Annotated in this window: 66 protein-coding genes, 1 pseudogene and 1 riboswitch; of the genes and pseudogenes, 34 read left to right on the top strand and 33 right to left on the bottom strand. The window is 71.4% G+C overall.

Annotated features, from left to right (window positions below; translation table 11 throughout):
- Positions 1 to 103: 103 nt before the first annotated feature.
- The 7 genes from AC27LF_RS36995 to AC27LF_RS36965 form a co-directional block, all read right to left on the bottom strand.
- The gene (locus AC27LF_RS36995) at positions 104 to 1696 is read right to left on the bottom strand and encodes an FAD-dependent oxidoreductase (protein WP_479660705.1); all 1593 of its coding nucleotides are present in this window, start codon (positions 1694 to 1696) and stop codon (positions 104 to 106) included.
- Positions 1697 to 1904: 208 nt separating this feature from the next.
- Positions 1905 to 2942, bottom strand: a complete 1038-nt coding sequence (locus tag AC27LF_RS36990; RefSeq protein WP_479660698.1) for a LacI family DNA-binding transcriptional regulator — start codon at positions 2940 to 2942, stop codon at positions 1905 to 1907.
- A complete protein-coding gene (locus tag AC27LF_RS36985) occupies positions 2939 to 4075 on the bottom strand; it encodes an ABC transporter ATP-binding protein (protein ID WP_479660697.1) in 1137 nt (378 codons plus the stop codon). The genes AC27LF_RS36990 and AC27LF_RS36985 overlap by 4 nt, the downstream gene beginning before the upstream one ends.
- Entirely contained in the window at positions 4072 to 5130 is a 1059-nt protein-coding gene (locus AC27LF_RS36980) for an ABC transporter ATP-binding protein (RefSeq protein ID WP_479660696.1), read from the bottom strand. The genes AC27LF_RS36985 and AC27LF_RS36980 overlap by 4 nt, the downstream gene beginning before the upstream one ends.
- A 145-nt stretch (positions 5131 to 5275) precedes the next feature.
- A complete protein-coding gene (locus tag AC27LF_RS36975) occupies positions 5276 to 6169 on the bottom strand; it encodes an ABC transporter permease (RefSeq protein WP_479660704.1) in 894 nt (297 codons plus the stop codon).
- 15 nt (positions 6170 to 6184) lie between these two features.
- Positions 6185 to 7168 (bottom strand): ABC transporter permease, encoded by a 984-nt coding sequence (locus AC27LF_RS36970; RefSeq protein ID WP_479660703.1) that lies wholly within the window; start codon positions 7166 to 7168, stop codon positions 6185 to 6187.
- 74 nt (positions 7169 to 7242) lie between these two features.
- Positions 7243 to 8904 carry an ABC transporter substrate-binding protein gene (locus AC27LF_RS36965; protein ID WP_479660695.1) on the bottom strand — a complete coding sequence of 554 codons (1662 nt, stop codon included), beginning with the start codon at positions 8902 to 8904 and terminating at the stop codon, positions 7243 to 7245.
- 559 nt (positions 8905 to 9463) lie between these two features.
- Here AC27LF_RS36965 and AC27LF_RS36960 point away from each other — a divergent pair.
- Positions 9464 to 11473 carry a beta-galactosidase gene (locus tag AC27LF_RS36960; protein ID WP_479660694.1) on the top strand — a complete coding sequence of 670 codons (2010 nt, stop codon included), beginning with the start codon at positions 9464 to 9466 and terminating at the stop codon, positions 11471 to 11473.
- Between the two features lie 124 nt (positions 11474 to 11597).
- Positions 11598 to 13592, top strand: a complete 1995-nt coding sequence (locus AC27LF_RS36955; RefSeq protein ID WP_479660693.1) for a hypothetical protein — start codon at positions 11598 to 11600, stop codon at positions 13590 to 13592.
- A 311-nt stretch (positions 13593 to 13903) separates the two neighbouring features.
- On the opposite strand, the gene AC27LF_RS36950 is transcribed toward AC27LF_RS36955, so the two are convergent.
- Positions 13904 to 14845: an alpha/beta hydrolase family protein gene (locus tag AC27LF_RS36950; protein WP_479660692.1), complete on the bottom strand. Its 942-nt coding sequence runs from the start codon at positions 14843 to 14845 to the stop codon at positions 13904 to 13906.
- 190 nt (positions 14846 to 15035) lie between these two features.
- On the opposite strand from AC27LF_RS36950, the gene AC27LF_RS36945 reads away from it, so the two are divergent.
- A complete protein-coding gene (locus tag AC27LF_RS36945; protein WP_479660691.1) occupies positions 15036 to 15416 on the top strand; it encodes a MerR family transcriptional regulator in 381 nt (126 codons plus the stop codon).
- A gap of 78 nt (positions 15417 to 15494) precedes the next feature.
- Here AC27LF_RS36945 and AC27LF_RS36940 read toward each other — a convergent pair whose 3' ends face one another.
- Positions 15495 to 15704 carry a 4-oxalocrotonate tautomerase family protein gene (locus tag AC27LF_RS36940; protein WP_479660690.1) on the bottom strand — a complete coding sequence of 70 codons (210 nt, stop codon included), beginning with the start codon at positions 15702 to 15704 and terminating at the stop codon, positions 15495 to 15497.
- A 231-nt stretch (positions 15705 to 15935) separates the two neighbouring features.
- On the opposite strand from AC27LF_RS36940, the gene AC27LF_RS36935 reads away from it, so the two are divergent.
- Positions 15936 to 16805: a helix-turn-helix transcriptional regulator gene (locus AC27LF_RS36935; RefSeq protein ID WP_479660689.1), complete on the top strand. Its 870-nt coding sequence runs from the start codon at positions 15936 to 15938 to the stop codon at positions 16803 to 16805.
- A 196-nt stretch (positions 16806 to 17001) separates the two neighbouring features.
- On the opposite strand, the gene AC27LF_RS36930 is transcribed toward AC27LF_RS36935, so the two are convergent.
- The 6 genes from AC27LF_RS36930 to AC27LF_RS36905 all read right to left on the bottom strand — a co-directional run bounded on the left by AC27LF_RS36930 (position 17002) and on the right by AC27LF_RS36905 (position 25102).
- On the bottom strand, positions 17002 to 17925 hold the full coding sequence (locus AC27LF_RS36930) for a sugar-binding transcriptional regulator (RefSeq protein WP_479660688.1): 924 nt from the start codon (positions 17923 to 17925) through the stop codon (positions 17002 to 17004).
- Complete coding sequence (locus AC27LF_RS36925; protein WP_479660702.1) at positions 17826 to 18224, bottom strand: helix-turn-helix domain-containing protein; 399 nt, start codon at positions 18222 to 18224, stop codon at positions 17826 to 17828. Before AC27LF_RS36925 ends, AC27LF_RS36930 begins: the two co-directional genes overlap by 100 nt.
- Positions 18225 to 18331: 107 nt before the next feature.
- A complete protein-coding gene (locus AC27LF_RS36920) occupies positions 18332 to 21202 on the bottom strand; it encodes an FAD-binding and (Fe-S)-binding domain-containing protein (RefSeq protein WP_479660687.1) in 2871 nt (956 codons plus the stop codon).
- Positions 21203 to 21232: 30 nt separating this feature from the next.
- A complete protein-coding gene (locus AC27LF_RS36915) occupies positions 21233 to 22402 on the bottom strand; it encodes an anhydro-N-acetylmuramic acid kinase (protein WP_479660686.1) in 1170 nt (389 codons plus the stop codon).
- Positions 22403 to 22538: 136 nt separating this feature from the next.
- Positions 22539 to 24104, bottom strand: coding sequence for a sodium:solute symporter (locus AC27LF_RS36910; protein WP_479660685.1), 1566 nt, complete (start codon positions 24102 to 24104; stop codon positions 22539 to 22541).
- 8 nt (positions 24105 to 24112) lie between these two features.
- A complete protein-coding gene (locus AC27LF_RS36905) occupies positions 24113 to 25102 on the bottom strand; it encodes a BadF/BadG/BcrA/BcrD ATPase family protein (RefSeq protein ID WP_479660684.1) in 990 nt (329 codons plus the stop codon).
- Positions 25103 to 25314: 212 nt separating this feature from the next.
- Between AC27LF_RS36905 and AC27LF_RS36900 the strand changes: the two genes are divergently transcribed.
- The 7 genes from AC27LF_RS36900 to AC27LF_RS36870 all read left to right on the top strand — a co-directional run bounded on the left by AC27LF_RS36900 (position 25315) and on the right by AC27LF_RS36870 (position 30536).
- A complete protein-coding gene (locus tag AC27LF_RS36900) occupies positions 25315 to 26259 on the top strand; it encodes a MurR/RpiR family transcriptional regulator (protein WP_479660683.1) in 945 nt (314 codons plus the stop codon).
- 48 nt (positions 26260 to 26307) lie between these two features.
- The gene (gene murQ, locus AC27LF_RS36895) at positions 26308 to 27204 is read left to right on the top strand and encodes an N-acetylmuramic acid 6-phosphate etherase (protein ID WP_479660682.1); all 897 of its coding nucleotides are present in this window, start codon (positions 26308 to 26310) and stop codon (positions 27202 to 27204) included.
- A 99-nt stretch (positions 27205 to 27303) separates the two neighbouring features.
- Positions 27304 to 27750, top strand: coding sequence for a hypothetical protein (locus tag AC27LF_RS36890; protein WP_479660681.1), 447 nt, complete (start codon positions 27304 to 27306; stop codon positions 27748 to 27750).
- 277 nt (positions 27751 to 28027) lie between these two features.
- Complete coding sequence (locus AC27LF_RS36885; protein ID WP_479660680.1) at positions 28028 to 28159, top strand: hypothetical protein; 132 nt, start codon at positions 28028 to 28030, stop codon at positions 28157 to 28159.
- Positions 28156 to 29151 carry a sugar kinase gene (locus AC27LF_RS36880; RefSeq protein ID WP_479660679.1) on the top strand — a complete coding sequence of 332 codons (996 nt, stop codon included), beginning with the start codon at positions 28156 to 28158 and terminating at the stop codon, positions 29149 to 29151. The genes AC27LF_RS36885 and AC27LF_RS36880 overlap by 4 nt, the downstream gene beginning before the upstream one ends.
- A 12-nt stretch (positions 29152 to 29163) precedes the next feature.
- Positions 29164 to 29916, top strand: coding sequence for an IclR family transcriptional regulator (locus AC27LF_RS36875; RefSeq protein ID WP_479660678.1), 753 nt, complete (start codon positions 29164 to 29166; stop codon positions 29914 to 29916).
- Positions 29913 to 30536, top strand: a complete 624-nt coding sequence (locus AC27LF_RS36870; protein ID WP_479660677.1) for a bifunctional 4-hydroxy-2-oxoglutarate aldolase/2-dehydro-3-deoxy-phosphogluconate aldolase — start codon at positions 29913 to 29915, stop codon at positions 30534 to 30536. Before AC27LF_RS36875 ends, AC27LF_RS36870 begins: the two co-directional genes overlap by 4 nt.
- 311 nt (positions 30537 to 30847) lie before the next feature.
- Here AC27LF_RS36870 and AC27LF_RS36865 read toward each other — a convergent pair whose 3' ends face one another.
- Positions 30848 to 31627 carry an IclR family transcriptional regulator gene (locus AC27LF_RS36865; protein ID WP_479660676.1) on the bottom strand — a complete coding sequence of 260 codons (780 nt, stop codon included), beginning with the start codon at positions 31625 to 31627 and terminating at the stop codon, positions 30848 to 30850.
- A gap of 167 nt (positions 31628 to 31794) precedes the next feature.
- Between AC27LF_RS36865 and AC27LF_RS36860 the strand changes: the two genes are divergently transcribed.
- The 7 genes from AC27LF_RS36860 (at position 31795) to AC27LF_RS36830 (ending at position 40628) form a co-directional block, all read left to right on the top strand.
- A complete protein-coding gene (locus tag AC27LF_RS36860; protein ID WP_479660675.1) occupies positions 31795 to 32850 on the top strand; it encodes a zinc-dependent alcohol dehydrogenase in 1056 nt (351 codons plus the stop codon).
- A 1-nt stretch (position 32851) separates the two neighbouring features.
- Complete coding sequence (locus AC27LF_RS36855) at positions 32852 to 33580, top strand: SDR family NAD(P)-dependent oxidoreductase (protein ID WP_479660674.1); 729 nt, start codon at positions 32852 to 32854, stop codon at positions 33578 to 33580.
- A gap of 174 nt (positions 33581 to 33754) precedes the next feature.
- On the top strand, positions 33755 to 35095 hold the full coding sequence (gene hisD / locus AC27LF_RS36850; RefSeq protein ID WP_479660673.1) for a histidinol dehydrogenase: 1341 nt from the start codon (positions 33755 to 33757) through the stop codon (positions 35093 to 35095).
- A gap of 53 nt (positions 35096 to 35148) precedes the next feature.
- On the top strand, positions 35149 to 36615 hold the full coding sequence (locus tag AC27LF_RS36845) for a purine-cytosine permease family protein (RefSeq protein WP_479660672.1): 1467 nt from the start codon (positions 35149 to 35151) through the stop codon (positions 36613 to 36615).
- 14 nt (positions 36616 to 36629) lie between these two features.
- The gene (locus tag AC27LF_RS36840; RefSeq protein ID WP_479660671.1) at positions 36630 to 37832 is read left to right on the top strand and encodes an alpha-hydroxy acid oxidase; all 1203 of its coding nucleotides are present in this window, start codon (positions 36630 to 36632) and stop codon (positions 37830 to 37832) included.
- 169 nt (positions 37833 to 38001) lie between these two features.
- Positions 38002 to 39540 (top strand): histidine ammonia-lyase, encoded by a 1539-nt coding sequence (hutH, locus tag AC27LF_RS36835; protein WP_479660701.1) that lies wholly within the window; start codon positions 38002 to 38004, stop codon positions 39538 to 39540.
- Positions 39537 to 40628, top strand: coding sequence for an aminotransferase class I/II-fold pyridoxal phosphate-dependent enzyme (locus AC27LF_RS36830; protein WP_479660670.1), 1092 nt, complete (start codon positions 39537 to 39539; stop codon positions 40626 to 40628). The genes hutH and AC27LF_RS36830 overlap by 4 nt, the downstream gene beginning before the upstream one ends.
- A gap of 311 nt (positions 40629 to 40939) precedes the next feature.
- Here the strand turns inward: AC27LF_RS36830 and AC27LF_RS36825 are convergent, their stop codons facing one another.
- The 4 genes from AC27LF_RS36825 to AC27LF_RS36810 form a co-directional block, all read right to left on the bottom strand.
- Positions 40940 to 43366, bottom strand: coding sequence for a beta-glucosidase family protein (locus AC27LF_RS36825; RefSeq protein WP_479660669.1), 2427 nt, complete (start codon positions 43364 to 43366; stop codon positions 40940 to 40942).
- A 117-nt stretch (positions 43367 to 43483) separates the two neighbouring features.
- Positions 43484 to 44296, bottom strand: a complete 813-nt coding sequence (locus AC27LF_RS36820; protein WP_479660668.1) for a carbohydrate ABC transporter permease — start codon at positions 44294 to 44296, stop codon at positions 43484 to 43486.
- Positions 44296 to 45264, bottom strand: a complete 969-nt coding sequence (locus tag AC27LF_RS36815) for a carbohydrate ABC transporter permease (protein WP_479660667.1) — start codon at positions 45262 to 45264, stop codon at positions 44296 to 44298. The genes AC27LF_RS36820 and AC27LF_RS36815 overlap by 1 nt, the downstream gene beginning before the upstream one ends.
- A gap of 2 nt (positions 45265 to 45266) precedes the next feature.
- On the bottom strand, positions 45267 to 46643 hold the full coding sequence (locus AC27LF_RS36810) for an ABC transporter substrate-binding protein (RefSeq protein WP_479660666.1): 1377 nt from the start codon (positions 46641 to 46643) through the stop codon (positions 45267 to 45269).
- A 135-nt stretch (positions 46644 to 46778) separates the two neighbouring features.
- Here AC27LF_RS36810 and AC27LF_RS36805 point away from each other — a divergent pair, with 135 nt between their 5' ends.
- Complete coding sequence (locus tag AC27LF_RS36805; RefSeq protein ID WP_479660665.1) at positions 46779 to 47525, top strand: GntR family transcriptional regulator; 747 nt, start codon at positions 46779 to 46781, stop codon at positions 47523 to 47525.
- Between the two features lie 48 nt (positions 47526 to 47573).
- Here the strand turns inward: AC27LF_RS36805 and AC27LF_RS36800 are convergent, their stop codons facing one another.
- Genes AC27LF_RS36800 through AC27LF_RS36790 form a run of 3 tightly spaced genes read right to left on the bottom strand, consistent with a single transcriptional unit; the run spans position 47574 to position 50829 of the window.
- Positions 47574 to 48623, bottom strand: a complete 1050-nt coding sequence (locus AC27LF_RS36800; protein ID WP_479660664.1) for a BadF/BadG/BcrA/BcrD ATPase family protein — start codon at positions 48621 to 48623, stop codon at positions 47574 to 47576.
- Complete coding sequence (locus AC27LF_RS36795; protein WP_479660663.1) at positions 48620 to 49921, bottom strand: family 4 glycosyl hydrolase; 1302 nt, start codon at positions 49919 to 49921, stop codon at positions 48620 to 48622. The genes AC27LF_RS36800 and AC27LF_RS36795 overlap by 4 nt, the downstream gene beginning before the upstream one ends.
- A 56-nt stretch (positions 49922 to 49977) precedes the next feature.
- Entirely contained in the window at positions 49978 to 50829 is an 852-nt protein-coding gene (locus AC27LF_RS36790) for a 6-phosphogluconolactonase (RefSeq protein WP_479660662.1), read from the bottom strand.
- A 319-nt stretch (positions 50830 to 51148) separates the two neighbouring features.
- Between AC27LF_RS36790 and AC27LF_RS36785 the strand changes: the two genes are divergently transcribed.
- Entirely contained in the window at positions 51149 to 52069 is a 921-nt protein-coding gene (locus AC27LF_RS36785; protein WP_479660661.1) for an NADP-dependent oxidoreductase, read from the top strand.
- A gap of 129 nt (positions 52070 to 52198) precedes the next feature.
- Here AC27LF_RS36785 and AC27LF_RS36780 read toward each other — a convergent pair whose 3' ends face one another.
- Positions 52199 to 54382 carry an ATP-binding SpoIIE family protein phosphatase gene (locus AC27LF_RS36780; protein ID WP_479660660.1) on the bottom strand — a complete coding sequence of 728 codons (2184 nt, stop codon included), beginning with the start codon at positions 54380 to 54382 and terminating at the stop codon, positions 52199 to 52201.
- 409 nt (positions 54383 to 54791) lie between these two features.
- Here AC27LF_RS36780 and AC27LF_RS36775 point away from each other — a divergent pair, with 409 nt between their 5' ends.
- Positions 54792 to 55715 carry an LLM class F420-dependent oxidoreductase gene (locus AC27LF_RS36775; RefSeq protein WP_479660659.1) on the top strand — a complete coding sequence of 308 codons (924 nt, stop codon included), beginning with the start codon at positions 54792 to 54794 and terminating at the stop codon, positions 55713 to 55715.
- An 80-nt stretch (positions 55716 to 55795) separates the two neighbouring features.
- Positions 55796 to 56620, top strand: a complete 825-nt coding sequence (locus tag AC27LF_RS36770; RefSeq protein ID WP_479660658.1) for a DUF1684 domain-containing protein — start codon at positions 55796 to 55798, stop codon at positions 56618 to 56620.
- Positions 56621 to 56750: 130 nt separating this feature from the next.
- Here AC27LF_RS36770 and AC27LF_RS36765 read toward each other — a convergent pair whose 3' ends face one another.
- A complete protein-coding gene (locus AC27LF_RS36765) occupies positions 56751 to 59954 on the bottom strand; it encodes a TIM-barrel domain-containing protein (RefSeq protein ID WP_479660700.1) in 3204 nt (1067 codons plus the stop codon).
- 695 nt (positions 59955 to 60649) lie between these two features.
- Positions 60650 to 60763, top strand: a riboswitch (SAM riboswitch).
- A gap of 416 nt (positions 60764 to 61179) precedes the next feature.
- Here AC27LF_RS36765 and AC27LF_RS36760 point away from each other — a divergent pair.
- The 4 genes from AC27LF_RS36760 to AC27LF_RS36745 are packed head-to-tail and all read left to right on the top strand — an operon-like array spanning position 61180 to position 66316.
- A complete protein-coding gene (locus AC27LF_RS36760; RefSeq protein WP_479660657.1) occupies positions 61180 to 62745 on the top strand; it encodes an ABC transporter substrate-binding protein in 1566 nt (521 codons plus the stop codon).
- A gap of 3 nt (positions 62746 to 62748) precedes the next feature.
- On the top strand, positions 62749 to 63708 hold the full coding sequence (locus AC27LF_RS36755) for an ABC transporter permease (RefSeq protein WP_479660656.1): 960 nt from the start codon (positions 62749 to 62751) through the stop codon (positions 63706 to 63708).
- A complete protein-coding gene (locus AC27LF_RS36750; protein WP_479660655.1) occupies positions 63705 to 64646 on the top strand; it encodes an ABC transporter permease in 942 nt (313 codons plus the stop codon). Before AC27LF_RS36755 ends, AC27LF_RS36750 begins: the two co-directional genes overlap by 4 nt.
- Positions 64643 to 66316: a dipeptide ABC transporter ATP-binding protein gene (locus tag AC27LF_RS36745; RefSeq protein WP_479660654.1), complete on the top strand. Its 1674-nt coding sequence runs from the start codon at positions 64643 to 64645 to the stop codon at positions 66314 to 66316. Before AC27LF_RS36750 ends, AC27LF_RS36745 begins: the two co-directional genes overlap by 4 nt.
- A 95-nt stretch (positions 66317 to 66411) precedes the next feature.
- Here AC27LF_RS36745 and AC27LF_RS36740 read toward each other — a convergent pair whose 3' ends face one another.
- Positions 66412 to 66873 (bottom strand): hypothetical protein, encoded by a 462-nt coding sequence (locus AC27LF_RS36740; protein ID WP_479660653.1) that lies wholly within the window; start codon positions 66871 to 66873, stop codon positions 66412 to 66414.
- A 414-nt stretch (positions 66874 to 67287) separates the two neighbouring features.
- On the opposite strand from AC27LF_RS36740, the gene AC27LF_RS36735 reads away from it, so the two are divergent.
- Complete coding sequence (locus AC27LF_RS36735; protein WP_479660652.1) at positions 67288 to 67647, top strand: beta-class carbonic anhydrase; 360 nt, start codon at positions 67288 to 67290, stop codon at positions 67645 to 67647.
- Positions 67648 to 67705: 58 nt separating this feature from the next.
- Here the strand turns inward: AC27LF_RS36735 and AC27LF_RS36730 are convergent, their stop codons facing one another.
- From AC27LF_RS36730 to AC27LF_RS36715, 4 genes are all read right to left on the bottom strand, one after another.
- Entirely contained in the window at positions 67706 to 68326 is a 621-nt protein-coding gene (locus AC27LF_RS36730) for a dihydrofolate reductase family protein (protein WP_479660651.1), read from the bottom strand.
- Positions 68327 to 68650: 324 nt separating this feature from the next.
- Positions 68651 to 69073: an arsenate reductase ArsC gene (locus AC27LF_RS36725; RefSeq protein ID WP_479660650.1), complete on the bottom strand. Its 423-nt coding sequence runs from the start codon at positions 69071 to 69073 to the stop codon at positions 68651 to 68653.
- A 27-nt stretch (positions 69074 to 69100) separates the two neighbouring features.
- Entirely contained in the window at positions 69101 to 69838 is a 738-nt protein-coding gene (locus AC27LF_RS36720; protein WP_479660649.1) for an aquaporin, read from the bottom strand.
- Entirely contained in the window at positions 69835 to 70209 is a 375-nt protein-coding gene (locus tag AC27LF_RS36715) for an ArsR/SmtB family transcription factor (RefSeq protein ID WP_479660648.1), read from the bottom strand. The genes AC27LF_RS36720 and AC27LF_RS36715 overlap by 4 nt, the downstream gene beginning before the upstream one ends.
- Before the next feature lie 105 nt (positions 70210 to 70314).
- On the opposite strand from AC27LF_RS36715, the gene arsM reads away from it, so the two are divergent.
- Positions 70315 to 71145 carry an arsenite methyltransferase gene (gene arsM / locus AC27LF_RS36710; protein ID WP_479660647.1) on the top strand — a complete coding sequence of 277 codons (831 nt, stop codon included), beginning with the start codon at positions 70315 to 70317 and terminating at the stop codon, positions 71143 to 71145.
- Between the two features lie 120 nt (positions 71146 to 71265).
- On the opposite strand, the gene AC27LF_RS36705 is transcribed toward arsM, so the two are convergent.
- The gene (locus tag AC27LF_RS36705) at positions 71266 to 72729 is read right to left on the bottom strand and encodes an aminotransferase class I/II-fold pyridoxal phosphate-dependent enzyme (protein ID WP_479660646.1); all 1464 of its coding nucleotides are present in this window, start codon (positions 72727 to 72729) and stop codon (positions 71266 to 71268) included.
- Positions 72730 to 73037: 308 nt separating this feature from the next.
- Between AC27LF_RS36705 and AC27LF_RS36700 the strand changes: the two genes are divergently transcribed.
- Positions 73038 to 73931 carry an eCIS core domain-containing protein gene (locus AC27LF_RS36700; protein ID WP_479660699.1) on the top strand — a complete coding sequence of 298 codons (894 nt, stop codon included), beginning with the start codon at positions 73038 to 73040 and terminating at the stop codon, positions 73929 to 73931.
- A 24-nt stretch (positions 73932 to 73955) separates the two neighbouring features.
- Here AC27LF_RS36700 and AC27LF_RS36695 read toward each other — a convergent pair whose 3' ends face one another.
- Positions 73956 to 75314, bottom strand: a complete 1359-nt coding sequence (locus tag AC27LF_RS36695; protein ID WP_479660645.1) for a COG1470 family protein — start codon at positions 75312 to 75314, stop codon at positions 73956 to 73958.
- A gap of 259 nt (positions 75315 to 75573) precedes the next feature.
- On the opposite strand from AC27LF_RS36695, the gene AC27LF_RS36690 reads away from it, so the two are divergent.
- The 4 genes from AC27LF_RS36690 to AC27LF_RS36675 all read left to right on the top strand — a co-directional run bounded on the left by AC27LF_RS36690 (position 75574) and on the right by AC27LF_RS36675 (position 82056).
- Positions 75574 to 76191 carry a helix-turn-helix transcriptional regulator gene (locus AC27LF_RS36690; RefSeq protein ID WP_404024296.1) on the top strand — a complete coding sequence of 206 codons (618 nt, stop codon included), beginning with the start codon at positions 75574 to 75576 and terminating at the stop codon, positions 76189 to 76191.
- Positions 76192 to 76350: 159 nt separating this feature from the next.
- The gene (locus AC27LF_RS36685; RefSeq protein ID WP_479660644.1) at positions 76351 to 79167 is read left to right on the top strand and encodes a VWA domain-containing protein; all 2817 of its coding nucleotides are present in this window, start codon (positions 76351 to 76353) and stop codon (positions 79165 to 79167) included.
- A 10-nt stretch (positions 79168 to 79177) separates the two neighbouring features.
- The gene (locus AC27LF_RS36680; RefSeq protein ID WP_479660643.1) at positions 79178 to 79873 is read left to right on the top strand and encodes a Pvc16 family protein; all 696 of its coding nucleotides are present in this window, start codon (positions 79178 to 79180) and stop codon (positions 79871 to 79873) included.
- Entirely contained in the window at positions 79870 to 82056 is a 2187-nt protein-coding gene (locus tag AC27LF_RS36675; protein WP_479660642.1) for an AAA family ATPase, read from the top strand. Before AC27LF_RS36680 ends, AC27LF_RS36675 begins: the two co-directional genes overlap by 4 nt.
- Before the next feature lie 42 nt (positions 82057 to 82098).
- Here the strand turns inward: AC27LF_RS36675 and AC27LF_RS36670 are convergent.
- Positions 82099 to 82530 (bottom strand): annotated as a pseudogene (locus tag AC27LF_RS36670) (NUDIX hydrolase); the annotation flags it as partial.
- 147 nt (positions 82531 to 82677) lie between these two features.
- Here AC27LF_RS36670 and AC27LF_RS36665 point away from each other — a divergent pair.
- Positions 82678 to 83868 (top strand): IS1380 family transposase (locus AC27LF_RS36665; protein WP_479660641.1); only part of this gene is annotated, 1191 nt, incomplete at its 3' end.

Below are 83868 nucleotides of genomic sequence, written 5' to 3'. Positions count from 1 at the left end.
AGATGTGTGATTGGGCCCGCGCCCCGGCTGTCAGGGGGCCAGGGGCGCGGGAGCTGTCCGCGGCGCGGTCCGACTGCCGCCCGGTGGCGTGCGCGGCCGGGCCTCAGTAGTGGTGCGGCCGACTGCGGATCTCCTCCGGCCAGGCCAGCCGGATGCCGAGCGTGTCGCTGAGCAGCCGCTGGTAGTCGGCCAGTTGGGCCTGGTCGGAGCGGGCCTTGCGGGGCGGCAGGGCCCGGTCGAGGCAGAACGCGGCGAGGGCGCCCGCGGCCTCGCCGATGGACCACTCCACGGGGTGCAGCCGGTAGCAGCCGTTGGTGATGTGCGTGGTGCCGATGTTCTTGTTGGCGGGCAGCAGGTTGTCGACGCGTACGGGGATGAGGGCGCCCAACGGGATCTGGAAGGGGTAGGACTCGATGTCGATGTAGGTGCGGCCACCGGTGCTGGGGTGCAGGTCGATGCGGTAGCTGCCGAGGCCCACGCTGTCGTGGAACACCTCGCTCCCGGAGCCCGGCGGCCGGGCCGCGACCCCCACGTGTTGTTCGAGAACGGTGAACTCGGCCTTGATACGGCGCGATTCGCGGATGTACGGCGTCTTCGCGAGGCCGTCAGCGGTGCCGGTGACATCGGGGCGCAGCCGCAGTCCCGGCCAGCCGGTGCCGCCGTCGGGGCGGGGCGCCTCGGTCTGCAGCCAGTACAGGAAGGACAGGGACAGTGCGCGGCTGGCCGCGAGCGCCGCGTGCCGTTGCTCGGCGTCGACGCCGAGCAGCGGTGTCTCCCAGTAGTCGATCTGCGGCCAGTTGACGACGGTGAGGTCGGAGGCGAAGGCCCCGGCCGTGAAGTTCTCGCGGGCAAGGACGCGGCGGAACCGCCACAGGTCGAAGTGCTCGCCGGCCTCCCGCTCCGCTCCCATCAGCGCCCAGGTGCGCCGCTTGAGGGTGATCGGGACGATGTCGGTGAAGGAGAGTTGCGGGCCGGGCCAGAACGGGGCGACGGTGGTGCGCCAGTGCTCGTAGGCGGCGGGCCGGTCGATGACATGGTCCTCGCCGGGCCGGTGGTCCAGGGCGAAGCACCAGGACACGGCCTGCTGGTCGTAGGGGTCGGCGGTCTCGGGCGCGTGTGGCTCCCCGGTCTCGTCGCGGCCCTCGGCGCCGATGACGTGCTCCACGCCGGCGAGTTCCAGCAGGTCGCCGAGTTCGGTGGCGTCGGCGACGTAGGCGGCATGCACGGTGATCTCGGGTCCGTCGTGCCGGTGGGCCAGCGTGACGGCCTCGACGCGGTCGCCGTCGGTGTGTGCGGCGACGGGCTCGTATCCCGTGAGGACGGTGATCGCACCGGAGGACCGCCACGGAGCGAGCATTTCCTCGATGACGGCCACGGCGACGCGCGGCTCGTGGCACATCCGGCTCACCACGCCCAGCCCGGGGTCGAGGAGCGGGTCCCGCGCGGCACCGGGTCTGAGGGGGTAGGCGCGGCGGTAGTAGTCGCGTACCCGACGGCGCAGTTCGGCGTAGCCGGGCGGGGCGGCCGGACCCTCGATCCAGGGATGCTCGTCGGGCGGTACGGCCTGTGCGGTGAGCTGTCCGCCGAGCCAGTCGGTGGCTTCGGTGAGCACGACCGTACGGCCGAGCCGGGCGGCGGTGAGCGCCGCGGCCACACCGCCCAGTCCACCGCCGACGACAAGAATCTCGGTTCGCATTTCTGACATGGGCCCTGAGGCTCCTTCTGCCGATGACGGGCGTACCAGGTGGTTGTGCGGTGTTCGCGCCGGAAGGGGCGCGGGGGAACGCGACGACGCCGCACACAACCGACGTCAGGTCGCGCCCCAAAGGGGCGCGGGGAACTGCGCGACCAGCCACGACGGCGCCGCAGCCGAACGACGGCCCATCCCGGCACAACCAGCGGAGCTAAGCCGCGGCGACCGTGGTGCCCGCGATCACCGGGCACGGCACCAACAGGCTCCCCGTCCGCTGCCCGGGGTCGTCGAGCATGGCCTGCAACCGGTCCACGGCGATGCGGCCGATCTCGATGCGGGGGATCACCAGGGAGTCCCACTGCCCGGACAGGTCCGCGGGCGCCGCCTCCAGCACGGCCACGGACACGTCGTCGGGTATCTTCCGCCCCCGGGCGGCCAGTTGCTCGCGCAGGGACTCGGCGAGCCCCACGCTCTCCACCACGATCGCGGTCACCGCGCCGCGCGCCACCTCGTCCAGCCAGGCCGCCCCGATGCCCTGGGCGCCGTGGAAGCCCGGGGAGGTGTCGGTCAGCCCGAGCCGTGCGACGGCCTGCGCGTAGCCGACACGGCGGTCCTCGTAGGGCTCCATCTCCATCCAGTCGCGTACGTAGCCGAGCCGCCGGTGGCCGTGTTCCACGAGCCGTTCCACGATCCGCGCGCTCGCCGACCGGTAATCGGGGACGATCTGCGGGATCTCCGCGCCGGGCACCTCACGGCGGCCGATGTGCACGAAGGGGTAGCCCTCGTACCAGAGCCGTGCCAGCTCGCCGCGGTCGGTGGAGACACCGAGCAGGATGCTGCCGTCGGCCAGGTTGAGCCGGTTGGTGCCGTTGCGGTAGATCTTGCGCTCTCCGTCGTTGCCGGACCCGGTCGAGGTGAACAGCACCAGGTCGAAGCCGGTCTCCTCGGCCCGCTCCTCGATCCCGAGCAGGAACTCGAAGTAGAAGTCCTCGCGTGCGTGCGGGAAGACGCGCTCGAAGGTGTGCACGCCCAGCAGGTTGTTGCGCTGTTTGCGCATGGCCCGGGCGGCGGGGTTGGCGACGTATCCGAGGGTGCGCACCGCGTCGAAGACCCGCTGCCGGGTTTCCTCCGGTATCCGCGCGGTCGCCGCGTTCCCGCTGATCACCCGGGACACCGCCGACTGGGATACGCCGGCGAGGCGGGCCACGTCCGCCTGGCTGGGTGCCTTGTCACGCCGTCGTGCTGTCACGTCGCCCCCTGGAGCGTGTCGCGCCGGGCGGCGGTCGCCGCGGCGTGTGTCGTCTCGGCCAGTTCCCCGGCCCGGCCCTTGACGTGCAGCCAGCACATCGTCCAGTGCCCGTCGCCCAGCTCCGTGCGCGGGGGTGCCTCGCTGCGGCATTCCGGCATCGCGAACGGGCAGCGGGGGTGGAACCGGCAGCCCGTCGGCGGGTCGATGAGGCTGGGTGGCTCGCCCAGCTCGTCGGCCCCCGCGAAGAGCGCGTCGCGGTCGCCCACGCCGCGCTCGGGGTCCGGGGAGGACTCTATGAGCAGTTTGGTGTACGGGTGCTGCGGAGCGGCGATCAGGTCCTCCTTGGGGCCGGACTCCACCATCTGCCCGGCGTACATCACCGCGATCTCGTCGCACAGGTAGCGGGCGCCGGCGATGTCGTGCGTGATGTACAGCAGCGCCAGGCCGTCCTCGGTGCGCAGCCGCTGGAGCAGATTGAGCATCTCCAGCCGGATCGACACGTCCAGCATGGAGATCGGCTCGTCCCCGAGCAGCACCTTGGGCTGCACGGCGAGCGCGCGGGCGATCACGACGCGCTGGCGCTGCCCGCCGGAGAGCTCGTGCGGGAACTTCGCCGCGAACTCCGCGGCCGGGGTGAGGCTGACCCGTTCCAGCAGCTCCGTGATCCGCCGCTCGCGTCCGGCGGCGGTCAGCCGCGGCTGGTGCAGGCGCAGCGCGCGGTCGAGGTTGTAGTGGACGCGGTGCAGCGGGTTCAGCGATCCGAAGGGGTCCTGGAAGATCAGCTGCACCTCGGAGTGATAGGCGCGCCGGGCCCGCCGGCTGCCGCTCATGGGCTCACCGCGCAGCACGATCTCGCCCCGTGTCGGTTCGTGGAAGCGGGCCAGCAGCCGGGCGAGGGTCGTCTTTCCGCTGCCGCTCTCCCCCACCAGCGCCAGGATCTGACCGGGCCTGAGGCGTACGGTCGCGTCCTCGACGGCCCGGACGACGGAGGTGCGGCCGAGTGGGCCGCGGACGGTGAAGTGCTTGGAGACGTTCCGTGCCTCCAGGACGTACGCCGGTTCCTTGTCCGGCTCCGCCGCCGGCGCCGTCCGCCCCGCGGCGGCGGCCGCTTCCTCGTGCGGGGACTTGCTCATCGGGTCCCGCCTTTCGTCTCACGGCCGGTCTCATTGAGCAGGCAGGCCGCCTCGTGCCCCGGTTCGGGCCCGACTGGCAGCAGTGCCGGCAGCCACTCGTCGCAGCCCTCGGTGCGCCGCGCGCAGCGTGGGTGGAACGGGCAGCCGGCCGGTGGGCGGCGCAGGTCGGGCGGGGTGCCGGGGATGCCGCGCAGGGTGCGCAGCGGGGCACGCAACGGCGGGAAGGAGTCCCGCAGTCCCTGGGTGTAGGGGTGTTTCGGGGCGCTGTAGAGGGCCGCCGCCTCGCCCACCTCGACGATGCGGCCCGCGTACATGATGGCGATGCGGTCGGCGAGTTCCAGCAGCAGCGACAGGTCGTGTGTGACGAAGACGACCGCGAAGCCCAACTCCCGGCGCAGCCGCAGCACATGGGCGAGGATCTGGCGCTGCATCACCACGTCGACGGCGGTCGTCGGCTCGTCCATCACCACCAGTTCGGGGCCACAGGCCAGGGCCAGGGCGATGGCGGCACGCTGACGCATCCCGCCGGAGAGCTGGTGCGGATAGTCGCGGACCCGGTCGGCGGAGATGCCGACCAGGGCGAGCAGGTCCGCCGCCCGTGACCAGGCGTCCCGCTTGCTCATCGAGCGGTCGCGGGCCCGCAGGACGTCGGCGAACTGGGCGCCGATCCGCATCACCGGATTGAGCGCGTCCATCGCGGACTGCAGCACGATGGACAGCGCCGTCCACCGGTAGCGGCGCAACCGCCTGCCGTCGAGCGCCATGAGGTTCACGGCTGGGGCGCCGTCGCGGCCGTGGAAGAGGACCTGGCCCGCTGTGGTGACGGCGGGCGGGCGCTGCAGCCGGGTCAGCGCGGTGATCAAAGTGGACTTCCCCGAGCCCGACTCTCCCGCGACACCCAGGATCTCGCCCCGGTGCAGGGTGAAGGAGACGTCGGAGCAGGCGCGCACGGGGACGCCGCCGGTGGCGTACTCGACGGTCAGGCCACGGACCTCCAGGACGGCCTGCCCGGCGGGGGCCATGGACGGCCTGTGCTGCTCGGTCTGTACGGTCATCGCAATCCACCTCCGGGCCGCACGGTCGTCGAACACGGCGGTAGGGCACACGCGGCCGGCGAACAGGGCGGTACGGCACACGCGGTCATCGAACAGGGCGGTAGGGGACTCGCGGTCATCGAACAGGGCGGTAGGGAACTCGCGGTCATCGCACCCCACCGCCTGCCCGCGCGAGCCGCTTGGCGTGCCGCACCGTCACGGGGCGTGCGGCCCGCAGCTTGGGGTTGGCGAGTTCGTCGACGCCGAAGTTGACCAGGGCCGCCGCCGTGCCGATCAGGGCGATGCACAGGCCGGGCGGTACGAACCACCACCACAGGCCGCGCAGGACGGCGCTCTGCTGCTGCGCCGACTGGATCATCGTGCCCCAGCTGATCGCCGAGGAGTCGGAGATGCCGAGGAACGCCAGTCCCGCCTCGGCCATCACCGCGCCGATCATCGCGTGCAGGAACATGGACGCGATGAGGCCGGTCAGATGGGGCAGCACTTCGGCGAAGACCAGTCGGCGGCCGCGTTCGCCGAGCATCCGCATGGCCCGTACGAAATCGCGGTTGGCGATGCTGAGCGCCTGGGCGCGCAGCGTGCGGGCCCCGCCGGACCAGCCGAAGAAGCCGATGATCAGGGCGATGGTGGTGAGCCCGGTGCCCTGCAGATAGCCGGCCACGATCAGGATGAGCGGCAGCACCGGCAGGACGAGGAACAGGTTCGTCAGGAAGTTCAGGGCCGCGTCCACCCGGCCGCCGTAGTACCCGGCCGGTACCCCGACCAGGATCGCCATGGCCGTGCCGACCACCGCGCCGAGCAGCCCGACGTACATCGAGCCGCGGGCGCCTGCGATGATCTGGGCGAGGACGTCCTGTCCGAACTGATCGGTGCCCAGCAGGTGTGCGGCGCTGGGCGGCCGGGCGATGACGCTGGTGTCGTTGGCGCGCGGATCGAGGCCCAGCAGGCTGTGTGCCAGCCAGGGGCCGAGCAGGGCCAGCAGACCGAAGAAGGCCAGTACGGCCAGTCCGGTGCGGACCTTCCAGCCGGTGAGGAACACGGTGCTCAACGCCCGTCACCCTCCTTCTCTGATACGCGGGTCGAGCAGGGCGTACACCGAGTCGGCCAGCAGGTTGGCCAGCAGCACGGTCAGCATGATGAGGAAGAAGACTCCCTGCATGACCGGGTAGTCGCGCTGCTGGAGCGAGGTGTAGAGCAGATAGCCGATGCCCGGATAGTTGAAGACGACCTCGGTGAGCAGGGCACCGCCGACGACGTGGCCGAGGGCGAGGGCGAAACCGGTGAAGTTCGGCAGGACGGCGTTGCGGGCGGCGTAGCGGAGCAGCACCCTTCGGCCGGGCAGGCCCTTGGCCTGGGCGAGCAGGACGTAGTCCTCACGGACGGTGGTCACCGTCATGTTGCGCATGCCGAGCAGCCAGCCGCCGAAGGCCGAGAACACGATGGTCGCCGCGGGCAGCGCCCCGTAGTGCAGCACGCTGAGCAGGAAGGACGGGGAGAAGCCGATGGGCAGGTCGGCGTCGTATCCCCCGGACAGCGGGAACCAGCCCAGCAGGAAGGCGAACAGCCACAGTCCGAGCAGCGCCATCCAGAAGTACGGAATGGCCGAGACGAACGTGGTGAGCGGGCTGACGACGGTGTCGAAACGGCCTCCCGCCTTCCAGCCGGCCACCGCTCCGATGCCCGTGCCCAGCACGAACGCGATCACCGTGGTCGTGCCGACGAGCAGCAGCGTCCAGGGCAGGCCCTGCCACAGCAGATCGCTCACGGGCGTGGGGAAGTTGCTGATCGAGATGCCGAGGTCGAAGTGTGCCAACTGGCCGAGGTAGTCGAGGTACTGGCGGCCGAGATCGGCACCCGGGTCGCCGAAGACCTTCTGGATGGACTCCAGGGCGCTCGGCGACAGTTGCTGACCGCTGACACGCTGGAGCTTGTCGACGATCGCGGCGGACGGGTCGCCCGGCATCAGCCGCGGCAGGAAGAAGTTCAAGGTGATCGCCGACCAGGCGGCGGCCAGATAGAAACCCAGTCGGCGGGCCAGGAATCCCCAGCGGCGGGGGGCACGTGTACGGCCCGCGGCGGGCGCGGCGGAGGCGGCGGGGGCGGTCACCGCGGTCACTTGGCGGCCTGCTTCAGCTTAAGGAGGGTGAGCGTGGTGTCGGGGCCGAGACCGGGGAACGGCACGTGGGAGAAGTGCTCGGGGGTGGGCCAGCCGGCCCAGTGACCGGCGTTGATGGCTATGAACCAGTAGCTGTTGTAGATGGGGCTGTACGGCACCTGTTCGGCGACGATCTTCTGAAGTTCGTGTCCGGCGCTCGTCGTCACGGCGGGATCGTCCGACCCGAGGAGCTTGCCGATCGCGGCGTCGGTGGCCGGGTCCTTCCAGCGGCCGATGTTGGTGGCGGCCTTCTCGCCCAGTGGGCGGTAGGCGCGGCTGCTCAGGGCGCTGTAGACGCCGGCGACACCGGCCCCGCCGGTGGTGCTGATCGTGAGATCGAAGGCGCCGGTCTGCTGCTGCTCGAAGAGGTTGGCACCGGGTGCGCCGACCGACTTCACCTTGATCCCCAGGTGCTTCTCCCAGCTGCGGATCATGATGTTGGCGTAGGGGTCCCAGCCGTAGTCCTGGTTGAACGAGAGCTTCGGTGCATACGACTTGCCGTCCTTGACCAGCTTGCCGCCCTCGACCTCGAAGCCGCTCAGCGCCAGCTCCTTCCGCGCTCCGGCGGCGTCCACCGGCTGCACTGTGTGGCGGTACTCGGGCAGGATCGCATCCCCGAAGACCTCGTCGACCAGTCCGGTGGGACCCGCCTCCGTGCCGGGACGCTGGAGTGTGGTGACGATGTCCTTGCGCGGAACCGTCATCGCCAGCGCCCGCCGCAGATGGACGTCGTCGAAGGGGGCCTCGGCGGCGTTGAAGAAGAGGGAGTAGGCGCCGCCGGTGGCGTACTTCTGGTACAGGTGGCGCACCGGGTCCTTCGCGACGTACTCCTGCTCGGCCCCGTTCCAGGCCACGAGCGCCCAGTCCACGTCACCGCGCAGCAGTTGGGCCCGTACGGAGTCGCCGCTGGTCGGGACGATCTTGAGCTGCTTCAAGGCGAACCGGCCGCCCCAGTAGTCGCTCCGGGCGGCCAGGGTGACCTGCTGGGGCGCGAACCGCTCCAGGGTGAAGGGGCCGGTGCCCACCGGGTCGGGGTTGGTCCAGCTCTTGAGGTCCTTCCCCTCCCAGATGTGTTTGGGTACGACCGGGAGTTGGGGGGATGCGAGCTGGCCCGATTCGCTGAAGGCGGGGTTCGGCCAGTGCACCGTGACGGTGCCGGCGTCCTTCTTGGTGACGCGGTCGTAGGTGGTGCCGCCGCTGTTGAAGGCGGGGTCCTTCAGCGGAATGCTCAGCGAGAAGACCACGTCGTCCGCGGTCATGGGCTTGCCGTCCGAGAACGTCACGTTGTCGCGCAGTCTCACGGTGAGGGTGGTGCCCGACTCGTCGAACTCCAGGCTCCTGGCCAGCCAGGGCTTGACCTTCGCGCCGTCGCTGTAGTCGATCCGCGCCAGTGGTTCATAGATCAGCTCGTTGTTGGGCGACTTCTGGATGGCGGGGCCGAACATGTTGTAGTTGCGGACGAACGTCGTCCCGCCGTCGGTCTTGCCGAACACGAGTGCCCGCGTGTCTGTCCCGCCCGCCCCGGTTCCGCCGGCACCGGCCGTGCAGGCACTCGCGCCGAGGGGGATCGCCACGGCCGCCGCCGCGGTGCGCGCTAGGAAGGCTCTTCTCGTGGGCATGGCTGACTCCTGGCTCCTCGTGAGGGCGGTGCGGGGCGCGTAGGACAGTGCTCATACGTATGAGCATCGGCGCCGGAGACTCCTGAGCCCTGCTTCTACGTATGACCAGGGAACGTACGGACGTTGCGACACGGCGTCAAGAGTGTGACGTCAAGGTTTTTTGAGCCAACATCAAGCCGTCGGCGGACTCAACGCGCCAACGGAGCGGGAGACTTGCAAGCCACCGACGGATTCGGCCCGCGGCCGGCAGGACGCTGTTGCGACGCCCCGCTGCCGGCGTCCGTCCACGCATTGACACCCCGACGCGGCCCGCCTACGTTGAGCGTCCTTGGGTGCGCAGCATCGCTTGCCGCCTCACCGATGCCGCACGGGGCAGCATGACGGGACGTCGTGCGTGCCCCTTCCTCCCGCTGACGTCCGGACGTCCGATCCCGCGCGTCCTCGTGGGCGAGAAGCCCCACCACGCCGGCCGGCCGCCGCACGCCCCGTCCCGGTCCCGGCCGACCGCACCGGCCCCACCGATTCGACACCCCGCAGTCCAGGACCCTGGAGTACCGCCATGCCGCGATCCGACCGTGCGCACCGCGCATGGAGCCGTGTCCCGCGTCCCGCCTACGGCGCCGACTACAACCCGGAGCAGTGGGACAGGGCGACCTGGAAGGACGATGTCCGTCTGATGCGCGAGGCCGGCGTCAACCTGGTCACCCTTGGCGTCTTCGCCTGGTCCTGGATCGAACCCCGGCCGGGCGCCTTCGACTTCTCCGGTCTCGACGAGGTCATCGCCCTGCTGCACGAGTCGGGCATCGCCGTCGACCTGGCCACACCGACCGCCGCGCCCCCGCTGTGGTTCTCGCAGGCTCACCCCGAATCGCTGCCGGTGACAGCCGACGGGCGGACGCTCGCGCCCGGTTCCCGTCAGGCGTACTGCCCCTCGTCACCGGCCTACCGGGAACGCGCCGCGCAGGTCACCCGCCGCCTCGCCGAACGCTACGGCGACCACCCCGCCGTGGTGATGTGGCACATCAACAACGAGTACGCCAACGCCAACGCCCATTGCTGGTGCGCGGCTTCGGCAGACGCGTTCCGCGACTGGCTGCGCACCGGGTACGGCGACGACCTGGACGTGCTCAACGACCGCTGGGGAACGACGGTCTGGGGCATGCGGTACAGCGACTGGGACCAGGTCGTACCGCCGCGCACCAGCACCGGCGGCCTCTCGCCCGGCCTGTGGATGGATTTCCACCGCTTCAGCGACGCCGAACACCTGGACTGTTTCCGCGCCGAGCGTGACATCGTGCGCGCCCACTCCCCCGGACGCGCCGTCACCACCAACTTCATGGCGGGCGCGCTCCGCTGGAGCGACTACTGGCGCTGGGCGGGCGAGGTCGACATCGTCTCCAGCGACCACTACCTGATGTCCGAGGACCCCGACCGCGCCGCGGACCTCGCCTTCGCCGCCGATCTCACCCGTTCGCTGGCCGGCGGGCAGCCCTGGATGCTCATGGAGCACTCCACCTCCGCGGTGCAGTGGCAGCCGCGCAACCTCGCCAAGGTTCCCGGGGAAATGGCCCGCAACACCCTGACCCATCTCGCCCGCGGCGCGGACGGCGCCCTGTTCTTCCAGTGGCGCCAGTCCGCCTACGGCCCGGAGAAATGGCATTCGGCGATGGTCCCGCACGGCGGGGAGGACACCAGGATCTGGCGGGAGGCCAAAGCACTCGGCAACACAGTCGCGGGTCTCGCGGACATCGCCGGGAGCACCTGCCCGCCCGCCGACACAGCCCTGCTGCTGGACTACGAAGCCATGTGGGCCCTGCATCTGCCCCACCGGCCCAGCAGTGACCTGACCTGTTCCGATGTGCTGCGCGACTGGCACCGTGCGCTGTGGACCGTGGGGCTGCCCTGCGACCTGGTGCCCGCACCGGGCGAACACCGCCTCCTGCTGGTGCCGTCGCTCTACGCCCTGTCCACCGCCACGGCCCGGGCGTTGGAGGACTACGTGGCACGCGGCGGCCATCTGGTCGTCGGACCCTTCAGCGGTGTGGCCGACCCGCACGACCGCGTGCACCCCGGCCCGTACCCCGGCGCGCTGCGTGATCTGCTCGGCCTGCGGGTGGACGAGTACCTTCCGCTCGCGGCCGGCGAAACGGTCGGCCTGGACGACGGTTCGACCGGCCGTCTGTGGGCCGAGCGTGTCCTGCCCGACCCGGGCACGGAGGTGGAGTGCCGGTTCACCGACGGCCCTGCGGAGGCGGGCCCAGCGATTCTCCGCCGCGGCACCATCCGCTACCTCGCCACCCGCCCGGCACACTCCTCCCTGCTGCGTCTGCTGCCCCAGTGGGCCGCGCACGCCGGCTGTGCACCTCCGGTCCGGGGAGCCGGACATGGAGTCGAGGTCACCCGGCGAACCGCGCCCGACGGCAGAACCTGGCTGTTCGCCGTGAACCACACCGGGCGGCCCGCGCGGGTGGCCGCAACGGGAGTCGACCTCTTCTCCGGCGTCCGCTCGGCAGGCGAGGTCACCGTCCCTGCGGGGGACGTCGCCGTACTGGCCGAGACCCCTCGGTGACCTTGCCGAGCGGGGCCGCCGGCACACGGTGCCACCGCACACCCCAGAAGCTCTGACGGCACGCGCAATTCAGCGAAGACATGTATCCCGCGACCTTCGGTCGCGCCCAACAGCGAGGTGATCCATGAAGGCCCGACTGTTCGTCGTCATAGGTGCGCTGGTCCTGGGAGTTGTTCCGGGCACCGCCTCCGCGGTGGCCGACCGAGCCTCCGTCGCAGCGGCGGGAGGTGACCCCATGGCCGCGCAGCCGGTGCTGCTCAACCAGAGCGGCTTCGGCCTCGGCGAGTCCAAGCGGTTCACCGCGCCGCGGGCCGAGGACGGCGCGAGGTTCACGATCACCGACACATCCGGCAGGGTCAGATACCGGGGAGAGGTCAAGGGCGGCGTGGGCGAGTTCACCGCGTTCGACCCGCGCGACACGGGCGACTATGTCGTCACCGTCACGGGAATAGCCGGCGTCGGCACCTCCGTGCCCTTCGGGATCGGCGCGTACTGGATCGACCGGGTGTCCTATCGGCGCGCGCTTGAGTTCATGGCGGGCAGCAGGTGCTACTTCGGTGACGCCACCCGCAAGACGGCCGAGCCGGTCAGCGACGAGTACGGCCCGCGCGACTGCATGAAGGGTGTGGCCTGGCGGGACGCGGCGCACTACTCGCGGGAGATCCAGACCCTCGTCGACATGTATCTGGCCAACCCCAGTGCGTTCGAGCAGATACATGTGGACGGCGCCGACTCCACGGGACTTCCGGTGACACTGCCGGAAGGCACCCCGGACATCGTGCGTCTCATCTACTGGGGTGTCGAGCTGCTTCTGCAAGGAGACGTCAACGACCCCCAGCTCAAGGAGCAGTTGGCCGCGTTCGTCTATGCCTACCCGCAACTCGGCCAGTACGTTCCGGCGTCAGTCTACCGGCGGGCCTGCGATCACCTTTTCTCCTCCTGGGGTGACCCTGCACGCGATCGGTACCACTGGCAGGCTTTCACACCCCACACAGGGGATCTGTTCCAGGTGTACCAGCAGGTGGGAACGGGAAAGGGGGAGCTGGCTCCGGGGCATTCGGTGTGGCCGAACCTGATGATGTACGAGGTGGCGCGGCGCGAGGGCCGCGATGATGCCGGCCGCTATCTGCGTGCCGCTCAGGACCAGGCCGCCTGGCTGATCGACAACCTGGACCTGTCCGACCCGCGGGTGACCAAGGGGCAGCGGCAGAGTGAGTACGTGCTGATCACCGGGCTGGTGCAGTTCGCCGAGCTGTATCCGGGCGAGGCTCCCAAGGGCATCAAGCGGTTCGTCCGGGACTGGGCTCACCTGGTGGTCGACCGCTCGGCCAATCTCTGGGACTTCCGCCGGTACTCCGACGACCGCTGGACGATCCCGGCCTTCACCGGCGGCGGCGCCGACGACCCCAACGAGGTCGGGAACGTGGCTGGTTTCTCCGCGCCGGCACTGGCCGCGGCGCGACTGCTGGGCGACGGTCCGCTGGCCGGCCGACTCCGCGAGATCGCCACCGCGCAGGTCGACAACATCTTCGGCCGCAACCCCACAGGGCGGCACGCCTCATACGACGCGCCCGACGCACAGGTGGGGTTCGAGGGCGTGGAGCACGGATGGTTCTCCGAGTACTACGGCGGTGCGGGGCTGCTGGAGAACGTGCCCGGCGTACTCGACGGGAGCCCGAAGAACGGGCACTATCCCTTCCATCCGGAGCAAGGCAACATCGGTCACACCGAGGGCTGGGTCGCCTTCAACACCGCATGGAACGAATCGCTGGCCTGGCGGGCGGCCGACCAGACGCACCTCAAGGTGAGCACCCACGGCCGCGCCCCCGCACAGGTCGTGCGCAGCGACGCGAAGGTGCGGGTCGACCTGGCCGCGCCCTTGAACCTGGACGCCGACGCCCTCGACCATGGCACCGTCGATGTGCGCGTGGGCGACCGCGGCACCCAGCAACTGACGGTCACCCAGACGGCGAAGAACTCGACGACGTTCAGTGCCACCGTCAGCCTGCCGGAACTGGAGGCCAGACCTCACGACGTGATCACCGTGACCTACGGGCATGGCCCGTTCACGCGGTCGTACTCCTTCACCGTGACCGACCCGGAACCCGGCACCCACTGACAGCCACACCCTTGAATCGGCCCGCCCCGCCACAGCGGTACGGCACCGAGGAGATCCCGCGATGCACCGTGCACGACGTCGTCCTCATCCGGGCGGCCCGGCGGGGAGGAGACACCCGGCGTCGAGACGGTCATCGACCGCGTCGTCTCCCCCCTGATGTACCGCATCCGCTTCCGTCCGCAGGGACTCGACGCCGCGTACGTCCGCCGGCTCGTCACCGAAGCACTCGGCCCGAACGGCCGGTGACCCGGAGTAACCGCGCATCGGCGGAGGTCAGGGACTCGCTGTCACCGTGGGACGCGGCGAAGACGTCACTTCGATTCCAGTCGGCCCAGCGGGTGGGTGTCACCGGTGAGCGCGGCCCGGGCCGCCTCCCAGCCGGTGTGGTCGACGCCGGTGATGTGCCGCAGGTAGGCGAGAGTGACCTGCCGGACGAGGGCGACGCGCTCGGGGTTCTCGTCGGTGGTCTCCGCCACCTCGTAGCCGGTGATGCCGCCGAGGGAGTGCTGGCCGCCATGGACCGTCAGCAGGCTCTTGCCGCCGCCGCTGAGGGTGTACGGGTCGGTCGTCCAGGACGGTCCCCGGGTGGAGAGCGGAAGCTCGTCCTTGTCACCGGCGACGACGAGTCCGGGTGCGGTGATGTGGGAGAAGTCCTGGTCGCGCAGCCAGGGAGCGTTCTCGTGGGCGAAGGGGGTCAGTTCGTCGCCGCCCTTGCCTGCGGTGGCCAGCTGGACACTGGCCATGACCCGGGGGTCGGACATGTCCTGCGCGATGCCGGTCTGCGGGTCCATGACGCGCAGACCCACGAGGATGCCCGCGGTCTGGCCGCCGAAGGAGTGTCCGGCCGCGACGACGCGACGGTGGTCCACCCGGCCGGCCAGCCCGGGCACGGACGCCTCCAGCGTGTCGAGTTCGTCGAGGATGCGCTTCATGTCCTGCACGCGGTAGCGCCACATCTGGGGCTTTCGGGGGTCGTCCGCGTCCAGGTGCAGCCTCTTGGAGTCGAGGTGGGTGGCCTGGATGACGACGAAGCCGTGGGAGGCCCAGTGGTCGACCAGGGGTGCGTAGCCGTCCAGGTGGGAGCCGAAGCCGTGCGCGAACAGCACGATCGGCAGATCGGTGCCGGTGACCGGCGCGGAGACGCGTACATGCAGGTCCTCGCCGCGCTCCGGTGCGGGCAGTATGACCGGCTTGACCGAGATGATCGGGGTGGGCTCGGGTTCGCCGAGGTCGATCGCCCTGTAGGTGCTCATACGTGTGCTTCTTTCCGGTGTGGCGGGCATGTCCGGGCCAGGCTGCCGAGGCCGGCGCACAAGACGGCCGTTGTCGGCGGCGGGGCCCGGGCGCCTGGTGTCGTGATGACCATGGCGCACGTCCGTTACGCTAAAACCTCACGTTGACGTGAGAGGCAAGGCGTAGCGCGTACGTCGTCAGGGAGAGCACATGCGCATCGGGGAACTCGCCGCCCGGACCGGCGTCAGTGTCCGGGCCCTGCGCTACTACGAGGAGCAGGACCTGCTCGTCGCCGAGCGCAGCACCAGCGGCCAGCGCCACTACCCCGAGAGCGCGATCGACCAGGTGCAGCTGATCCAGCAGCTCTACGCCGCCGGGCTGTCCAGCAGGACCATCGTGGAACTCATGCCGTGCGTCGTCGGCGGCCGGGCCACCCCCGCCCTGCTCAAGCGGTTGGCTGCGGAGCGCGATCAGGCCGACCGGCGCATCAGCGATCTCACCCGCACCCGGGACCGGCTGGACTCGATCATCACCGCCGCCACGGGCAGCATGCTCACCGGCGCTTCCTGCCGGCGGGAAACCACCGCCTAGGAACACCGGTCCGCCGGGTCGGTGACGCCGTGGGGGCCCGGCCCAGCCGCCGAGCCGGGCCCCCACGGGTGGCCGGCGTCAGTCGTCGCCGTTGAGCATGGCCGCGGTCAGGATGTTGCCGGCGACGCCCCAGCCGCCGTCGGCGACCTCGTCGACGAGCACGACGGTGGTGGGACGGGCCCGCTCACCGTAGATCTTCGCGTACAGGTCGGTGGTGCGCTCGACGATCTTCTTCTTGTCCTCGGCGGTGATGGTGCCCGCGGGGACCTTGAAGTGGGCGAAAGGCATGGGTTTCTCCTTCGAGTGGGTTTCTCGCGTGGGTTTCTTGCGCGGGTTCGGAGGCGGCCGGTGGCGGCTGGGTCAGCTCACACCATCCCTCCGTTGGCCCACAGGATCTGGCCGTTGACCCAGTGCCCCATCGGGGCCGGTGAGGAAAGCATGTCCTCCACGATGCGCGGCGCTGACCAGCGCAACCAGGGGATGTCATCCCCTGGGTCGACGGCCCCCACCGCGCACACAATGGAGGGCATGAGGTCTGCGAAACACACCGAGCTGGGAGCTTTCCTGCGGTCGCGGCGCGAACGCATCCGCCCGGCCGACGTCGGGCTGCCGACCGGGCCCCGGCGCCGGGTGCCCGGGCTGCGCCGCGACGAGGTCGCCCAGCTCGCCGGGGCATCGGTGGACTACTACAACGAGCTGGAGCGTGGAGCGGGGTCCCAGCCGTCCGAGCAGATGCTCGCCGCGCTGGCCAGGGCCCTGCGGCTGAGCGCCGACGAACGCGACTACCTCTACCATCTGGCGGACCGCCCGGTGCCCGTACAGGGCGGGGCGGCCTCGCACGTACACCCCGGCATGCTCGATCTCCTCGATCGGCTGGCCACGACACCGGCACAGATCATCACCGACCTGCATGTCACCCTCGTGCAGAACCCGGTCGCGGTGGCCCTGCTCGGGGACCACTCCGGTTTCCGCGGAGCCCGGGCCAGCTTCGTCCACCGGTGGTTCACGGAGCCCGACGCCCGGCGTCTGTACCCCGAAGCCGATCACGACGCCCAGTCCCGTGCCTTCGTCGCGGATCTGCGGGCCGCTGCCGCGCGCAGGGCCGCGAAGGACACCGAAGCCACCTCGATGATTCATGCGCTGCTCGGCGCCTCCGCCGAATTCGCCACGCTGTGGGCCGACCACGACGTCGCGTTCCGACGGGACGACCGCAAACGCCTCGACCACCCGACGCTCGGTCTGATCGAGGTCAACTGCCTCACTCTGTTCAGCGAGGACGGCCGCCAGCGCCTGCTGTGGTTCACTCCCGCAGCAGGCACGGACAGTTCCGGCCTGCTCGACCTGCTCGCGGTCATCGGCACCCAGCAGCTCACCGGACCGACGCCTTGACACCCGGGTCCGCCGGTCCTCTCAGGCCGAGGAGACATGTCGCCGTGCGGCGCGGCCGGTGTGAGACGGTGCCGGACACACCGGGCGGTGACGCCTCGCCGGTCAACCTCCAGGAGGTTCTGGGACCTGCTTCGTCGGCCCCGGCCGAGCCGCGGTAGGTGCGCTCCGCGCCCTACGGCCACCAGCTGTCCGCCGGTCACTCGGCGAGGAGTTCCCGGGCCACCTCGACATCGGTGATCAGGATGTTGATCCACTTGCCGCGTACCGCGCCGCGGATGGCGGCCGCCTTGCCGATGCCGCCCGCGACGCCGATGCGTCGTTCCACTGTGCGGAGCCGGTCCGGCTCGATGCCGATGAGCCGGTCGTTGAACGGCGCGTCGACGGGGTCTCCGGCGCTGTCGAAGTACCGGGCGCAGACATCACCCACGGCGCCCAGTTCCTCAAGCCGCTCCTGGTCCTCGGGCGTGATGGCGTTGCCCGAACGGCGCAGCAGGGGTGACGGTTCGAGCGTGCCGATGCCGAGCAGCGCCAGCGTGAGCCGGGACCAGGCCCTCATGGTCTCGGCCATGGCGGGCTCCCGCGACAGCAGGTCGCGCAGTTCCCTGCTGCCGACCAGTGCGGCGGAGGGGGCGAACACCGGCCGGGCGCCGGTCAGTTCGGCGAGCCGGCTGGTGAGCCGGGTGGCGTGCAGCTGTACTTCCGGGCTGCCGGACCCGCCGATGATCTGGACGACTTCCTGCGCCACGGAGGACGTCTTGGCGCGCATGACGTTCACCGACTCCAGGAGGGTGGCGCTCCACGAGGAGATACCGATGACATCGCCGCCCGTCAGGGTGGCGTCGAGGTAGGTGGCCGTGGCCGCGGCGAGGGCGGGGATCACGTCGAAACCCGAGCCCTCCACCTCCACGACGACGGCGTCGCGCAGTCCGAACCGTTCGACCAGCGCGTCTTCGAGTTCGGCGTGCACGCCTTCGGGGGGCACGACGACGGTTCGCACCACGCCGCGGTCGACGGCTTCCTTCAAGAGGCGGGAGATCCTGGGCTGCGACATGTTGAGGCGGGCCGCGATCTCGGGTTGCCGGATGCCGCGCTCGTGATACATACGGGCCACCTTGACCAAGAGCCGTACGTGATCGGGGCTCGGAGTGGTCGCTGCCGCCGGCACCCTTCCTCCATCCTTCGTGCTCCCCGGGCCGGGCACAGGTCTGTACCTGACCTGGCTGACATGGTATCGGCCCCCGGCTCCACCGCGTCCGCCCGGCGGAACACCACGCGCGGGCGGTCCATGGCAGTACGCCTCGTGGAACTCGGCCTCGACATCGCCCAGCAGGGCCGGGCCGGCAGGAGCCCGGTGCGGTCGCCGAACCGGCGGAAGAGCGTGCCCTTTCCGACCCCGGCCGCCCGTGCGACCTCGTGCATCGTCACCGCCGCCGCCCGCAACCGGGCCAGGGTAGCGACGCCGTCGGGGGCCGGCGCCCGTCCCCGGCCCGAGCCGGACGCGGCACATGGTCCTTGAGCCGCTGTCCTCAGGCGGTGGCCTCGTCGAGGAGTTCCAGTACGTGTCGGTAGGGGCGGCCGGTGGCACGGGTCATGCCCATCTCACAGGTGCGGTTGCAGGAGGCGTACGCGTCGTACGTTCCGGCGGTGATCTCGGCGGCCTGGGCGGCGGTGGCGGCCGCCGTGATCTCCGGGTGGAGCAGACCGCGGTCGCCGGCGAACGCGCAGCAGCCCCAGCTGTCGGGGACGGTGACCTCGTCGCTGACGGCCGCCGCCAGGGTGCGCAACGCGCTCTCGCTGCCGAGGTGCGCGGTGGAGCAGGTGGGGTGCAGGGCGAGGGTGCGCAGCCGACGGGGTGGGGGCAGGGCGGGAAGCAGGTGCTCGGCGGCGAAGACGACGCTGTCGACGAACGTCAGCGACGCGTAACGGGCGCGGTCGGACTCCGGGAGGGCGTCGGACAGTTGCTCCAGGCCGTGGGTGCAGGAGGAGGCGTCGCAGACCACGGGGAGCCGGCCGTGGTCGCTCGCCTCCCACAGTGCCTGAAGGGTGCGGGCGGCCATGGTCCGGTGTCCGGTGGTGTAGCCCTTGGACTGCCAGGGGGTGCCGCAGCACAGTCCGGCCAGGTCACCGGGCACGGTGACGGCGACGCCCGCCCTTTCGCACAGCCGCAGGAAGGCGGTCGCCGAGCCCGCCGCCCCACCGGGAGCGGCCTCGGGGGCGAAGACGCTGCCGATGCAGGCGGCGAAGAACACCGCCTGGGGCGCGGCCGGGCGCCGGGGCGCGGGCCGGGCCGGTCCGCCGCGGGGGATGTCGTCCGCCCAGGCGGGGACCAGCTCCCGCGCTCCGAGCCGGCGGGCCGCGCCGGTGGCGGCGCGCAGTGCGGGGGCGGGCAGGGCGTGCGCGGTGTTCAGCGCGGCGCGCACGCCGTTGACCGCGGTCGCCCAGTGCCGGGCCGTCGCGTTCCCGGCGCGTTGTGCGGCGGCGCCGTGCCGTTCGGCGCGCAGGCGTTTCATGACCGCGCCGGTGTCGATGGCGACCGGGCAGGCGGTGACGCAGAGGCTGTCGGCGGCGCAGCTGTCGACGGCCGCGTAGGTGTAGTCGGTCTCCAGGGCGCGGCGGCGTTCCTCGTCGCCGGCAGCGGTGGCCAGTGCGATCTCCCGCTGGAGCGCGATGCGCTGACGGGGTGTGGTGGTGGCGTCCGCGGTGGGGCAGACGGGCTCGCAGTAGCCGCATTCGACGCAGGCGTCGAGTGCGGGATCGACCTGCGGGACGCTCTTGAGGCTGCGCAGGTGGGCGGCCGGGTCGTCCTCCAGGATCACGCCCGGGTTGAGCACGCCGTGCGGGTCGCACAGCCGCTTCAGCTCGCGCATGACGTCGTACAGTTCGTCGCCGTACTGGCGGCGGACGAAGGGGGCCATGGCGCGGCCGGTGCCGTGTTCGGCCTTCAGCGTGCCGCCGGCGTCCAGGACGAGGTCGACCATGGCGTCGGTGAACCGGGCGTAGCGCTCGGTCTCCCGGGCGGAGTCGAAGTCCTGGGTGAGCATGAAGTGGAGGTTGCCGTCGCGGGCGTGCCCGAAGATCACCGCGTCCTGGTAGCCGTGCCTCTCGAAGAGGGCGATCAGTCCCTCGCAGGTGCGGGTGAGCCGTTCCATCGGGACCGCGATGTCCTCAAGGAGCGCGGTGGTTCCGGGACGGCGGGCTCCCGCGACCGCGGTGTACAGGCCCTTGCGCAGGTGCCAGAGCCGGGCCCTGGTGCGCGGGTCGCGGACGAGCGCGGTCCCGGTGACGGCGGGCAGGCGCTGAAGGACCGGTCGCGCGGCCAGCACCGTCTGCTCCAGCAGTTCGGCGTCGTCCTCGGCGAACTCGACCAGCAGGGCCGCGTGTTGCTCCACGCGCAGACCGCGCAGTTCGTCGACCGGGTGCGGGGAGCGCTGCGCGACGCGCAGTGAGGCGGCGTCGAGGAGTTCGGCGGTGCGGGCGCCGGCGGCGAGCAGGGCCGGCAGGGCGTCGGTGGCCTCGGCGAGGCCGGGCAGTACCAGCAGTCCGGTGGCGGTGTGCGGCAGCAGCGGGACGGTGCGGAAGACCGCCTCTCCCACGAAGGCCAGGGTGCCCTCGCTGCCGATCATGAGGTGGGCGAGGATGTCGACCGGATCGCTGTGGTCCAGGAACGAGTTGAGCCCGTAGCCCAGGGTGTTCTTCATCGCGAACAGCCGCTCGATGAGCGCACGGGAGGCGGCGGAGGCACGGATGCGGTCGCGCAACCGCAGGAGTCCCGCGTGCAGTTCGGGCTCTCGGGCGCGCAGTGCCTCGTCGGCGTCGGGGGCCGCGGTGTCGACCACGGTGCCGGAGGGCAGCACGAACTGCAGGGACTCCATGGTGCGGTAGGCGTTGTCCTGGGTGCCGCAGTTCATGCCGCTGGAGTTGTTGGCGACCAGGCCGCCGATGGTGCAGGCGGACTCGCTGGCCGGGTCGGGGCCGATCCGGCGTCCGTACCGGGCGAGCCGCGCATTGGCCTGACGCACCGTCAGTCCCGGTTGCAGCCGGATGCGCAGGCCGTCGTCGAGGACCTGTGCGCCGCGCCAGTGGCTGCGGACGTCCACGAGGACGCCGTCGCCGCTCGCCTGCCCCGCCAGGCTGGTGCCGCCCGAGCGCAGGGTGAGCGGCAGCCCGGCCGCGCCCGCCCCGGCCATCAGGGCGCCCACCTCGGCCGCCGACGCGGCGCGCACGACGGCGCGCGGTGTGAACAGGTACGGCGAGGCGTCGTGGGCGGCCGCGACCCTGCGCGGCACATCGGTCGTCACCCTGGACGGGTCGCTGACGCACGCGGCGAGGATCGTGGCCAGGCGGGCGTCCTCTTGCGGTGCGGGCGGCGCGGGGACGGTCGGGGTGGAGGGGGTCATGGGTCCTCGATGCCGGGATCGGGATGGGGGTCAGTGCGTGATGTGCAGCAGGCGCGGCGGCTGTGCGGCGGGTTCACCCAGCCGCAGCGGCAGCAGGCCGGGGGTGATGCTGCCGAGGAGGGTGGCGCGGCGGGCTCCGGTGCCCGAGGGGAACGTACCGGGCAGGCCGTTGACGGTGAGGAAGCCGAGCACGGCGAAGGCCAGGGCCTCCTTGGCGTCACAGGGCAGGCCCAGGGCGTCGCTGGGGCGGACCGGCACGCCCGGCAGTTCCTCGGTGATCATGCGCATCAGTACCGGGTTGCGGGCGCCGCCGCCGGAGACGACGAGGTCGGTGACGCCGTGCGTGCGGCAGGCGTCCGCGACGGTGACGGCGGTGAGCCGGGTCAGGGTGGCCAGCACGTCGTCGGGGCGGGGCGTGGGCACGGCGTCGAGGGCCCTTTGCAGATAGGGCAGGTGGAAGTGCTCCTTGCCGGTGCTCTTGGGCGCGGGCCTGCGGTAGTAGGGGTCGTCCAGCAGGAAGGCGAGCAGGTCGGGGTCGGTGCGGCCGGCGGCGGCCCTGCGGCCGTCCTCGTCGTAGGCGGCGGCGCCCGCGGTGAACTGCCGTACGGCGGCGTCCAGGAGAGCGTTCGCCGGCCCCGTGTCGAAGGCCAGCGGGTCGGCGCCGGGGGCGACGACGGTGACATTGGCGATGCCGCCCAGGTTGAGTGCGGCGGGGGTGCCGGGCAGGGCGCGCAGCAGCAGGGTGTCGGTCATGGCGACCAGTGGGGCGCCCTGGCCGCCGGCGGCGACGTCCCGGCTGCGCAGGTCGGAGACGACGGGAAGGCCGGTCGCTTCGGCGATCCAGGCCGGCTGGCCGAGTTGGAGGGTGCCGCGCACGATGCCGTCCTCCACCCAGTGGTGCATGGTCTGGCCGTGCGAGACGACCAGGTCGGCGGTGCCGTCGCACAGTTCGCGCAGGGCGTCGTGGGCGGCATCGGCGAAGGCCTGGCCGATGCCGGTGTCCAGGGCGCACACGGCCGCGGTGGTGGTGGCCGCCGGCGGGAGGGTGGCGGCGATCAGATCGCGCAGGTCGCCGGGGTAGGGCCGGGAGAGGTGGCCGAGGGGCCGCAGGTGCAGGGCGTCGCCGTGCAGGGTGAGGTCGGCGGCGGCTGCTTCGATGGCGTCGTAGGAGGTGCCCGACATCAGGCCGATCACACGCACGGTGCCTCCTGGTCCACGGTCCGCCGCGCGGGCGGGGTCGGCTGCGGTTGCTGCATGGCTTCTCCCCGGGGGTGCTGTCGCTTGACGGGGGTGCGGGGGCCGAAGAGCCCCCGCACCGGGTCGGCTGCGTGTCTCGTCACTCGGTGCCGACGGCCGCCGCCGCGCGGCCGGGTCCGGACCCGCCATCGCCCTCAGGGGCCTCGGCGGCCTCGGGGGCGCGGTGGAACAGGCTCATCACACCGCCGACGACCAGGGTGATCACCACGCCGATCGGGACCAGCCACTGGGCGGCGATCGCGGTGGGTACGGTGGCCCCGGCCACGGTGACGTCGATCTTCACCTCGCGCACGATGTAGGTCATGACCGCGATGGTCACCACGAACGCCACGACGGAGTCGACCTCGTTCGCGCGTCTGACGAGCCGTCCGAGGAGGAAAGCGCCGAGGAGCGCGCCGTAGGTGTAGCCGGCGATGGTCAGGCCCGTGAGGTAGACGTTGCCGGTGCTGGTGCTGAAGGCGCAGGCGAACACCGCCATCAGCACGGCCCAGACCAGGGTCATCACCCGGGCGAGTCTGAGCAGGAACTCCTCCGACGGCGTGCCGCGGAAGAAGCTGTGGATGATGTCGGCGACCGTCGAGTTCGACATCGAGTTCAGCGCCGAGGACAGCGAGCCCATCGCCGCGCCGAGGATGCCGGCCACGAGCAGGCCCGAGATCACCACGGGCAGGCCGTGCAGGATGAAGTCCGGGTAGAGGTTGTCGGAGCTGGCCAGGCCCAGGTCCTTGAAGCTCCGGCCCTGGTTGTACGACCACAGCAGGGCACCGACCAGGGAGAACGCGGCGAACTGTACGGTGACGAAGATTCCGGAGGCGATCATGGCCTTCTGGCCGTCGCGCAGTGTCCGGGTGGCCAGGATGCGCTGGACGATCAGCTGGTCGGAGCCGTGGCTGGCCATCGCGAAGATGGCACCGCCGATGATCGCGGTCGGCAATGCGAACGGGCTGGTGAGGATGTGGGCGAGCCCGAAGTCGGTGTCGAACAGCCGGAAGTGTCCGGTGTGCAGGGCGTCCGCGAAGCCGGCACCGCCGACGTGGCTGGAGAGCACCGCGATGGCGAGGATCGCCCCGCCCAGGTACAGACCCATCTGGATGGCGTCGGTCCAGATGACGGCCTTGATGCCGCCGAGGTAGGTGTAGACGACGGTGATCAGCGTGAGGACGACGATGATGACCCGGTAGCCGGCGTGCACTCCGAACTCGTCGAGCAGCAGCTTGATCGGGATCGCGGAGGCGAACAGCCGCACCCCCTCGGCCAGCAGCCGGGTGAAGACGAAGGTCACCGAGGCGAGCCCCTGCATCTTGAGCCCGAATCTGTCCCGCAGGTACTGGTAGGCGCTGACGAACCCGCCGCGCTTGTAGAGGGGGATGAGCACGGTGGCCACGACGACGCGGCCGATGACGTAGCCCAGGGCGAGTTCGACGTTGCCGAAGGCCTGGCCGCTGTAGGCGCCGCCGGGCACGCTGATGACCGTGAGCACACTGGTCTCGGTGGCCACCACGGAGAACGACACCGTCCACCACGGCATGTGGCTCTCACCGACGAAATAGTCCTTCGCCGTCTTCTGCCGGCCGGCCAGCCGCAGTCCGATCACCGCGATGGCGACCAGATAGACGACGACCACCACGAGGTCGAGTTGGCGCACGCTCTCTCCTAAACAGGGGCCGACGGTGTCGACGGCAGGGTGGGGACGAGGGGGGTCGCCCGCCGTACCCGGGCGATGTGGGGTTCGTGGGGTGCCGACGCGTCCAGCGCCAGCAGTCCCGCGCCGTCCAGCGGGTCCCCGAGCGGGGTCTGGAGCCGCAGGGGGCGCGGGGAGCCGGTGAGCGCCGAGCGCAGCGGACCGAGGAGCGGTTCGCCGAGGCCGGTGAGCCCACCGGTGACGGTGACGGCGTCACCGCCGGTTCGGCGGGCGGCGGCGCGTACGGTCTCGGCGAGCGTTGCGGCGGCGTCCCGCAGGATCGCGGAGGCCGTCGCGTCACCCGCGGCTGCCGCCCGTGCCACGTCCGGTGCGAAGGCCGCGATGGCGCGGGCCTGGTTGCCGTCCCAGCTGATGGCCGAGGGCAGCCGGTCCGCCTCGCCGAAGCGCTGGACGGCGGCGGCCAGCAACGCGGTGTCCGGTCCGCGCCCGTCGTGGGCGCGCAGCGCGGCCCGCAGGCCGGCGGCACCGATCCAGGCGCCGCCGCCCTCGTCTCCGAGCCAGGGGCCCCAGCCGTCGACACGGGCGTAGGCCCCGTCGTCCCCGATGCCGATGGCGACGGAGCCGGTGCCGATCGCGAGCACCACGCCGGTGCCACCGCCCAGGGCGCCCGCGTGGGCGGTGATCGCGTCGCTGGTGACGGCCACCTCGTCCACGGGCAGGTCCTCAAGGAGCCGGACGGCCAGGGCGCGGGCCGCCTCCGGTGCGGTGGCCGCCCCCGCCGCACCGACACAGACCGTGGCGGGCCGGAGCGCGGGCTCCCGTTCCAGCAGCGGCAGGACGGCGGCGCGCACGGCGGCACGGGCCAGCGCCACTCCGTTCTCGGCGGCGAGCCCAGGAGCTCCGTGCACCTCCTCGGCGGTACGGGCGCGAACGGCGCCGTCGGCCCACAGGGCGGCACGGCAGCCGGTCTTGCCCACATCTACCGCTACTGCTGCTGTCATACGGCATGCCTTCGGTCGGTGGGGATCCATCGCATCGGACGGTCACGGAACGGACGGGGACCGGTGACCGGCGCGGATCGCGGTCCAGCGAGTATCAGAAGGCCGACCTCCACATGTCAATAACTAACCTTGCGAGTTTTTATCCGTAACTTTTTGACGTCCCGGCGCGGCGCGGTTAGCGTGTGCCCCAGCCACTCAGGAGGGAACGACCCATGGCCCGCCGGGAAACACCTCGCACCGCCACCCAGCCCGCGGAGGACACCTCCCCCGCGGAGACCCTGGCGCGCATCCGTGCGGCACTGCCGTCCCTGGCCCCTGCCGAACGACGGGTGGCCGACATCGTCCTGGCCGATCCGGCCCAGGCGGCGGAGCTGTCCATCAGCGCGCTCGGCAAGCGGGCCGCGACCTCGGTGGCCACGGTGATGCGCTTCTGCCGGACCGTGGGAATCCCCAACTACCCGCAGCTGCGCCTCTCCCTGGCCGCCGCGGCGGCCCGCGAGCACGCGCTCGGCGGCAGCAGGCCCGTACCGGGCACCGACATCAGCGCCACCGACACACTCGGCGACATCGTCCGCAAGATCATCTACAACGAGGTGCGCGCCCTGGAGGACACCGGGGCCGGACTCGACACCGAGGCGCTGGGCCGCGCCGTCACCGCGGTGGCCGCCGCCCGCCGCATCGACATATTCGGCGTCGGCGCCAGCGCGTTCGTCGGCCAGGACCTGCACCAGAAACTGCACCGCATCGGACACATGGCCTTCGTCTGGACCGACCGGCACGCCGCCCTGACCGCGACGGCCCTCCTCGGGCCCGGCGACGTCGCCCTGGCCATCTCCCACTCCGGGGAGACCGAGGACACGGTCGAACCCCTCCGGGCGGCCGGCGAACGCGGCGCCACCACCATCGCCCTCACCAACGTGCCGCGCTCCACCCTCGCGCAGAGCGCGGAACTCGTCCTGACGACCTTCGCCCGCGAGACACCCTTCCGCTCCGGGGCCACCGTCAGCCGCATCGCCCAGCTCGCGCTGATCGACTGCCTGTTCGTCGGCGTCGCGCAGCGGTCCTTCGACGCCACGACCACGGCCCTGGAGAAGACCTACGGGGCCGTCCAGCGTCGCCGTCGCCCCCAGGCGCGCCGCACACCTGCCGACGACTGACACCCGTTCCGCCCACCCGACACCGCCCCCCGAAAGGATGCCCGCGCCGTGGACCTGAGCACACTCGGCACCGAGGCCCGCAACGAGCGGACCACAGAACTGGACCGCATGCCGGTCCTGGAACTGCTCTCGGTCATGAACGCCGAGGACCAGACCGTCGCCCTCGCCGTCCGCGACGCCCTCCCGCAGATCGGGGCGGCCGTCGAGGCGGTCACCGAGTCCCTGCGGCGGGGCGGACGGCTCATCTACCTGGGCGCCGGCACCAGCGGCCGCATCGGACTGCTCGACGCCGTCGAGTGCCCGCCGACCTTCGGCACCTCCCCCGAGCAGGTCGTGGGCCTGCTCTCCGGTGGCCCCGGCGCCTTCATCGTGGCGGTCGAGGGAGCCGAGGACGAACCCGCGAGGGCGGTCGACGACCTCGAAATGATCGGGGTGAACGACGACGACACGGTCGTCGGGCTCGCCGCCAGCGGCCGTACTCCCTATGTCGTCGGTGGCCTGAAGCACGCCGCCGCCAGGGGCGCCGTCACCGTGTCGGTCGCCTGCAACCGCGACGCGGTGGTCAGCCGCTACGCCGACATCCCCATCGAGGTACCCACCGGACCCGAAGTGCTCACCGGGTCGACCCGGCTCAAGGGCGGCACCGCCGAGAAGATGGTCTGCAACATGCTCTCGACCGCGTCGATGGTGCGGGTCGGCAAGGTCTACGGAAATCTCATGGTCGACGTCAGGGCCAGCAACGAAAAGCTCGTCGACCGGGCCCGTCGCATCGTCGTCGAGGCCACCGGGGCCGACGCCGACATCGCCGCCGAGGCCCTGCGGGCTGCCGGCGGGCACGCCAAGACGGCCATCGTCATGCTGCTCGCCCACTGCACCGCCGAGGAGGCCGCCCGGCGCCTGGACCTGGCGCACGGCGACACACGCACCGCCATCGGCCGCCCATGACCCGCGGCGAGCCGCATCGCGGGTCCGGCGCGGCTGTTGTGGATCTGTGACACGACAGCCGTGGAAGCGGGGAGGAGCGGTGACGTCAAGGCTCAAGGCGTGGACCGACCGGGCGTCGGTCCCAGCCTGCTGATCGTCGCCGCGGTCGTCCCCGTCGTGGCGCTGCCCGCACCCGGCATCTTCTGGGTGCGCGCCGACAGCCGGGGCCTCACCCTCTCCAGGGCACTGCTGCGGCGCCACTGCCGCCGGCACGACAGCACGGGCCGGGACATGACCTTCGGCGAGGACCCCGATTCGGACGCGGCCCGCCTCACGACGCGTCTGCGCCTGGCCACGACACCCTCCGCCGGCCGCGGCCCGGTGGTCGGCGTCCTCGGCCTCGCCCCCGGCCATCGGCTACGGGGCACCGAACCGCGGCGGCTCGCGGACCTGTTCACCCTCCTCACCGCCCATGGTGTCCCCCTCGCCGACCCCGGCTTCGCCGACCGCGTCCGCGCCGCCCACGGCCTACCCCCGCTCGCCCAGGACCCCGACCCGGGAGTGTGAACTGCGCCGGGGCGTGCCTCGGGAGCGGCTGCCGGATGTCTGCGATTCCCGAGTCCAGGCGGCGGCCTGTTCGCTGAGCGACAGCCCGAGTCCCCCTCGGTTCGGGATGATCAAGCGGCCGTCCCTGACGTCGAGGCGCTCGTGGTGGTGCGCGCGGCGGGCCGCCGGTGCGGGCATGTGCCGGATTCACGGGGCCGGGCCGTTGACATGGTCAGCAGAAGCCACCTAGTTTTTGCATATGCTGCGACAGCGTTGCAAATATTGCAACACGATCCGAATGGGAGTTCACCCGGACCCGGCGAACCGGCACCGCGACCGCGCCCTGGAAGTCGCGGACAGCCTCGGGCGCCTGGCCGCGCGGCTGCCGCCGCGCAACGTGGTCCGCACGGCAGAAACGGAGCGCGGATGAACCGCACCCACCGGATCGCCACCGACGTCCTCACCATCGGCGAGACCATGGTGATGGTCACCCCACAGGACGGCGGCCGTCTCGACGCGGAGTCCAGCTTCGTCCTGCGGCCCGGCGGCGCCGAGTCCAACGTCGCCGCGACCCTCGCCGAACTGGGCCACCGCACACACTGGGCCGGCGCGCTGGGCGCCGACCGGCTGGGCGACATCGTCATCACCGCGCTGTCCGGACACGGAGTGGACACATCGCTCGTACGCCGTGACCCCGACCGGCCCACCGCCGTCTACTTCAAGGACCCCACACCTCACGGCACGGAAGTCGCCTACTACCGCAACGGCTCGGCGGCCGCCGGCATGAGCATCGCGGACTCCGCGGCCTGGTACCGGGTGAGCCCGCGTCTCGTGCACCTGTCCGGCGTGCTGCCCGCCCTGTCCCCGGCCTGCGCCCAGCTCACCCGCCACATCGTGCTCGACCGTCCCTGGGGGGACACCCCGATCAGCTTCGACGTCAACCACCGGCCGGTGTTGTGGGAGCGCGCGGGCGACACCGCACATCCCCGTGAGCGGGCCGCCGAGACACTGCTCGATCTCGCCCAGCACAGCGACGTCGTCTTCGTCGGACGCGACGAGGCCGCCGCGCTCTGGGGCACCACCGACGCGGAGAGTGTGCGGGCACTGATCGACCATCCGGAGCATCTCGTCGTGAAGGACGCCGCCGTCGAGGCGGTCTCCTTCACCGGCACCAGCACCACCCGTGTGCCCTCCCGGCGGGTCGACGTCGTCGACCCGGTCGGGGCCGGGGACGCCTTCGCCGCCGGCTGGCTGAGTGGATGGCTCAGCGGGCGGCATGACACCCTGCGTCTGCGGCTCGGACACTACGCCGCCGCGCAGGTCCTCGCCTCCGCGTCCGACCTGGTGCCGCTCCCACCGGCGGGGGAAGTGACCGCCTTGCTGGAGGACGAGGCCAACCGCGTATCCCAGGACAGCACTTAAGGACTCGCATCCATGTCGCAAACCGTCGCCCGCGCCATCGACATCATCGGCTTCGTCTCCAGGCAGCCGCGCTCCCTCAACGAGGTGGCCGAACACGTCGGTGTGCACAAGTCGACGGCTCTGCGGCTCCTGCAGACCCTTGAGGAAGCGGGATTCGTCCGCAAGGACGCCGGCGGCCACTACGCGATGGGCTTCCAGCTGATCGCGTACGGCCAGCTCGCCCTCGACCAGGTCGAGGCCCGGTCCCTCGCCCACCCCGTGCTGCAAGAGCTGGCCGACCGCCACGGCCACACCGTCCACCTCGGCGAACGCGTCGGCGACCGCATCATCTACGTCGACAAGATCGACGGCAGGGGCAGCGTCGCCATGGGCTCGCGCATCGGTCTTCCGGCACAGATCCACACGGCGGCCGTGGCCAAGGTGATCACCGCCTACCAGGATGCGACCACCCGGGAGCGCATCCTCGGCCAGGCCACGTTCGAACGCTTCACCGACACCACGCGCACCAGCCGCGAGTCTCTGGAGGAGGATCTGCGCCAGACCCGCGACCGTGGCTGGGCCGAGGACGACGGAGAGCACGAGGGCTACATCAACTGCATCGCCGTCCCCGTCTTCGACGCCCGGGGAAAGGCGACCCACGGCATCTCCGTCACCGCCCTGTCCGCGGTCGCCCCGCTCGCCGAACTCCGCGCCCGTCTCGATGATTTCCGCAAGGCCGCCCAACAGATCAGCTCCAAGCTGGGCTGGAAAGGAAACACTTCATGACCGCCGCCGACCGCAGTGACGCCTTCTTCGCGCAGCACCTGGCCGCAATGCCCGTCATCGGCATCTTCCGCGGTCAGGACCCGGACACCACCGTCGAACTGTGCGAGCACGCCTGGGATTTCGGCGTGGACCTCGTCGAGATACCCGTCCAGTCCCCGTCCGCCCTCCCCTCGCTGAGGGCGGCGGTCAAAGCCGCCCGCGCCCGCGGCAGACACGTCGGAGCCGGTACGGTCACCAGCGCCGAGCGGGTGCGGGCGGTCATGGACATCGGCGCGGCCTTCACCGTGGCCCCGGGCCTGCACCCCGAAGTCATCGAGGCTTCCGCGCAGGCCGGCCTTCCCCATCTGCCGGGCGTCGCCACCGCCACCGACATCGCGGCCGCCCTGGCCATGGGCCACACCTGGCTGAAGGCGTTCCCCGCCCGGCAGCTCGGACCGGACTGGGTCACCGCTCAGCTCGCGCCCTTCCCCGACGCCCACTTCGTCGCCACCGGCGGAATCAGCGCGGACAACGCCGCCGCATTCCTGTCGGCCGGATGCGCCGCCGTCGCCGTGGGCTCGGCACTGGCCGACCCTGCCGCCCTGCCCCGGCTGCGGGAGGCGGTGAGCCCCGTGCGCTGACACCCCGCGCCCCAGCATCCGCTCCGCTCGCAACACACCCCGCCTGCCCGCGTGCGGGACGTTCGCCGTGTTCGCCGTGGCGTTCTTCGTCCGGCCCCTCGGCGGCCACGGGGCCGCGCTGCATGACCCTGGTCGCCAGCATGTCGCCGGCCGACGCGGCGCAGATGCCGCCGCGGCTGTCGACGACGAGGACCTGTCGCGCCCCGACGCTCTCCACCGCCTCCCCCCGCGACACGTGTCCGGTGCGGCACGGGTCGCCGTACGGCTCCACGTCCTCGCGGGAGGGCCGGAGCCATGGGCGCGCCCGTGACTCAGTCCGCCGATTCCCTCTGCGTGTGTCCCAGTTCGGCGGAGAACCGGCGTGCCACCGCCCGGACCTCGGCGGCGAGCTGGTCGAGCGAAAGGCTCTGGGTGCCGGCCACCGTGGCGACCCCGATGGCCGCGACCGCGCTTCCGTCGCCGGTCCGCACGGGCGCCGCGACGCACTCGATACCCGATGTGGTGGACCCGACCTCCACGGCATAGCCCGCCGTACGCACGTCGGCGAGCAAAGAAGTCAACTGCTCGAAGGAGTCGACTTTGACGTCCGTACGCTGCGGCCAGTTGTACTCGGCGAACCGTGCACGCAGCTCGCTGTGGTCCAGGAAGGCCAGGATGGAGCGCCCGACAGCGGTGAGGTGGGCCGGCAGCCGGGTCCCCACGTCGGTGACGAGACGTATGCCCGATCCCTGCGGCTCCCGCTTGTCCAGGTAGAGCACATCGGTTCCCTGAAGGACCGCCAGATGGCTGGTCTGCCCGGTCCGTGCCGTCAACGCGCTGAGATGACGCTGCCCTTCGTACTGGAGGTGTCCGGTGCGCAGATAGGCGGCACCGATCTCAAGCGCGCTGATCCCGAGGGACCACACCCGGCGATCGGGCCAGTACGCCACATAACTCATGTCGCGCATGACGTTGAGCAGATGATGCGTGGTGCTCTTCGGCAGGTCAAGCGCCGCGGCGATCTCCAGCGCGGACAGCGGCGTGACCCGCCGGCTCAGCAGATCCAGGACCGCCATGACACGCTCGGCGGACTTCACTTTGCTGCTCGACACCAAGCACCACCTAACTCATCGCGGCCCGCCAGGGGCAGCCGGCGCCCGGCACATGTCGGGCCGGACAACCGACGGCCGAGGTCTTCCGTACGGGCGCACCCTGTCGTATGGTTCGGGACAAGTCGAGACTCTAGTCTTAGATACGAGACAGGGCAAGGGTACCCGCAATGACACGAGCATTGCTGATGGATCAAGATCTCGCGCTGACCGTCGCCGAGCGGCCCCCGGTCGCCCCCGATCCGGGCGACGTGGTCGTTCAGGTCGCCTGGGCGGGTGTCTGCGGATCGGACCTGCACGTCATGCGGACCGGGGACTGGGTCGAGTACTGGCCGGCCACGCTCGGCCACGAGGTGGCGGGCTGGATCGCGACCTCCCGGACTCCCGGGCTGACCGAAGGCATGCCCGTGGTGGTGGACTCGCGCATCCCGTGCGGTGAGTGTGACGGCTGCGGCCGTGCCGCGCGGTTGTGCACCGCCATGGCCTGGCTCGGGGAACGCAGGCCCGGCGGCTATGCCGATCGTCTGACGGTGCCCGCTCACATGATTCATCCCGTGCCCGCGGGGCTCGACCTGTCCGTGGCCGTCCTGGCCGAGCCGCTGGCCGTGACCACATCCGCGCTGGACCGTGTGCACCAGCCTCCGCGGTCGGTGCTGATCGTCGGGTACGGCCCGATCGGCGCGTTCTGCCACACCGAGGTCGCGCGCCGCTGGCCCGAGGCACCCGTCGCCGTCGTGGAACCCTCGCCGGCACGCTCCCGCCTCGCCGCCGTACGAGGGGTCCCGGCCGCGGCGGCCATGTCCGACCTGCCGGGAAAGGACGCGGGGCCGGCCAGGTTCGACCTGGTCATCGACGCCGCCGGCTACCCGGGGAGCCTGTCGGACGCGCTGTCCTCGGTCACCTCCGGCGGAACGGCTCTGCTTGTGGCGCTCTCCTCGAAGCCCACACCCGTCACCCCGTCCGCGATCGTCGAGCAGTCGGTCAGCATCACCGGTAGCGTCGGGTTCGACACCTCACATCTGCACCGGGCCCTGGACGCCCTGGCCGCCGATCCCGGCTCCTACGGCACGCTCGTCACGCACCGGGTCCCGCTGGCCGACCTGCCGGCATTCCTCGCCGAAGGCGTCCAGCGCACCGCCGGAAAGGTCATCGTGTCCTGCGACCCGCACACACCCGCACACCCGGCCCCGGAGCGCACACCGTCCGTACAGCGGCGGAGGTCCTGACATGACCCGGGGACGACGGTATGTGATCACCGGAGGCACCAGCGGCATCGGCAGGGCCTGCGCCGCACACCTGACGGCCGCGGGCGCGGACGTGTGGATCACGGGAACCAGCCCGGCAGGCGTCACCGCCGCCGTCGCAGCCGGCGCCGCCGTCGGCGGCAGTGTGTGCGACGTACGCGATGAGGCCGCCGTGGACGCGGCGGTCCTCGAAGCGGTGGAGTCCCTGGGCGGACTCGACGGGGTGTTCGCCAACGCGGGCATCGACGGCGAGGGAAAGCCCGCCGCCGAACTCAGCGCCCGGCACTTCCAGCAGGTGCTCGACGTCAATACGCTCGGCGCGTTCAGGGTGTGCCGTACCGCGTACCGGCACCTGGCACGCCCCGGAAACCTCGTCATCAACGCCTCGGTCAACGCACAGCGTCCCGAGGCCGGCTTCGCCGACTACAACGTCAGCAAGGCCGCGGCCGTGGCCCTCGCCAAGTCGCTGGCGCTGGAATGGAGCGGCGAAGGGCTGTCCGTGATCGCCCTGTGCCCGGGGTACTTCCCCTCCCGTATGACGCGTCAGTACCTCAGCGACGAACAGACGGCCGCCGAACTGCTGAGGCACATTCCCGCAGGGCGCTTCGGGAACCTGGGCGAAGCAGGTGCCACGGTGGAGTTCCTGCTCGGTCCCCATGCCTCCTTCATGACCGGCGGAGTCGTCACCCTCGACGGGGGCCGATCCCTGTAGGCGTCCGCCACCGTCGTACCCGACTCATCCGCCACTTCTCATGGGAGGTGGCAGTCCCCAACTACCGAGCGAGACAGCTGTCTTGAGGCCGAGACAGCCCAGCCGACCGAGCCGAACGAGACAGCCGAGACAGACCAGACAGACCGAGACAGACCGAGACAAGGAGCGGATGCGATGTCGGACACCACGACCACGGTCCTGCGTGAACGCGGGTACTGGCACGAACTCGACGCCGGGGCCCGGGCCGATCTGCTGACCCGCGGCACCGCCGCGATCTTCGATCCGTCCCTGCGCGCGGGTGTCCTGGAGATCATCGAGGATGTGCGTGCGCACGGTGACGCCGCTTTGCTGCGTGCCCTGGAGAAGTTCGACAAGTGCACCATCACCGCGGACCGAATCAAGGTCACCGAGGGCGAGTTCGCCGCTGCCCGCGAGGAGGTGAGCGGGGAACTGCTCGCCGCGATCCGGGACAGCATCGCCCATGTGCGTCGCTTCAACGAACAGCTGACGGCGCACGGGGACTGGAGCTTCGAGACCGCTCCGGGACTGCGGGTCGGCGAGAAGGTCAGCCCGATCGCCAGCGCGGGCCTCTTCGTCCCCAGCGGCAAGGGTTCCTACCCCTCGGTGCTCATCCAGCTCGCCGTGCCGGCCGTCGTCGCGGGTGTGCCCCAGATCGCCGTGATCGTCCCGCCGGTGCCCGGCTCGGGCGGCAAGGTGGACCCGGCCGTGCTGGTGGCCGCGGACGAACTGGGCATCCACCAGGTCTTCCGTGCCAACGGCCCGGCGGGCGTCGCCGCCCTCGCCTTCGGGACCGAGACGGTACCGGCCGTGCGCAAGCTCTGCGGCCCGGGCAGCCCGCCGGTCACCTGCGCGCAGATCGAGGTGCAGCGGTTCGGGACCGCCGGTGTCATGCTGCTCGGTCCCAGCGAGAGCCTGGTCCTGTCCGACGATTCCGCGGACCCCCGGCTGCTGGCCGCTGACCTGCTCAACGAGGCGGAGCACGGCCCGGACTCCACCAGTGTCCTGGTCACCGACAGTCCACAGCTGCTGGAGAAGGTGCAGGTCGAACTGGCCGCCCAGTTGCGGGAGCTGCCCGAGCCGCGGCGCGGCTACGCCCGCACCGCTCTGGGGCGCAACGGTGGCGTGGTCCTCACCCGGGATCTCGCCGAGGCGGCCGAGGTGGCCAACGCCTTCGCACCCGAACACATGCAGATCGTCGCCCGCGACGAGCAGCACGTGCTGGACCAGGTCGTCGACGCCGGTGAGATCCTTCTGGGACAGAACACCACGGTCTCCATGGCCAACTTCGTGATCGGCTGTCCGGCGGCCCTGCCGACCAGCGGATACGCGAAGGTCACCAGCGGTGTCACCGCCAACGCCTTCCGCAAGTGGACGGCCGTCGCCAAGGCCGACCACAGGGCCCTTGAGGCCACGTCACAGACGGTCTTCGCGTTCTGTGAGCACGAGGGCTTCCCCGCCCACGCCAACTCGGTACGAGCGCGTCTTGAGAACTGATGCCCTCGGCCGGCTCAAGGCACCTGGCCGGCGCAGCCCTTGGAGACACCGACATGAGCGCAAACTCCCTCACGAGCGTCGAGCAACGCTCCATCGACTTCATCCCGCACAGTGAGCGTCACGGCAGCGTGCGCAGCCTGTTCACGCTCTGGTTCGGCGGCAATCTGCAGGTGACCGCGATCGCCGCCGGCGCCATCACGGTGGCGGTAGGTCTTCCGCTGCCCTGGGCCCTGCTGGCGATCGTCGTCGGCAATCTCGTCGGTGCGGTCTTCATGGCGCTGCACTCCGCCCAGGGTCCCCGCCTCGGCATCCCGCAGATGATCCAGAGCCGCGCCCAGTTCGGCTACCTGGGCGCGGTCCTGCCGCTGCTGCTCGTCCTGTTGATGTACGTCGGGTACTTCGCCAGCAGCGCCGTACTGACCGGGCAGGCCATCAGCAGCTGGCTGGGGCTGCCGGTGGATCTCAGCATCGTCGCGGCCAACGCGGTCACCGCCGTGCTGGCCCTGTACGGCTACCGTCTGCTGCACGCGACCGAGAAATGGCTGTCGGTACTCAGCGGTGTCGCGTTTGTCTTCCTGTCCGTGCAGCTCGTACGGCACGTGGGCCTCGGCGGCTGGAGCGGGAGCGGTTTCAGCTGGGGAACGTTCCTGCTGGCGACGTCCATCGCCGCCACCTGGCAGCTGACGTACGCCCCGTACGTGGCGGACTACTCCAGATATCTGCCGGCCGACACACCCGTACGTGCCTCGTTCTGGTACACCTACGCCGGTACGGTCCTCGCCTCCAGCTGGATGTTCGCCTTCGGTGCCGTCGCGACCGCCGCCGCCGCGAAGGCGTTCGCCGGCGGCTCGGTGGACTTCATCGTCGGTCAGGCGGGCACCGCCACATGGGCGTTCTTCCTGGTCATCATCGTGGGCAACATCGTCGTGAACGCCCTGAATCTGTACGGCATGTTCATGTCCGCAACGACCACGTTCACGGTCTTCGTGAAGGGCCCGGTCAATGTCACGGTGCGTACGCTGACCATCCTCGCGTCCGCGGCCGTCGGCACCGTCCTCGCCATCACGGGCCGCAGCAACTTCCTGGACAACTTCACCAACTTCATTCTCCTGCTGGCCTACTTCCTCATCCCCTGGACGTCGATCAACCTGGTCGACTTCTACCTGGTCCGCAGGGAGCGGTACGCGATCGACGACATCTTCGAACGCGACGGCCGCTACGGCGGGGTGGACTGGCGGGCGATGACCGCCTATGTCGCGGGCATCGCCATAGAACTGCCCTTCGTCAGCTCCGCCTTCTACGTCGGTCCCCTCGTCGCGCCGCTGGGCGGAGCGGACATCTCCTGGATCGTGGGCATCTTCGTCAGCGGCGGTCTCTACCTGCTCATCATGAAGACGGCACCCGTGCGGCGCGGCCACATCGCCACCGAGGGGGATGTGCCGGTGCCCGCCGGGGCGGACCGCAGCCGCGGCGGCGGGATGAGTGTGATCGAGTCGGTACGAGGCGAGGCGAACAGCTAGTGCGAATCCATGAAGTGCGCGAGCTCATCCAGCTCAAGCCGATCGATCTCAACCGGCGCCGGCGCCGACTGGCGGCCGCGCACACCACGGAGGACTTCCGGCTGCTGGCCCGCAGGGCGCTGCCGCGCTCCGTCTTCGACTACGTCGACGGGGGCGCCGACGAGGAGACGAGTCTGCGTGCGAACGTCGACGCGTTCCGCCGCTGGCGGTTCGTGCCGCGCTCATTGACCGACGTCTCGGACCCCGACCTCAGCACCAAGATCCTCGGCCTGGCGGTCTCGGCACCGCTCGGTCTTGCGCCGACCGGGTACACCCGCATGATCTCCCCCCTCGGGGAACCCGCGGTGGTCGCCGCGGCCGCTTCGGCGGGCCTTCCCTATGTGCTGTCCACCATGGCGACCACGTCGTTGGAGGACGTCGCGGCGGCGGCACCCGAGGCGGAGCGCTGGTTCCAGCTGTACGTGTGGAAGGACCGCAGGCTGACCGAGCTGCTGGTGCAGCGGGCCGCCCAGGCCGGCTACTCGGTCCTGGAGATCGCGGTGGACACCGCCGTGTCCGGCTTCCGGGTACGCGATGTGCGCAACGGGCTCACGATCCCGCCGGCCCTCACCCTGGCCGGCCTCGTGGACATCGGCACGCGTCCGCGCTACTGGACGAGCATGCTGCGCCATCCGGCCCTGCGGTTCGCCAATGTCGGCTCCGGCGGCTCCGACGGTGCGTCCGGGTACACCATCGAGAACATCACCAGCCAGTTCGACCCGGCCGTCACCTGGGACGACGTGGCGCGCATCCGCGACCAGTGGCCGGGCAAGCTGGTCGTCAAGGGCCCCATCAGCGCGCCGGACGCGGTGCGGGCCAAGGACCTCGGAGTGGACGGCGTCCACCTGTCCAACCACGGCGGGCGCCAGCTCGACCGTGCCATCGCCCCCATCGACCTGGTCGCCCCGGTCCGCTCGGCGGTGGGCGCGGACTTCTCGGTCCTGGTCGACTCGGGCGTCCGGCACGGCGCGGACATCGCCACCGCACTGGCCCTGGGCGCCGACGCCTGTCTCATCGGGCGCCCCTACCTGTGGGCCCTGGCGGCAGGCGGCCAGGAAGGGGTCACCCGGCTCCTGAAGCTCCTCACCGGCCAACTGCGCCGCACGATGCAGCTGCTGGGCGTGACCTCGGTCGACCAACTGCGCCACGAAGGGCGCTCCCTGGTCGTGCGCGACTGACACCCGCCCGGCACGGACGGCACCGCCCGGCACGGACACCGGGCGGCCCGCCCCCGGACTCCCGAGGCGACGCCCGCGACCACTTCGAGACTTGAATCTGAGATACGAGACCGATGGAAAAGGTGTGATGAGTACAGCCGAGATGACGACAGGTCCGGCGCGGACGGACGTGCCCACCGTGGTCGTGGGTGTGGGGCCGGTGTCCGCTTCCGAAGTGCTGGCCGTGGCCCGAGCAGGTGCCGCCGTCCGCCTGTCGCAGGAGGCCAGGGACGCGATGGCCGCCAGCAGGCAGCGCGTCGAAGACCTCGCGAACCTGGCCGACCCCGTCTACGGGGTCTCCACGGGGTTCGGGGCACTGGCCACCCGGCACATCCCCGCGCCCCTGCGGGGACAGTTGCAGCGCAGTCTGGTCCGCTCGCACGCGGCCGGTTCGGGTCCCCAGGTGGAGCGGGAGGTGGTGCGCGCGCTGATGCTGCTGCGCCTGTCCACCCTGGCCACCGGCCGCACGGGGGTGCGGGTCGAGGTCGCCGAGGCGTATGCGGCCATGCTCCGCGCGGGGATCACCCCCGTCGTCCACGAGTACGGCAGCCTGGGGTGTTCCGGAGACCTGGCGCCGCTGGCACACGTCGCGCTCGCGCTCACCGGCGAAGGAGTCGTCGAAGACCACAGCGGCCGGCGCATACCGGCCGCGCAGGCGCTGGAAGCAGCCGGGCTGCGCCCGCTGCGCCTGCGCGAGAAGGAGGGCCTGGCCCTCATCAACGGCACCGACGGGATGCTCGGTCAACTCGTACTGGCGCTTGAGGACGTGGACGCACTGGTGCGCCTGGCCGACATCGCGGCGGCGATGAGCGTGGAGGCGCTGCTGGGCACCGACCGGGTCTTCGCCGCGGACCTGCAGGCGCTGCGCCCGCATCCCGGGCAGGCGGCATCGGCGGCCAACATGCTGGCCCTGCTCGCCGGTTCCGGCATCGTGGCCAGCCATCGCACGGACACGTGCACGATCGTCCAGGACGCCTACTCGCTGCGCTGCGCCCCGCAGGTCGCGGGAGCCGTCCGCGACACCCTCGCGCACGCCCGTACCGTTGCCGAGCGGGAGTTGGCGTCCGCCGTCGACAACCCCGTGGTGACCCCCGACGGACGGGTGGAGTCCAACGGCAACTTCCACGGCGCCCCGGTGGCCTACGTCCTGGACTTCGCCGCGATCGCCGTCGCGGACCTGGCAAGCATCAGCGAGCGCCGCACCGACCGGATGCTCGACCCCGCACGCAGCCACGGCCTGCCGCCCTTCCTGGCCGACGATCCCGGCGTGGACTCCGGCCACATGATCGCCCAGTACACCCAGGCCGCCGTCGTCTCCGAACTCAAGCGCCTCGCGGTGCCCGCCGCCGTGGACTCGATCCCCTCGTCGGCGATGCAGGAGGACCACGTGTCCATGGGATGGTCGGCGGCCCGCAAGCTGCGCCGGGCCGTCGACGGGCTGACACGGGTCCTGGCCATCGAAGTGCTCACCGCGGCCCGGGCCCTTGACCTGCGGGCTCCGCTGCGACCGGCGCCGGCCACCGCGGCCGTCCGCGATCTCGTCCGTACCCGGGTGCCCGGGCCGGGCCCCGATCGTTTCCTGTCACCGGAGATCGAGCAGACGGTGGCCCTGGCAGCCGGCGGGGACCTGCTGACCGCCGCGCAGAACGTCACTGGAGAACTGAAGTGACCACCCGACCGACGGCGGCAACGCCCACCCCGCGTCCCCGCATCGCCGCCCTGCCGGTGTACTCCCGCGCCGCCGGCAGCGCCTCGGTACGCTGGCGTGCCTCGTCCAACGAGTCGACCGTGGCTCCTTCACCGGCCATCCGTGCGGCCGTCGCACGGGCCGCGGCGCACGCCCATCTGTACCCGTCACCGGCGGGCGACGACCTGATCGCCGCGATCAGCGAGCGTATCGGGGTGCGCGAGGACCAGGTGGTCGTGGGCGGCGGCTCGCTCGCCCTGCTGCAACTGGCACTGACCGCGTTCACCGGACCCGGCACCGAGGTGATCCACGCCTGGCGCAGCTACGAGGCGTACCCGATCCTCATCGGCATCGCCGACGCACAGGCCGTCCCCGTGGCCCTGGACCACGAGTACCGTCACGACGAGCGGGCCATGCTCGCCGCCCTCACCCCGCGGACCTCCGCGATGCTGATCTGCGATCCGAACAACCCGACCGGGACGGCGCTGCCGCCGCGGCGGCTGCGGGCGCTGATCGATGCCGTCCCCGGCCAAGTGCTCGTCCTGCTGGACCGGGCCTATCAGGAGTTCGACCGGACGGAGCCGGATGTGGCGGCCCTGGTCGCGGAGCGCCCCAATGTGATCGTCTTCCGGACCTTCTCCAAGGCTTACGGGCTGGCGGGCCTGCGGGCCGGCTACGCCATCGGCTCGCCCGAGGTGATGCGGGTGGTGCGGGCGACGGCGCCGCCGTTCGGTCTGAGTGCCGTGGCCGAGGCGGCGGCGCTCGCGGCCTGGTCGGACCGGGAACACACCCGGCACATCGTGGACACGGTGACCGAGAGCCGCGAGACGTTCCGCCGGGCGCTCGGCGAACGGGGCCTGTTCACCCCTGACTCCCGCGCGAACTTCGTCTGGCTTCCCGTCGGGGACGGGGCCGAGGCCCTTCAGGCGGCCTGTGTGCGACGCGGCGTGTCCGTGCGTGCCTTCGCAGGCGAGGGCGTACGTGTCACGGTGGGCTGCCCTCAGGCGGAGGCCGCCGTCCTGGCCGCCGTGGACGAGTGCGGCCACCGGGCCGCGTCCGTGGCGCAGTGACACCGCGCGGGGGACGGGGGCGTCGCGACGGCGGCCACCGCGCCCGCGTCCCTCGGCTCCCGCGACACCGCCCGCACAACGACACATCGCCACGCTCATCGGTTCATTGAACCCGCGTCCCTCGGCTCCCGCGACACCGGCCGCACAACGACACATCGCCACGGTCATCGGTTCGTTGAACCCGCGTCCCTCGGCCCCTGCGACGCCGCCCGCACGACGACACGTCGCCACGCTCATCGGTTGGTTGAACCCGCGGGCCCCGGTTCGGGTGTCAGGTGCCGAACCGGGGCCCGCGGGAGTCTCGCCCGGGGTCAGACGTGGACCGCGGCGGTGATCCTGCGGTCGGCGATCGAGCGGCCGACATGGATGTTGTACGCGCCCTTGACGAAGGCCCATGAGCCGGTCGCCTCGTCCCAGACCTCGAAGGCGCGGCGGGGGATGTCGATGACGGCCTCGACGGTCTCGCCCGGCCCGGCCTCCACCACGGCGAAGCCGGCGAGCCACCGCGCGGGGCGGTCCGAGGAGCGCTCGGCCGGGGCCAGATAGAGCTGCACGATCTCCCGGCCCGGCCGGTCGCCGCTGTTGCGCACCCGGACCTTGGCGACCGTGCCGGACACCTCTGCGGACTTGTAGGTCCAGTCGGTGTAGCCGAGGCCGTGGCCGAAGGGGTACGAGGGGGCGCGGCCGGCCTTGTCCCATGCCCGGTAGCCGATGAACACGCCCTCGCTGTAGGGCAGTTCGCCGTTGTCGGGGACGACCTGGGAGACCGGGGCGTCGGTGAGGGAGCCCCAGGTGGTGGGGAGGCGCCCGCCGGGCTCGTGGGTGCCGGTGAGGACGTCGGCGAGGGCGGCGCCGCCCTCCTGACCGGGGAACCAGCTGAGCAGGACGGCGGCGACCTCGTTCCGCCAGGGCATCTCCACCGGGGAGCCGGAGTTGACGACCACGACCGTGCGGGGGTTGGCGGCCACGACGGCGCGGACCAGGTCGTCCTGGCGGCCCGGCAGATCCAGGTCGGTGCGGTCGAAGCCCTCCGACTCGACGCGATCGGTGGTGGCGACCACGACGACGGCGGTGTCGGCGGCGCGGGCCGCTTCGACCGCCTCGGCGATCAGCTCGTCCGCGTCACGCTGCGGCTCCTGGTGGGCCAGGGTGATCGTGATGTCCTCCCTGAGGGAGTCCTCGTCGCGCGCGACGACATGTGTCAGGCTGACGTCGACGGTTTCTCCCGCGGCGAGTTCCAGCCGGGCGCGGGGTACGGGAGAGCTGAAGAAGCCCTCGAAGGGGTCGCCCTCGTCGTGCGCCTGGACACCGTCGTAGTACGTGACCCCGTCGACGGCGAGCCGGAAGGCGCCCGCTCCCTTGATGCCGAGGGTGTGCAGGCCGGTGTGGCGCGGTGTGAAGGGCCCGGTCAGTTCGACGCTGTGGAGGTTGTCGAACGAGACGCCCTCCGGGAGGTCCGCGAACGACCAGTGGATCTGCCCGTTGGGGATGTCCGAGGTGGCGAGGACCGTGCCGTCGGCGCCGCGGCACACGGCGCGCAGGGTGAAACCCCTGTCGGCGGTGGCCAGTTCGGTGTTGGGGTCCGCTCCGACCGCGTAGCTGAGCGTGCCCTCGGGGAGGGCTGCGGTGAGGCCGTCGAGCGGGGAGACGATCCGGTCCGGGAAGACGGTGGCGGAGCCGCCGCCGAGGACGCGGGCGTCGCGGGCCGCGGCGCCGATCAGGGCGACCGTGCCACCCGGCCGCAGGGGAAGGGTGTCGTTGTCGTTCTTGACGAGGACGAAGGAGCGCCGGGCGATCTCCCGTGCCAGTGCGACGCCGTCGACGGTCTCCGGCAGTTCGGTGACGGCCGGCTCGCCGGTCTCAAGGGCGCCGACGCGGACGGCCAGCCGCAGGACGTTGCGTACGGCCTCGTCGACGGTGGCCTCGTCGGCCTTGCCGTCCCTGACCGCCTGGGCGAGGGCCGCGCCGTAGACGGTGCGCGGTCCGGGCATGGCCACGTCGAGGCCGCCGTTGATGGCGTCGACCGTCGACCGGGCCGCCGTCCAGTCGGAGACGTTGAAGCCGTCGAAGCCCCATTCGCCGCGCAGGACCTCGTTGACCAGGTAGTGGTGTTCGCTCATCGTCGTGCCGTTGACCGAGTTGTAGGCGGTCATGATGCCCCACGGGTGGGCGTTCTCGACGATCGCCTCGAAGGGGGCCAGATACAGCTCGCGCAGGGCGCGCGCGGAGACGAGGTTGTCGACCGTGAAGCGCTCGGTCTCGGCGTCGTTGGCCACGAAGTGCTTGACCGTGGTGCCGACGCCCCCGGACTGCACACCGTTGACATAGCCGGAGCCGATCGCCCCGGTGAGATACGGGTCTTCGCTGTAGCACTCGAAGTGCCGTCCGCCGAGCGGCGAGCGGTGCAGGTTGACGGTGGGGGCGAGCAGGACGTGGACGCCCTTGCGGCGGGCCTCCTGGGCGAGCAGCACACCGGCGCGGTGCGCCAGATCGGGGTCCCAGGTGGCGGCGAGCGCGGTCGGCGAGGGCAGCGCGATGGACGGGTCGTCCGCGCTCCAGCGCACCCCTCGCACACCGATCGGGCCGTCCGACATGACCAGGGACTTCAGCCCGATCTCGGGGACGGGCGGCAACGACCACCGGTCCTGCCCGGCCAGCAGCCGGGTCTTGGTGTCCAGGTCGAGGTGGGCGAGAGCCGTCTCGACAGCCGCTTCCGTCGCGCCGGGTGCCTGGGTCACAGCGGCTTCTCCTCGGGGAAAGTCGTTGGCCGTGTTCATGCAGAAGTCATTCCGTACAGAGCAGTGAAGGTGGGTGTGGGTCGTGCGGGGTGCGCGAGGGCGGTCCGCCGTCGTGTGTCATCCCTTGACGGCGCCGGAGAGCATGCCGCGGATGAACTGCCTCTGGAAGAAGAGGTAGAGGACCACCACGGGAAGGCAGATCAGGACCGCCGCCGCCGCGAGCAGGTTGACGTGGACGAGGTAGCGCCCGGAGAAGGCGCCGAGCCCGAGGGTCATGGGCTGGCGGGCCGGATCGGAGACGAGGATCAGGGACAGGAAGTAGTCGTTCCAGGTCCACATGAAACTCAGCAGTACGAAGGTGAGGATGGCGGGCCGGGCGATCGGCAGGTAGACCCGCCACAGCATGGTCCAGCTGTTGGCGCCGTCCATCTGGGCGGACTCGCCGATGCTCGCCGGCACCGCGCGGAAGGCCGCGCGCATCCAGAACGCGCCGAAGCTCACGCCCGTACCGACATGGGCGAGGATGATGCCCTGGTAGGTGTCGGTCAGTCCCTGGGACTGGAAGTCGTAGTAGAGGGGGACGATGATCGCTTCCATCGGGATCATGATCCCGAACAGCAGCACCGGGAAGAGGATCTTCTCCCCCACCACGCCCAGCACACCGAAGGCGTAGCCGCTGAGGATGGCCAGCACGGTCGAGACGGACACCGCCGTCCCGGTGATGATCAGGCTCGACTTCAGGTACCCGGTGAAGCCGGCTTCCCGCCAGCCCTCGGTGAAGTTGGACCACTGCATGTGTCCGAGGTCGACCGTCCCCGCGATGTCGGGGCTCACCGCGACGCCGAGGATCCACACCACCGGAAAGAGAACGCCGACGGCGAGCAGGGTGAGGAAGGTGTAGTTGAAGACCTTCTCCCGCTTCGAGATCATCAGTCGTCTCCTTCGGACAGCTTGACTACGACGAGCGACACGATCAGCGAGACCAGCGCCAGGACGACACCGATGGCGCAGGCGGCCCCGACGTCCGGGTTGGTGAAGGCCCGCTGGTAGAGGACCACGGTGGGGGTGATCGTGGATGTCCCCGGGCCGCCCTTGGTGGTGAGCCAGACGACGTCGAAGACCCGGATGGCGCCCAGCAGGGTGAGGGTGAGCACCACCGCGAGCTGTCCCCGCAGTCCCGGCAGGGTGACCGTGAAGAACTCCCGGACCGGACCGGCCCCGTCCATGCGCGCGGCGTCGTACAGCTCACTGGGGATGTTCTGGGTTCCGGCGACGAACAGCACCATGCACAGTCCGTACGCCGCCCAGGTTCCGGCGAGGCCGAGGGCGGGCAGCGCCCAGGTGAAGTCGCCCAGCCAGCCGCGGGTCAGCCCGCCGAGGCCGAACGCGGTGAGCACGGAGTTGAGAGGGCCTTCCGGTGCGTAGATCTGTTTCCATACGACGGCGACCACGGCCGGGGTGAGCACCTGGGGAAGGAAGATGATCGAACGGTAGACGCCGGCGCCGCGCACGTCCTTGCGTGAGGTCAGCGCGGCGCTGACCATGCCCAGGATGATCGGCAGGATGGAGAAGAACAGGATGAAGAACAGTGTGTGGGTGACCGCCTGGCGCAGCGTGGCGTCGGTGAGGAAGCCGGTGTAGTTGCCGAATCCGGCCCAGGTGGCGGCGGTGACCCCGTCCCAGTGGTAGAAGGACAGTTGCAGTCCCTGGCCGGCGGGCAGCAGCACGACGACCGCGTAGATCACCAACGCGGGGGCGAGGTAGGCGAGTCCCAGCAGGCGTCTGCGGCTCCGGGGGGAGGCGAGACGGGTGCCGCGCGCGCCGCGCGGATGACGGCCGGCCGCGGCGGCGTCGGACATGGCGGCCTTCGCAGGGGTTCCTTCCTTGAGTGTGACCATCCTTACTTCCCCAGGGTCTTCGCATGGGCGGTGGCGTCTCGGTCGGCCGCGGTGACCACCGCCTTCTCGGTGGACTTGCCGGCCAGCATGCTCTGCATGGTGGTGTTGATGGTCTGGTAGAGCGTCGGTGTGGTCCAGTCCAGGAAGGGCACGGTGGTGCCGTCGGTGGAGATGCCCTGGGCGATGGCCACGTCGTCCGCGAGCAGCGGGTCCTGGCCGGTCGCCTTGACGTTCGCGTGCAGCAACGGCATCGTCCCGTGCTCGACGGCCAGCTCGGCCGCCTGCTCACCGGCAGCGAAATTCAGGAAGGCGGCGGCGGCGTCGGCGTGCTTGGTCTTCGAGGAGATGGAGAAATTGGCCGCGGCGGAGGCGGTGGCCACCGGCTTGCCGCCGTCCTCACGGGGCAGCACGAACGACCCGAAGCCCTTGGACTGGCCCGTCTTGAGGGGCAGGGAGCCGGAGTAGTCGAAGTGGAACAGTCCCTTGCCGTTGACGAAGGACTGGGCGGCGTCCGCGGAGGCGACGCCGGCGTAGTCCTTGGTCAGATAGCCCTTGTCGGACCACTGCTTGAACGTGGACACCGCCTTGGGGAACCCGGTCTGGGCGATGCCCACATCGCCCTTCGAGTAGATGAAGTCGGAGATCTTGCTCTGCGCGCCGAAGGCGTCCGTCAGCGAGAAGAGGGGCTGGGTGACGCCGTTCTGATCGGCGTTGCCGAGGGTGATGGGGGTGATGCCGGCCGCCTTGGCCTTGGCCAGAGCGGCCTGGAACTCGGCGTAGGTGGTCGGCACCTTCGCTCCGATCTCCTTGAGGAGCGAGCGGTTGTAGTAGACCTCGATCAGGGAGGCCCGGGCGACCGGGGTGCCGAACACCGAGCCGGTGCCCATCTGCTTGCCGTCGGTGCTGAACTCGTGCTCGCTGAGGATGGACTGCGGGAAGGACGTCTTCCATCCGTAGGCGTCGGCATAGTTGTCCAGGTTGAGCAGCAGCCCGCCGCGGACCAGGGTTCCCATCGACTGCCAGCCGTTGTTGGGCGGGACGATGTCCGGCGGGTTGTGGGACTTCAGCTTGAGCGGCAGGGCGGCCATCGCGTCGCCCCAGGCCATCGAGGTCCGCTTGATCGTGATGTTGGGGTACTTCTTCTCGAAGGCGTTGACGACGGAGGTCATCCAGGCGTTGTCCGTGCCGCCGGAGAAGGTGTCCAACACATTCAACGTGACCTTGCCCATGGCGGCCGGATCGGTGACGACCGCATCCTTCCCGGCGGAGTTGGACGAGCCGGCTCCGCTGGTGCCCGGCACACAGCCGGCGAGCAGCCCGGTTGCCGTGAGGGATACGAGTACGCCGGTGATCGGTCGGGTTCTACTGCGCGAGACCACGATGTCTCCTGTCCTCGATGAGTGCCCGAGAGCCCGGGTGGACCGAGCCTAGGCTAGGGCATACCACTTAGTCCAGATTCATGAAGCTGGTTTGTTCATTCCACTTGTCAGACCAGTTTTGGTAGCGTTGGAGGTATGACGAGCGTGGAAGACACCAAGGCGGGGGCTGCCGTCGACCAGACCTACCGTCGGCTCAGTGACGCACTGCGCCGCGGGGTCTACCAGGCCGGAAGCCGGCTGCCCGGGGAGCGCGATCTTGCCGTGGCCCTCGGGGTGAGCCGTTCCACTCTGCGCCTGGCCCTGAGCCGCCTGGCCGAGGAGAACAAGCTGGAGCGCTCTTCGCAGCGCGGCTGGTTCGTCCGCCGCAGTGTCGTCGGCGAACCGCCGAGCACGCTGCAGAGCTTCACCGAGATGGCGCACGCCCGCGGGCTGCGGCCGGAGTCAAAGGTACTGCACCAACGCGCCCGGTCCGCCACCTTCGAGGAGGCCGAGCAACTGGCCATCGCCCCGGCCTCCCGCGTCCTCGACCTGCAGCGGCTGCGCAGCCTGGACGGTGTGCCGGTGTGCGTGGACACCAGCGTGGTGGCGCTGTCCCTCGCCCCCGAGCTGGCGGAGATCGACCTCACCGACCGCTCGCTGTACGAGACCCTGGAGCAGACCTGCGGACTGCGCATCGCCCGCAGCTCCTACACGGTCCGCGCGGCGGCGGCCGACCAGACCACCGCCGAACTGCTGGACATCACGCCCGCGGATCCGGTGCTGATCGGCGAGGAGCTGACCTACACCGACGACGGCTCCCCGGTGCTGGCCGGCCAGATGGTCTACCGCAGCGACGCCTACCGCTTCCAGGCCGACCTGTTCCGCCCGATCGCATCGGGCTGAGGGCGGCCGGGGCGGGGCCGGCGTGCGCCGGCTCCGCCGGCACACGCCTCAGGTCGCCCAGAACTCCTGGGGAGGCATGCTCCCCGTGACGCTTTCCAGCACGGCACCGGCCACTTCCGGCTCGTGCAGCGGTACGCCCGCCTCGCCGAGCGCGTCCAGCAGCGCTCCCGCCACCGGTGGCAGCGAGGCACGCAGCAGCACCGCGCCGGGTACATGGGCGGGCAGCTCCGCGAGCAGCGCCTCGGCGACCGGGGAGCCCGGTGCCATCAGCACCGAGCCGGACAGCACGATGCTCACGGGCCGGTCGGCCCGGGTGAGTCCGGTGCGCCGCGCGGCCACTCCGGCGTACTGGGCGAAGCGGGCGCCCTGGGCGCGGACGATGTCCACGGCCACCGGGTCGCCCGCCGTCGCCACCGCCGTGACCACCCGTGCGCAACTGGTCCGCTCGCGCCCGGTGGCAGGGTCGTGGCGTCGGGTCAGCCAGTGGTTGAGGGCCGCCACCGAGGGTTTCCCGTAGTGCGTGAGCAGGGCCTCGGTCAGGGCGGTCCGCGGTCCGAGTCCCAGCTCGGCCAGGAAGACCGCCCGGAACGCCTCGTTCGCCAGCCCTACCGCGCCCATGGCGTGCTGGCTCCACCAGCCCATGTCCCACAGCTCGCCGTCGGGCCCGCGGGCGGCGATCGCCGCCGCCGTGCCCCCGGTGACCGAAATGCCGACACCCGAGGGATCGCCGCAGCGGATCGCGGCATAGCCGTCGTTCAGGACGGTCCGCGCGCCGAGCGCACCGGGGCAGTGCCGGGTCAGGGCCTCGTCCCAGTAGTCCCGGTCCTCGGGCCAGTCGACGCCGGCCAGCCGGAAGGCCGCGCCGGCGATGTCGCCGATGTCCGCCCCCGCCTGGGCCAGCGCCGTACGCGCGGCGGCCAGCACCTCGGCCACGGCGGCCTCGGGGGTCGGCGCCCCGTAGATGTCCCCGCAGCCCGAACGCCCGGCGCCCACCACCTCACCGGAGATGGTGGACACCAGAGCGGCGGTCTTGCTGTTGCCCGCGTCCACGCCCAGGAAGAGCGTGGACGCGGGACAGGCCGTCTGCGCCTTGCTCACGGCAGCAGACGCTCCGGCAGCCAGGCGCGCTGGGCGTGGGCCATCTCGGCGTACAGCGCCTCGGCCACCGGCAGCGACGGCACGAGCGGGTTGGCCATCATGGCGCGGACCGCGTCCGCGACGTTGCCCTCCCAGCCGGCCTTGGCGGTGAGGATCTGGTACTCGGCCAGCTGCTGGGTGATGCCGAGCACGGAGTGCGGCAGCGGCTTCTGCTTCTCGGGGTGGAAGCCCTTGCCGTCCACCGTGCCCCACAGCTCGACGACGGTCGACTCCTCGAATCCGGGCAGCCAGCCCTCGGTGTTGGTGATGTTGAAGGGCTGACGGATCGGAGCGTCGTTGTAGTACGCGCTGATCGCGTCGATGGCCAGCTCCAGCTCGTGGATGCCACCGCGGGAACGGTCCTGCTCCAGCTGCGGGGCGTCGGAGTCCGCCTGCTCGCGGTAGTGCTGCCAGTAGCCGGGCAGCTCGTCCATGATGATCTCGGAACGGGTCTTCTCGGCCAGCTGCCGCTCGCGCAGGATCTCGTCCCGGAAGTAGTAGTAGTTGAAGTAGTCCGAGGGGATGGACTCCATCGCCACCGCCAGGTGCAGCGCCCGCAGACCGTTGATGTCGTCGGTCGGCTTGCCCTTCAGCGCCTCGTACCGCTCGCGCAGGATCGGGAACGCGTCCTGCCCGTCGTAGGTGGCCTCGTTGGACCAGCAGTTGTGGTTGATGCCGACCAGGTTGGCCTTGAGCTTGTCCGGGTCGAGACCGGCGGCCTTGGCGACCACCGGCGGGAAGACGATCGGGCCCTCGCAGAAGGAGGCGATCGGGATGTCGGTGTAGTCGGACACCGCCTGGGAGACGATGTTGACCGGGTTGGTGTAGTTGAAGATCCGGGCGCCGGGAGCGACATCGGCGAGGTCGGCGCAGAGGCTCTTGATGATCTGGATCGAGCGCAGCGCCATCATCATGCCGCCGGGACCCTGCGTCTCCTGGCCGATGACGCCGTACTTGAGCGGGATCCGCTCGTCCAGGGCGCGGGCCTCGAAACCGCCCGGACGGAAGCTGCTGAGCACGGCGTCGACATCGCGCAGGGCTTCGCGCTGGTTGGTCGACGTGGTGATGGTGATGTCCAGACCCTGGTTGCGGGCCATGTTCTGCGTGAGCTTCCGGACCACGTCGAGCCGGTCCTGCTCCAGGTCGATCAGCACGAACTCGGAGCCGTCGAACTCCTCGCCGTGGTGCATGAACGAGGCCATCGTCCCCGCCGCACGCGAGGAGCCACCGCCGAGGTAGGCGATCTTTACGCGAGCCATCGATCCTCCAGGATCTGTGGGTGAATCTACTTCGGATTGCGATTTGAGGTGCGACGTCAGAGGGAGGCGAACGACGCGGAGGCGGCGACCGCCGCCTGGTCCAGGTAGAGCTGTGGATGGGCGCAGTCGGCGAACACCGTGGCCGGCCAGTCGGCCTCGTATCCCGTGGCCAGCGTGAGGCGCCGGGCCGCCTGCCCCTTGTCCCGGCCGTGCACCACCATCACCACGCGCCTGGACTGCGAACGGATGGTGTCGAGACCGACGGTGACCCCGTACCGGGGCACGTCGTCCACCCCGCGGAAGGTGGGGAAGGTCGACAGGTTGTCGATCCGGGTCTGCTCCCCCAGCTGGACCACCCTGGTGCGGGAGTCCGCCGCGCTGCCCACGGGGTTGAACGCGACATGCCCGTCGCCCGCCCCCGAGGCGAGCAGGAACAGATCGATGCCGCCTGCCTCCGCGATCCGGCGGTCGTACGCCTCCGGGTCACTCGGGTCGGGCACCCACAGCCGCTCCGGGGCGATGGTCCGCCCCGGCCCCGCGGCCGCGTTCAACGGCTCCACTATCTCCGTCCGCCCGAAGCGGCGGCAACTGTGGGGCAGCTCGGGATCGATCACCCGGTACCGCGAGCCGTGACCGTCCGACGCCACGGCCGGCACGGCCGCCACGGCCGCCACGACCTCAACGTATTCGTCCATCATCACGATCACGACGTGTCCGAGGTCCAACCGGCGTGCCGCCACTTCCCGCGCCAGGGCGCGGTAGGTGCTGGCGGCGCTGCGGCCCCCCGGACAGCCGAGCACATACATCCGTCCCGCGCGCGCGGCGTCCTCGATCTCGTCTGCGATCTCCGCGGCAAGTCTGCGCCCCAGGGCCTCTGGGTCCGGGAAGACGATCGGCGAAACCCGCACAGAATGAACTCCTTCTCAACCGGCCAAAGACTCGGGCGAACCAGTTACTCCACGGATACTACTGTGGTCTGACTGGTCTGGGCAATGGCCCAAGTGATGTCACCCGTGTCATACGCGGCCGGCCCTGGTCGGACTCCCGCGGCAGGACGCCGTCCATGTCACCGACGGCGGCGGCGAGGTCTCCGCGGAAGGAACACGCGGAACACGCGAGATCAGGTGAGATCGATCGCGCGGAGCGGCATACATCCACCTGCGGCCTCCCTGTGCCCCGCGCGCGAGCGGTGTGCGCCTGGATCGTCCCTCTCCTGTAAGGACCTGTATGCGAGCCATCACCGTGCGGGACCGTCATGCCGGTCCTGCCGGGATGTCCCTGACGGACATCCCCTACCCCCATGCGGCCGAGAACGACGTCATCGTGCGGGTGCACGCCGCCGGCTTCACCCCGGGCGAACTGGACTGGCCCGCCACGTGGGCCGATCGCGCCGGCCGCGACCGGACGCCGAGCGTGCCCGGGCACGAGCTGTCCGGTGTCGTCGCGGAGCTGGGGTACGGCACGACCGGCCTGAGCGTCGGACAGCGGGTGTTCGGCCTGGCGGACTGGGCCCGCGACGGCACGCTCGCCGAGTACACCGCGGTGGAGGCCCGCAACCTGGCCCCGCTGCCGGCGGACATCGACCACACCGAGGCCGCCGCGCTGCCGATCTCCGGGCTGACCGCCTGGCAGGGCCTGTTCGACCACGGCCGCCTGACCGCAGGCCAGACCGTCCTCGTCCACGGTGCCGCGGGCGGCGTCGGCTCGATCGCGGTGCAGCTCGCCCGCGAGGCCGGCGCCCGCGTCATCGGCACCGGCCGGGCCTCCGGCCGGGACAGGGCACGCGCACTCGGCGTCGACACCTTCATCGACCTGCGGTCCGAGAAGCTGGAGGACGCCGGCGAGGCCGACGTCGTCTTCGACGTGATCGGCGGCGACATCCTCGACCGCTCGGCCGCCCTGGTCCGGGCCGGTGGCACGCTGGTCAGCGTCGTCATGCCGCCCAGGGTCCGGCCGAAGGACGGGCGGGCGGTCTTCTTCGTCGTCGAACCCGACCGCGCCCGGCTCGCCGATCTCGCCGCGCGGCTGAGGGACGGCCGGCTCAAACCGGACGTCGGTGCGGTGCGGCCGCTCGCCGAGGCGCCCACCGCGTTCACCCCCGGCGAGCGCACCCCGGGCAAGACGATCATCCGCGTCACGGAGGACTGAACCAGGACACCCACCGTGACCGTCTCGCGCTGCGGAGCAGCCGCAGGCGAAGACGGTCGCGGGGGCCGGACGCGCTCGGTGAAACCGAGCCGACGGGCGATCGCTGCGACAGGCTCCTCGGTGTGGGCGTCAGAAAGGAAGCTCGAACCACACGGTTTTTCCGCGACCGCTCGGCGAGTTGCCCCACGCCGAGGCGAGCGTCGAGACGATCATCATCCCCCGGCCGCCCTCGGCCTGGGCCTCGCCAGGACGTCCGACGTTGATGGCGGGGTGGGGATCGCTGTCCCTGACCTCCACGCGCAGATAGTGCGGATACCGCCGCACCCGGAGGTCGACGTCGCTGTCGGCATGGACGAGCGCGTTCGTCACGACTTCCGACAACAGCAGTTGCGCCTCGTCGTCGAGCGCGTTGAGCGACCATGCGGACAACCAGGCCCGCAGAAACAGCCGGGCGCGCTGCACTCCCCGCAGATCACGCCGGGCGATCTCCAGACGCTGCACATAATGCCGTGCCTGCGCGGAGGGCTCCTCATAGCGCAGAAGCAGCAGTGCCGCATCGTCCGCGGCCCGCGGAAAGACGGTCGTGCGTTTCACGACCTCGTCGCCGATGGCCTCCAACTGGCCGTGGGAGACGGCGTAGGCGCTGTCGATGACACCGCGGCTCATCTCGTGTCCGGGGCCGGCACGGAGGAAGCCGTCGGTGTAGAAGGCGACCAGGGCCCCGGGCTCCAGATGAACGCTGACATCGGTGTACTCGTACTCGGCGTCGACTCCGAGCGGCGGGCCCACATCCGCTCGGGGATCGAGATAGTCACCGGACGCCTGCCTGATCAAGGGCAACGGGTGACCGGCTGTCGCCACGCGCATGCATCCTGTCTCCGGGTCGAGCAGGGCACAGCAGCAGGTGGCGAAGAGGTCCGTCTTCAGTTCGCCCAGCAGGCGATTGGTGCGCCGCAGCAGTGACCCGGGGCCGGCCCCGTCGGTGGCATAGGCCCGAACGGCGCTGCGGAGCTGTCCCATCACCACCGTCGCGGCCGTGCTGTGGCCTTGCACGTCTCCGATGACAGCCGTGACACCGCCGGCCGGGACGGGAATCAGGTCGTACCAGTCGCCGCCCAGTTCAAGACCACCGCTGGCAGGCACATAGCGGCTGGTGGAGACGAGACCTGGAATGCTCGGCAGCATTCTCGGCAGCAGGGCCTGCTGCAGCTGTCGCGCCAGCGCGTGCGAGGCTTCCTCGGCGCGGATCCGCTCGAACGCCTGGCCGAGAAGGGGCACCAGGGCATGGAGAGCGGCACGCTCGGCGGCAAAGTCACGGCCGTCGGCCGTGAAACCGATGGAACACGTACCGAGCACGCGCGTACCCGCCATAAGAGGGCTTACCACCCATACGTATTCCTCGGCGCCCTCGTCGGCCGCCGACTCGACCCGATCCCTCGTCTCCGGATGCGCCGTGTCGAAGAAGAGCTGACTCTTCTCCGTCATCGCGCGCTCCTCGGGCATGCCGCTACAGGACGAGGAGCCTTCCAGCCGCCGCAGGAAAACCTGCGAACAACCGGAGGCACCCACCACCCGCAGGCGCCCGTTTTCCAACGAGGTGATGACGGTCGCCCTGGCCTTCAGTCCGGCGACGACCCGCCGGTTGGCCACCTGGACGACGTCCTCAAGGCTGAACGCCCCGGTCAGCCGCAGGGCCAGCTGCTGAATGTGGTAAAGAAAGGGAGCCACCTCCGCGTCCCGCACCGCATCGTCCCCGGCGGCCGGAGACACCCTACACATCGCGGTCACCACCGGAATGTCGCCGGCTTGCATGGAGACGCCCGCCGCCGCCAACGGAATCAGCTCGCGGGCCACCTCACGGCCCACAGCGGAAAGCCGGTCCATTTCATGCGGACGGATATGACGGCGAATTCCGGGCCAGAAGGCGGCGATCGCACCAAACCGTTTACCCGCCGATTCCAATGGCGCCGACGCGATGGTGAGCGGATAAGGAACGAAGACGGCGAATTCCGGATACTTGCCGAGCGTGTCAATGGAGTGCGCGACCTTGGGCCTGCCGGTTTTATAGGCGGCGACGGACGGAAAAATCTCGTCGTCCATGGGCAGCCGCTCCATCAGTCCCACGCCGAGCGGTTCGACGGCGGCGACGGCCGCGCCCAGGACGGGCTCGCCCCGCACGGGAAGGAACAGGGCCACCGAGGAAGCGTGCAGATCACGCAGCGTACGGCACGCGGCGTCCACGAGGACGTCGTCACGGCCGCCGGCGGGATGCCCGTCCGCTCGCCGGCCGGGCCCGCGCGTGTCAGCGTTCATACCGCTCAGCTCCCGGCGCCGTCCAACCACCTCCAATAGAGCACATGATAAATGTGCGGGCGACCCATCGGCTATTCAGCCGTTGAATGAGGCGGTCCGCGTCCCCGCTTTTCGATCACCTAATACTCCGACAGCACTTTGCTGTTTTCCCGCCCGCTTCCGCACCGCGGCGGTGCCGGCCGTGCATCGCCCTCGGTACGCCTGCGCGGCGGCTTGCGCCGGTCCGGACCGGCCGGCGAATGCGGGCCGGGTAGCCGCGCGGGGATCTTCGGGCGGACCGGGTCGGGTGCGGGGCTCCGCGCAGTCACCGGTGCAGGACCGGTGTGCGCGGCGCCCCGTACACATGACTGACAAGAAGCTGAAACACACGAACGGAATGCGGGTTCTGCCGGCGACCGTTCTGACTGGCATGACGGTAGGAGTAGTACTCAACGCGTCCGACGCGGACAACCAGGTCGACACCACGGTGGAGCTGGCGCGCGAGGCCGCGGCGGCGGGTCTGCGCTCGGCCTGGTTCGGGCAGACCTTCGGCGCGGACTCACCCCAGCTCGCGGCGATCGCCGGGCGCGAGGTACCCGGACTGCACGTGGGGACCTCCGCGCTCCCCGTCTTCGGCCGGCACCCGCTGCTCGTCTCCAGCCAGGCCCAGACCGCCCAGGCCGCGACGCACGGCCGCTACCACCTCGGGCTGGCCCTGGGCACCAGGCTGCTGACGGAGACCGGCTTCGGGCTGCCCTTCACCCGGCCCATCGCCCGCCTGCGTGAATTCCTCACCGCCCTGCGGCAGTTGACGGACACCGGTACGGCCGACTTCCACGGTGAACTGCTCACCGCGGCCCCGTCGATCCCCGCGCGCGTACCGGGTGCCGAGAACGGCGTGCCCCTGCTGGTCGCCGCGATGGGACCGCAGGCGCTGCGCGTCAGCGGTGAGCTGGCGGACGGGATCCTCCCCTATCTGGCCGGGCCGCGCGCCCTGGCGGAACACATCGTGCCCGCCCTGACGGCGGCGGCCGAGGCCGCCGGCCGGCCCGCACCCCGGGTCGTGGCCCTGGTGCCCGGCGTGGTCACCGACGACGTGGCGGCGGTGCGGGCTAAGGCCACCGAGCAGCTGGCGTTCTACGAACAGATCCCGTCCTACGCGCGGGTCATCGAACTCTCCGGCGGCCGGCCTGCCGCCGATGTCGCCGTGATCGGCGACGAGAAGACGGTCGCCGCCGAGGTACGGCGGTACCGGGACGCCGGGGCCACCGAGGTCGTCTTCTCGGGCACCGAGATCGCCGGAGCGGCCGGCCGGCGGCGCACCTGGGCACTCCTCGGCGAACTGGCCGGCTGAGTGCGCGACGGCGGGCCGTCGACCGGACTCCTGTCCGCACACCATGGCGAGGCCGGGCCTCGCGGAACGAGGGAGCAACCATGAGCACCGACGTCACTCCGACCGAACTCCAGGCGTTCACCGAGGAATGGCTGGACTGGTACCGCGCCCAGGAGGCCCGGCTCGCCGATCCGCACGGATTTCTGGCGATCACCGGCCTGCACTGGCTCGACGACCGGCCGCAGCGCTTCCCCGACGCCCCCGGTGCCTGGCGCACCGGCCGCGACGGGGTCGTCGTCACCCTGGACGACGGGGAGGAACTGGTCGTCGAGGGAACACCGGTGCGGGGCGAGCACCGTTTCGGTGTGCTTCCCGAGCGCGGCGGTGTCGACGCCGTCTGGAAAGACGCCGTGATCGAGGTCGCCAAGCGCGGCGGACACGACATCGTGCGTCCCCGGCACCCGGACGCTCCGTTGCGTGCCGCCTTCACCGGGACACCCGCCTACGCGCCGCATCCGCGCTGGGTCGTGACGGGACGTTACGTACCCTTCGACGAGCCGCGGCCGACCACCGTGGGCGCCGCGGTGGAGGGCCTTGAGCATGTGTACGACGCCCCGGGCAGGATCGAATTCGAGCTGGACGGGCGCCGGTTGTCCCTGACCGCCTTCCCCGGTCGCGGTGCGGGCCGGCTGATGGTGCTGTTCACCGACGCGACCTCCGGGGTCACCACCTACGCCGCCAACCGGGTGCTGACCGTGGAGCCGCCCGCCGCCGACGGCAGCGTCGTACTGGACTTCAACCGCGCCGCCAACCTGCCGTGCGCCTACACGGACCTGGCCACCTGCCCGCTGCCGCCGGCCGAGAACCGGCTTGCGGTGGCGATCGAGACCGGCCAGAAGATCCCCCACGAGCGCGGCGGCTCCTGACCGGCCCGCGGCACGCCCTGTCGTGGCCGTCATCCGGGCTCGTGCCGCCGCGGGGGCCGTCCGCGGGGGCGTGTGTGCGCCGGTCCGCGGGCGGCCGTCCGGGATCGTCCGTGCCGGCGGGTGTGTCCTGCTACTTGTAGGTGACGGTGATCGGGCCGTGCACGGTGTGCCGGGGCAGGGTGATCGTGAACGTGCCGGTGGAGTCGTCCCAGTGGTGGTCGCGGGGGGTCAGCCGGACACCGGCAGCCTTCACCTCGGTGGGTGCGTGGGCCATCCCCAGCAGGGACAGTGTCCAGGTGCGGTTCTTCACCTGGCCGCGGAAGGAGCCACGCGCCGGGCCGATCGACACCGTGTGGCGCGAGCCGCTGCGCTCGTAGCGGACGGTCGTCGTGGCGCTGTGTCCCCGCCGCGCGGCGGTTCCGTCGTCCTCGTACAGGCGGTACGTCCCCGGCGCGCCGGTGGCGATGGTCAGGGTGACGTCGGTCAGCGGGTTGCGCTCGTCGTCGGTGACGTCATGGGTGCGGGTGGGCAGGATGCCGCCGGCCTTGACGAACACCGGCATGGTGTCCAGGCCGGTGGTGATGTCCTGGGTGGTGCCGCCCTCGTAGGTCCTGCCGGTGAAGTAGTCGGTCCACCGGCCGGGCGGGAACCACACCGTGGTGGTCGCCGTCGTCCCCGGTGTCGTCACCGGGGCGACCAGGAGGTCCGGGCCGTAGAAGTACTCGCTGCCGGCCGTCGCGTACGCCTGCGGCTCGTCGGGGTACTCCAGGTAGGCGGGACGGACGATCGGCACACCGGTCCGGTTGGCCTCCTCGGCCAGCGAGTATGTGTACGGGACCAGGTTCTCGCGGAGGTTGAGGAACGTGTCCGCCGACTTCCGCGCCCCGGTGCCGTACTGCCAGGGCAGCCGGTCGCTGTGGTTGCTGTGCAGCCGGTCGATCGGCTGGAAGGTGCCGAACTGCACCCAGCGGGCGTAGAGGTCGTCGGGCAGCTTGTGCGTGGTGCGGGTCTGCCCGTCGACGGTGTATGTCTCCGAACCGGTCAGCCCCGTCGTGTCGTTGTGCCCGCCGATGTCGTGTGTGACGGCCGCCATGCCCGTCGCCGCTGACTCACCCGGGGTGTAGCCGACCTCGAACTTCAGTGTGCCCCAGGTGGAGGAGGTGTCCCCGGTGAAGTGCACGGTGGTGCGCTTGTCCGCCCACGGTCCGGTCGGCACCGCCTGCTGGCCGCTGTAGCCGCCGGCCTGGAGCGAGCCGTAGGCGCGTGAGAGGACGAAGCCTCGGCCGAGGGTTTCGCCCGTGTGGGTGGCGTACTGCTGGTTGATCCATGCGTCCGGCGTCACGCCCGGCAGCGACGACTGCGAGGCGTCGCAGCACCAGTCGAGCCACCAGAAGTCGTTGCCCTGCTCGTCCATGGTCCGGTGCAGGTCCAGGTACGCCTTGAGCTGGTCGGGGTCGCCGAAGTCGAAGACGTAGCAGTTGTTCCCCACCGAGGCGGATCCGCCGCAACCGCCCTTCTTCAGCTTGCCCTTGGCCGTGGCCTGCGCCTGGGCGAACTGGGGGTCGGACGCGAGGATGCTCGGGTGCACGTTGAGGGTGTTGTGCAGCCCCTGCGCGGCCGACCAGTCGAAGAACCCCTTCGGGTCGGGGAATCTGCCCCGGTCCATCTCCCAGCCGCTCCAGTCGTTCACGGCCTTGTAGTCGGTGTCGGTCACCAGCACGTCCAGTGGGACGTGTTCGGAGCGGAATGCCGGGAGAATCGTGTTCTGGTAGTCCGCGGCGGTGCGGTCGATGTACTCCGAGTACCAGACGCCGTAGGCCCACTGCGGCAGCAGTTGCGGCGGCCCGGTCAGGGTGGCCAGGTCGGTGAGTCCCCGCTTGTAGTCGTGCCCGAAGCCGAAGAGGTAGCCGTCCTGGTAGGGAGCGCCGCCGTGCGACGGCCGCGGTGTTGCCTTCCGCGACGCGGTGTCGTAGAGCGCCGACGGGGTGTCGTCCAGCAGGTACCAGCCGTCCTTGTTGAGCAGGCCGGGGGTGGTCGGCGGGGCGTTGCCGCTGCCGGTCACGCCGTCCAGGCCCCGGCGGTAGCCGCCGAGCGCGATGTGCGGGGCGGGCGCGGGCTCGTTCGTCGCGGCCACGGAGACGGTGTCCAGGTTGATGTGGCAGCTCGCCGTGTCCGGGCAGCCGAGGGTGACGTCGTCCTCGCCTGCTTTCAGGGCGACGGGTACGGAGGCGGTCTGCCAGGTGTTCCAGTCGTTCGTCGCGGGCAGCGTCAGGGTCCCGGTGGCGCCGCCCGCGGTGACGGAGGCGGTGCGGGTCTGGTGGAGGCCGTCGCCGCCGGTGCCGTTGGCGTAGCGCACCCGCAGGGTGTACGTGCCGTCGACCGGAACGCCGACCAGATGGGTCGTCAGGCTCGACCCCTTGTTCAGTTCGGCGACGAAGCCGTTGCCCGCGTATCCCGTGTGGTCGGTGGCGCGTACCGCGGTGCCACCGGTCCGTCCGGCCTCCGCCTCGCAGCTCGTGCCGAGCGGGCAGTCGGGGATCGCGGTGCGGGAGACGGGCGGGTACGCGTCGCCGGGGCGCACCAGGGCGACGCTGTCGATGTTGACGTTCCCGCTGTCCGCGGCGGTCCGGGTCAGGGCGATCGTGTGGTGGCCCGCGGTGAGCGCGAGATCCGCGGTGGCCCGGCTCCAGGTGTCCCAGTTCGCCGTGGTCGGCAGGGTCATCGTCTGCTGCGCGCCGCCGTCCACCGACAGGGTCAGTGTGCGGGTGCGGGTCTGGCCGTCCCCGCCCGCGGAGTTGGCGTAGCGCAGGGCGAACTGGTAGGCGCCGGCCTCTTTGACATCGATGTCAGCGGACGCGGAGCTTCCGGTGCCCTGGAATCCGGCGGCGAATCCGGTGCCGGTGTGGCCGGTGTGGTCCGCGGCCACGGACACCCCGTCGAGCCGAAGGCTCTCCGCCTCGCACAGCGCGCCGACCGTACAGGTCAGCCGCTGCCAGGGGGCGGCGGTCACCGGGGTGCCGCCGGCCGTCAGGCGCACCGAGAGGTTCTTCGCGTCGAACGGCCCGGAGCCGACCTGGTAGCGCAGGGTCAGCGCGCTGGTCCTGATGGTCAGCCAGCCGCCGGAGGTGGTGGCGGTGTAGGCGGCCGGCGCGAAGCCGTCGCGGCCGATCGCGTTGAACGTCGCGGCGTCGGTGAACTCGCCGTCGCCCGCGTACTCGGTGCGGATCAGCGTCGGCGAAAGGATCTCGAAGCGGGCGTCCCCGGAGTTGACGGTGGGGATGCTCGTGCCCTGCGGGCCGCCGGCCGACGCGGGGCCGGCGCCCATCAGCGTCATGGCGGCGGCGACGGCCAGGGCGGCGGCCGTGCCCATGCGCCGCCGCGCCGATCTGAGCCGTCGCCTCTTCGATGCGACTGTCATGGCAACTCCGTCCTTCTGTCGGCCGGATGGCCTGTCCCTGCCGGGCCGGTCCCAACTCGCCCCGATCCTTTCAACGTTGGAAATCGGGTGGGTGGCGTGAGGGTACATCCTGGAGGCCGTGTCCATAAGGGTGCCGCACGCCCCTGCCGCATCACCGGGCCCGTCACGAGGCGCGTCGCCCGACGCGTCCCCCGGCAGCCGTCTCGCCGCCGCACAACACCCGGCGCGGCAGCGGCAGTCGGGGACGCACGGTGTCACAGCTGGTGGGCGGCCGAGGTGCCGACTCACTCTCCTCGCCTCGCGACGGCGCCGGTGAACCCCGAGGGCGCGGCGCAGCGCGCGCGAAGAACGGGGAGAACGGGCTGACGGGCGGCGAGCGGTCAGCGGCAGGTCTGGTCGAACTGATCGGCGCGGCGGCCCGCCCGGAACGGGTCGAGCCGCGGGGTGCGTGCCTGACCTGCGCTCTCCATGGCCGGATCACAGCACACGGTCGCAGAAGCGTCCACCACGCGTCCCGGTACATGAGACGGCCGCCTTGCACGCGGAGCGTCGAACAGGACGTCGGGTTACGGCATTGACGTACGACGAGAGCGCTCCGTAGCATCGCGAACGGCATTGAGTGTCAGCGTCAAGCCCTGGCTCGCTGACCGGCAACCCTCCCGCGCGGTGGGGTGCTCCAGGTGAAAGCCCGGCGGAATCACCGACGATTCCCGCAAGCGCGTGGCCCCCGGAGCGGGGCGGGAGACGGGGAGGACCGGTATGCGGCACAGTGGTGACGCGGTTGCCTCCTTCGCCGACGCCACGGCGTTCTCCCGGCTCGCACGCCGACGCCACATCGATCTGAAGCGCTCGACCAGCTGCCTGTGTCGGTCCTGACGCGCCCGCCCGCCGCCGGCTGACGTCCGCCGCCGGCCCCGGCTGTCCCGTGCCTTCCCCTCGCCGCCGGCTTCCGGTGTCGTCCCCCTGATCCCTGTCTGTACGGCGCTCCCCCGCCGCCGGAGCCGATCCGGCCGGGGCCGCACGCCCCTGCGCGGCCGTGCCTCGCACGGCACCCCGTGCCTGGTGACACGAGTAGGAGACCCCCTCCGTGACAGCATTTCCGGAATTCAGACTCTCCCGACGGGCTCCCCTGGCCGCCCTTGTGACCGCCAGTGTCCTGCTGACCGCCTGTGGTTCGAGCGGCGGCGCATCCGGCGGCGGAAGCGGCCGGGCGAGGTCCGGCGGCACCCTGACCTTCGCGGTGGGTTCCGACGCCGGCTGCGTGGATCCGCAGCAGGTCGGCAGCAACGACACCATCTACTCGGTGCGCCAGGTCGTGGACTCCCTGACCGACCAGGACCCGAGGACCGGCAAGATCGTGCCGTGGCTGGCGAAGAGCTGGGACATCAACGCCGACGCGACGGCGTTCACCTTCCGTCTGCGGCCGAATGTCACCTTCAGCGACGGGTCCAAGCTGACCGCGCAGGTGGTCAAGGACAACTTCGACGCGGTGCCGAAGCTCGGCGCCCTGGGAACCCTCGCCCAAGGCTATCTCAGCGGCGTCAGGAGCACCACCGTGGTCGACCCGCTCACCGTCAAGGTGACGTTCAAGGAACCCAACGCCCAGTTCCTCCAGGCGACGTCGACCCACTCGCTGGGCATCGAGTCGTCGGCGAGCGTCGACAAGACACCCCAGCAGAAGTGCAGCGACGGCGTGATCGGGTCCGGGCCGTTCGTGCTGAAGCAGTATGTGCAGAACCAGTCGATCACCCTGGCCCGGCGCACCGGGTACGCCTGGGGCTCCTCGCTGTGGTCCAAGAAGGGCGAGGCGTACCTGGACAAGCTGGTGTTCAAGGTCGTGCCGGAGGCGGGGGTCAGGGCCGGCAGCCTCCAGTCCGGGCAGGTGGACGCGGTCAGCAGCGTAGGAAAGGCCGACGAGGCCGCGCTCAAGAGCGGCCAGGTCGCCCTCCAGCGCCGGGCCAACCCCGGCGTGGTGTTCGGGCTGGGGCTCAACAACGCGCGGCCCGTCCTGAAGGACGCGAAGGTGCGCCGTGCGATCCAGTCCGCCGTCGACCGGCGGCAGATCGCCGACACGGTGTTCCCGACCGGTACCCGGCCTGCGACCAGCGTTCTTTCGCACACCACGCCCGACTACACGAATCTCGCCGCGGACCTCGCCTTCGACGCCAACAAGGCGAAGTCCCTGCTGGACGCGGCCGGTTGGCACACCGGCCGGGACGGTGTCCGCACCAAGGACGGCAGGAAGCTGAGCCTGACCATCACCTGGTTCCCCAACGCGGCCACCAACCAGCCCGCGCTGGAACTGGTCCAGCAGCAGCTGAAGGCCGTCGGGATCGACGTGGTGCTCAAACAGCTCCAGGTCAGCCAGTTCACCACGACGCTCCAGTCGGGTGACTTCGACGTGGTGTGGGGGAACGTCACCCGTTCCGACCCGGACATCCTGCGCAACTCCTTCTCCACCCATCTGGTCAACGTCTACCATCTGCCGCCCAGTTCACTGGACACGGCGCTGTCCGAACAGGCCGCGACCACGGACCCCGCGCAGCGCGGCCACCTGGTGGCCGAGGCGCAGAGACTCCTCGTGCGCAACGCGTACTACGCGCCGGTGGTGGAGCTCCAGACCCAGCTGGGCGTGTCGAAGAAGGTGCACGATCTCGCCTTTGACTCGGGCAGCCGGATCCAGCTGCACGACACCTGGATCGGCTAGCGCATGCGCCGCTATGTGATCAAACGGCTGGCGCAGGCCGTGGGTGTGCTGTGGGCGGCCTACACGGTGTCGTTCCTGGTGCTGGACCATCTGCCCGGCGACCCGGTCACCGCGATGGCCGGCGCCGGGACGGACTCGGGGCAGGTCGACCCCGCCCAACTCGCCGCGCTGCGACACGAGTACGGCTTCGACAAGCCGGTGCTCGCGCAGTACGCCGACTATCTCGGCCGGGCGCTGCGCGGGGACTTCGGCGACGCGGTCTCCACGGGCCGCCCGGTGACCTCCGTCCTGGCCGACGCGCTGCCGCAGACACTCCAGTTGACCGGTGCCGCGCTGCTGCTCGCGGTGCTGCTCGGCGGCGGCCTCGCGGTGGTGGCGACGTACACCGCTCAACGCTGGCTGCGGCAGCTGCTGCTGTCGCTGCCGCCGCTCGGGGTGTCGGTCCCGACGTTCTGGGTGGGGCTGCTGCTGGTCGAGACCTTCTCCTTCCGGCTGCACTGGTTCCCGGCGTTCGGCAACGACGGGGTACGGGGCCTGGTCCTGCCGGCGCTGACGCTGGCCGTGCCGACCGGTGCGCAGATCGCCCAGGTGCTGGCCAAGAGCCTGCTGACCGCGCTGGACCAGTCGTATGTGGAGACCGCACGCGCCAAGGGCGCCGGCCGGTGGCGGGTCCATCTGCGGCACGCGCTGCGCAACGCGTCGCTGCCCGCGCTCACGGTGGTGGGCCTGCTGGTCGGGCAGCTGATCGCCGGTTCGGTCGTCGTGGAGACGGTGTTCTCCCGTGACGGCCTGGGCCGGGTGACCGCGGCGGCGGTCACCGCACAGGACATCCCCCTGGTCCAAGGGGTGGTGGTGTTCGGAGCGCTGATCTTCGTGGCGACGAACCTGGTCGTCGATCTCATCTATCCGCTGCTGGACCCGCGGATCGTGGTGGCCTCGGACAGGAGGGCGAGCTTCGCATGAGTCAGCGTCTTGTGGACAGCACCGTTGACACCGCCGACCCCGCCGAGGCCGCCCTCGGCCTCGCCCGGCCGGTCCGGTCGGCCTCCCCCGCGCCGCCGGGCCGCCGCGGCGACCTGCGGCGGGGGCTGCGGTTCCTGCTGCGCCGCCCCGGTCTGCTGCTGTCGGCCGCCGTCCTGGTCCTGGTGGTGCTGGCCTCGTTCTGGCCGGACCTGTTCACCTCGCAGGACCCGTTGAAGGGGGTGCCGTCGCAGAACTTCCGCGGTCCGAGCGGCAGTCACCTGTTCGGCACGGACGAGCTGGGACGCGATGTGTTCTCCCGGGTGGTGCACGGCGCCCAACTGTCCCTCAAGGCCACGCTGATCGCGGTCCTGGTCGCGTTCGTGGTCGGGGGTCTGCTCGGGGTGGTCGCCGGGTTCGTGGGCCGCTGGGTGGACGACGTGCTGATGCGTTTCGTGGACGTCCTCCTGTCCATCCCCGCCCTGTTCCTGTCGCTGGCCCTCGTCACCGCGCTCGGCTACGGCACGGTGAAGGTGGCGGTGGCGGTCGGCATCGCGAGCGTCGCCTCCTTCGCCCGGGTGGCGCGCGCCGAAGTACTCCGGGTGCGGCAGGCGGTGTTCGTCGAGGCGTCCCGCTCCTGCGGGGCCCGCTGGTACTCGGTGCTGGGCAGGCACGTCCTGCCCAACGCCGCAGGCCCGGTGATCGTCCTGGCCACGCTGGACTTCGGCGCCTCGATCCTGGCCGTCTCGGCGCTGAGCTTCCTCGGCTACGGCGCGCCGCCACCGGCCCCGGAATGGGGGACGTTGATCTCCGACGGCCGCAACTACCTGGCCAACGCCTGGTGGCTGACCGCGCTGCCCGGTCTGGCGATCGCCGCGACCGTGCTGGCGACCAACCGCATCGCACGGGCCCTGGACGGCGAATGGTCCCGGCAGCGATGACCGACGAACGTGAGAACGGTGAGGACGTGACCACACCACTGCTGGAGATCCGCGGCCTGTCCGTGTCGTACCGCACCCGGGGCGGCACGGTAGCGGCCGTGCGGGGCGTGGACCTCGACGTCTGGCCCGGGCGGATGACCGCCGTGGTCGGCGAGTCCGGCTCCGGCAAGAGCACCACCGCGCACGCCGTCACCCGGCTGCTGGCGGCGAACGGCACCATCGACGCGGGCACGGTCCGCTTCGGCCGGCACGACCTGGCCGCGCTGTCGGAGGCTGAGCTGCGCACCGTGCGCGGCGCGCAGATCGGGCTGGTACCGCAGGACCCGACGGTCTCGCTCAACCCGGTCAAGCGGATCGGCGAACAGGTCGCCGAGGTGCTGCGCATCCACGGTCTCGCGACCCGCCGTTCGGCCGCCGCCGAGGCGGTCGGCGTGCTCGACCGTGCCGGGCTGCCCGACGCGGCCGTCCGGGCCCGGCAGTACCCGCACGAACTGTCCGGCGGCATGCGGCAACGGGCCCTGATCGCCGTCGCCATCGCCGCCCGGCCCAGGCTGATCATCGCCGACGAACCGACCAGCGCGCTGGACGTCACCGTTCAGCGCGTCATCCTCGACCATCTCCAGCGCCTCACCGAGGAGTCGGGCACCGCGATCCTGCTGGTGACCCACGATCTCGGGGTGGCGGCCGACCGGGCGCAGCGTCTGGTGGTCATGTCGCAGGGCAAGGTCGTCGAGGCGGGCGAGACCCGTGCCGTGCTGGCCGACCCGCAGCACGCGTACACCCGGCGGCTGCTGGCCGGCGCCCCCAGCATGACCACGGTCAGGCCCCGTACCCCGGTGGCCGAGGCGCCCGCCGATGCCGTCCCTCTGGTCGAAACCCGCAACCTGGTCAAGGAGTTCAGGCTGCCGCGCGCGGGGGGCGGGGCGCGGACCCTGCGCGCGGTCGACGGCGTCAGCCTCACCGTGCGGCGCGGACAGACCCTCGCCCTGGTCGGGGAATCGGGCTCGGGCAAGTCCACCACCGCCCGTCTGGTGCTCCGCCTCGCCGACGTGACCTCAGGGCAGGTCCTGTTCGACGGCACCGACGTCACCGCCGTCAGGGGCGCCGGGGCCAGACAGCTGCGCCGCCGCGCCCAGTTGGTCTACCAGAACCCGTACGCCTCGCTCGATCCGCGGTTCTCCATCGGCGAGGTGATCACCGAGCCGCTGCGGGCCTTCAAGGTCGGCGACGGCGCCTCCCGGCTCGCCCGTGCCCGCGAACTCCTCGACCGGGTGGCCCTTCCCGCCTCCACGCTGGAGCGCCGTCCGGCCGAGCTGTCGGGCGGACAGCGCCAGCGCGTGGCCATCGCCCGTGCCCTCGCGCTCTTTCCCGACCTGGTGGTGTGCGACGAACCCGTCTCCGCGCTCGACGTGTCCGTTCAGGCCCAAGTCCTGGACCTGCTGGCCGAGTTGCAGGCGGACACCGGCGTGGCGTATCTGTTCATCTCGCACGATCTGGCCGTCGTGCGCCAGATCGCGCATCAGGTGGCCGTGATGCGGGCCGGCCGCGTTGTCGAAACGGGTCCGCCCGGGGACCTGTTCACCGAACCGCGGCACGCGTACACCCGCGAGCTGCTGGCGGCGATCCCCGGCGGGCGTCACGCCTGCGCCACCGAGACCACCACAGGCTGACGACGTCACCACGGCCCGGCTGAACCTGCTGTCCGCGGACCGCCGCACACGGTCCGCGGACCGTCCGACGCGGGTGGCCCCGGGCCGGGTGATCGTCAGCCGGTCGGGGGTTCGGCCCCGGTGTCCCGGCGTACCTTCTGCCGGATGCGGGTGTCCCGGTCGTGTGCGTGGTGCTCCAGCTCGCGCAGCCGAGCCGACTCGGCGTCCCGGCCGCGGATCGCCTCCGTGATTTCCCGGTGCTCGGCGAGAGTCGCGCCGAAGGCGGCCCACGCTCCCGTCGACCGGTCGTAGTCCACCACGGTGGAGGTGTCATGGATGCCTGGACCCGTGCGTACGCCCGGATCCGGGAGGCGGAGGGACAGGTGAACGGGAAGGGCGCGGCGGGGTCGCAGAAGCCGGCTGGCGCGGTTGCGCCACTCGCCGCGTTCCGGCCGGGCGAGGCCCGGGTTCTCGCGGAGGGTGCCACCCCGCCGGCCGGTGCGCAGGAGACCGCGGCGGCGCGGTTCGGGGACGACATGGGCGGCGAACTCCTCGGGGCCGGGTGCATGCACCTGCATGGGGCGAGGGGGCGCGATCGCGCCGTCCGCGAGCCTTCTTTCACGAAGCCGCACTATTCGCCTCACGGCGGCCCGGTCGCCCGGCGGAGGCGGCTCCGGGCGGATGGAGGGGGCTCAGGGCGACTCCGGGCGGCTTGAGCGACTCCGGGCGGTTGAGGGGGCGCCGGCGGCGGTGGGTGCGCGGATGTGTGCTCCTGCCCTTGCCGACCCGAGGCGCGGGCGGGTTCACTGGAGTGATGCAGACCCTCGCCGCCACGCTGACGGGCCTCCGGCCCTCGCGTCGCGTCCATCTCTTCGACGGGTTCTGTCGCAGGGACGTGTGACCGCGCTCCACGGCCCGTGACATCCGTGACGTCCGGAGTCGCACGCGCCGTCTCCCGCACCGTCCGCCATCCGAGACAACCGAGGTCCGCCATGTCCGTGACCGATGAACTGCTGGCCAACAACGCCCGCTACGCCGAGACCTTCTCCGGCCCGCTCCCGTTGCCTCCCTCCCGGCAGGTCGCCGTCGTGGCCTGCATGGACGCCCGGCTGAACGTCTACGCGATGCTCGGCCTGAAGGATGGTGAGGCCCATGTCATCCGCAACGCGGGCGGCGTGATCACCCAGGACGAGATCCGCTCGCTCGCCATCAGCCAGCGACTGCTCGGCACCGAGGAGATCATCCTCATCCACCACACCGACTGCGGCATGCTGACCTTCACCGACGATGTGTCGGAGCGGCGTTCGCGCCGCCGGGGCCGGCGAGGGGGCTCACCGGCCCCGGGAAGGTGACGACCGGTCCCCCATGAGTACCGGACGATCGCCGCCGTGCCGCCGGTGCCTTCGGCGCTCAGAACGCCTCGGCCTCGTAGGTCCCGTACTCGGGCAGTCCTGTCGGCCGGTAGACCTGCGCGGCGACTCCGCTCGGTGTCGTCTCGCTGCTCAGCAGGCGCAGCCCGGCCGGACGGCCGTGGTCGGGGAACAGCCGCCGGCCGCTGCCCACGACCACCGGCGCGATCATCAGCCGCACCTCGTCGATCAGCCCGGCGGCCAGCAGCGACGCGCCGAGGCGGGCGCTGCCGTGGATCTGCAGCTCCCGCCCCGGCCGCCGCTTGAGGTCGGCGACCTGGGCGGGCACGTCCCCGCAGAGGACCGTCGTGGGCTCCCAGCCGGCGTCGGCGAGACGGTGCGAGGCCACGTACTTCGGCAGCCCGTTGAGCTTGGCCGCGACCGGATCGTCCGGGTCGTCCATCGTCGGCCAGTCCCGTGCGAAGTTGTCGTAGGTACGGCGCCCGAACAGGAACGCGTCCGCTTCGTCGAGCCAGCCGGTCGTGATCCGCATGAACGCGTCGTCCAGATGCGGTACGAGCCAGCCGCCCCGGGTGAACCCGTCGCTCGTGTCCTCCTGCGGTGACCCGGGGCCCTGTGCCACACCGTCCAGCGACAGGAACTCCTGCAGAATCAACTTCACCTCGCACTGCCCTTCCTCGGTCCCGGGACGGCCGCCGCCCCGGCCCAGTGATGACCGCGCCGCCCACGCGAACTCATCGGCCGCAGGCCCGGACCGGTGCCGTCGTGGTGGGAGTCGGAGGCACGCCACCCGCTGTCGACAGACAGCCCGGCGAACGGAGAGCGGGAGACCGGCAGTTGGCCAGTCTTCCGCCGACCCGGTCCACGGGAAAAGGGAACCGCGCGCGGGACGTACTGGTCCCCTACCTGCTGTGCGACCACCCGCTGCGCTTCCGCGTGCTCCGCGACGTGGAGGAGATCCACCCGGCCGCGCCGCGCGCAGCGGTCACGCGGGGACCGGAATCCCGAGTTCGGCGAGCAGGCCGCGCACCCGCCGTTCGACGGCGTCCCGGATCGGCCGGACCGCCTCGATGCCCTGGCCCGCCGGGTCGTCCAGCTGCCAGTCGAGGTACCGCTTGCCGGGAAAGACGGGGCAGGCGTCTCCGCAGCCCATGGTGATCACCACGTCCGAGGCCCGCACGGCCTCCGTGGTGAGGACCTTCGGCGTCTGGGCGGAGATGTCGATGCCGGCCTCCTTCATCGCCTCGACCACCGCCGGGTTGACGGAGTCGGCGGGCGCGGAGCCCGCCGAGCGGACCTCGACCCGGTCACCGGCGAGATGGGCGAGGAAGGCGGCTCCCATCTGGGAACGTCCGGCGTTGTGGACACAGACGAACAGCACCGAAGGAACCGGGGCGGAAAGGCTCATGGCGGGTGGTCTTTCTGCGGGAAACGGTCAGCGGGAAGCGGGTTCGGCTTCGCCGCGCGGGGCGCCGATCCCGTGTCGCGCCGGGGCGGCGCCGGGACCGTGGACCACGGCCACGACGCCGAGCCCGAGCACGGCGCCGAACAGCTGCGCGGCGATGAACGGGGCGACGGAGGCGGGTGCGATCCCGGCGAAGGTGTCGGTGAACGCCCGGCCGACGGTGACCGCCGGGTTCGCGAACGACGTGGAGGAGGTGAACCAGTAGGCGGCCCCGATGTAGGCGGCCACCGCGGCCGGGGCGAGCGCGGCGCGGCCGGTCCGGTCGAGGCCGAGGACCAGCAGGACCAGCCCCGCCGTGGCGACGACCTCGCCCAGCCACAGGTGCGGGGCGGACCGCTCGTGGGTGGAGAACGCCACCAGCGGCTTGGCGAACATCGCGTCGGCGAGGACTGCGCCGCCGATGGCGCCGCCGAGCTGCGCGGGCAGATAGGCGGCGACGTCCCGCAGGGCGAGGCCGCCTGGGTCGCGGCGGCCGGTGAACCAGGCGGCCAGGGTGACGGCGGGGTTGAAGTGCGCTCCGGAGACCGGCCCGAGCAGCGCGATCAGCACGCCCAGGCCGAAGACGGTGGCGAGGGAGTTGGCGAGCAACTGCACGCCGACGTCGCGCGACAGCTCGGTGGCCTGGATGCCGGAGCCGACCACCATGGCCACCAGCAGCCCGGTCCCGATCGCCTCGGCGGCGACACGGCGGCCGAGCGGCGCCTTCACGCGTCGGCTCCGGCGGGCCGCGGGGTGGTCAGGAACATGGCGAGCTGGTCCAGGACGCCGGGCAGCACCCGGTAGTACACCCATGTCCCGCGCCGTTCGCAGTCGATGAGACCGGCCTGCCGCAGCAGCTTGAGGTGGTGCGAGATCGTCGGCTGGGACAGGTCGAAGGCCGGGGTCAGCTCACACACACAGACCTCGCCGCCCGCGCCGCGTGAGGCGATCATCGACAGCAGGCGCAGCCGGACCGGGTCGCCCAGGGCCTTGAAGACCTTCGCCAGGTCGGCCGCCCGCTCCTCGTCCAGGGGCGCGCCGGACAGGCCCGGGCAGCAGACACCGTCCCGACCGATCACCTCAAGCTCTTGCTTCGACATGTGTCTATCTTGACGCCTTTCGAATCAAGGCGCAAGGTTGCATCAACGAACGTCAATACAAGCCGTTCCGAGGCGCCCCTGTGCCTCAACACCCGGGAGTGAGTCATGTCCGATCAGCCCATCGACCTGCGCGAAACCGTCCGTCGGCGCTATGCCGCCGCGGCCGTCAAGGTCGCCGAGGGCGGCACCGCCTGCTGCGGACCCGAGCCCGTCGAGCCCGGCGAGAACTTCGGGTACACCCGCTACGCCGCCGACGAGCGCGACACCCTGCCCGCCGAGGCCGTCGCCGCCTCCCTCGGCTGCGGCAACCCCACCGCCGTCGCCGGCCTCCACGCGGGCGAACACGTCCTCGACCTCGGTTCCGGTGGCGGCATCGACGTCCTTCTGTCGGCGCGCCGGGTCGGCCCCACCGGCAAGGCGTACGGCCTCGACATGACCGAGGAGATGCTCGCACTCGCCCTCGCCAACGCGGCGAAGGCCAAGGCGACGAACGTGGAGTTCCTGAAGGGGACCATCGAGGCGATCCCGCTCCCGGCGCACACCGTCGACGTCGTGATCTCCAACTGCGTGATCAACCTGTCGGTCGACAAACCTGCCGTGTTCGCCGAGATCTTCCGTGTGCTCAGGCCCGGCGGCAGGATCGGCGTCTTCGACGTCGTCGCCGACGACGCCCTCGGCCCCGAACAGCGGGCCGAGCGCGGCGACCACGCCGGATGCATCGCCGGCGCGCTCTCCTTCGCCGAGTACCGCGCGGGGCTTCAGGACGCCGGATTCGCCGACATCGAGATCACCCCGACCCACCCGGTCGCCGACGGCATGCACTCCGCGTTCGTCCGCGCCGCCAAGCCGCCGGCCGCCGAACGAGCCCGCCGGGGCGGGGAGCCGGCGGACGTCTGCGGCGGCGCCGGCGCCTGCTGTGGACCGGCCGAGACCTGAGCCGGCCCCACCTGGGCCAAGACGAGCAGGTTCATGGCGGTGATCTCCAGGCCGGCGGTGTGCCCGGTCCTCCGGGTCGGGCCCGGCCGAGCGGACGACGTGCCGCCGCGCACGCGTGCGTCAGTCCCGCGCCACCACGCGGAGCGTCCTGAGCGTCGGGTCGGCCGCGTCCGGGATCAGGACCCCATGGTCGACACCGCTGCGCAGGTAGTCCAGTACCCCGTCGGTGATGACCTCGCCGGGAGCGACGACCGGAACGCCGGGAGGGTACGGGCTGATCGTCTCCGCGGAGATCCGTCCCGCGGCGTGCTCGGCGGGCACGTGCTCCACCGGGGCGAAGAACGCGGCACGCGGCAGCAGCGCCTGCTCCAGTTCCAGGGCCGGGGACGCGGGCAGGCGGACCGGGGGCTGCCGTTCAATGGAGTCGGCGCTGCCGACAAGCGCACGCAGCGCGCCGAGCAGCACTTCCTCGGTCTCGTCGTCGTCGGCGTGGGTGAGGGAGACGCTGATCCGGCAGGTGTCGGAGCCGCCGACGTCCACGTGCCGGTGCGCCCGCAGCCACTCGGCGGCCTGCATGCCGGTGATGCCGAGGTCGCGTACGTCGATGGCGATCTTGAGGGGGTCGAGGTCGGCGGCGAGTCCTTCCTTGACGACCTCCCGGCCCATCGGCCGCAGACCTGGCAGGTCGCCGACGGCCGACCGTACGCGTTCCGCGCGGCGCAGCGCGGCGTCCAGGAGCACATGCCCGTGTTCGACCATCTGACGGCGCCAGCCGTCGAGGGTCGCGTACACCAGGGACGAGGCGCTGGTGGTGCCCAGCAGGTCCTCCCGCTGTTTGAGTACTTCGGGCGAGACCCGGTCGTACTGGAGGTGGAAGACGGAGCTCTGCTCGATGGCGCCGCCCATCTTGTGGACGCTGGTGACCACGAGATCGGCCTCGGCGTCCATGCCCCAGGCGGGCAGCTCGGGGTGGAAGGGGAAATGCGCGCCCCATGCCTCGTCCACGATCAACGGCACGTCGAACTCGTGGCACACCCGGGCGACGCCCGCCACGTCCGCACAGGTGCCCCAGTCGGTGGGGGTGATCAGCAGCATGCCCTTGGCGTCCGGGTGTTCCCGCAGGCGGCGGCGTACGTCGTCGGGCTCCGGCGGGTGAGCGAGGTGCCGCTCGGCGTCAAACTTCGGATGGACCCAGATCGGCTCCACGCCGTTGACGACGACGGCCGCGATCACGGACTTGTGCGCGTTGCGGGACAACAGCAGCTTCTCGCCGGGGCCTGCCACGGCCAGCATGGCGGTCCTGACCGACAGGGAACTGCCGCAGGTCGAGAAGAAGGCACGCTCGGCCCCCACCGCGTCCGCCATCAGATCCTGCGCCTGGCCGAGCATCCCCTGGGACTGCCGGCGGTCGTCAAGTCCGTTGAGGGACAGCACGTCCGAGCGGAACACATCGAGCCCGACGACGTCGGCGACCCGCGGGTCCACGCCGCGGCCCTGCTTGTGCCCCGGTGGGCCGAAGACCACGTCTCCACGACGCCGGAACTCCTGCAACGCCTCCAGTACGGGTACGCGCGAGTGATCCATCGTTCCTCCCTGCCGGTCACGGTCCACCGGCGGCTCACCGGCGGCCGACGCCTCGACGTCCGCCGCCGCCGTCCGGGCACACCTGAACGTGTTGCACCGACGCCGCGATCAAAACCCGAAGGCGTTGCCCGAAGGTGCAGTCCGCACTGCCCGTACCCGATGGTTTAGGGCCTGGACGCGGGCCGGTCCCCCGGCGACGCTGTAAGGGAGTGCGGGTGCGTCGCACGACTGTCGTCCAGGGCATCCGTGGGGCGCCACGCGTCATCGAGGGGACGTTCGGCATTCTGCTATTCCGCGGGGAGCGGCGCATGGGCATGTACGAACAGGAACACGAAGGCGAACACGGGCACGACGCATCGCTCAGGGCGGCCAGGAAGGGCACCTCCGACACATTCTCCGAGGCCCCCGTCGGGTCGTCCGCCGACGCGTCCGCCCAGCCGCCTGCCGGGTTCTCCCACATGCTGACGGCAGCCGCCACCGGCCGTACGGACGTGCTCGGGCCCGCCGGGATGAGCACCCTGCAGCGGACGGTCGGCAACACGGCCGTCCGCTCGGCGCTCCAACGCAGCGCCGAGGATGCCGAACCGGAGGCCGCGGAGCGCGGCGAGCGGCGTTCCGGCGTCCACGAGGTGATCGGGTCCGGCGGCGGACAGCCACTGGACACCGACACCCGTACGGACATGGAGGCCAGGCTCGGCGCCGACTTCTCCTCCGTGCGGGTGCATACGGGCTCCGCGGCGCACGAGTCGGCGAAGGAGGTGGGCGCCCACGCCTACACGGTCGGCGACAACGTCGTGTTCCAGCGGGACAGTTACGATCCGTCCTCGCATCAGGGGCGGGTCACGCTCGCCCATGAGCTGACCCATGTGATCCAGCAGCGCTCCGGTCCGGTGGACGGCACCGAGGCTCCCGGCGGGATCCGGGTGAGCGATCCGTCGGACCGCTTCGAGCAGGAGGCGTCGGCCAACGCGGAGCGCGTCATGTCCGGCCCGGCTCCGTCCCCCGATGCGCCCGCTCCGGCCGCCGACTCGCCCGCTCCGGTGCCCGCGCCGACCGCCGTGGCGCCACCCGCCACCGCCGCCCCGGTGCAGCGTCAGGCGGCGGACGAGGACGAGGAACCGGCTGACGTCCAGGGCTCGTTCGTGCAACGGGCCACGGAGGGCTCGTCGGAGGAAGAGGAGGAGACCACGCCCGAGGGGTGACTGAGCCGCCGCCGGGCGGGCCGGTCAGCCGGCCGTCTGCGCGGGCACCGAGATCTTGCCGCCCAGGAACAGCGATTCGGCGCACTGAGAGGGCGCCGGGGCCCCGACCGGCCGCCCCACCCGCCGGCAGTTGACGGAGACGGTGACCTTCCCACCGGAGCGCACCTCGATGGGGGTGACGAAGTGGTAGTCGGAGTCCCGGAAGTTCTCCAGCGCCAGTGTGAGCAGCGGTCCGTCGTCGCTGGAGACGACCAGGGTGCCCGCGTCGCCCTGCGGGTTCTGGATCACGATGTCGGTCAGTTCGAAGGTGCGGCCGGCGGGCACCTCGTACGCGGTGCGCCGGGTGGCGTCGCCGCCCACCGCGTCCCGCACCCGCACCCGGGCGCTCTCCGGTGTCCCGGACCCGCCGGACCCGCCGCTCCCGCCGGGCTCCCCCGTCGCTGAACTGCCCGGTGAGGCCGACGCGTTGCCGCCCGCGCCGGCCCCTGCCGTGCCACCGCCGCCGGTCTCCTGCTGCCCTTGACCGCCGGCCCCCGTGCCGCCCGCTCCGTCGGGATCCCGGTTCCCTTCCCGCAGCGCGGACTCGACCGCCTGCGGAGTGATCGCCTCGCGCGCGGCCGACCGTACGGTGGGCCGCAGCACCGCGTACCAGAGCCCGACCACGGCCGCGGCCACCAGCACCGCCACGGCCAGGGCGCGGGGCAGCCAGCGGGGCAGGACGGCCTGCTGCTCGTAGGAGCCGTCGAGGACCACCGGCTGGTACGGGTCCTGCCCCTCGGCGACCCGTGGTGTCACCGCGACCTGGAACGGGTGGGTGATCGGCGTGCCGCGCCACAGACGCTTGGCGGGGCGCACCGTCACAGCGGTGAACTTGGCCTCGCCGGGGGGTACTTCCAGTTCGGCCGGGCTGAAGAGGAACCGGGCGCGTTCGGTGGCGGCCCGGGCGGTGAGATCGACCGTGACGGGAGTGTTGCCCCTGTTGTCGACGGCCACTTTGTGCCGTCCGCGCCACGGGCTGTTCGAACCGGGTGGCACCAGCTCCGCGGTGACCTCGGTGAACGGCCCTATGGTCACGGTCCGTTCGAGGACGGCCGTCTCGCTGTGCTCGCTCGTCGGCACCACGCGCAGTCCGAGGGGTGTCTCCCCGGGGCTCACCTGTGAGCTGCGCGGCGGACGCAAGGTGAGGGTGGCGGTGCCGGACGCGCCCGGGTAGAGCGACAGACTCTCCGGTTCCACCGTGGTCCATTCGGCGCACGGCCCCACCACTTCGAACCTGCACTCCTCAACGGTGGTCCCGGAGTTGAGCACCCGCACCGGAAGTTCTGCCGCACCCCCGGGCTCAACGGTGACGGAAGACTCGTCCACGCTCGCCGAAACAGTCATGCGGCGCACCGTAAGGTCCGGTGTGACATACGGTCACCGGCCACACAGGAACACTTTCGGGCAATCACGATGCCCGTTGAGTCACCGCCAATTCCCTTGGGGAATCAGGGGCATTACTGTGGTTACTCGGTAAAGGGAGACCCATGTGAATGAAATGTGGACCCGTGCCCATGATCTGACCATATTTCGCCGGAGCTCTCCCGCAGTCGCCCGAGGGGAGAGAGCGACGTTGCTACAGACGAACGGAGATCGTATTACGGTGGCGCTGCGCGCCCAGGACCCGGTGTCACAGGCCGGAGTGTCCAGCCAGTTACGCGCCCGCCCGGAAGTCAGGGTCATCGACTGGGACGAACGCGACGACACGGACGTACCACAGGTGGTGGTCGTCGTCCTCGACGTCCTCGACGATGTCGCGCTACGCGTGTTGCGTCAGATCCAGCGGACCAGTACCGCGCGGGGGGTACTGGTCACCACCCACATCGACGAGCAGCAACTGGTGAACGCGGCCGAATGCGGGTTCGTCGGTGTCGTCCGCCGCGCCGAGGCGACCCCGGAACGCCTGGTCAAGGTGATCGGCTCGGTCGCCAGGGGTGAGGGCCGGGTCCCGCCCGACCTGCTCGGCAGTCTGCTCCAGCAGGTCGGCAGGCTCCAGGGCCAGGTGCTCGCACCCCACGGGCTGAACCTCACCGGATTCACCGCCCGCGAGATCGAGGTTCTGCGACTGGTCGCGGAGGGCTACGACACCGCTGACATCGCGGTGAAACTGTCCTATTCGGAACGGACCATCAAAAACGTCCTGCATTCCATCATGACCCGGTTGAATCTGCGCAACCGGTCGCACGCGGTGGCCTATGCACTGCGCCAAGGCCTGATTTGAGCACGGTCGGCGGTGCCGTCGCGTATCGCCCGGCACCGCGCGGTGCCCCAAGGGGCAGCCGGTCCTTCCCGAAGGACTGGCTCGCGCCCCGCTGCGTGGTACACGGCCGACGCGCGAGGGTGGCAGTCCGAGTCGCCGATCGTGACCGTGGGGTGTTCAGTGGCTTCTGTACGGGGGTTCGTGCACGGCGTACGAGGGGCGCTGCGCCCCGCCCACGGAGTCCGGCGCCTCGGCCTGCCGGGCCCGGGCGCCGTCGTCCGGGCGCGCGTCTTCACCGTCGGCGTGCTGACCACCGTACTGCTCCTGGTGGTGGTCGCGGCCGTCACCGGGGTCACGGGCGTCGCGGGCGGTGCGCCGGCCGCGGTCCCGGGATCGGCGGTGACCCCCGCCGTGGTGGACGAGTCGCTCGCCCCCGGCGACTCGCTCACCCTCGGCAAGGAGGTCAGCACGCCCGTGGTGCCGCCCCGGCCGGACATCGTGCTGCTGGTGGACGGCACCGGCAGCATGGACACCACCATCGAGGGGGTCCAGGCGGACCTGGGAACCATCACGGACCGGGTCCGCCAGGAGCAGCCCGACTCCCGTTTCGCCGTGGCGACGTACGGCGACCAGCAAGTCGACGGCGACCGGGTCTTCACGGTGTTGCAGCAACTCACGGACGACCTGACGGCCGTACGGGCCGGGGTCGAACGCCTCGACGCCACCCGCGGTGGCTACAGCCCGGGACCCGCCGAGGACTGGATCAACGCGCTGTGGCAGATCGGCAACGGCGCGGCAGGAGGCTTCCGGGAGAGCGCGAGCCCGGTCGTGGTCCTCGTCGGCGACGCGTCCAGCCACGACCCCAGCATGGGCCATACGCTCACCGACGCCGTCAACGCCCTGCAGAACGTGGGTGCCCGGGTCATCGCGGTCGATGTGGAGACCGTCCTGGGCGACGGTCTGAACGGCAACGGCGACAACGGCAACGGCCCCGACCAGAACCGGGAGCCGACCCACGAGCCGGACCAGGCCACCCGCGTGGTCGAGGCCACCGGCGGACGTCTCTTCCAGGACATCGACCCGGGCCAGGTGGCCGACACGATCGCCGCGGGCCTGACCAATCTGCCCACCACCGTGGGCCACCAGACGATCGGCTGCGATCCCGCGCTCACCGTCGCCCTGAGCCCTGCCGTCCGGCAGGTGACCAGCGGTCAGGTCGCCGCCTTCCAGGAGACGATCACGGTCGCGGACGACGCTCCGCAGGGCATGACCCTGAGCTGCACCGTCCAGTTCCTGCTGGACGGCAAGGCACCGGGCGGGGACGCGCCCCTCGACGTCCCGCCCGCCCGCACCTTCGACAGCCGGCGGATCTCCCCCGGCGACGACGCGCTCGACGCAACGGTCGGCCCCGGCACATCGGCCTCCGGCGGGGGGTCCGCTCCCGGCGGTGCCGCCTCGGCCTCCGGAACCGTCGTCGGCACCACCGGTGGCATCGACGGGGGCGGGAGCGGGGGACTCGTCGGGGGAACGGTCGGTGCCGTGACGGGCGGCTCCGACGGCTCGGGCGGCTCGGGCGACTGTGACGACGGAGCCGTCGCCGGGTCGGTGATCGGCGGCATCGGCGGGCTCGGCAGCGACGGCGGCGGGCTCGTCGGCGGACTGCTCGGCGGCCTCATCGGGGGCTCCGGGGGCTGCGGCGACGGCGCGAACGGCGGGAGCGGCGGTGAGACGAACGGCGGTTCCTCCACGAGCGGTTCACCCGGGAGCGGTTCCTCGGTGAGCGGTTCACCCGGGGGCGGGACGGCGGACGGCGGTTCGGCCGCCGGGGCCGTCGGCGGGGCGGTCACCGGAACGGTCGGTGGGGCCGGCGGTGGCGACGGCGGAACGGCTGGCGCCCCGGCCGGCGACGGCGGCAGCCAGAACGGCGGTCAGGGTGACGGCGGCCGGCAGAACGGCGGAAGCAACCGAGGAAACGACGGAAACGACGGCAGCGATGACGGGGGCGACGGTCGCGACGGAGCCGGTCGTGTCGGCGGCGCGGCCGTCCCCGAGGACTACCAGCAGCACATCACCATCACCGTCGACGACGTGACCGCTCCCATCGTCACCGTCGTCGACCGCACCGTGCAAGCCACCGGCGACGACGGCACGGTCATCGACTTCACCGCCACCGCCGAGGACGCGGTCGACGGCACCCTGCCCGTCACCTGCGACCCCGCGTCCGGCTCGCTCTTCCCCGTCGGCACCACCCGGGTCGTCTGCACGGCGACCGACTCGTCCGGCAACACGGGCACCGGCACGGCCGCCTTCACGGTCACCGAGGCCCCCGTGCCGAACGACGCGGACATCGCCGTCCGGGCCGTCGTGACCCCCGCCACCGCGTACACGGGCCTGACCACACGCGCCGACTTCGTCCTCACCAACACGGGGCCGAGGCCCGCGCGGAACGTCGTCCTCACCGCCGCCTGGCCCCGGGGGAACGGCGCCGGCGACCGCACGCTGTCCTCGCTCTCGGACTGCACCCGTGCCAGGCCCTGCACCATCGCGCCGGGCAGCCGCGTCACCGTCACCCAGACCGCCGTCTACGACACCGCCCTGCGCGGCGAGGTCCGCGCGTCGGTCACCGGCTCACCGCGCGACCCCCGGCAGGCAAACAACACCGCCGCCGCGCCGCTGCGCGTCCTGCGGCCGAAACTGACCGTCACCCCTGCGGTGGCCCGGCCAGGCGACGTGGTGCTGGCCCGCGGCGAGGACTTCCCGCCCGGCCGCACGGTCGCCCTCGCCTGGAGCCGCGGCATCACGGCGGCGCAGTCGCCGGTACGGGTCGGCCGGGACGGCACCTTCGAGGCGCAGGTACCGGTCCTGCGCAAGGACCAGCTGGGCCCGCGCGTGCTCCGCGCACGGGTGCCGGCGCTGGAGCGGCTGCACCGCCCGCAGGACGACGTACTGATCGTGCGACGCAGCCTCCAGCCGCCGGACTTCGCGGGCCGACGGTGAGGGGCGCGCCGTGATCCACGAGGTCGACGAGGCACTGCGCGCGCTGTTCCGCGCCGACGCCCTGGCGGGCGGTCAGGTGACGGTGGTCTTCGACGCCCCCACCCGCGACTGGGCCGCCAAGGTCAACGCCCCCACCGTCAACCTGTACCTGTACGACATCCGGGAGGACATGCGCCGCCGTGAGCGCGGCCTGCTCAACGAGTACGACGAGCAGGGCGCCGTCGTGGCCAGGCGCCGCCCGCCCCGGTTCTTCAAGCTGTCGTATCTCATCACCGCGTGGACCAGACGCCCGGAGGACGAACACCGTCTGCTCTCGTCGCTGCTGTCCTGCCTCCTGCGGTACGAGGCGCTGCCCGCCGAACGCCTCACCGGCACGCTGGGCGAGATCGGTGTGTCCGTCCCCATGACGGTCGCGCTGCCGCCGCCCGAGGACCGGTCGTTCGCCGACGTGTGGAGTGCGCTGGGCGGAGAACTCAAGCCGTCGCTCGACCTGGTGGTGAGCGTGCCGGTCACCGAGTCCCCCATCTACCCGGCGGGCCCGCAGGTGGGCGAGGAAGGGGTGCGGCTCGGCTTCGGCGAGAGGCCACCTGCCGAGCCGTCGCCCACCGCCCCGGCGCAGCGCACACCGGGCGGCGCGACCCTGCCGGTGTACGGGGCGCGCAGGGGCGGCATAGCGTCGCGTGTGGCGGAGGAACACCCGGAATGACGGACCCCACCGGGCCGGTGGAACCGGCCGCCCGGGGCGGGAGCCTGCGCCACCTGCTCGACCGCGCGATCCTCGTCGAGCAACGCGTACGGCGGGCTGTCCACGCCCGGCAGCAGGGCGATCCCGCCCCCGACGACGCCTTCCGCGGCCTGTACCTGAGCGACGACGCCGTCCGCCGGCTGCTGGACGCGGGCCCCCGCGGGTTCGCCGTCACCGCTCCCGACAGCACGGACGCCGGCTTCCTGGCGGAGACGGAGGCACGCGCCGACGCGGCGGAGGCGGCGGGCCGTCCCACCCGGCTGCGCGCCCTCGCCCGCGGCTTCGGTCTCTCGCCGCTGGACGTCGAGATCCTGCTGATCGCCCTCCTCCCGGACCTGGACGACCGCTTCGAGCAGTTCTACGGCTACCTCAACGACGACGTCACCCGCCGCCGCCCCACCACGGGTCTCGCACTGGGCCTGTGCGGTCTGTCGCCCGCCGACGCTGCGGCGCGTTCCCGCCTGTCCCCGCGTGCCCCGCTCCGTGCGGGCGGCCTCCTGCTGGTGGAGGAACCCGACCGCCCCTTCCTGGCCCGCGCCCTCCGCGTCCCCGACCGGGTCACCGCCCACGTCCTCGGTGACGACACCACGGATCCGCGCATCGTGGACCTGTTGGTGCCACGACGGGACACGCCCGCCGTCGCGCCCCGTGGGGGGAGCGGACTCGGTCCGGCGGCCGGTGGCCGGCCCGGCGCGGTGCCCGGTGCCGAGCCGGGCACCGGCGATCCGGCTCCGCTGGCCCGCGCCCTGGCCACCGGTGTGCCGCTCGCGTATCTCCGCGAGGAACAGGGCGGTGCGGGTTCGGCACTCGCCGCCGCCGCCGTGGCCCGCGCGGGCCACGGCGTGCTGGCCGTCGACCTGGACCGGGTGGCCCGTGACCCGAACCCCGCTGAGGCGATACGGGTCCTGACCCGCGAGGCGAGGCTGACGTCCAGTGCGCTGGTGTGCGCCCCCCTGGACGTGCTGACCCGGGAACCGGACAGGGTCGAGATCATCCGCGCGGTCACGGACGTCGCGGTCCCCGTGGTGCTGGTCGGCAGGGTCCCGTGGGACGCGGCATGGTCGAGCCGTCCGCCCCTGCTGCTGCACGCCCCGCGCGTCGAGCCCACGGCACGGGCGGCCCTGTGGACGTCGGCGTACCCGGGGCCCCTCCCGCCGGACCTGGACGTGCCGCACGTCCTCTCCCCCTTCCTGCTCGCCCCCGACCAGATCGCCCGTGCGGCCCGGGCCGCGGCCCAGACCGCGACGCTGGACGGCGGCACGCTCCGCCCGGACCATGTACGCGCCGGTGCCCGCTCGCAGAACGCGGCGGGCCTCGACCGTCTGGCCCGCCGCACGGAACCGGCGGTGACATGGTCCGACCTGGTGCTGCCCGCCGACACCCACGCCCAGCTCCGCGAACTCGCGGCCAGGGCCCGCCACCGCGACCGGGTGCTGGGCGAATGGGGCATGCGGCCGGGCGGTGGCCGGGGCCGGGGTGTGACGGCCCTGTTCGCGGGTGACTCCGGCACCGGCAAGACGATGTCGGCCGAGGTGATCGCCGCGGATCTCGGCCTCGACCTGTACACGGTCGACCTGGCGACGGTCATCGACAAGTACGTGGGCGAGACGGAGAAGAACCTGGAGCGCATCTTCTCCGAAGCGGCCGGCATCAACGGTGTCCTGCTCTTCGACGAGGCCGACGCGATCTTCGGCAAGCGCTCGGAGGTCAAGGACGCGCACGACCGCTATGCCAACGTCGAGAGCGCGTACCTCCTCCAGCGGATGGAGACCTTCGACGGCCTCGCCGTCCTCGCCACCAACCTCCGTGCCAACCTGGACGACGCGTTCACCCGCCGCCTGGACCTGGTCATCGACTTCCCGCTGCCCGACGCCGTCCAGCGCCGCGCCCTCTGGGACCGCTGTCTGGCCCCGATCCTCCCCGGCGCCGCGGACCTGGACCTGGACTTCTGCGCACAGTCCTTCGAACTGTCGGGCGGCAACATCCGCTCGGTGGCGGTGACGGCCGCGTACCTGTCCGCCGAGTCGGACCGACCGGTGACCATGACCGACCTGATCCACGCGATCCAAAGGGAGTACCAGAAACTGGGCCGCCTGACATTGGCCTCGGAGTTCGGCCCATACATGCCACTCCTGACGAGCTGAAGGAGTTCCGTACCTGTGTGGCCTTCCCGACGACAGCCCACGTCAGCCGACGCCGGCAGAAATACTCGTGGGCGCATGATCAGGCTGTGTGACCTCATAATCGATCTCCCGCGCCCAGAGGCGGCGAGCGATCACAACTCGGCCCTCCATCGGGGCCCACTTCGGTACCCAGGTCACATCTACGTTCTCCACCACGTCGCTGTTCGTCGCCTCCCCTGCCAGGTACTCGCAGAAGAAGTACACGCACTGCACGCCCGTCACCGGATGGACGCGCTCACCGAGACTTCGCCGTACAGCACAGCGCACGCCCGTCTCATCCAGCGTCTCGCGGACCGTCGCGGTTTCGGGTCTGATTCCCGGTTTGATGACGCCAGCAGGGAACTGCCACGTGATCCCGGAAGCGTCGTCGCCGTGACAGCAGACCAGGAGGACCTCCTCGTCACGAACGACGACTGCGATCTCAACACGCAGGGTCGGTGGCTGCGGCCCCCGAGGCTTAGCCTCGCGCTTTCACGCAGCAGGGCGTCCGGTGGATGATCAGAAACGCAGAGAGTGCTCCTGACCTGCAACGATGGGACTTGTCTAGGGTCCAGGTCGTCGCATGAAAGAAGCACTCTCCAGGTGAAGAAGCGTATCGGGTTCTACCCGCGTGTCCGTACCGAAGACGGTGGTCGCGGGGTGGTTTCCCAGGCCGGCGGGGTGCTGCTGGTGGAGACGGTCCGCAAGACCGGTCTGGATCAGGCGATATCGGCGGCGCCGGCGCCGTGGCGCAAGCTGCGGGCGGTGCATGATCCGGGCAAGATCCTGCTGGATGTAGCGCTCGCGGTCGCGCTGGGCGGAGACTGCCTGGCGGACGTGGGCATGCTGCGGTCCGAGCCGGCGGTGTTCGGGCCGGTGGCCTCCGATCCGACGGTGTCCCGACTGATCGACACGCCGGCAGCGGGCGGGAAGCGTGCGCTGACCGCACTGCGGCAGGCCCGCGCTCAAGTCCGCGCATATGTATGGACCTTGGCCGGTGACGCGGCACCGGACGCGGCCGGGCAGGTGGTCGTGGACCTGGACGGGGTGCTGGTGATCGCGCATTCCGAGAAGCAGGATGCGGCCTCGACCTGGAAGAAGACCTTCGGGCACCATCCGCTGATGGGGTTCGTCGACCACGGCCGGGGCGGGTCCGGGGAGCCGGTGGCCGCCCTGCTGCGGCCCGGGAACGCGGGCAGCAACACCGCCGCCGACCACATCGAAGCCGCCCGGCTCGCGCTGGCGCAGCTGCCCAAGGAGTACCGGCGCGGACGGCAGACGCTGATCCGCACCGACTCGGGCGGGGGCACCCACGAGTTCGTAGGCTGGCTTTGCGCCCGCGGCTGGTGGCTGTCCTACTCGGTCGGCATGACCATCACCGATGCCATCCACCAGGCAGTCCTGAAGGTCCCGGCATCGGCCTGGACGCCGGCCGTCGAGCCCGACGGCGAGATTCGCGACGGAGCCTGGGTGGCCGAGCTCGACGGCGACTGCCTGACCGGCTGGCCCAGGGAAATGCGGCTGATCGTCCGCAGGGAACGCCCGCATCCTGGCGCCCAGTTGCGCTTCACCGACGCCGACGGCATGCGCCTGACCTGCTTGGCCACCAACACCAAGAACGTCCCCATCGCCGCGCTCGAACTGCGGCACCGCCAGCGTGCGAGGGCCGAGGACCGCATCCGCGCCGCCCGCGCCACTGGCCTGCGCAACCTCCCCCTGCACGACACCGCGCAGAACCAGATCTGGCTGGAGATCGTCCAGATCGCCCTGGACCTGCTGGCCTGGATGCCGATG

Source organism: Streptomyces diversicolor, from assembly GCF_057537855.1.
Note: the sequence above shows the minus strand (reverse complement) of the source record. Positions and strands in the feature narration are given on the sequence as shown.

Excerpts from the sequence above, each read along its gene's own strand:
- AC27LF_RS36995 (WP_479660705.1), bottom strand. The coding sequence starts at position 1,696 with ATGCGAACCGAGATTCTTGTCGTCGGCGGTGGACTGGGCGGTGTGGCC.
- AC27LF_RS36985 (WP_479660697.1), bottom strand. The coding sequence starts at position 4,075 with ATGAGCAAGTCCCCGCACGAGGAAGCGGCCGCCGCCGCGGGGCGGACG.
- AC27LF_RS36980 (WP_479660696.1), bottom strand. The coding sequence starts at position 5,130 with ATGACCGTACAGACCGAGCAGCACAGGCCGTCCATGGCCCCCGCCGGG.
- AC27LF_RS36965 (WP_479660695.1), bottom strand. The coding sequence starts at position 8,904 with ATGCCCACGAGAAGAGCCTTCCTAGCGCGCACCGCGGCGGCGGCCGTG.
- AC27LF_RS36960 (WP_479660694.1), top strand. The coding sequence starts at position 9,464 with ATGCCGCGATCCGACCGTGCGCACCGCGCATGGAGCCGTGTCCCGCGT.
- AC27LF_RS36955 (WP_479660693.1), top strand. The coding sequence starts at position 11,598 with ATGAAGGCCCGACTGTTCGTCGTCATAGGTGCGCTGGTCCTGGGAGTT.
- AC27LF_RS36950 (WP_479660692.1), bottom strand. The coding sequence starts at position 14,845 with ATGAGCACCTACAGGGCGATCGACCTCGGCGAACCCGAGCCCACCCCG.
- AC27LF_RS36945 (WP_479660691.1), top strand. The coding sequence starts at position 15,036 with ATGCGCATCGGGGAACTCGCCGCCCGGACCGGCGTCAGTGTCCGGGCC.
- AC27LF_RS36940 (WP_479660690.1), bottom strand. The coding sequence starts at position 15,704 with ATGCCTTTCGCCCACTTCAAGGTCCCCGCGGGCACCATCACCGCCGAG.
- AC27LF_RS36935 (WP_479660689.1), top strand. The coding sequence starts at position 15,936 with ATGGAGGGCATGAGGTCTGCGAAACACACCGAGCTGGGAGCTTTCCTG.
- AC27LF_RS36925 (WP_479660702.1), bottom strand. The coding sequence starts at position 18,224 with ATGCACGAGGTCGCACGGGCGGCCGGGGTCGGAAAGGGCACGCTCTTC.
- AC27LF_RS36920 (WP_479660687.1), bottom strand. The coding sequence starts at position 21,202 with ATGACCCCCTCCACCCCGACCGTCCCCGCGCCGCCCGCACCGCAAGAG.
- AC27LF_RS36905 (WP_479660684.1), bottom strand. The coding sequence starts at position 25,102 with ATGACAGCAGCAGTAGCGGTAGATGTGGGCAAGACCGGCTGCCGTGCC.
- AC27LF_RS36900 (WP_479660683.1), top strand. The coding sequence starts at position 25,315 with ATGGCCCGCCGGGAAACACCTCGCACCGCCACCCAGCCCGCGGAGGAC.
- AC27LF_RS36885 (WP_479660680.1), top strand. The coding sequence starts at position 28,028 with ATGGGAGTTCACCCGGACCCGGCGAACCGGCACCGCGACCGCGCCCTG.
- AC27LF_RS36880 (WP_479660679.1), top strand. The coding sequence starts at position 28,156 with ATGAACCGCACCCACCGGATCGCCACCGACGTCCTCACCATCGGCGAG.
- AC27LF_RS36875 (WP_479660678.1), top strand. The coding sequence starts at position 29,164 with ATGTCGCAAACCGTCGCCCGCGCCATCGACATCATCGGCTTCGTCTCC.
- AC27LF_RS36870 (WP_479660677.1), top strand. The coding sequence starts at position 29,913 with ATGACCGCCGCCGACCGCAGTGACGCCTTCTTCGCGCAGCACCTGGCC.
- AC27LF_RS36860 (WP_479660675.1), top strand. The coding sequence starts at position 31,795 with ATGACACGAGCATTGCTGATGGATCAAGATCTCGCGCTGACCGTCGCC.
- AC27LF_RS36855 (WP_479660674.1), top strand. The coding sequence starts at position 32,852 with ATGACCCGGGGACGACGGTATGTGATCACCGGAGGCACCAGCGGCATC.
- hisD (WP_479660673.1), top strand. The coding sequence starts at position 33,755 with ATGTCGGACACCACGACCACGGTCCTGCGTGAACGCGGGTACTGGCAC.
- AC27LF_RS36845 (WP_479660672.1), top strand. The coding sequence starts at position 35,149 with ATGAGCGCAAACTCCCTCACGAGCGTCGAGCAACGCTCCATCGACTTC.
- AC27LF_RS36820 (WP_479660668.1), bottom strand. The coding sequence starts at position 44,296 with ATGATCTCGAAGCGGGAGAAGGTCTTCAACTACACCTTCCTCACCCTG.
- AC27LF_RS36815 (WP_479660667.1), bottom strand. The coding sequence starts at position 45,264 with ATGGTCACACTCAAGGAAGGAACCCCTGCGAAGGCCGCCATGTCCGAC.
- AC27LF_RS36805 (WP_479660665.1), top strand. The coding sequence starts at position 46,779 with ATGACGAGCGTGGAAGACACCAAGGCGGGGGCTGCCGTCGACCAGACC.
- AC27LF_RS36795 (WP_479660663.1), bottom strand. The coding sequence starts at position 49,921 with ATGGCTCGCGTAAAGATCGCCTACCTCGGCGGTGGCTCCTCGCGTGCG.
- AC27LF_RS36785 (WP_479660661.1), top strand. The coding sequence starts at position 51,149 with ATGCGAGCCATCACCGTGCGGGACCGTCATGCCGGTCCTGCCGGGATG.
- AC27LF_RS36780 (WP_479660660.1), bottom strand. The coding sequence starts at position 54,382 with ATGAACGCTGACACGCGCGGGCCCGGCCGGCGAGCGGACGGGCATCCC.
- AC27LF_RS36775 (WP_479660659.1), top strand. The coding sequence starts at position 54,792 with ATGACGGTAGGAGTAGTACTCAACGCGTCCGACGCGGACAACCAGGTC.
- AC27LF_RS36770 (WP_479660658.1), top strand. The coding sequence starts at position 55,796 with ATGAGCACCGACGTCACTCCGACCGAACTCCAGGCGTTCACCGAGGAA.
- AC27LF_RS36765 (WP_479660700.1), bottom strand. The coding sequence starts at position 59,954 with ATGACGCTGATGGGCGCCGGCCCCGCGTCGGCCGGCGGCCCGCAGGGC.
- AC27LF_RS36755 (WP_479660656.1), top strand. The coding sequence starts at position 62,749 with ATGCGCCGCTATGTGATCAAACGGCTGGCGCAGGCCGTGGGTGTGCTG.
- AC27LF_RS36750 (WP_479660655.1), top strand. The coding sequence starts at position 63,705 with ATGAGTCAGCGTCTTGTGGACAGCACCGTTGACACCGCCGACCCCGCC.
- AC27LF_RS36745 (WP_479660654.1), top strand. The coding sequence starts at position 64,643 with ATGACCGACGAACGTGAGAACGGTGAGGACGTGACCACACCACTGCTG.
- AC27LF_RS36740 (WP_479660653.1), bottom strand. The coding sequence starts at position 66,873 with ATGCAGGTGCATGCACCCGGCCCCGAGGAGTTCGCCGCCCATGTCGTC.
- AC27LF_RS36735 (WP_479660652.1), top strand. The coding sequence starts at position 67,288 with ATGTCCGTGACCGATGAACTGCTGGCCAACAACGCCCGCTACGCCGAG.
- AC27LF_RS36725 (WP_479660650.1), bottom strand. The coding sequence starts at position 69,073 with ATGAGCCTTTCCGCCCCGGTTCCTTCGGTGCTGTTCGTCTGTGTCCAC.
- AC27LF_RS36715 (WP_479660648.1), bottom strand. The coding sequence starts at position 70,209 with ATGTCGAAGCAAGAGCTTGAGGTGATCGGTCGGGACGGTGTCTGCTGC.
- arsM (WP_479660647.1), top strand. The coding sequence starts at position 70,315 with ATGTCCGATCAGCCCATCGACCTGCGCGAAACCGTCCGTCGGCGCTAT.
- AC27LF_RS36705 (WP_479660646.1), bottom strand. The coding sequence starts at position 72,729 with ATGGATCACTCGCGCGTACCCGTACTGGAGGCGTTGCAGGAGTTCCGG.
- AC27LF_RS36700 (WP_479660699.1), top strand. The coding sequence starts at position 73,038 with ATGGGCATGTACGAACAGGAACACGAAGGCGAACACGGGCACGACGCA.
- AC27LF_RS36695 (WP_479660645.1), bottom strand. The coding sequence starts at position 75,314 with ATGACTGTTTCGGCGAGCGTGGACGAGTCTTCCGTCACCGTTGAGCCC.
- AC27LF_RS36675 (WP_479660642.1), top strand. The coding sequence starts at position 79,870 with ATGACGGACCCCACCGGGCCGGTGGAACCGGCCGCCCGGGGCGGGAGC.